102 protein-coding genes, 1 tRNA gene and 2 pseudogenes (1 of these 105 cut by a window edge) are annotated in these 113,173 nt (G+C 64.4%); 63 read left to right on the plus strand and 42 right to left on the minus strand.

Annotation, left to right across the window (positions count from 1 at the left end; all coding sequences use genetic code 11):
• A protein-coding gene (locus tag C2I35_RS17460; protein ID WP_103764340.1) for a quaternary amine ABC transporter ATP-binding protein crosses the window boundary here: on the minus strand, positions 1-892 show its 5' portion. Its footprint begins 191 nt before the window's first position; the window shows 892 of its 1,083 coding nt (coding positions 1-892); the start codon lies at positions 890-892; the stop codon falls past the left edge of the window.
• 75 nt (positions 893-967) lie between these two features.
• Positions 968-1,900: an ABC transporter substrate-binding protein gene (locus C2I35_RS17465; protein WP_103764434.1), complete on the minus strand. Its 933-nt coding sequence runs from the start codon at positions 1,898-1,900 to the stop codon at positions 968-970.
• A gap of 171 nt (positions 1,901-2,071) precedes the next feature.
• Between C2I35_RS17465 and C2I35_RS17470 the strand changes: the two genes are divergently transcribed.
• Together C2I35_RS17470 and C2I35_RS17475 are read left to right on the plus strand one after the other, a co-directional pair.
• Positions 2,072-2,857 carry an MBL fold metallo-hydrolase gene (locus tag C2I35_RS17470; protein WP_245890533.1) on the plus strand — a complete coding sequence of 262 codons (786 nt, stop codon included), beginning with the start codon at positions 2,072-2,074 and terminating at the stop codon, positions 2,855-2,857.
• Positions 2,857-3,621: an SDR family NAD(P)-dependent oxidoreductase gene (locus tag C2I35_RS17475; protein WP_103764342.1), complete on the plus strand. Its 765-nt coding sequence runs from the start codon at positions 2,857-2,859 to the stop codon at positions 3,619-3,621. Before C2I35_RS17470 ends, C2I35_RS17475 begins: the two co-directional genes overlap by 1 nt.
• A gap of 7 nt (positions 3,622-3,628) precedes the next feature.
• On the opposite strand, the gene C2I35_RS17480 is transcribed toward C2I35_RS17475, so the two are convergent.
• From C2I35_RS17480 to C2I35_RS17490, 3 genes are all read right to left on the minus strand, one after another.
• Positions 3,629-4,525 (minus strand): DMT family transporter, encoded by an 897-nt coding sequence (locus C2I35_RS17480; RefSeq protein WP_103764343.1) that lies wholly within the window; start codon positions 4,523-4,525, stop codon positions 3,629-3,631.
• A 115-nt stretch (positions 4,526-4,640) separates the two neighbouring features.
• The gene (locus C2I35_RS17485) at positions 4,641-5,831 is read right to left on the minus strand and encodes an aminomethyl transferase family protein (RefSeq protein WP_103764344.1); all 1,191 of its coding nucleotides are present in this window, start codon (positions 5,829-5,831) and stop codon (positions 4,641-4,643) included.
• The gene (locus tag C2I35_RS17490; RefSeq protein ID WP_103764345.1) at positions 5,828-6,982 is read right to left on the minus strand and encodes an aromatic ring-hydroxylating oxygenase subunit alpha; all 1,155 of its coding nucleotides are present in this window, start codon (positions 6,980-6,982) and stop codon (positions 5,828-5,830) included. Before C2I35_RS17490 ends, C2I35_RS17485 begins: the two co-directional genes overlap by 4 nt.
• A gap of 91 nt (positions 6,983-7,073) precedes the next feature.
• Here C2I35_RS17490 and C2I35_RS17495 point away from each other — a divergent pair, with 91 nt between their 5' ends.
• The 6 genes from C2I35_RS17495 (at position 7,074) to C2I35_RS17520 (ending at position 13,958) form a co-directional block, all read left to right on the plus strand.
• Positions 7,074-7,955, plus strand: a complete 882-nt coding sequence (locus C2I35_RS17495; RefSeq protein WP_103764346.1) for a LysR substrate-binding domain-containing protein — start codon at positions 7,074-7,076, stop codon at positions 7,953-7,955.
• Between the two features lie 154 nt (positions 7,956-8,109).
• Entirely contained in the window at positions 8,110-8,967 is an 858-nt protein-coding gene (locus C2I35_RS17500) for an FAD binding domain-containing protein (RefSeq protein ID WP_103764347.1), read from the plus strand.
• A gap of 6 nt (positions 8,968-8,973) precedes the next feature.
• Positions 8,974-9,453 (plus strand): (2Fe-2S)-binding protein, encoded by a 480-nt coding sequence (locus tag C2I35_RS17505; RefSeq protein ID WP_103764348.1) that lies wholly within the window; start codon positions 8,974-8,976, stop codon positions 9,451-9,453.
• Positions 9,453-11,705, plus strand: a complete 2,253-nt coding sequence (locus C2I35_RS17510; protein WP_103764349.1) for a xanthine dehydrogenase family protein molybdopterin-binding subunit — start codon at positions 9,453-9,455, stop codon at positions 11,703-11,705. The genes C2I35_RS17505 and C2I35_RS17510 overlap by 1 nt, the downstream gene beginning before the upstream one ends.
• 197 nt (positions 11,706-11,902) lie before the next feature.
• Positions 11,903-13,642, plus strand: a complete 1,740-nt coding sequence (locus C2I35_RS22670) for a calcium-binding protein (protein WP_170067249.1) — start codon at positions 11,903-11,905, stop codon at positions 13,640-13,642.
• 70 nt (positions 13,643-13,712) lie between these two features.
• On the plus strand, positions 13,713-13,958 hold the full coding sequence (locus C2I35_RS17520; protein WP_103764351.1) for a MoaD/ThiS family protein: 246 nt from the start codon (positions 13,713-13,715) through the stop codon (positions 13,956-13,958).
• A gap of 45 nt (positions 13,959-14,003) precedes the next feature.
• On the opposite strand, the gene C2I35_RS17525 is transcribed toward C2I35_RS17520, so the two are convergent.
• Positions 14,004-15,017: an HWE histidine kinase domain-containing protein gene (locus tag C2I35_RS17525; RefSeq protein WP_103764352.1), complete on the minus strand. Its 1,014-nt coding sequence runs from the start codon at positions 15,015-15,017 to the stop codon at positions 14,004-14,006.
• Between the two features lie 269 nt (positions 15,018-15,286).
• Positions 15,287-16,048 carry a DeoR/GlpR family DNA-binding transcription regulator gene (locus C2I35_RS17530; protein ID WP_103764353.1) on the minus strand — a complete coding sequence of 254 codons (762 nt, stop codon included), beginning with the start codon at positions 16,046-16,048 and terminating at the stop codon, positions 15,287-15,289.
• Positions 16,049-16,295: 247 nt separating this feature from the next.
• Here C2I35_RS17530 and glpD point away from each other — a divergent pair, with 247 nt between their 5' ends.
• From glpD to C2I35_RS17580, 10 genes are all read left to right on the plus strand, one after another.
• Positions 16,296-17,897 (plus strand): glycerol-3-phosphate dehydrogenase, encoded by a 1,602-nt coding sequence (gene glpD / locus C2I35_RS17535; protein ID WP_103764354.1) that lies wholly within the window; start codon positions 16,296-16,298, stop codon positions 17,895-17,897.
• 11 nt (positions 17,898-17,908) lie between these two features.
• The gene (locus C2I35_RS17540; RefSeq protein ID WP_103764355.1) at positions 17,909-18,997 is read left to right on the plus strand and encodes an ABC transporter ATP-binding protein; all 1,089 of its coding nucleotides are present in this window, start codon (positions 17,909-17,911) and stop codon (positions 18,995-18,997) included.
• Positions 18,998-19,010: 13 nt separating this feature from the next.
• Positions 19,011-20,093, plus strand: coding sequence for an ABC transporter ATP-binding protein (locus C2I35_RS17545; protein ID WP_103764356.1), 1,083 nt, complete (start codon positions 19,011-19,013; stop codon positions 20,091-20,093).
• A gap of 121 nt (positions 20,094-20,214) precedes the next feature.
• Complete coding sequence (locus C2I35_RS17550) at positions 20,215-21,084, plus strand: carbohydrate ABC transporter permease (protein ID WP_103764357.1); 870 nt, start codon at positions 20,215-20,217, stop codon at positions 21,082-21,084.
• 4 nt (positions 21,085-21,088) lie between these two features.
• Positions 21,089-21,961: a carbohydrate ABC transporter permease gene (locus C2I35_RS17555; protein ID WP_211286172.1), complete on the plus strand. Its 873-nt coding sequence runs from the start codon at positions 21,089-21,091 to the stop codon at positions 21,959-21,961.
• Positions 21,961-22,293, plus strand: a complete 333-nt coding sequence (locus C2I35_RS17560) for an SH3 domain-containing protein (RefSeq protein WP_103764358.1) — start codon at positions 21,961-21,963, stop codon at positions 22,291-22,293. The genes C2I35_RS17555 and C2I35_RS17560 overlap by 1 nt, the downstream gene beginning before the upstream one ends.
• A gap of 285 nt (positions 22,294-22,578) precedes the next feature.
• The gene (locus C2I35_RS17565) at positions 22,579-22,842 is read left to right on the plus strand and encodes a DUF2160 domain-containing protein (protein WP_211286177.1); all 264 of its coding nucleotides are present in this window, start codon (positions 22,579-22,581) and stop codon (positions 22,840-22,842) included.
• Positions 22,843-22,921: 79 nt separating this feature from the next.
• On the plus strand, positions 22,922-24,640 hold the full coding sequence (locus C2I35_RS17570) for an ABC transporter substrate-binding protein (RefSeq protein WP_103764359.1): 1,719 nt from the start codon (positions 22,922-22,924) through the stop codon (positions 24,638-24,640).
• 155 nt (positions 24,641-24,795) lie between these two features.
• Complete coding sequence (glpK, locus tag C2I35_RS17575; RefSeq protein WP_103764360.1) at positions 24,796-26,283, plus strand: glycerol kinase GlpK; 1,488 nt, start codon at positions 24,796-24,798, stop codon at positions 26,281-26,283.
• Entirely contained in the window at positions 26,283-27,401 is a 1,119-nt protein-coding gene (locus C2I35_RS17580) for an iron-containing alcohol dehydrogenase (RefSeq protein WP_211286178.1), read from the plus strand. The genes glpK and C2I35_RS17580 overlap by 1 nt, the downstream gene beginning before the upstream one ends.
• 65 nt (positions 27,402-27,466) lie before the next feature.
• Here the strand turns inward: C2I35_RS17580 and C2I35_RS17585 are convergent, their stop codons facing one another.
• Positions 27,467-29,128, minus strand: coding sequence for an amidohydrolase (locus C2I35_RS17585; protein ID WP_103764437.1), 1,662 nt, complete (start codon positions 29,126-29,128; stop codon positions 27,467-27,469).
• Positions 29,129-29,279: 151 nt separating this feature from the next.
• On the opposite strand from C2I35_RS17585, the gene C2I35_RS17590 reads away from it, so the two are divergent.
• From C2I35_RS17590 to C2I35_RS17615, 6 genes are all read left to right on the plus strand, one after another.
• Positions 29,280-30,158 (plus strand): LysR family transcriptional regulator, encoded by an 879-nt coding sequence (locus C2I35_RS17590; protein WP_103764362.1) that lies wholly within the window; start codon positions 29,280-29,282, stop codon positions 30,156-30,158.
• A gap of 99 nt (positions 30,159-30,257) precedes the next feature.
• Complete coding sequence (locus C2I35_RS17595) at positions 30,258-31,709, plus strand: aldehyde dehydrogenase family protein (RefSeq protein ID WP_103764363.1); 1,452 nt, start codon at positions 30,258-30,260, stop codon at positions 31,707-31,709.
• A gap of 202 nt (positions 31,710-31,911) precedes the next feature.
• Positions 31,912-32,907, plus strand: a complete 996-nt coding sequence (locus C2I35_RS17600) for a membrane dipeptidase (RefSeq protein ID WP_103764364.1) — start codon at positions 31,912-31,914, stop codon at positions 32,905-32,907.
• A gap of 45 nt (positions 32,908-32,952) precedes the next feature.
• Positions 32,953-34,506 (plus strand): BCCT family transporter, encoded by a 1,554-nt coding sequence (locus C2I35_RS17605; protein ID WP_103764365.1) that lies wholly within the window; start codon positions 32,953-32,955, stop codon positions 34,504-34,506.
• Between the two features lie 69 nt (positions 34,507-34,575).
• On the plus strand, positions 34,576-36,267 hold the full coding sequence (locus tag C2I35_RS17610) for a hypothetical protein (RefSeq protein WP_103764366.1): 1,692 nt from the start codon (positions 34,576-34,578) through the stop codon (positions 36,265-36,267).
• Entirely contained in the window at positions 36,264-36,914 is a 651-nt protein-coding gene (locus C2I35_RS17615; protein ID WP_103764367.1) for a DUF3726 domain-containing protein, read from the plus strand. The genes C2I35_RS17610 and C2I35_RS17615 overlap by 4 nt, the downstream gene beginning before the upstream one ends.
• A gap of 247 nt (positions 36,915-37,161) precedes the next feature.
• Here the strand turns inward: C2I35_RS17615 and C2I35_RS17620 are convergent, their stop codons facing one another.
• Positions 37,162-37,749, minus strand: coding sequence for a riboflavin synthase (locus C2I35_RS17620; RefSeq protein ID WP_103764438.1), 588 nt, complete (start codon positions 37,747-37,749; stop codon positions 37,162-37,164).
• A gap of 153 nt (positions 37,750-37,902) precedes the next feature.
• Here C2I35_RS17620 and C2I35_RS17625 point away from each other — a divergent pair, with 153 nt between their 5' ends.
• From C2I35_RS17625 to C2I35_RS17640, 4 genes are all read left to right on the plus strand, one after another.
• A complete protein-coding gene (locus C2I35_RS17625) occupies positions 37,903-39,195 on the plus strand; it encodes a capsule polysaccharide biogenesis protein (RefSeq protein WP_103764368.1) in 1,293 nt (430 codons plus the stop codon).
• A 95-nt stretch (positions 39,196-39,290) separates the two neighbouring features.
• Positions 39,291-40,439 carry a polysaccharide biosynthesis/export family protein gene (locus C2I35_RS17630; protein WP_245890534.1) on the plus strand — a complete coding sequence of 383 codons (1,149 nt, stop codon included), beginning with the start codon at positions 39,291-39,293 and terminating at the stop codon, positions 40,437-40,439.
• Positions 40,439-42,478 (plus strand): capsule polysaccharide biogenesis protein, encoded by a 2,040-nt coding sequence (locus C2I35_RS17635; protein ID WP_103764370.1) that lies wholly within the window; start codon positions 40,439-40,441, stop codon positions 42,476-42,478. Before C2I35_RS17630 ends, C2I35_RS17635 begins: the two co-directional genes overlap by 1 nt.
• A 52-nt stretch (positions 42,479-42,530) precedes the next feature.
• Positions 42,531-43,205: a cupin domain-containing protein gene (locus C2I35_RS17640; protein ID WP_103764439.1), complete on the plus strand. Its 675-nt coding sequence runs from the start codon at positions 42,531-42,533 to the stop codon at positions 43,203-43,205.
• Positions 43,206-43,250: 45 nt separating this feature from the next.
• On the opposite strand, the gene C2I35_RS17645 is transcribed toward C2I35_RS17640, so the two are convergent.
• Both C2I35_RS17645 and deoC read right to left on the minus strand, forming a co-directional pair.
• A complete protein-coding gene (locus tag C2I35_RS17645; RefSeq protein ID WP_103764371.1) occupies positions 43,251-45,596 on the minus strand; it encodes an aldehyde dehydrogenase family protein in 2,346 nt (781 codons plus the stop codon).
• Between the two features lie 36 nt (positions 45,597-45,632).
• Positions 45,633-46,622 carry a deoxyribose-phosphate aldolase gene (gene deoC / locus C2I35_RS17650; protein WP_103764372.1) on the minus strand — a complete coding sequence of 330 codons (990 nt, stop codon included), beginning with the start codon at positions 46,620-46,622 and terminating at the stop codon, positions 45,633-45,635.
• A gap of 181 nt (positions 46,623-46,803) precedes the next feature.
• Between deoC and C2I35_RS21950 the strand changes: the two genes are divergently transcribed.
• From C2I35_RS21950 to C2I35_RS17660, 3 genes are read left to right on the plus strand one after another with little or no spacing between them, the layout of a single operon-like run.
• A complete protein-coding gene (locus tag C2I35_RS21950; protein WP_146050062.1) occupies positions 46,804-47,016 on the plus strand; it encodes a hypothetical protein in 213 nt (70 codons plus the stop codon).
• Positions 47,013-47,705: a response regulator transcription factor gene (locus C2I35_RS17655; protein ID WP_103764373.1), complete on the plus strand. Its 693-nt coding sequence runs from the start codon at positions 47,013-47,015 to the stop codon at positions 47,703-47,705. The genes C2I35_RS21950 and C2I35_RS17655 overlap by 4 nt, the downstream gene beginning before the upstream one ends.
• Positions 47,690-48,652, plus strand: a complete 963-nt coding sequence (locus tag C2I35_RS17660; RefSeq protein WP_103764374.1) for a sensor histidine kinase — start codon at positions 47,690-47,692, stop codon at positions 48,650-48,652. The genes C2I35_RS17655 and C2I35_RS17660 overlap by 16 nt, the downstream gene beginning before the upstream one ends.
• 10 nt (positions 48,653-48,662) lie before the next feature.
• Here the strand turns inward: C2I35_RS17660 and C2I35_RS17665 are convergent, their stop codons facing one another.
• Genes C2I35_RS17665 through nrdR form a run of 3 tightly spaced genes read right to left on the minus strand, consistent with a single transcriptional unit; the run spans position 48,663 to position 51,316 of the window.
• Positions 48,663-49,697 (minus strand): hypothetical protein, encoded by a 1,035-nt coding sequence (locus C2I35_RS17665; protein WP_103764375.1) that lies wholly within the window; start codon positions 49,695-49,697, stop codon positions 48,663-48,665.
• Positions 49,698-49,730: 33 nt separating this feature from the next.
• Positions 49,731-50,843 (minus strand): bifunctional diaminohydroxyphosphoribosylaminopyrimidine deaminase/5-amino-6-(5-phosphoribosylamino)uracil reductase RibD, encoded by a 1,113-nt coding sequence (gene ribD / locus C2I35_RS17670; RefSeq protein ID WP_103764376.1) that lies wholly within the window; start codon positions 50,841-50,843, stop codon positions 49,731-49,733.
• Positions 50,840-51,316, minus strand: a complete 477-nt coding sequence (gene nrdR, locus C2I35_RS17675; RefSeq protein WP_103764377.1) for a transcriptional regulator NrdR — start codon at positions 51,314-51,316, stop codon at positions 50,840-50,842. Before nrdR ends, ribD begins: the two co-directional genes overlap by 4 nt.
• Before the next feature lie 228 nt (positions 51,317-51,544).
• On the opposite strand from nrdR, the gene C2I35_RS17680 reads away from it, so the two are divergent.
• Complete coding sequence (locus tag C2I35_RS17680) at positions 51,545-52,222, plus strand: SDR family oxidoreductase (RefSeq protein WP_103764378.1); 678 nt, start codon at positions 51,545-51,547, stop codon at positions 52,220-52,222.
• A 14-nt stretch (positions 52,223-52,236) separates the two neighbouring features.
• Here C2I35_RS17680 and C2I35_RS17685 read toward each other — a convergent pair whose 3' ends face one another.
• A complete protein-coding gene (locus C2I35_RS17685; RefSeq protein ID WP_103764379.1) occupies positions 52,237-52,653 on the minus strand; it encodes a secondary thiamine-phosphate synthase enzyme YjbQ in 417 nt (138 codons plus the stop codon).
• 105 nt (positions 52,654-52,758) lie between these two features.
• Here C2I35_RS17685 and C2I35_RS17690 point away from each other — a divergent pair, with 105 nt between their 5' ends.
• Entirely contained in the window at positions 52,759-52,962 is a 204-nt protein-coding gene (locus tag C2I35_RS17690) for a dodecin family protein (protein WP_103764380.1), read from the plus strand.
• 168 nt (positions 52,963-53,130) lie between these two features.
• On the opposite strand, the gene rpoD is transcribed toward C2I35_RS17690, so the two are convergent.
• The 9 genes from rpoD to C2I35_RS17735 form a co-directional block, all read right to left on the minus strand.
• Complete coding sequence (gene rpoD, locus C2I35_RS17695; RefSeq protein WP_103764381.1) at positions 53,131-55,122, minus strand: RNA polymerase sigma factor RpoD; 1,992 nt, start codon at positions 55,120-55,122, stop codon at positions 53,131-53,133.
• Positions 55,123-55,235: 113 nt separating this feature from the next.
• Positions 55,236-57,188 (minus strand): DNA primase, encoded by a 1,953-nt coding sequence (gene dnaG / locus C2I35_RS17700; RefSeq protein ID WP_103764382.1) that lies wholly within the window; start codon positions 57,186-57,188, stop codon positions 55,236-55,238.
• 50 nt (positions 57,189-57,238) lie between these two features.
• Positions 57,239-57,568: a hypothetical protein gene (locus C2I35_RS17705; protein ID WP_146050063.1), complete on the minus strand. Its 330-nt coding sequence runs from the start codon at positions 57,566-57,568 to the stop codon at positions 57,239-57,241.
• A 41-nt stretch (positions 57,569-57,609) separates the two neighbouring features.
• The gene (locus tag C2I35_RS17710; RefSeq protein WP_103764384.1) at positions 57,610-58,161 is read right to left on the minus strand and encodes a sarcosine oxidase subunit gamma; all 552 of its coding nucleotides are present in this window, start codon (positions 58,159-58,161) and stop codon (positions 57,610-57,612) included.
• Positions 58,154-61,075 carry a sarcosine oxidase subunit alpha family protein gene (locus C2I35_RS17715; protein WP_103764385.1) on the minus strand — a complete coding sequence of 974 codons (2,922 nt, stop codon included), beginning with the start codon at positions 61,073-61,075 and terminating at the stop codon, positions 58,154-58,156. Before C2I35_RS17715 ends, C2I35_RS17710 begins: the two co-directional genes overlap by 8 nt.
• Positions 61,072-61,335, minus strand: a complete 264-nt coding sequence (locus C2I35_RS17720; protein ID WP_103764386.1) for a sarcosine oxidase subunit delta — start codon at positions 61,333-61,335, stop codon at positions 61,072-61,074. The genes C2I35_RS17715 and C2I35_RS17720 overlap by 4 nt, the downstream gene beginning before the upstream one ends.
• A 62-nt stretch (positions 61,336-61,397) precedes the next feature.
• Positions 61,398-62,651: a sarcosine oxidase subunit beta family protein gene (locus C2I35_RS17725; protein ID WP_103764387.1), complete on the minus strand. Its 1,254-nt coding sequence runs from the start codon at positions 62,649-62,651 to the stop codon at positions 61,398-61,400.
• 93 nt (positions 62,652-62,744) lie between these two features.
• The gene (locus C2I35_RS17730; RefSeq protein ID WP_146050064.1) at positions 62,745-63,344 is read right to left on the minus strand and encodes a DUF6151 family protein; all 600 of its coding nucleotides are present in this window, start codon (positions 63,342-63,344) and stop codon (positions 62,745-62,747) included.
• A 22-nt stretch (positions 63,345-63,366) separates the two neighbouring features.
• Positions 63,367-64,800, minus strand: coding sequence for a Glu/Leu/Phe/Val family dehydrogenase (locus tag C2I35_RS17735; RefSeq protein ID WP_103764389.1), 1,434 nt, complete (start codon positions 64,798-64,800; stop codon positions 63,367-63,369).
• A gap of 325 nt (positions 64,801-65,125) precedes the next feature.
• Between C2I35_RS17735 and C2I35_RS17740 the strand changes: the two genes are divergently transcribed.
• The 3 genes from C2I35_RS17740 to C2I35_RS17750 are packed head-to-tail and all read left to right on the plus strand — an operon-like array spanning position 65,126 to position 68,033.
• Positions 65,126-66,919: a pilus assembly protein TadG-related protein gene (locus tag C2I35_RS17740; RefSeq protein ID WP_245890535.1), complete on the plus strand. Its 1,794-nt coding sequence runs from the start codon at positions 65,126-65,128 to the stop codon at positions 66,917-66,919.
• Entirely contained in the window at positions 66,916-67,452 is a 537-nt protein-coding gene (locus tag C2I35_RS17745) for a TadE/TadG family type IV pilus assembly protein (RefSeq protein WP_103764391.1), read from the plus strand. Before C2I35_RS17740 ends, C2I35_RS17745 begins: the two co-directional genes overlap by 4 nt.
• Positions 67,452-68,033 carry a TadE/TadG family type IV pilus assembly protein gene (locus C2I35_RS17750; protein WP_103764392.1) on the plus strand — a complete coding sequence of 194 codons (582 nt, stop codon included), beginning with the start codon at positions 67,452-67,454 and terminating at the stop codon, positions 68,031-68,033. Before C2I35_RS17745 ends, C2I35_RS17750 begins: the two co-directional genes overlap by 1 nt.
• An 8-nt stretch (positions 68,034-68,041) precedes the next feature.
• Here the strand turns inward: C2I35_RS17750 and C2I35_RS17755 are convergent, their stop codons facing one another.
• A complete protein-coding gene (locus C2I35_RS17755; RefSeq protein ID WP_245890536.1) occupies positions 68,042-68,518 on the minus strand; it encodes a hypothetical protein in 477 nt (158 codons plus the stop codon).
• 85 nt (positions 68,519-68,603) lie between these two features.
• Positions 68,604-69,194 (minus strand): TetR/AcrR family transcriptional regulator, encoded by a 591-nt coding sequence (locus tag C2I35_RS17760; RefSeq protein WP_103764394.1) that lies wholly within the window; start codon positions 69,192-69,194, stop codon positions 68,604-68,606.
• Positions 69,195-69,275: 81 nt separating this feature from the next.
• Here C2I35_RS17760 and C2I35_RS17765 point away from each other — a divergent pair, with 81 nt between their 5' ends.
• The 8 genes from C2I35_RS17765 to C2I35_RS17800 all read left to right on the plus strand — a co-directional run bounded on the left by C2I35_RS17765 (position 69,276) and on the right by C2I35_RS17800 (position 76,787).
• Positions 69,276-69,590 (plus strand): hypothetical protein, encoded by a 315-nt coding sequence (locus C2I35_RS17765; protein WP_103764395.1) that lies wholly within the window; start codon positions 69,276-69,278, stop codon positions 69,588-69,590.
• 157 nt (positions 69,591-69,747) lie between these two features.
• Positions 69,748-71,034 carry a homoserine dehydrogenase gene (locus tag C2I35_RS17770; RefSeq protein ID WP_103764396.1) on the plus strand — a complete coding sequence of 429 codons (1,287 nt, stop codon included), beginning with the start codon at positions 69,748-69,750 and terminating at the stop codon, positions 71,032-71,034.
• A 76-nt stretch (positions 71,035-71,110) separates the two neighbouring features.
• Positions 71,111-72,067, plus strand: coding sequence for a class II fructose-bisphosphatase (gene glpX / locus C2I35_RS17775; RefSeq protein ID WP_103764440.1), 957 nt, complete (start codon positions 71,111-71,113; stop codon positions 72,065-72,067).
• Between the two features lie 5 nt (positions 72,068-72,072).
• Positions 72,073-72,636 carry an isochorismatase family protein gene (locus C2I35_RS17780; RefSeq protein ID WP_103764397.1) on the plus strand — a complete coding sequence of 188 codons (564 nt, stop codon included), beginning with the start codon at positions 72,073-72,075 and terminating at the stop codon, positions 72,634-72,636.
• Positions 72,633-74,375: a single-stranded-DNA-specific exonuclease RecJ gene (recJ, locus tag C2I35_RS17785; RefSeq protein WP_103764398.1), complete on the plus strand. Its 1,743-nt coding sequence runs from the start codon at positions 72,633-72,635 to the stop codon at positions 74,373-74,375. Before C2I35_RS17780 ends, recJ begins: the two co-directional genes overlap by 4 nt.
• A gap of 102 nt (positions 74,376-74,477) precedes the next feature.
• Positions 74,478-74,552, plus strand: a tRNA-Glu gene (locus C2I35_RS17790).
• A 289-nt stretch (positions 74,553-74,841) separates the two neighbouring features.
• Positions 74,842-76,056, plus strand: coding sequence for a CaiB/BaiF CoA transferase family protein (locus C2I35_RS17795; protein WP_103764441.1), 1,215 nt, complete (start codon positions 74,842-74,844; stop codon positions 76,054-76,056).
• Positions 76,053-76,787, plus strand: coding sequence for a glutathione binding-like protein (locus C2I35_RS17800; protein ID WP_103764399.1), 735 nt, complete (start codon positions 76,053-76,055; stop codon positions 76,785-76,787). The genes C2I35_RS17795 and C2I35_RS17800 overlap by 4 nt, the downstream gene beginning before the upstream one ends.
• An 87-nt stretch (positions 76,788-76,874) precedes the next feature.
• On the opposite strand, the gene C2I35_RS17805 is transcribed toward C2I35_RS17800, so the two are convergent.
• A complete protein-coding gene (locus C2I35_RS17805) occupies positions 76,875-78,164 on the minus strand; it encodes an amidase (RefSeq protein WP_146050065.1) in 1,290 nt (429 codons plus the stop codon).
• A 430-nt stretch (positions 78,165-78,594) separates the two neighbouring features.
• Between C2I35_RS17805 and C2I35_RS17810 the strand changes: the two genes are divergently transcribed.
• From C2I35_RS17810 to C2I35_RS17820, 3 genes are all read left to right on the plus strand, one after another.
• Entirely contained in the window at positions 78,595-79,677 is a 1,083-nt protein-coding gene (locus C2I35_RS17810) for a TRAP transporter substrate-binding protein (RefSeq protein ID WP_103764401.1), read from the plus strand.
• A gap of 114 nt (positions 79,678-79,791) precedes the next feature.
• A complete protein-coding gene (locus tag C2I35_RS17815; RefSeq protein WP_103764402.1) occupies positions 79,792-80,763 on the plus strand; it encodes a TRAP transporter small permease subunit in 972 nt (323 codons plus the stop codon).
• Between the two features lie 24 nt (positions 80,764-80,787).
• Positions 80,788-83,433 (plus strand): TRAP transporter large permease subunit, encoded by a 2,646-nt coding sequence (locus C2I35_RS17820; protein ID WP_103764403.1) that lies wholly within the window; start codon positions 80,788-80,790, stop codon positions 83,431-83,433.
• A 299-nt stretch (positions 83,434-83,732) separates the two neighbouring features.
• Here the strand turns inward: C2I35_RS17820 and C2I35_RS17825 are convergent, their stop codons facing one another.
• From C2I35_RS17825 to C2I35_RS17835, 3 genes are read right to left on the minus strand one after another with little or no spacing between them, the layout of a single operon-like run.
• The gene (locus C2I35_RS17825; RefSeq protein ID WP_103764404.1) at positions 83,733-84,170 is read right to left on the minus strand and encodes a response regulator; all 438 of its coding nucleotides are present in this window, start codon (positions 84,168-84,170) and stop codon (positions 83,733-83,735) included.
• Positions 84,163-85,341, minus strand: a complete 1,179-nt coding sequence (locus C2I35_RS17830; protein ID WP_146050066.1) for a sensor histidine kinase — start codon at positions 85,339-85,341, stop codon at positions 84,163-84,165. Before C2I35_RS17830 ends, C2I35_RS17825 begins: the two co-directional genes overlap by 8 nt.
• Positions 85,325-85,834 carry a methanogen output domain 1-containing protein gene (locus C2I35_RS17835; protein WP_211286173.1) on the minus strand — a complete coding sequence of 170 codons (510 nt, stop codon included), beginning with the start codon at positions 85,832-85,834 and terminating at the stop codon, positions 85,325-85,327. Before C2I35_RS17835 ends, C2I35_RS17830 begins: the two co-directional genes overlap by 17 nt.
• 447 nt (positions 85,835-86,281) lie before the next feature.
• On the opposite strand from C2I35_RS17835, the gene C2I35_RS17840 reads away from it, so the two are divergent.
• Positions 86,282-87,658 (plus strand): hypothetical protein, encoded by a 1,377-nt coding sequence (locus C2I35_RS17840; protein ID WP_103764406.1) that lies wholly within the window; start codon positions 86,282-86,284, stop codon positions 87,656-87,658.
• Positions 87,659-87,667: 9 nt separating this feature from the next.
• Positions 87,668-88,660 carry an NAD(P)H-quinone oxidoreductase gene (locus C2I35_RS17845; protein WP_211286174.1) on the plus strand — a complete coding sequence of 331 codons (993 nt, stop codon included), beginning with the start codon at positions 87,668-87,670 and terminating at the stop codon, positions 88,658-88,660.
• 24 nt (positions 88,661-88,684) lie between these two features.
• On the opposite strand, the gene C2I35_RS17850 is transcribed toward C2I35_RS17845, so the two are convergent.
• From C2I35_RS17850 to C2I35_RS17870, 5 genes are read right to left on the minus strand one after another with little or no spacing between them, the layout of a single operon-like run.
• Positions 88,685-90,163: an aldehyde dehydrogenase gene (locus C2I35_RS17850; protein WP_103764407.1), complete on the minus strand. Its 1,479-nt coding sequence runs from the start codon at positions 90,161-90,163 to the stop codon at positions 88,685-88,687.
• Positions 90,164-90,171: 8 nt separating this feature from the next.
• Positions 90,172-91,206, minus strand: coding sequence for an LLM class flavin-dependent oxidoreductase (locus C2I35_RS17855; protein ID WP_103764408.1), 1,035 nt, complete (start codon positions 91,204-91,206; stop codon positions 90,172-90,174).
• Between the two features lie 3 nt (positions 91,207-91,209).
• Positions 91,210-92,121 carry a flavin reductase family protein gene (locus C2I35_RS17860; protein WP_103764444.1) on the minus strand — a complete coding sequence of 304 codons (912 nt, stop codon included), beginning with the start codon at positions 92,119-92,121 and terminating at the stop codon, positions 91,210-91,212.
• Complete coding sequence (locus C2I35_RS17865) at positions 92,118-92,906, minus strand: alpha/beta fold hydrolase (RefSeq protein ID WP_103764409.1); 789 nt, start codon at positions 92,904-92,906, stop codon at positions 92,118-92,120. Before C2I35_RS17865 ends, C2I35_RS17860 begins: the two co-directional genes overlap by 4 nt.
• Positions 92,878-93,477 carry an amino acid synthesis family protein gene (locus C2I35_RS17870; RefSeq protein WP_103764410.1) on the minus strand — a complete coding sequence of 200 codons (600 nt, stop codon included), beginning with the start codon at positions 93,475-93,477 and terminating at the stop codon, positions 92,878-92,880. The genes C2I35_RS17865 and C2I35_RS17870 overlap by 29 nt, the downstream gene beginning before the upstream one ends.
• A gap of 105 nt (positions 93,478-93,582) precedes the next feature.
• Between C2I35_RS17870 and C2I35_RS17875 the strand changes: the two genes are divergently transcribed.
• Positions 93,583-94,437, plus strand: a complete 855-nt coding sequence (locus tag C2I35_RS17875) for a LysR family transcriptional regulator (protein WP_103764411.1) — start codon at positions 93,583-93,585, stop codon at positions 94,435-94,437.
• A 264-nt stretch (positions 94,438-94,701) separates the two neighbouring features.
• Here C2I35_RS17875 and C2I35_RS17880 read toward each other — a convergent pair whose 3' ends face one another.
• Genes C2I35_RS17880 through C2I35_RS17895 form a run of 4 tightly spaced genes read right to left on the minus strand, consistent with a single transcriptional unit; the run spans position 94,702 to position 98,039 of the window.
• Positions 94,702-95,388 (minus strand): ABC transporter ATP-binding protein, encoded by a 687-nt coding sequence (locus C2I35_RS17880; protein WP_103764412.1) that lies wholly within the window; start codon positions 95,386-95,388, stop codon positions 94,702-94,704.
• The gene (locus tag C2I35_RS17885) at positions 95,385-96,134 is read right to left on the minus strand and encodes an ABC transporter ATP-binding protein (RefSeq protein WP_103764413.1); all 750 of its coding nucleotides are present in this window, start codon (positions 96,132-96,134) and stop codon (positions 95,385-95,387) included. Before C2I35_RS17885 ends, C2I35_RS17880 begins: the two co-directional genes overlap by 4 nt.
• Positions 96,127-97,110 carry a branched-chain amino acid ABC transporter permease gene (locus C2I35_RS17890; RefSeq protein WP_103764445.1) on the minus strand — a complete coding sequence of 328 codons (984 nt, stop codon included), beginning with the start codon at positions 97,108-97,110 and terminating at the stop codon, positions 96,127-96,129. The genes C2I35_RS17885 and C2I35_RS17890 overlap by 8 nt, the downstream gene beginning before the upstream one ends.
• A gap of 8 nt (positions 97,111-97,118) precedes the next feature.
• A complete protein-coding gene (locus tag C2I35_RS17895) occupies positions 97,119-98,039 on the minus strand; it encodes a branched-chain amino acid ABC transporter permease (RefSeq protein ID WP_103764414.1) in 921 nt (306 codons plus the stop codon).
• A gap of 258 nt (positions 98,040-98,297) precedes the next feature.
• Here C2I35_RS17895 and C2I35_RS17900 point away from each other — a divergent pair, with 258 nt between their 5' ends.
• From C2I35_RS17900 to C2I35_RS17950, 11 genes are read left to right on the plus strand one after another with little or no spacing between them, the layout of a single operon-like run.
• On the plus strand, positions 98,298-98,600 hold the full coding sequence (locus C2I35_RS17900; protein WP_170067250.1) for an STAS domain-containing protein: 303 nt from the start codon (positions 98,298-98,300) through the stop codon (positions 98,598-98,600).
• The gene (locus C2I35_RS17905; RefSeq protein ID WP_103764416.1) at positions 98,597-98,959 is read left to right on the plus strand and encodes a response regulator; all 363 of its coding nucleotides are present in this window, start codon (positions 98,597-98,599) and stop codon (positions 98,957-98,959) included. The genes C2I35_RS17900 and C2I35_RS17905 overlap by 4 nt, the downstream gene beginning before the upstream one ends.
• Before the next feature lie 15 nt (positions 98,960-98,974).
• Complete coding sequence (locus C2I35_RS17910; RefSeq protein ID WP_103764417.1) at positions 98,975-101,167, plus strand: chemotaxis protein CheA; 2,193 nt, start codon at positions 98,975-98,977, stop codon at positions 101,165-101,167.
• On the plus strand, positions 101,160-101,630 hold the full coding sequence (locus C2I35_RS17915) for a chemotaxis protein CheW (RefSeq protein ID WP_103764418.1): 471 nt from the start codon (positions 101,160-101,162) through the stop codon (positions 101,628-101,630). Before C2I35_RS17910 ends, C2I35_RS17915 begins: the two co-directional genes overlap by 8 nt.
• Positions 101,627-102,607 (plus strand): CheR family methyltransferase, encoded by a 981-nt coding sequence (locus C2I35_RS17920; RefSeq protein ID WP_103764419.1) that lies wholly within the window; start codon positions 101,627-101,629, stop codon positions 102,605-102,607. The genes C2I35_RS17915 and C2I35_RS17920 overlap by 4 nt, the downstream gene beginning before the upstream one ends.
• A complete protein-coding gene (locus tag C2I35_RS17925) occupies positions 102,604-102,990 on the plus strand; it encodes a response regulator (protein WP_103764420.1) in 387 nt (128 codons plus the stop codon). Before C2I35_RS17920 ends, C2I35_RS17925 begins: the two co-directional genes overlap by 4 nt.
• Positions 102,991-103,023: 33 nt before the next feature.
• Positions 103,024-103,374, plus strand: coding sequence for a DUF8776 family protein (locus C2I35_RS17930; RefSeq protein WP_103764421.1), 351 nt, complete (start codon positions 103,024-103,026; stop codon positions 103,372-103,374).
• A gap of 47 nt (positions 103,375-103,421) precedes the next feature.
• Positions 103,422-104,639 carry a PAS domain-containing protein gene (locus C2I35_RS17935; RefSeq protein WP_103764422.1) on the plus strand — a complete coding sequence of 406 codons (1,218 nt, stop codon included), beginning with the start codon at positions 103,422-103,424 and terminating at the stop codon, positions 104,637-104,639.
• A gap of 40 nt (positions 104,640-104,679) precedes the next feature.
• On the plus strand, positions 104,680-105,291 hold the full coding sequence (locus C2I35_RS17940; protein ID WP_146050067.1) for a PDC sensor domain-containing protein: 612 nt from the start codon (positions 104,680-104,682) through the stop codon (positions 105,289-105,291).
• Positions 105,292-105,316: 25 nt separating this feature from the next.
• Positions 105,317-107,239 carry a methyl-accepting chemotaxis protein gene (locus tag C2I35_RS17945; RefSeq protein ID WP_103764424.1) on the plus strand — a complete coding sequence of 641 codons (1,923 nt, stop codon included), beginning with the start codon at positions 105,317-105,319 and terminating at the stop codon, positions 107,237-107,239.
• 36 nt (positions 107,240-107,275) lie between these two features.
• Positions 107,276-107,881 carry a chemotaxis protein CheD gene (locus C2I35_RS17950; protein WP_103764425.1) on the plus strand — a complete coding sequence of 202 codons (606 nt, stop codon included), beginning with the start codon at positions 107,276-107,278 and terminating at the stop codon, positions 107,879-107,881.
• Positions 107,882-108,457: 576 nt separating this feature from the next.
• Here the strand turns inward: C2I35_RS17950 and C2I35_RS22210 are convergent.
• A complete protein-coding gene (locus tag C2I35_RS22210; RefSeq protein ID WP_170067251.1) occupies positions 108,458-108,598 on the minus strand; it encodes a PAS domain S-box protein in 141 nt (46 codons plus the stop codon).
• A gap of 377 nt (positions 108,599-108,975) precedes the next feature.
• Here C2I35_RS22210 and C2I35_RS17960 point away from each other — a divergent pair, with 377 nt between their 5' ends.
• Entirely contained in the window at positions 108,976-109,893 is a 918-nt protein-coding gene (locus tag C2I35_RS17960; protein WP_170067252.1) for a diacylglycerol/lipid kinase family protein, read from the plus strand.
• Positions 109,890-110,699: a metallophosphoesterase family protein gene (locus C2I35_RS17965; protein ID WP_103764428.1), complete on the plus strand. Its 810-nt coding sequence runs from the start codon at positions 109,890-109,892 to the stop codon at positions 110,697-110,699. The genes C2I35_RS17960 and C2I35_RS17965 overlap by 4 nt, the downstream gene beginning before the upstream one ends.
• Positions 110,700-111,403: 704 nt before the next feature.
• On the opposite strand, the pseudogene C2I35_RS17970 reads toward C2I35_RS17965, so the two are convergent.
• A pseudogene (locus C2I35_RS17970) lies at positions 111,404-112,797 on the minus strand (IS3 family transposase).
• A gap of 81 nt (positions 112,798-112,878) precedes the next feature.
• Positions 112,879-113,173: pseudogene (locus C2I35_RS17975) on the minus strand (transposase); the annotation flags it as partial.

Raw genomic sequence — 113,173 nt, forward strand, 5'->3', positions numbered from 1 at the left:
CGGGGTCCGTCACCTCATGGGCCCGCAGCACGCGGACCATGGGCACGTCATTGGTGAACTCGGCCACGTAATCATCCGCCGGATTGGTGATCAACTGCGCCGGCGTGCCGGTCTGCACCACGCGCCCACCGCGCATGATCATCATCCGGTCCGCCACGCGCAGCGCCTCCAGGAAATCATGCGTGATGAACACGATGGACTTGTGCAGATCGTTCTGAATCCGCAGGAACTCGTCCTGCATCTGCCGCCGGATCAACGGGTCCAGCGCCGAAAACGGCTCGTCCAGCAGCCACAGATCCGGGTCCACGGCCAGCGACCGGGCGATGCCCACCCGCTGCTGCTGCCCGCCCGACAACTGGTGCGGATAGCTTTTCTCGCGCCCTTCCAGCCCCACCAGCTCGATCACCTTACTCACCCGTTCGCGGGTGTGGTCCTGCGCCGCGCCTTGCAGGCTCAGCGGAAAGGCGATGTTCTCCCAGACGCTCAGATGCGGCATCAGGCCGAAATTCTGGAACACCATGCCGATCTGGTGGCGGCGCACCTCGATCATCTCCTTGTCGGATTTCGCGCGCAGGTCCTCGCCATCCAGCAGGATTTCGCCATGCGTCGGCTCCACCAGTCGCGACAGGCAGCGCACCACCGTGGACTTGCCCGAGCCCGACAGGCCCATGATCACGAAAATCTCGCCCACGGCGACGTCAAAGCTCACATCGGCAGCCGCCGGAATGGCGCCATCCTCCCGGATGCGCTCGGCCAGCGCCGGCGTCTCGTCGGCAGGCTGGCCGCTCGAAAAATACCGCTCCGGTTTCTTGCCGTAGACCTTCCAGATGTGGCGACAGGACAGCCTCGGCTGGTCCGCTCCGGCGCCATCGCTTGCATGCGTGTCGCTCATGCTGCCCCTGTCCCCGCTGATACGAAAAAGCCGGGCGTCAGAACCCCCGGCCTTTCCGATGCGTCCATTCGCACCTTACTGCGCAGCCTTTCCGGCCTCGACCCAGGGACCCCAGGTCTCTTCATTGGCGTCGATCCATTCGGCCACGACCTCTTCCAGGTCCCGGCCTTTCTGGTCGATCTCCAGCATCAGCGCGTTCTGCACCTCGTTGTCGATGGAAATCTCGTTGAAAACCGCCGCCACGCCCGGGTTCGCTTCGGCGAACTCGGCATTGATGATCTTGTCGATCGACGCCTGCTGAAAGCCGCAGGCCGCCCCACGCTCTTGGCCTTCTTCCTCGACGCACTCACCGTCGGCAGCGTCCCACTGGACCCATTCCATCTCCATGTCGGCAAACAGCCAATGCGGCTGCCAGAACATCATCAGGATGGGGTCCTGCGTCGCCGTGGCCGATTTCAGCTCGGCGATCATCGCGCCTTCCGATCCGCCCGCGACCGGCTCGAACGGGATGTCGATCATCGCCACCACGTCCTTGGACCGGGTGCCCCAGTCGGCGGGATAGGTGATCAGCCGGCCCTTGGGAAACGTATCGGCGGCGGCAAACGCCTGCGCACAGTCATAGAGCGCCTCGTAATCCGGCAGGCCGGGGCACTGTTCCTTCATGTAGGGCGGATAGATCCAGCCTTCCTGCGGCTGCAGGCCCAGCTGGCCCACCACGGTGATGTCGCCCGACTCCACCGCTTTGGGATAGATGTCGCCGACGTTGTTGGTCCAGACCTCGGGCTGCAAATGCAGGTCACCATTGGCGATGGCGGCGAATTGCGGCACCGCCCCGGCGGTCACGTATTCCACGTCATGCCCGGCCTTTTCCAGCAGCGTGCCGGTGATATGCGCCGAGATATGCTGACCCGTCCATTCGTTGATCGGGATCCGGACCGTCTCGGCCTGCGCCATCCCGGCCCCGGCCAGTGACAGGCTCGCGGCCCACAAGACAGAATTCATCCTCATCTTTCTCTCCCTGTTTTTATTGATGCAGATCATGGCCGTCATCATGCGACGTCCGCAACGTGGACCCAAGCACAAATGTTTGTTGACCAATGAGTTAATAAAAACAAACCTCATATCGGGCGTCCGCGGCGCGGCTGCCGGTTCAATGAGCATAGCGAAGGGGAGGATGCCGTGCCGTTGCATGTTGCCAAAAAATGGTTTCAGACCCGACACATGGGCGATGGCGTCACGCTGATTTGGGAGCCGCATGTCGCGCCATGGTTGCGCTGCAATATCTGGCACATCCGAGGACGCGACCGCGACCTCGTGATCGACACCGGCATGGGCCTGCGCCCGATGACGCGCGAGCTGGCGCAGCTGACCGAACGCCCGCTCAGCGCCATCGTCACCCATACGCATTTCGATCATTCGGGCGGCCTGCACGAATTCGACCACCGCTGCGGCCACAGTGCCGAGTCTGACATCATCGCCAACCCCACGCCCGCCAACACCTATGCCGACGCGGGCTTTGTGCGCGCGGAAACCTTCACCGCCCTGCCCTTTGAGGGCTTCTCGTACGAGCACTACACGGTAAAGCCCGCGCCCCTCTCCGCCCTCCTTGACGAAGGCGACGTGATCGACCTCGGCGACCGCGTCTTCACCGTCTTCCACCTGCCCGGCCACAGCCCAGGCTCCATCGCGCTGCACGAGTCCTCCACGGGCCTCCTGTTCAGCGGCGACGTGGTGTATGACGGCGACCTCATCGACGACATGGACCATTCCGACCCCGAAAAGCTGGCCGAGTCTCACGCCCGCCTGCGCGAGCTCGACGTCACCACCGTTCATGCGGGGCATTTCAAGTCCTTCGGCCGGGACAAGCTGATTGAAATCCTCGACGAATACCGCGACGGTGGCCGCCGTCTGGGCGACGCCGACGCATGGCTCGCCGACATGATCGCAAGGAGCAAAGCGCAGTGATGCAACGCACGGCCATCATCACCGGCGGGCTGGCGGGCATCGGCCTCGCCACCGCCCGCCTGCTGCACCAGGCCGGACATACCGTCGCCATCGGCGCACGCCGCGGCGACGACACATCGCTTCAGGACATGGCGCGCGACACCGTCGGTGCGGATGTCTTCGTCGCCCCGCTCGACGTGCGCCAGCGCGGCTCGGTCACGGCCTTCTGCACCTCCGTCAAAAATCAGTTCGGCACGCCGCAGATCCTCGTGAACGCCGCCGGCGTCACCCGGCACCAGACGGTCTCCGACCACGACCTCGACGCCTGGGACGACGTGATCGAGACCAACCTCACCGGCACCTTCCTGATGATCCACGCGCTTCTGCCCGACATGATGGCGTCGGGCTGGGGCCGGATCGTCAACATCGCCTCCACCGCCGCCACGTCGGCGGTCGCCGACCACCCCGCCTATTGCGCGTCCAAGTCCGGCGTGCTCGGGCTTTCCCGCGCCGTGGCGCTCGAGGGCGCGCCCCACGGCGTCACCTGCACCACCGTCAGCCCGACCTGGGTCGAAACCGAGATGCTGCGCGAGTCGGCCTCCACCATTGCCAGCCAGAACGGCACCACGCGGGCCGATGAAATCGCGGCACTCGCCAAGGCCAACCCGCAAAACCGCCTGGTCCAACCGGACGAGGTCGCCGCCATCGTCGCGTTCCTGTGCTCCGACGCCGCCCCCGGACTCACCATGGAAGACATCCAGATCAACGCCGGCGCGCACTGGTAAGCGCCGCTCAGATCACCCGCCGCGCCCGCCATGCCATAACGGCAGGCTCGATCAGCCCCGCCGACAGGATCAGCGGCAGGCCCACAACTTCCTGTACCCCGAACCGCTCGCCCGCCCACAGGGCCGCGGTCACCGTCGCCACCACGATCTCGGTCATGAACAGCAACCCCACCAGCCCCGGATTCAACCGCGAAGGCGCATAGATCGTGGCAAAGGATCCCGGAAGGATCAGGAACAGCGCCACCGGCAGGAACCACACCATGGGCGACAGCACGGCAGCGCGGTCCGGCACCGCCGCGATCCCCTGCGCCGTGGCAAGCCCCGCCACCAGCACCGCCACGATGGCCCCCACCACCAGGAAATTTACCGCGTGGGTCAGGATATGCACCCGCCGTTCGGTCAGGATCAGCGTACAGCCCACCGCCCAGAACATCCCCGACACCAGCCCGCACCAGTCGCCCGCATTACGCGGCAGCGGCAGGCCCGTGTCATCGGCAAAAATCACCACCAGCCCCACGAGCCCCACGCCGATCGACAGCCACCGGTACCACGTCATCCGGTCGCCCAGGAATATCCAGCCCAGCAGGAACCCCCAGATCGGCGTCATGTAGAACAGCAGCACCGCCCGCACCACCTCGGTGTAAAGCAGCCCCGCAGCATACAGCGCGAACGCCACCCCCGCCAGAACGCCGCCCAGCAAGGGCCGCAGTCCCTGGCCGTAATCCGCGCGCAGCACCCACATCACCGGCAGGCTCATCAGCGCGGGCAGCACCATGAACACCACCATCGCCCAGGGCGCATCCAGCCCCGCCTGCTCCAGCATCCGCAGCGGCAGCCAGAATATGCCCCAGCACAAGCCGGCGAAAAGTCCCGACAGGACCGCCCTGCTGTTGCCCTCGGCCACCGCGTATCTCCTTCGTTGCGTGTCTCATATGCCACTCAGGCATCATCAAAGCGCAAAGGCAAGGCACCCCGGCCCTGCCTTCGCATTCGTACTTCGCGCTGCCGCGAATGTCGCGTCAGGCCGCCCGGTCTGGTATGTCCACGATCTTGCCGCGCGGAATCTCACAGGCCTTGTCGTAAAGCGGCGTCTCGGCCAGCGTCGCGGCATACATCTTGCCGTCCCGACCCTCGACCATCAGGTCGGTTCCCGGCCCGGCCTCGGCACTGTCCATCAGCGCATAGCCGATCCCATGCCCGAGGTAGGGCGAGGCCGCCCCGGCGGTCACACGCCCCGCAACCTTGCCATTCCATTCGACCCGGCCATTCACTCGCGGCTCACCATCCGGGCAGACGATCCCATGCAGACGCCGGCCCTTGTCGGCTTTCTCCAGCGCCGCCTTGCCGATGAAGTCGTCCTTTTCCATGGCAACGAACCCGCCCAGCCCGACATCGTAAGGCGTGGTCGTCTCGTCGAAATCCGAGTTGGCGTTCAGGATACCGGCCTCGATCCGGCGGATATTCATCGAATCCAGCCCGAACATCCTCAGACCATAGGGCGCTCCCGCCTTCTCCAGATGCGCCCACAGCGCGGCGGCATCGTGATGCGGCTCGGTGTAGAATTCCCAGCCCAGTTCGTTGGTATAGCCGGTGCGCGAAATCAGCACCTTCTGACCGCCGAAATCCACCCACGCGCTGCCGAAATAGCCGAACGGCTCGGGAATCCCATCCTTCGCGGCGTCTTTCAGTATCTCCATCGCCAAAGGCCCCTGGATCTGGCTCACGTTCACCTCCGGGTCGGTGATCTCCACATCCATCCCCTTCGCATGCGCCCGTGCCCAGTTCACGAAATCCCCGTCCGCCTGCGCGTACCAGAACCGGTCCTCGGCCAGCCGCACGAACACCCCGTCCACGATCAGGCCACCATGGTCGAAACAGGCGATGCCATAACCGCACCGACCAACTTTAACCTTGGAAATGTCATTGACGAACAAGAGGTTCATCAGCTTCTCGGCATCCGGACCCTTGATCTCCAGCGGCCACTCTCCGGTATGCAGGCACGCCGCCTTCGTCCGCAGCAGCCAATACCCCTCGTCGGTCGGCAGGTCATCCATGTAGACGCACATGAACCGTCGGTTATAGACGCAGTAATGCGGGCCATGCTTCGCCTCGATCGCGTGATACGCATGGCGCCGCAGGTTGAAATCCCACCCCGCCCCGGGCCGCGTGGTGATCAGGTCCCGCGTCTTTCCGTCACTCGAATTCATCATTGGTCTGCCTCCGGGTCAAGCCGTGCGCCCAGCGCACCCGCCACGAGTTTCTGAAAATGGTGCACCGCGTGCTCGCTCAACTCGGTCAGCCCCTCGTCCACGACGAAACGCCCCTGGTTGTACCCGCTGGATTTCAGCCCCTTCTGCACGCTCTCGCACAACCCGATATCCTCGGGCTGCAACACGTCCTTCTGATAGTTGATCGCATCGCGCAGCTGCTGCGTGACCTCGCCGTCCTTCACGAACCAGTCCTGGTATTCGACGCATTTCTCCGGCGCAGTCGGGTTCATCTGTAAGACCGACAGGTTCGCCTCGCCCGGATAGGCCCAGATGGTGAAGTTCGGCCAGACGAACCAGCCCGCGTATCCGAAATCCACGTCGCCCGCCTCGAACTTGTAGGCCCGCGCGTTCATCGTTCTCGGCTGCCCGGCGCACTGGCTGGAATACAGCCCGCAGGTGATCGTGCGATAGCTGTCCATGTCCACCAGGTCGACAAAATCGTGGTGCGCCGGCGCGCAGTGATAGCACTCTAGGAAGTTGTCCATCAAAACTTTCCAGTTCGCCTCGACCTCGTAGGTGTCGCGCTGCGCGAACTGCAAATCGTCGACCGAAGGGACAAAATGTCGGATCTCGGACTCCAATTCGCCCATCTGTTCGGCGAATGGCGTTGCGCTTTCATCCAGATTGACGAGAACGAGGCCACAGAACACCTCCACCTTCACCGGCTTCAGCGAAAACTCCTCCTTCCGGAAGCCCTCGACATTCTCGGTATTCCGCGCCGACCGCAGGTTGCCGTCAAAGTCGAACGCCCAGGCGTGGTAGGGACAGGTGATGATGTTCTTCTTGCCCGTCCCGCTGACCAACTCATGCCCACGGTGCGGACACACGTTGAAGAACGCGTTCAACTCGCCGGTACGGCTGCGCGCCACGAACACGTTCTGTTCGTGGATCTTCACGGTCAGAAACTGTCCGGGCTCGGCCACCTGGCTCACATGCCCGGCATAATACCAGGTCTTGTAGAAAATCGCGTCCTTCTCGGCCGCCCAGATCTCCGCATCGTGGTAGAACCGCGCGGGCAAGGTATAGGAATTCTTCGGATCGGCCCGGAACGGCATGTCGCCGGGCATAAGGTTCAACGTCTGCAGGGTCATGGCGTACTCCGATCTGGCTGTTGACAGTGTCAGCCATTACCTAGGATCATGACAAACGCTCTTTTCTCATGGATTTGACCAAGCCAAGCTTATGCCAAAACCACATCTGCCACCGCTCGACCTGATGGAACCGTTCGAGGCCGCCGCCCGCCTCGGCAGCTTCACCCGCGCCGCCGACGAGCTGTCCGTCACCCAGTCCGCCATTTCCCAACGTGTGCGCAAGCTCGAGGCCCTGCTTGACACCGCGCTCTTCGTCCGGGGGCATCGCACCATCACCCTCACCCCCGAGGGCCGCGAGTTGCTGATCGGCGTCCGCGCCGCGCTTCAGCACATGACGGCAGCCACCCGCGCGCTCAGACAGCGCGACGACCGCCCCCGCGTGCGCCTCGGCGCGGATACCTCCATGGCGCAACTCTGGCTCACCCCCCGCCTGGCCCCGGCCCTGGCAGACAGCCCGCCGCTCATGCTCGACCTGCTGGCCTCCGACACGGAATCCGAGCTTCTGACGGCGGAAATCGCCCTTCTGCATGGCGCGGGCGACTGGCCCGGCTTCACCGCCACGCGGCTCTTCGCCGACGCGGTCTTCCCGGTCTGCACCCAAGAATTCCTCTCGCACACGCCGCTCGGTACACCCGAAGACCTGCTCACCGCTCCCCTGATCGACCTCGATTACACCCACTGGAACTGGATGAACTGGGGCATCTGGCTGACCGAGGCGGGCCTCGACCCCACCCGCGCCACGACGCTGATGCGCACCAACAGCTACATGGCCCAGCTCGACGCCGCCCGCGCCGGCCTCGGCGTGGCGCTCGCCTGGGAGGGCCAGCTGACCGAGGATCTCACGACAGGCCGCCTCGTCCGCCCCATCGACCACGCCGTCACCACGCCCTTCGGCTACTACCTCATCCTGCGCGACACCGCCGAACCTGCCGCGCGCCACCTGGCCCAGAACCTCCTCCGGGCCGAAACCTGACCCGCTCCGACCTCTTTCACACCGCGACCTTTGCATTTCTCGCCGCTTACATGCTCAAATCCGACGCGCGCGCCAGCACCGCCTTGGCAAGCCTCGCGCCGCCTGTTTAACTATGCCCCGACATCAGACTCACCCCAAGCCAAGAGGTTTTCCCATGCGCTACCTCGCGCCAACCACGCTGGATGACGCCATCCAGTTGCTCAGCGGCGATCCCGGCGATTGCCGCGTGCTCGCCGGGGGCACCGACCTGCTCGTCCGCCTGCGCTCCGGCGATGCCGAGCCCGACAGCATCCTCGACATCAAGCGCATCAACGACCTGCGCCAGATCACGCCCGAGGACGGCGGCTGGCGTATCGGCGCCGCGGTCTCTTCCGCCGAAATGAACGAGCACAAGGACCTGAAAGCCGACTACGCCGGCGTCTGCGAGGCCGCCGACCTGATCGGCTCCACCCAGATCCAGGGCCGCTGCACGCTCGCCGGCAACCTCTGCAACGCCTCGCCCGCCGCCGACTCCGTGCCCGCGATGGTCGCCGTCCGCGCCGTGGCCCGCGTCGCCGGGCCAAACGGCACCCGCGACGTGGCCGTAGAGGATATCCCCACCGGCCCCGGCAAGACCTCGCTGAAAAAGGGCGAATTCGTCGCCTCGATCTTCCTGCCCGCCAAGGCGGACCGCTCGGGCGATGCCTACCTGCGCTTCATCCCGCGCACCGAGATGGACATCGCCGTAGTCGGCTGCGGCATCTCCCTCACTCTCGATGGCGACGGCACTTGCACGTCTGCCCGCGTCTCGCTCGGTGCCGTGGGCCCCAAGGTCATGGTGGTCGACACCGCAGCCGAGGCACTCATCGGAACCAAGCTCGACGACGCCGCGATGGACGCACTGGCCCAGGCCTGCTCCGCCGCCGCCTCCCCCATCGCCGACAAGCGCGGCACGGTCGAATTCCGCACGCACGTGGCCGGCGTGCTGGCCCGCCGCGCCGCCGCCATCGCCAAGACCCGCGCAGAAGGATAAGCCCCCATGAGCAACATCCACGTCACCACCAAGATCAACGGCGACCCGACGGAATATCTCTGTGCGCCCGATGAAACCCTGCTCGACGTCCTGCGCGACCGTCTCGGCATGACCGGCTCCAAGGAAGGCTGCGGCACGGGCGATTGCGGCGCCTGCTCGGTCACCGTCAACGGCCGCCTTGTCTGTTCCTGCCTCATGCTGGGGGCCGAGGCCGAAGGCGCCGAGATCGAGACCATCGAAGGCATGGCCGACGGTGATCAGCTTCACCCCCTGCAACAGAAGTTCATCGAACACGCCGCCCTTCAGTGTGGCATCTGCACCCCGGGCATCCTCGTGGCGGCCAAATCGCTGCTGGAAAAGAACCCCGACCCGACCGAGGAAGAGGCCCGCTACTGGCTCGCCGGCAACCTCTGCCGCTGCACGGGCTATGACAAGATCATCCGCGCCGTGCTCGACACGGCCGCCGACCTCAGAAAGGCATCGTGATGGCACTCGACAGCAAACAGGTCCTCGACACCCAACAGTTCAAGATCGTCGGCACGCGCCCCCTGCGCCCCGATGGCATCGACAAGGTCACCGGCAAGGCCCGCTTCGGCGCCGATATCACCGCGCCGGGGATGCTGATCGGCAAGGTGCTGCGCAGCCCTCACGCCCACGCCCGGATCAAGTCCATCGACACGTCGGCGGCCGAGGCGATCGAGGGCGTCCACGCCGTCGTCACCCGCGCCGACTTCGCGCAGATCACCGATGACGATGCCACCGCCGACATCCTCGACAACTGCATGGCGGGCGAAAAGGCGCTCTACGACGGCCACGCCGTCGCCGCCGTCGCCGCCAGCTCGGGCCACATCGCCAAGAAGGCGCTGAAGGCGATCAAGATCGACTACGAGGTGCTCGACCACGTCACGGACGTCGACAAGGCCATCGCCGACGGCGCCCCTGTCCTCCACGAAGGCCGCGCCGACGAATCCGTGCCCGAAGGGTCCTCGCCCAACATCATGGCCCGCTACGAGTTCGGCCATGGCGACATCGACGCCGGCCTGGCTCAGGCCGATCAGGTCATCGAACGCAGCTACCGCACCGAGGCCACGCACCAGGGTTATATCGAACCCCACGCCTGCCTCGCGCAGATGAGCCAGGACGGCCAGGCCGACCTGTGGTGCTGTACGCAAGGCCATTACATGGTCCGCAACACCTGTGCCGCGATCCTCGGCTTGGATCAGGGCCAGCTGCGCGTCACCGCGTCCGAGATCGGCGGCGGCTTCGGCGGCAAGACGGCCGTCTTCCTCGAACCCGTGGCGCTGATGCTGGCGAAGAAATCCAGCCGCCCGGTCAAGATGGTCATGACCCGCTCAGAGGTGCTGCGCGCCACCGGCCCCACGGCCTCGTCCTCGGTCGATATCCGCATCGGCATGACCAAGGACGGCCGCATCACCGCCGGCTTCGCCGAACTGCGCTACCAGGGCGGCGCCTATCCCGGCTCGCCGGTCGAAATGGGCTCCATGTCCGCCTTCGCGCCGTATGACCTGGAAAACGTGAAAACCGTCGGCTGGGACATCGTCAGCAACCGCCCCAAACAGGCCGCCTATCGCGCCCCCGGCGCGCCCATGGCCGCCTTCGCGGTGGAATCAGCCATCGACGAACTGGCCAAGGGCCTCGGCCTCGACCCGCTGGAGGTGCGCCTGAAAAACGCCGCGCGCGAAGGCACCAAGGCCTCCTACGGCCCCACCTACCCCGCCATCGGGCTCGAGGCGACTTTGCGCACCGCCAAGGATCACCCGCATTGGACAGCGCCCCTCGGCCCCAACCAGGGGCGCGGCGTCGCCTGCGGCTTCTGGTTCAACTTCGGCGGCGACACCTGCGTCACGCTCAACATCACGCCCGACGGCACCGTCACGGTCTCCGAGGGCAATCCCGACATCGGCGGCTCCCGCGCCTCCATGTCGATGATGGCGGCCGAGGAACTGGGCATCCCCTACAACAAGGTCCGCACCATCGTGGCCGACACCGGCAGCCTCGGTCAGAACGAGGTCACCGACGGCTCGCGCGTGACCTTCGCCGTGGGCCTCGCCACGATCGAGGCCGCCCGCGCCGCCAAGCGCGAGATGTGCCGCCGCGTGGCCAAGCTCTGGGACATCGACGAGGACGCGGTGGAATGGCGCGACGGCGCGGTGCACCCCACCGGCCACAACGCCGGCAGCCACGACCCGATGACCCTGGCCGAGATCGCCGCCATCGCCTCGAACACCGGCGGCCCCATCGCGGGCCACCACGAGGCCAACCCCGAAGGCGCCGGCGTCAGCTTCGCCACCCACATGGTCGACACCGAGGTGGACCCCGAAACCGGCGCGGTGAAGATCCTGCGCTACACGGTGTTTCAGGACGCGGGCAAGGCCGTTCACCCGGATTACGTCGAGGGTCAGTTCCAAGGCGGCGCCACGCAAGGCATCGGCTGGGCACTCAACGAGGAATATATCTACGGCGATGACGGCACGCTGCAGAACGCGGGCTTCCTCGACTACCGCATTCCTGTGGCCTCCGACCTGCCGATGATCGACGCGGTGATCCTGGAAATCCCCAACCCCGGCCACCCCTACGGCGTGCGCGGGGTGGGCGAAACCTCCATCGTGCCGCCCCTCGCGGCCATCGCGAATGCTGTCTCCGAGGCGGCAGGCGTGCGCATGACCGATCTGCCCATGTCGCCCCCGAAAGTGCTCAAGGCGATGCACGACAAGTAACCCCGGGACAGGCCCCGGACCAGTTCCGGGGCCTTTCTCATCAACCCGTAGGGTGGGTGAAAACCCACGCGCCTCGACCCGTTCAAAGCGGCAGGCACCGCCCGGTTGCCGCCGTCGATCGCCAACGATTTTGAACGCGACCCCACGCATCACCGACCCACTCCCGACACGTGTTACAAGAAATGGGAGATGGCCCGATGCCAATGCACTACCTTACCGGATTCAACGATCTGCTCGGCTTCGGCAAGGGCGACGACACCGTCTATGCCTTCGGCGGCGACGACTACCTCTTCGGAAATGACGGAAACGACTACCTGCTCGGAATGGACGGCGAGGACACCATTCTCGGCGGCTATGGTTCCGATATCGTCGATGGCGGGGATGGTGACGACGTGATCTACGGCGGCCTGCCGGGCGGCGCCGATGTCGGATCGAACGTGCTCTTCGGCGGCGCGGGCGAAGACCTGATCTATGCGGGCGACGACGGTGATTTCATCGACGGCGGCACTGGCCGGGACAAGATCATCGGCGCTTCGGGGGCCGATACCATTCTCGGTGGCGCGGGCAGCGACCGCATCGAAGCCGGCGGCGGCCATGACAGCATCGACGGCGGCACCGGTTTCGACTTCATCCTCGGCGGCGCCGGCAATGACACGGTCAACGGCGGCGACAGCCGCGACACCATCAAGGGCGGCTCCGGGAACGATCATCTTTCCGGCGACGACGGCAGCGACGAGCTTCACGGCAACCGGGGCGACGACAACCTCTTCGGCGGCGATGGCAACGACAGGCTCTTTGGCGGCAAAGACGACGATTTTCTGCATGGCGGATATGGCAACGATACGCTCGACGGCGGCGCCGGCAACGACTGGATCATCGGCGGCGAAGGCCCCAATCCCGGCGACGGGCTCTATGGCTATGACGACGTGGCCTATGGCGGTGCGGGCAACGACTATATCTATACCGGCTCGGGCAACGACACCGCCGATGGCGGCACCGGCAACGACACGATCTATTCCGGCTCTGGTCAGGACGTGATCTATGGCGGCCTTGGCGACGACCTGATCCATGCCACGAACCCACCGGACGGCCCGTTCGAGGGTGTCGGCAACTATTCTCTTGGCATCGACGACAGGATCTTTGCCGGGGACGGCGACAACACCATCCACTCAGGTGTCGGCAACGATTTGATCACCTCCGGCGATGGCAAGGATTACATTCGTTCCGTCAACGGCAGTGATACGGTCCACTCAGGCGACGGGGACGATTTCGTCTGGCTCAGCACAACGTACTTTTCCCCGGATCCGGACATGCCCCCTGCCCCGACCGAAACCGATCTCGGTGGCGGCGACGACACATACTATTCCACCGGTTTCAACGATGACATCGTTCAGGGCGGCGACGGCGACGACTTCATCTATATCGAAGGCGGCAACAATATCGTCTTCGGCGGCGAAGGTGCCGACACGATCCAGGGCGGCGACCGCGACAGCGGCAGCGCGAAAGGTGCCGAGGCCACGCTCGACATCCTCTACGGCGGCGACGGTGACGACAAGATCTATGTCTGGGGCGGTGACAACCTCGTCGAGGGCGGCTCCGGCAACGACACGATCGATGCCCGCCTGGGCGAGGATATCGCCCTTGGCGGTACGACCTGCATGAACGGCGGCACCGGAGACGATTGGCTGATCGGACGCTGGAATGAAACCGACGAGTTCGTGTTCACCCACGGGGGCGATTTCGGCACGGACGTGATCCGCAGCTTTCAAGCGGGGCATGACCACATCCTGATCGACACGTTCCAGGACGATCCGGTCGCATTCACTTCAACCGTCGTCGGGACCAGTGTTCATATCGAATTCCAGGGCGATGACGGCCTGTTGGTGATCGAAAGCGGGGCATTGACCTGGAACGACAGCTACATCGAGTTCATCTGACTGAAACAAGCGGCGCATTTGCGCCCGTCCCGGGCTTGACCCGGGACCTCCCGACCCCAAGATACGCATCATGGTTCAAGTCACGATATGGGGCTCCCTGGCCCAGTTCACCGACGACCGCCGCGAGGTCGAGGTCGACGCCGAAAACCTGCGCCAACTGCTCGACGGGCTGGCACAGAAATATCCCGGGCTCAAACCCCAGCTGGACCGGGGCGTTTCCGTCTCCATCGACGGGCGCGTCTACAACGACAGCTGGTTCCAGCCCATCAAACCCGACAGCGAGGTCGTCCTGCTTGCGCGCCTCAAAGGCGGCTAAAGCGTTTCGCCTTTGGCTGATGGCACAGGTCAAAGGCGAAACGCTCTAGTCCGACGACAACGCCTTCAAGGGCGCCCAAAGCTTGAACGCAAAGCCATCCGTATCGAACGCCACATCGGTCTTGGCGCCAAGCGACGCCTCGGTCAGCTTGGTCAGAACCTGGGTGCCAAAGCCCGGCTTGGCCGTCGCATTCACCTCCGGCCCGCCCCGCTCGACCCAGGACAGCGTGAAGTCCGGGCGCTCGTCTCCCTCGACCGACCACGACATCTCGACCTTCCCCTTGTCGTCCGACAAGGCGCCGTATTTCGCCGCGTTCGTGGCCAGTTCATGTGTCACCATGCCCAGGATCTGCGCCGCGTTGCTGGAAATCATCAGGTCCGGCCCGTTCAGCACCACCCGCTCCCGCGCCGCCCCGGCGAAGGGCTTCACCTGCTCGGTGAAGATCTGGCGCAGCCCGAACCGACTGCCGGCATCGTGCATCATCGCTTCCTGGTTGCGGCTCAGCGCCGTCAGCCGCGCCAGCAGGCGGTCGGCAATCTCTTCGGGCGGCGAGTGCCGCGCCAGCTGCCGAACAATCCCCGATACAACCGTGATCAGGTTCTTCGCCCTGTGCCCCAACTCGCCGATCAGGAACTGTGCGCGCTGCTCGGCCATTTCCCGCGCGGTGATATCGACAACGGCGAACACCCCTTCCAGCGGCATTCCCTCGGCATCATAGGTCACCTGCTTGCGCGCATTGACCCAGCGCAACGGGCCATCCGGCGTCAGAATACGGTGCGTCATGTCCAGCACCTGCAACGGATGATCCGGCGACAACAGGCAGGTCAGGCCTTCTTGCACCTGAGGCCAATCATCGGGATGGATCCGCGCATGCAATTCCGACCGCGACACTTCAACGCCTGCATCCAGCCCGAAATACGCTGCCGCCAGCGCATCGCAGCGCAGCACGTCGGCGCGGTAATCGACCTTTCCCAATCCGACCTGAGCGACCTTCAGGCCAAGTTCCATGTCGTCGGATGTCAGGGGAATGTTCAGCGGGGTCTTCAAGTCTTTCGTCATGGCATGTGTTTCGGGCCGGTGAATCGCACCGTCAATGTCACAGTTTAAACGGGCTCCGGAAATTAACTCTCAGGCAGGTTTTCGCCGCCTGCCGGGTCCAAGGCAAGCTTTTCACACTGCGGCGCACGCGGCAATTCGTGCATTTTCCGGCGCAAAATGGATGCGGCGCTCAGTTTCGCCTGATGCAACAGACCCTGCCGTATTGCGTAGGGTGGGTGACAACCCACGCGTCCCCGCAACCCATGAAACGAACCCGAACCGAAAACGCCTCAGCCGCAGACCCGACAGACCGTATCCCAGTCCTTCAGCCGCTCTGCCACCGGCGCGGGCACCGGCCGGTCGGTAAAGAACATGTCGACCTCGCCCAACGACGCGATCCGCGCCGGGGCCATGCGGTGAAACTTGGAATGGTCCGCCACAAGGTAGGTCCGCCGCGCCCGCGCGATGATTGACTGGCTGACATGCACCTCCTGCACGTCAAAATCCAGAAGGTCGCCCTCGTCATCCAGCGCCGAGCAGCCAATCACGGCGTAGTCGAACTTGAACTGCTCGATCGCCCGTGTCGTGAGGTTGCCGATCAGCCCCCCGTCCGAGCGGCGCAAAACGCCCCCGGCCACCACGATCTCGCACTCCGCGTTGGCCACCAAGATATTGGCAACATTCATATTATTCGTGATCACCATCAGGTCACGGTGGCTCAGCAGCGCACGCGCCACCGCCTCGGTCGACGTCCCGATGTTCAGGAAGACCGACGCCCCGTCCGGGATTTCCTGCGCGCAGACCTGCGCTATCGCCTGCTTGGCCGCCTCGTTCAGGTCGCGCCGCTCCTCGTAGCCGATATTGGAAACGCCGGACGGCATCACCGCGCCGCCATGCACGCGCTCCAGCCGCCCGGCCTCGGCCAGGTCCGTCAGGTCGCGCCGGATCGTCTGCACCGTCACGCCAAAGCGCACGGCCAGATCCTCGACCGTGACCTTGCCTTCGTTGCGGGCGATCTCGAGGATCTCGGGATGGCGAAAAGTTTGTGACATGCACCTTGGCGTCGGTTTCGGTTTTTTCGTTTTCGCGGAAAATCCGCGTATGTCAAAGGAAAATCCGGGGTCAGACCGCCTTTCGCAGCCGCAGAAAGACCAGCCACCACAGTATGGAGGTCCTGCATGTCGTTGTTTTTAAAAGACTCTCATCAAAGCGAACAAAAACGAAAGAAGCATTTGACTCCATCAACCTGAACGTGCTCATTTACCGGGCACAGTTTCCGGCGGCATCTGGGGAGGATGGATGCACCCAAGTCACGAAAATATAAGCGATATTTTCGTCATTGGCGGCGGAATCAACGGCTGCGGCATCGCCCGCGACGCCGCCGGTCGCGGCCTGTCCGTCACCTTGGCCGAGATGAACGATCTCGCCTCGGCCACCTCCTCGGCCTCGACCAAGCTTTTCCACGGCGGCCTCCGCTACCTCGAGTATTTCGAGTTCCGCCTCGTCCGCGAGGCCCTGATCGAACGCGAGGTTCTGCTGCGCAACATGCCGCATATCAGCTGGCCGATGCGCTTCGTGCTGCCCTATCATCGCGACATGCGCTTCGAGGGCGGCACCCCCACCTCGCGCCTGCTGGAAAAGATCATGCCGTGGATGCGCGGCCGCCGCCCGGCATGGCTCATACGCCTCGGCCTTTTTCTGTACGACAGCCTCGGGGGCCGCAAGATCCTGCCCCGCGCCCGATCAATCTCGCTCGACGGCACGCCCGAAGGCGCCCCGCTGAAATCTCATTTCAAACAGGCGTTCGAATATTCCGACTGCTGGGTCGAAGACGCCCGCCTCGTGTCACTCAACGCCCGCGACGCCGCGGGTCGCGGCGCCGAAATCCTCACCCGCACCCGTGTCACCGCGGCCCGCCGCGCGGGTGACGTCTGGGAGATCGACCTCGAAGACACCGCCACCGGCAACCTGCTGACCCGCCGCGCCCGCGCGCTCGTCAACGCAGGCGGCCCATGGGTCGGCGACATCCTGCAGGACGTCACTCATATCGACAGCCGCGAAGGCGTGCGCCTCGTACGCGGCAGCCATATCGTCACGCGCAAACTCTTCGATCACCCCAAGTGCTACTTTTTTCAGGGGACCGATGGCCGCATCATCTTCGCCATCCCCTACGAGCAGGATTTCACCCTGATCGGCACCACCGACGCCGACCATCCCGACCCCGGCACGAAACCCGTCTGCACTCCCGCCGAGCAAGAGTATCTCTGCAGTTTCGCCTCGGAATATTTCGAAACGCCCGTCACCCGCGACGATATCGTCTGGACCTATTCCGGCGTCCGCCCGCTCTATGACGACGGCGCCAAATCTGCGACCGCTGCAACTCGCGACTACGTGCTGAAGCTCGACACCAACGGCCCGCCGCTCCTCAATATCTTCGGCGGCAAGATCACCACCTACCGCCGCCTCGCGCAGGCCGCCGTGGGCAAGCTTGCCGCCCGTTTTCCGAACGCCAAAGGAGACTGGACCGCCGACGCCGCCCTGCCCGGCGGCGACTTCGCGGTGGAAAACCGCGACCGGATGGCGGCCGACCTGCAATCCGACTACCCCTTTCTGACCGAGCCCTGGGCCTACCGCCTGCTCCGCGCCTACGGCACCGAGGCCCGCACACTTCTGGGCGACGCGCAGGCCGCCGCCGACCTCGGTCGCAACTTCGGCGCAACCCTGACCGAACGCGAGGTCCGGTGGCTGACAACCCACGAATTCGCCCGCTCAGCCGAAGATATCGTCTGGCGCCGCAGCAAGCTGGGCCTGCGCATGACTGAACGTGAAATCAACGACTTGCAACATTGGATGCAGGCCAACCCCGACGGCGACACCGTGATCGCCGCCGCGGCAGAATAGGGACGTAACGCATGACGCTTGTTCTGGACAACGTGTCGAAAAAAGTGGGGGCGGACACGCACATCCACTCCACCGACCTGACGCTGGAAAAAGGCACGATGAACGTCCTTCTGGGCCCCACGCTCGCGGGCAAGACCACGCTGATGCGCCTGATGGCAGGGCTTGATGCCCCCACCACCGGCCGCATCCTCTGGAACGGCACCGACGTCACCGGCATGCGCGTGCAGGACCGCGGCGTCGCCATGGTTTACCAGCAGTTCATCAACTACCCGTCCATGAGCGTCTACGACAATATCGCCAGCCCCATGCGCCTGTCGGGCAAGCCCAGGGAAGAGATCGACCGCGCCGTGCGCGACACCGCCGAGATGCTGCAACTGACCCCCATGCTCGACCGCAAGCCGCTCGAGCTTTCCGGCGGCCAGCAACAGCGCTGTGCGCTGGCACGCGCGCTAGTCAAGAACGCCGGTCTCGTCCTGCTGGACGAGCCTCTCGCCAACCTCGACTACAAGCTGCGCGAGGAGCTGCGCATCGAGATCCCCCGCATCTTCGAGGAATCCGGCGCGATCTTCGTCTACGCCACCACCGAACCCGAAGAAGCCCTCTTGCTCGGCGGCAACACCGCCACGCTCTGGGAAGGCAGCGTCACGCAATTCGGCCCCACGCCAAAGGTCTATCGCCAGCCCGCCGATGCCACCACCGCGCGCGTCTTCTCGGACCCGCCGATGAACTTCCTGCAGATCTCGAAGACCGGCGGCAAGCTGATGTTCGGCGAGGGCCAATCCCTGCCCGCCACCGGCAAGATGGCCGACCTGCCCGAGGGCCGCTACACCGCCGGCTTCCGCCCGAACCACCTGGAGATCGCACAGCACACCGACGCCGCCATGCGCTTCGTGACAAAGCTCAGCGTGACCGAGTTGACCGGCTCGGAAACCTTCATCCACCTCGACCACCACGATAGCCGCTGGGTCGGCGTCATCCACGGTGTCCACGACCTTCAGCCGGGCCGCGACCTGCCGGTCTATCTCGACCCGGCCCATATCTACATCTTCAGCGAAGACGGCGATCTTGTATCCCCCGCCGCCTACGCGCTGGCCGCCTGAGGGGCTGACAAGAATGGCAAAGATCACGCTCGACAACCTGGCACACAGCTACCTCGCCAACCCGACCTCCGAGGATGACTTCGCCCTCAAGGAGCTCAACCACGACTGGACCGACGGCGAGGCCTACGCCCTTTTGGGTGCGTCCGGCTGCGGCAAGACCACGCTTCTCAACATCATCTCCGGGCTGTTGCAGCCCAGCCGGGGCCGCATCCTGTTCAACGATGTCGACGTCACGCACGCCCCCACGACCGAGCGCAACATCGCGCAGGTCTTCCAGTTCCCGGTCGTCTACGACACCATGACCGTGCGCGAAAACCTTGCCTTCCCGCTCAAGAACCGCGGAGCCAACAAGGCCTATGTCGCCCAGCGCGTGCAGGACATCGCCACCATGATCGGGCTCGAGGACACGCTGAACCGCAAGGCGCGCGGGCTCACGGCAGACGCCAAGCAGAAGATCAGCCTTGGCCGCGGCATGGTGCGCGAGGACGTCAACGCGCTCCTCTTCGACGAGCCCCTGACCGTCATCGACCCCCACATGAAGTGGGAACTGCGCACGCAACTCAAGCAACTGCATCAGCAGTTCGGCCACACCATGATCTATGTCACCCACGACCAGACCGAGGCGTTGACCTTCGCCGACAAGGTCGTGGTCATGCATGACGGCCGCGTGGTCCAGATCGGCACGCCCGAGGACCTGTTCAACACCCCCGAACACACCTTCGTCGGCTACTTCATCGGCTCGCCCGGCATGAACGTGATCCCCGCGAAAGTCGAAGGAAACCAAGCCTATATCAACGGTGCCGAGCTGTCGCTGGCCAATTCCTACGCGCCCCTTGATGGCCGTGTCGAAATCGGCGTCCGCCCCGAATTCGCCCGGCTCTCGGACAGCGAAGGGCTGCCGGTCAAGGTCCGCCGCATCGAGGATGTGGGCCGCCACAAGATCATCCGCGCCGACTGTTTCGGCACGCCGATCAACATCATCGCGGACGAGGCCGAGGAAGTGCGCGCCGACGCCACCCGCGTCGCGTTCGACCCCGCCCATGTCAACGTCTACGCCAACGACTGGCGCGTGACGCCCCAAGGGAGGGCCGCCTGATGAACCTGCGCAATCCCGTCCCGGACTTGATCCGGGACCTCCCAGCCATCCCGCACAACGCCGTCCCGGGCCTGACCCGGGACCTCCCCGCCACCCGCCACGCAACGAACGAGGCCGCCTGATGGACAAGACCCCCAATCAAAAGGCCTGGTTCCTCGTCCTGCCCGTGCTGATCCTCGTGGCCTTCTCCGCCGTCATCCCGCTGATGACCGTGGTGAACTATTCGGTGCAGGACACCTTCGGGAACAACGAATTCTTCTGGGCCGGGCTCGAATGGTTCCGCGAACTGCTCGAAGACGACCGCATGTGGGACGCCTTGGGGCGGCAGCTCATGTTCTCCGGCATCATCCTCGCCATCGAGGTGCCCCTGGGCATCCTCGTCGCCCTCAACATGCCCAAGAAAGGCGTCTGGGTCTCGATCTGCCTCGTGCTGATGTCCCTGCCGCTGCTGATCCCGTGGAACGTGGTCGGCACCATCTGGCAGATCTTCGGCCGCGTCGATATCGGCCTGCTGGGTCACACGCTGGCCGCCCTGGGGATCGACTACAACTACACGCAGGATCCCTTTGCCGCGTGGGTCACGGTTATCGTGATGGACGTCTGGCACTGGACATCGCTGGTGGCCCTGCTGGCCTATGCCGGCCTGCAGTCCATCCCCGACGCCTATTACCAGGCCGCCAAGATCGATCAGGCCTCGCGCTGGAAGGTGTTCCGCTACATCGAGCTGCCCAAGATGGCGGGTGTCCTGATGATCGCCGTGCTCCTGCGCTTCATGGACAGTTTCATGATCTATACCGAGCCCTTCGTCGTCACTGGCGGCGGCCCCGGCAGCACCACGACCTTCCTCAGCATCGACCTCGTCAAGATGGCCCTGGGCCAGTTCGACCTCGGCCCGGCAGCCGCCTTCTCGCTGATGTATTTCCTCGTGATCCTGCTGATCTCCTGGGTGTTCTATACCGTGATGGTCAATCTCGATAAGCGGGGGACATGAGCCGATGACCGACGCCACCACCGACCAACTCCCCGGCAAGCTCGCGCCCAGCGGCAAGAACCGTCGCGCCCGCACCGGCGTAAACACCCGCGCCATCGTGATGGGCCTCTACCTGATCTTCCTGCTCCTGCCGATCTACTGGCTGCTGAACATGAGCCTGAAGACCAATTTCGAGATCCTCAACAGCTTCACGCTCTGGCCCCTCAACCTGACGCTGGAAAACTACGCCACCATCCTGACCGACCCGGCCTGGTACTCGGGCTATATCAACTCGCTGATCTACGTGGTGATGAACACCGTCATCTCGCTCGCCGTTGCCCTGCCCGCCGCCTACGCGTTTTCGCGCTACACGTTCCTCGGCGACAAGCACCTGTTCTTCTGGCTCCTGACCAACCGCATGGCCCCCCCGGCGGTCTTCGCCCTGCCCTTCTTCCAGCTCTACAGCTCCGTGGGTCTCTTCGACACCCACATCGCCGTGGCGCTGGCGCATTGCCTCTTCAACGTGCCGCTGGCGGTGTGGATCTTGGAGGGCTTCATGCGCGGCGTGCCCAAGGAAATCGACGAAACCGCCTATATCGACGGCTATTCCTTCCCGCGCTTCTTCGTGAAGATCTTCATGCCACTGATCGCGTCGGGCATCGGCGTCGCCGCCTTCTTCTGCTTCATGTTCTCCTGGGTCGAACTGCTGCTCTCCCGCACGCTGACAACGGTCGACGCCAAGCCCATCGCCGCCATCATGACCCGCACCCAAGGGGCCGCGGGCATCGACTGGGGCGTGCTCGCCGCCGCCGGAGTGCTGACAATCGTCCCCGGCGCGCTCGTGATTTACTTCGTGCGCAACTACATCGCCAAGGGCTTCGCCCTGGGGAGGGTGTGATGAACCTGTTCAGCCGATATCTCATACTGTTCGGCGGCCTCGCCGCCGCCGCTCTCACACCCGCCCACGCACAGGCCCAGGCCGCCGAACCGTGGGAGGCCGCCTGCATCATGCGCCACCTCGACCCCAATGGCGACGGCTTCCTGTCGATCCGCTCCGGCCCCGGCTCCAACCACCCCGAGATCCTGCGCGTGCGCAACGGCGACTCGATGCCCATCGACACCCGCAAATGCCAGGGCAAGTGGTGCTTTGCCGAAAGCATCAACAAGAACGGCCAGCGCCTGAACCAGACCGGCTGGTTTCACACCGGCTGGTGCGAGATGATCCCATGAGCCGCGCCGCCCAATCCGGATATCCCAGCGTGGCAGCCCCTGTCGCGGCCGCGTCACGCATTTTTGCCATGACGGAGGAAAACTGATGGATTGGACGGATTGGACATGGCCCACCTTCGCCAAGGGCTTCGCCTCAAGGAGGGTTTCATGAGAACGATCACCACCAATCGCATGCTTGGCTGGGCTATCTACGGCATTGTCGCACTCGGGTCGGTGATACTCGTCTATTATCTGTTGGGGCTTATTATGGTCTTGCTTTGGGGTGGACCACCTGACCTTTCATGGATGGCATGGACATGGCCTACCGCCGCCTTCTTCGGCGTAATCGCCCTGCTCCTCATAACCTTCACGATCCTCGCGCTGAAGTTCCCGGAAACGCCCCGCACCGGTATCCTGCGGATCGAGACCACGCGCGGTGACCGGCTGTTCATCACGCTCCTGGGCAGTGCCTTCATCAATCTCGCGTGGCTGGGCCTTGTCGGCACCAACCAGCCCTACGCGCTGATCGTCTGTGCGATCTATGCCGCCGCGGTGTTCCGCTGGGTCTGATCGCGCCCTAACCCCGGCGTTCCGCCCCAGCGGGCCGCCATAAACACATAAGTTCAGAAAGACCAATGGGAGGAACCAAATGACTCTGAACCTGAAATCAACGACCGCGCTGGCGGCGGCCATTGCCCTGACGGGCAGTACCGCATGGGCCGGCATGGAAGAGGCGATAGAGTTTCTTGAGACCGAAATCGCTGAAATGACCGCGCTTTCCCCCGAAGAGCAGGAAGCCGAGATGCAATGGTTCATCGACGCCGCCGAGCCTTTCCAGGGCATGGAGATCAAGGTCGTTTCGGAAACCATCACCACCCACGAATACGAAAGCCAGGTGCTCGCCCCGGCCTTCACCGCCATCACCGGCATCCAGGTCACCCATGACCTCATCGGCGAAGGCGACGTGGTCGAGAAACTTCAGACCCAGATGCAGTCGGGCGAGAATATCTACGACGCCTATGTCAACGACAGCGACCTCATCGGCACCCACTGGCGCTATCAGCAGGTGCGCAACCTGACCGACTGGATGGACGGCGAAGGCGCCGACGTCACCAGCCCCAATCTCGACCTCGACGACTTCATCGGAACGCAATTCACAACCGCACCCGACGGCAAGCTCTACCAGTTGCCCGACCAGCAGTTCGCGAACCTCTACTGGTTCCGCTACGACTGGTTCAACGACGACAAGAACAAGACCGATTTCCAGGAGGAATACGGCTACGAACTGGGCGTTCCGGTCAACTGGGCGGCCTACGAGGATATCGCCGAGTTCTTTACCGGCCGCGACCTCAGCCACATGGGCGTCGAGGGCGAGATCTTCGGCAACATGGACTACGGCAAGAAGGACCCCAGCCTTGGCTGGCGCTATACCGATGCGTGGATGTCCATGGCCGGAATGGGAGACGTGGGCGAACCCAACGGCCTGCCGGTCGACGAATGGGGCGTCCGGGTGAACGAGAACTCGCAGCCCGTCGGCTCCTGCGTCGCACGCGGCGGGGCCACCAATGCGCCCGCGGCCGTCTATGCCGTGACCAAGGCGATCGAATGGCTGCAGAAATACTCGCCCCCTGCCGCCGCCGGCATGACCTTCTCCGAGGCCGGGCCGATCCCGGCGCAGGGCCAGATCGCCCAGCAGATGTTCATGTACACCACCTTCGTGCCGCCGCTGGTGGCCTCCGATCAGGTGATGAATGAGGACGGCACGCCCAAATGGCGGCTCGCGCCCTCGCCGCATGGCGTCTACTGGAAAGGAGGCCAGAAGGTCGGCTATCAGGACGTGGGGTCCTGGACGCTGATGAAATCCACCCCGACGGACCGCGCCCAGGCCGCCTGGCTCTATGCGCAGTTCGTCACCTCGAAGCTCGTGGATGTGAAGAAAAGCCATGTCGGCCTGACCTTCATCCGCGAATCCACCATCCAGCACGAAAGCTTCACCGAGCGTGCCGACAAGCTGGGTGGCCTGGTGGACTTCTACCGCTCGCCCGCGCGCACCGCGTGGTCGCCCACCGGCACCAACATCCCGGACTATCCGAAACTGGCCCAGCTCTGGTGGCAGAACATCGGTGACGCGATGTCCGGCTCCAAGACCCCGCAAGAGGCCCTCGACGGCCTCTGCGCGGACCAGGAGCGCGTGCTGGAACGGCTCGAACGCGCCGGCGTGCAGGGCGATCTCGGCCCGGTGATGAACGAGGAACAGGACCCGCAATACTGGTACGACCAGGAAGGCGCGCCCTATGCCAAGCTCGAAAACGAGGACGAAGAGCCCAAGACCGTCTCCTATGACGAGCTGATCGCCAGCTGGCAGTAATCGCCTGTCCTGGGCCGGGACACCCCGGCCCATGAATCCGAAAAACCGTAGGGCGGGGATACTCCCCGCCCTCTTTTCCATCCCCGTCCCGGGCTTGACCCGGGACCGCTCCCCTTGGACACTCAACCGACCGAAGTTCAGGCAAGGCCCCCGACATGACCCACATCCTCGCCATCGACCAGGGCACCACGTCCTCCCGCGCTATCCTCTTTGACAAGTCCCTAACCCCCGTCGCCACCGCACAAGAGGAATTTACCCAGCATTTTCCGCAATCGGGCTGGGTCGAACATGACGTGGACGATATCTGGGCCACGACGGCCGGCACCTGCCGCGCCGCCATCGAGCGCGCGGGGCTGACCCCTTCGGACATCGCCGCCATCGGCATCACCAACCAGCGCGAGACGACCATCGTCTGGGACCGTACCACCGGCAAGCCCGTGCACCGTGCCATCGTCTGGCAGGACCGCCGCACCGCGCAAACCTGCCGCGCCCTGCGCGAAGCGGGTCACGAGGACATGATCACCGACCGCACCGGCCTCCTGCTCGACCCCTATTTCTCCGGCACGAAACTCGCCTGGATCCTCGACAACGTCGATGGCGCCCGGGCCAAAGCAGAAAACGGCGACCTCCTCTTCGGCACCGTCGACTGCTACCTCATCTGGAAGCTGACCGGCGGCAAGACCCACGCCACCGACGCGACCAACGCCGCCCGCACGCTGCTTTACGACATCCGCAAGGGCCGCTGGAGCCAGACCATCTGCGACTTGCTGAACGTGCCGATGTCCATGCTCCCCGAGGTGCGCGACTGCGCCGCCGACTATGGCACAACCCGCACCGACCTTTTCGGACGCGAGATTCCGATCCTCGGCGTCGCGGGCGACCAGCAGGCCGCCACCGTCGGCCAGGCCTGCTTTGCGCCCGGCATGATGAAATCCACCTACGGCACCGGCTGCTTCGCCCTACTCAACACCGGGGACGAGCCCGTGCGCTCGCAAAACCGTCTCCTGACCACCATCGCCTACCAGCTCGACGGCAAACCCACCTACGCGCTCGAAGGCTCGATCTTCATCGCGGGCGCGGTGGTGCAATGGCTCCGCGACGGGCTCAAGATCATCCGCGAGGCAGGTGAAACCCAAACGCTGTCCGACCGTGCCGACCCTCATCAGAACGTCATCCTCGTCCCCGCCTTTACCGGCCTCGGCGCCCCCTACTGGCAACCCGACTGCCGCGGCGCGATCTACGGCCTCACCCGCAATTCCGGCCCCGCCGAGTTCGCCCGTGCCGCGCTGGAAAGCGTCGGCTTCCAGACCCGCGACCTGCTAGAGGCGATGACCGCCGACTGGTCCTCGGACGAGGCGAAACAGGTCCTGCGCGTTGATGGCGGCATGTCCGCCTCCGCCTGGGCCATGCAATTCCTGGCCGACATCATCGGCGCTCCGGTGGACCGGCCCAAGGTGCTGGAAACCACCGCGCTCGGGGCCGCGTGGCTCGCCGGAATGCAAGCCGGGATCTACCCCGACCAGGCCGGCTTCGCTGACGGCTGGGCGCTCGACCAACGGTTCGAACCGGCGATGGACCCCACCACCCGAGACGAGAAATACGCAGCCTGGAAACGCGCCGTCGAGGCGACGATGTCGGTATGATCGCCCCCTTCGGCCTGACGGCCCCCGCCCGCATCCTTTTCGGCCGTGGCGAGTTCGCCAAGGCCGCGGACCTCGCCGCCAGCCTCGGCGCTCACGCGTTCGTCGTGCACGGCGCTACGCCCCGCCACGCGCAGTCACTGCTCGACGCCCCCGATCTCGAAACCACCGCCTTCGCCTGCCCCAAGGAACCCGACCTCGCCCTGCTGGAAACCGCGCTCGACACCGCCCGTCGCGCGGGCGCGACCCACGTCGTGGCTATCGGCGGCGGCGCGGCCATCGACCTCGGCAAGGCCGTCGCTGGCCTCCTGAACGCGACCTCCCAACCTCTCGACCACCTCGAGGTGATAGGCAAAGGCCAGCCTCTCGCCACGGCCCCCGCGCCGTTCATGGCCATCCCCACCACCGCCGGCACCGGGGCCGAAGCCACCAGGAACGCCGTCATCGGCGTGCCCGACCATGCCCGCAAGGTCTCGCTCCGCGATCCCGCCATGCTGGCCGACATCGCCCTCGTCGATCCCGCCCTGACCGACAACACCCCCAAGCCCGTCACCCTCGCCTCCGGCCTGGACGCCATCACCCAGGTGATCGAGCCCTACATCTCCTCGCGCGCCAACCCGCTCACCGACGCGCTCTGCCGCGCCGCCATCCCCCGCGGCCTGCGCGCGATCCGCAAACTGATGGAAGGCGAAAATCCCGACGCCCGTGACGACATGGCCTTCGTCAGCCTCACCGGCGGGATCGCTTTGGCAAACGCGGGCCTCGGCGCCGTCCACGGCCTCGCCGGCGTCATCGGCGGCCGCGTCCCCACGGCACCCCACGGTGCCGTCTGTGGCGCGCTCCTGCCCGCTACCCTGGCCGCCAACCTCGCCGCCCTGCCCAAGGAAAACCCGAAAGCCCGCCGCATCGCCGAGATCCGCGTCAGCGCGTCCGAGGCGCTCGGCACCGCCGACATCGCCGCCTGGTCCCGCCACCACGGCCTGCCGACCCTCGCGCAGATGGGCATCGCCCCCGCCGACCACGCCGCCATCGCCACAGATGCGCAAGCCTCGAGTTCCATGGCCGCCAACCCGGTCAAACTCCCAACGGAGCTGCTGCAACGCATCCTCGCCGCCAGCTAGGGCTCACCGCCCAGCTTTTTCTTGCCAAAAATACTCACGGCGCGACGCAAGCCAAACGCACCGCCTTACGCCTCCCAGGTGACCCGGCCGCCACACAGCGTTAGCACCGCCCGCGCGCTCCCAAGCTCCGAAGGCTCCATCGCCTCCAGGTCATGCGACATCACCGCGATATCGGCGAAATACCCTTCTGTCAGCCGCCCCTTGCGATCTTCGGAAAACTCCACCCAGGCATTGCCCACCGTGTAACTCTCCAGCGTCTCGAGCAGCTCCTGCGACTGGTCCGGCCAGCCCGCGCCCAGATCCATCGGATCCACCGCCGCGCGCACGTTGGGCATCACGTCCACGGGCATCACCGGCCAGTCGGTCGAGAACACCAACCGCGCCGCGTGCGCGCGCTGCGCTTTCCATGCAAACGCATAGGGCCACTGATCCGGCCGCAGCACGTCCTTGATCCCATGCGGCGGAAACACATGCCCGAACGCCGCGTGCCCGGGCTGAACCGACGCCACAACGTCCAAGGCCCCCAGCCGCGGCAGGTCGTCGGGATGAATGACCTCGATATGCTCCACCCGGTGCCGCGCATCACGCACGCCGTTGGCTTCCCGCGCCGCCGCGTAGCCGTCCAGCGTCCGCCGTACCGCCAGATCCCCGATCGCATGTGTGGCCAGTTGAAACCCCTTTGCATCCGCCGCCACGCAAGCCGCGTTGAACTGCTCTGCCGTGAACACCGCGTCGCCATCACCGTCCGTGCCAGGATAATTCTCCAGCATCAGCGCCGTCCGGCTTTCCAGAACCCCGTCCATGAACATCTTCACGCGGTTGCACCACAGGTAGTCGCTCGCATACCGCGCCCGCATCTCCTCGGCCTCCTCCAGCCGGCTCAACGGGTCGTGGCTTTTCAGGTGAAACGGTATCTCCACGCGGGCGATCAGCGCGCCCTCTTCCTCCAACTCGGCCAGCAATTCCATCTGGTAGAAATTGCCGTCCATGTTGTGCAGCCCGGTGATCCCGTGGCACGCGCAATGTTTCAGCCCGGCGATCAACGCGGCCTTGTCCTTGGCGCGCGCGTCCGCACTCGGCGCCGGCACGGGATCGGTCCCCGTAATCAACCCCGCCATGTCGCGCCCGCCGTTCCGCGTGTGCTTCAGAACGTGAACATAGGCCGACGGCTCCAGCAGCGCCCCGGTTGCCGTACCATCCTCGGCCATCACGATCTCCGCGCCCGCCTCCACCGGCCCGCCATGCAGGATGCCGGCCAGTTCCAGCGCCGCGGTATTGGCCCAGATCGTGTGATGATCCGGCGCATAGACCGCCAACGGCCGGTCCGGCAGCACCCGGTCCAGATCCTGCCGCGTGGTCTCGCGCCCCGGCCCCATCAGGTCGTAGCCCGCCTGCACCGCGAACACGACCCGGTCGTCGGGGCAGTCGTCGGCATAGGCGCGCACCGCCGCCGTCACCGCCTCCTCGTCCTGCATCCCGTAAAGATCGAGATACCCCATCTCGACCGATCCGCCGAAAAGATGCACGTGGCTGTCGATGAACCCCGGCAGCACCGTCGCGCCCTCCGCATCCACCTGTTTCGTGTCCGGCCCCGCCATGGCCCCGATCTCGGCACTCGTGCCCAGCGCCACGATCCGCCCCGCGGCGACGGCGACGGCCTCCGCGCGCGGGCGGCCCGGGTCCATGGTAAGGACCTTCCCGTTCAGGATCACGATCTCCGGTGCCATGCCTGCCTCCTCATCATCATGTGTCGCGCCATCGAAACCGCGCCCGCCTGCGCCGTCAAGCCGGGGTATCACGCTGGACACCGCACCCAGCCTGCGCTTTCTTAAGCAAACCCGGCAAAACATCCCGCCAAATCAAGGAAAGCTGAAGTCAATGGCCATCAAGATCGACATGCTCCGCTGCTTTCTCACCGTGGCCGAGCGCGGCAATCTCGCCGACGCCGCCGAGGCTCTGGGCCGCACCCCCTCCGCCGTCTCCATGATGCTGCGCCAGTTCGAGGATCACATCGGCGCGCCCCTGTTCGAGGCCGGGCGCAAATCCCGCCTCACCCGCCTCGGCGAACTCATCCGCGTCGAAGCCGGGCGCGAGCTCGCCCATTTCGACAGCACCATCGCCGCCATCGAGGGGCTGTCACGGGCCGAGGCCGGCCATGTCCGCCTGTCGGTCACGCCCTCGGTGGCACAGATGCTGATGCCCACCATCCTGCACCGCTTTGCCCAGGACCACCCGCTGGTGCGCATCAACATGCGCGACACCGACAGCGCCGCCATCGCCCATGACCTCGCCGCGGGCCGTGCCGATATCGCCCTCGCTTCACTCGGCCCGCAGGCCGGGTTCGACCGCACGCTTCTCTTTGCCGACCGCTTCGGCGTGGTCTGTCCCGCCGATCACCCGCTCGCCGTCGACTGGGACGCGCTCGCCTGGGCCGACCTCACCGATATTCCCTTCATCGCCAACGGCCTCTGCCACTACGTGACCGACCCCGATTTCCGCCCCATCCTCGACCGCGCCACGCTCAACGTGTCCGGCACCGCCGCGCTCCTCAGCCTCGTGCGCGCGGGCATGGGCGTCACGCTTCTGCCCGAACTCACCATGCGCGACGCCATGGCGGACCTGACTTTCCTGCCACTGGCCGATGCAACGATCCGGCGCGAGATCTGGATGCTGACGCCGCCGGAAACCGAGATGACGCCGGCCGCCGCCGCCCTCGTCCGCACCATCCGGGCCCAGAAGATCACCTTGACCCACTAGATAGAATTTCAGTTTACCTGAAATTTCTTACAGAACTTTGCGTTTGCCCTGAATCGCTGCATTGGCAACACTCCGCCAATCAAATTCCAAGGATGCGCAATGACCGACCTCAAGCTGAACTACATCGCGGGCCAGTGGGCCGAAGGGCCCTCGTCCATCGAAAACCGCAATCCCTCGGACCTCTCCGATCTGGTCGGTCATTTCACCCAGGCCAGCGCCGCGCAGCTGGACGAGGCCATTGCCGCGGCCCGCACCGCGCAAGCCGAGTGGGCCGCCTACGGCCTCGAACGCCGCCAGTCCGTGCTCATGGCCATCGGCACCGAACTCATGGCCCGCGCCGAGGAACTGGGCACGCTGCTGTCGCGCGAAGAGGGCAAACCCTTCGCCGAGGGCAAGGGCGAGGTCTACCGCGCCGGGCAGTTCTTCACCTATTCCGCCCACGAAGTCCTGCGCCAGATCGGTGAGAACGCCGACTCCGTGCGCCCCGGAGTGGAGGTCGACGTGCGCCGCGAACCCGTCGGCACCGTCGCCGTCATATCCCCGTGGAACTTCCCCACCGCCACCGCCTCGTGGAAGATCGCCCCGGCGCTCGCCTACGGCAACGCCGTCATCTGGAAACCGGCCAACCTCACGCCCGCCTCCGCCGTCGCCCTGACCGAGATCATCGCGAAACAGGACATCCCGGCAGGCCTCTTCCAGCTTGTCATGGGTCCCGGCGGCGAGGTTGGCCAGCGCCTGGTCGAAAGCCGCGATATCGACGCCATCTCCTTCACCGGCTCGGTCCCGGTGGGCCGCCACATCGCCGCCTCCGCGGTGCAGAACTTCACTCGCCTGCAAATGGAAATGGGCTCCAAGAACGCGCTCGCCGTGATGGACGACGCCGATCTCGACCTCGCCGTCACGTTGGCGCTCGGCGGTGCCTTCGGCGGCACCGGGCAGAAATGCACCGCCTCCTCGCGCCTCGTCGTCCACGCGGGCATCCACGACGCCTTCGTCGAAAAACTCGTCGCCGGTGCCAAGGCCATGAAGGTCGGCCACGCGCTGGCCGAAGGCACGCAAATGGGCCCGGTCGTGTCCGAAACCCAACTCAACGAGAACCTCGCCTATGTCGAAAAAGGCCAGGCCGAGGGCGCAGAGCTCGCCTGCGGCGGCACCCGCCTGACGCGCGACCATGACGGCTATTACATGTCACCGGGCGTGTTCCTGAACACCACCAACGACATGACCATCAACCGCGAGGAAATGTTCGCCCCGCTCACCTCGGTCATCAAGGTCGGCAGCTATGACGAGGCGCTCCACGTGGTCAACGACACCAATTTCGGCCTCACCTCCGGCATCGTCACGCGCAGCCTCGCCCGCGCCAGCCATTTCCGCCGCAACGCCCGCACCGGCGTCGTGACCGTCAACCTGCCCACCGCCGGCACCGATTACCACGTCCCCTTCGGTGGCCGCGGCGACAGCTCTTACGGCCCGCGCGAACAGGGCATCCACGCGCGCGACTTCTACACGATCGTGAAAACCGCCTACATCGCCGCCGGGTCGCCGGAATGACGCACACCGCTGCCCCGTCGGATCACCGTCGCTCGGCCCCGCCGAGCCGCGCCCGCCCCTCCCCACGGGCGGGCGCCCGGCAAACGTCCCGCACAACACGGATCGCGCGCGCAATCCGGCCCTCTTGCAAAGCTCCGATGTTGCAGCGCCCCCCCAGGGGCGGCCACGTCTCAGCGTGTGCTCAATCGTCGAGGATGTTAGCATGACCTACCGCATCGATTGCCTGCAATACGCCAACTGGTCCGAGAAAATCTTCCGCCAGATGCGGCAGGGCGGCCTCGACGCCGTGCACGTCACCATCGCCTACCACGAGACCTTCCGCGAAACCGTCCTTAACGTCGAACGCTGGAACCGCTGGTTCGAACAATATCCGGACCTCATCATGAAGGGGCGGTGGGCGGGCGATGTGCGCACCGCGCACGAGACCGGCCGCACCGCCATCTTCTTCGGCTTCCAGAATCCCTCGCCCATCGAGGACGATATCGGCCTTGTCGAGGTCTGGCACGACCTCGGCGCGCGCTTCATGCAACTGACGTACAACAACCAGTCCCTGCTCGCCACGGGCTGTTACGAGGCCGAGGATGCGGGCCTTACCCGCATGGGCCGCGAGGTCATTCGTGAAATGAACCGCGTGGGCCTCGTCGTCGACATGTCCCACTCCGCCGACCGCTCCACGATTGAAGCGGCGGACCATTCCCAGCGCCCCATCGCCATCACCCACGCCAACCTGCACAGCTGGCAGCCCGCCCTGCGCAACAAGCGTGACGACGTGGTGCGCGCGGTGACCGAGAATGGCGGCATGATGGGCTTTTCGATGTACCCCCATCACCTCAAGGACAAGTCAGACTGCACGCTGCAAAGCTTCTGCGAGATGATCGCAATGGCGGCCGAGTGTTTCGGCGCAGAGCATTTCGGCATCGGCTCCGACCTCTGCCAGGACCAGCCAGACAGCATCGTCGAATGGATGCGCACCGGCCGCTGGACCAAACAGATCGACTACGGCGAAGGCTCGGCCGCCAATCCCGGATTCCCGCCGCAGCCCTCATGGTTCAAGGACAACACCGACTTTCCGAACCTCGCCGACGGCCTGCAAAAGGTCGGCTTCAACGACAGCGAGATCGCCGGCCTCATGGGCGACAACTGGCTGCGCTTTTTCGACGAAAACTTCACCCCGGAACACCAAAAACCGGACACCTGAGGGCTGCGGAACGCCACTCCAGGGACAGTCCACAGGGAGACATCCATGACCGACACCACCCAGACGCAGGCCACCGAAAAGCACCTGCACCACATCAACAAGCCACTCTTCGCCATCACCGGCGGCTTCATCGCGCTTTTCTGCCTCGTGGCCCTCTACGACCTCGACCTGCTGTCCAGCATGGTCGACACCAGCTTCGCGGTCTCGGCCAAGTATTTCGGCCTCTACTGGCAGCTCCTGCTGCTGGCGACGTTCCTCATCGGCCTCGTCCTGATCGTGCTGCCCGGCAGCAAGGCCCTGATGGGCAACCTCAGCACGCCCGAATTCCCCGTCTTCCAATGGGGCGCCATGATCATGTGCACGCTCCTCGCCGGCGGCGGCGTCTTCTGGGCCGCGGGCGAGCCCATGGCCCACTTCCTGTCGACACCCCCCTATTTCGGCGCCGAAAGCGCCACGGCAGAGGTCGTCGCGCCCGCCCTGGCGCAAAGCTTCATGCACTGGGGCTTTCTCGCCTGGGCCATCCTCGGCGCGCTGACCACGGTGATGCTGATGCATTACCACTACGAAAAGGGCCTGCCCATGGCACCGCGCACCCTGCTCTACCCGCTCTTCGGAGACGCCGCCATCAAGGGGCCCATCGGCCTCATCGCGGATGCCTCCTGCATCATCGCCGTGGTCGCGGGCACCGTCGGCCCCATCGGCTTTCTCGGCCTGCAAGTCAGTTACGGCCTCAACGCGCTTTTCGGCATCCCCGACACCTTCGGCACGCAAGCCGCCGTCATCCTCGGCCTTGTAGTGATCTACACCCTCTCGGCGGCCACCGGCCTGTCCAAAGGCATCCAGATCCTCAGCCGCTTCAACGTGATCCTCGCCGCGCTTCTCTTGCTCTTCATCCTGGTGGCCGGTCCCACCGGCTTCATCTTCTCGGGCTTCTTCAGCGGCATGACCACCTACATCACCGATTTCTTCGGCATGGCGCTCTATCGCGGTGACGCCGCCATCTTCGGCGAGCCGGGCTGGCTCGGCTGGTGGACCGTGTTCTTCTGGGGCTGGTTCCTCGGGTACGGCCCGCTCATGGCGATGTTCATCGCCCGCATCAGCCGGGGCCGCTCGATCCGCTCGATCGTCATCATGCTGTCGATCGTCGCCCCCATCGTGACCTGCTTCTGGTTCACCATCGTCGGCGGCACCGGCATCAGCGCCGAACTCTCCAACCAGGGCTCCATTTCCTCGGCGTTCGAGGGCTTCAACCTGCCCGCCGCCCTGCTGGCGATCACCCAGTCGCTGCCCGCGGGCTTCCTCGTCTCGGTCCTTTTCCTGATCCTGACGACGGTTTTCGTGGCCACCACGGGCGACTCGATGACCTACGTGATCTCCGTAGCCATGTCGAACGAGGATATCCCCTCGCTTCCCGTCCGCATCTTCTGGGGCATCGCCATGGGCGTGATGGCCCTGATCCTGATCTACACCGGCTCGGGCGGCATCTCGAAACTCCAAAGCTTCATCGTCGTCACCGCCGTGCCGGTGTCGCTGGTGCTGCTGCCCTCGCTCTGGGACGCGCTGCGCATCACGCTCGCCAAGGGACGCGAGGCGAACTGACACCACCATCGGGGCGGTCCTTGGACGGATCGCCCCAATGCCCCTATCATCGGCAGACAAGGAGCCGGCATGGAACAAGTGGCACAGCAAACGATCCAGCCCCGTGACCCAAACACGGTCATGACGCTGGCCCGTCTCGGCGCTGCGCACCAAACCCGGCTTTCCTTCATGCGCCAGCTTTTGCGCCGTCTTGTGCGCGACGACTGGACAATCACCCAAACGGTGTTCGACATTGACGCGCATGGCGTCGGCCACGCCGTCTACACCGCGCAAGGCCCCGAGCACGCCTATTCCCTCGTCGCCTTCGCCCATGACCTGCCGGCAGACCAACGCTCCGACCGCGTCATCGCCACCGCCTGGGACGCCACCTTCACGCTTTTCGACGGCATCCCGACCGAGGCCGACATTGCCCGCCTGCGCGACAACGTGCCCCTGCAAGAATCCGGCCGCATCTCCGACCGCGAGCTGTCCCTCTCCCGCGCCAACCGCTCGGTGCGGCTCTGGGGTCACGTTGTCGACGCGCTCAGCGCAGGCCACCAGCCCGACGAGGACCAAGTCCGCGCCGTCGGCTACCTGATGCGCACCACGGCGGTCTACGGCTCGGGCAAGTTCGGCGCGGCGGACCGCGAACAGACCCGCCACCGCCCCGAATGCGCCGGGCCGTTCCAGGTCGAGATGCTGTCGGTCTACCTCACCCGCTGCTTCGTCATGGACCTTGTCGAGCACATGGCCCGCGCCCGCGCGCCAGAGACCGCCGTGCCGCTCGACCCGGCCCTGCGCCGCCGCTTCGGCATCGGCAATTCCACCGGCCTCGGCATGGCGCCCTTCCTCGTGAACCACCCGGCCCTCCTCAACGCCTGGGTCGCCTCACGGGAAGAGGCTCTGGCCCGCGTCCGCTCCCAACCCACCGCATCCGAAGCGACCGCGCAGGCCTTCCAGCAGTTCGCCGCCCGTGCCCAGATCCACGCCGAGGGGTGGCACTCCGCCCACCCCATGCAGATCCAGAAATGCACCGACCTACGCTCGGACATGAAAGCGCTCATGGCGCACCTCGACACGGCAGACCTGACCACCGACCACCCCTGGAACCGCCTCTGGCTCTGGGGCGAGGCGCACCTGTCGCTCGAAGGCCAGGAACAGCTCGCCTCGCTGCTGATGGAACCCTATGGTAATCTGGTCGATGACCTCACGCAATGCATGGCGGCCGACGAACAGGCCAGCTTCCCTGTCGACGGGACCATGCCGCTTGTCCGCCTCAACGACATCATCGAAGACATCTACGGCTGGGCGCTGGCCACCGACTGGACCGCACCCAAGGCGCAGGCCCGCGTCTGGTACACGTCCCAGGCCAAACTGGAACCGCGCCTGGGCGAACGCGCGCTGGAACCGATCGAGCCCTATGAACAGCCCCTCGGCCCCGGCCGCGACGCCGTTCTGGCCCACCGCGCCCTCAAGGACGCGCCCCAGACCAGCGTGGCGGAATTCCTGCTGGCCCACCCCCGGCATCGTCACATTGCCCGCCGCGCCCAGATCGCCGCCCGCCTGCCCTATGCCGAGATCCGCGATAACACGCTCGCCGCCGACATGCTGCCCGTCGACATGCTACGGCTCAAGCTCAGCTTCTTCGGCGCCTGCCACTTCGATCCCCGCTCGGACCGTTGGCTGCGCATCAACATGTTCCAGCACGCCCCCTTTCCGCACGAGTTGGCAGAGACGGGCGACGACTGGACCTTGCCGCCCCTGACAAGAGGCGCGGAATGACGTGGTCCCTGAATGAAATCGAGGCGCTGTCTCGCAAGGCCACCCGCGGCGCCGGATACGCCTGGGGCCTGGCCGAGGAAGCGGGCCGCGCCGCCCGCTGGACCTGCGCGGCGGGCTGGCCCGGCGCACTCGCCCTGTCCGATGTTCTGACCCGCAACGATGGCGCGCCCGCCGCCACGCTGGGCCCGCAGGCCCTCGGCGAGACGTGGACCGCCGCGGGCGGCCTCCTCTGCCCCATCGTGACGGGCGCCACGCTCTGTGACCTTGCCGCCGACTGGGCCGCGGGCCGTACCGTGACCACTGGGCCGGTCGCCTGGCCCTTGCTCTTGGTCCCCTACATGGTCTGGGCCGCAGACCGCACCGGCGCGCCTCTGTCTCTGCATTGGCAAAGCTGCTCGATCACTCGGGCGGAGGGCAAAACCCTTCTCGATGACCCCGGCGCCGCCCTCGACTGTGCCGAAACCGAAACCGTGCACCTCTCCGCGACAGCGGCCCGCCACGGCTCCGTCCTCACCCGGCTCTACCGCGCCACACCAATGCCGCAGGCAGTCAAGATCCTCGACACTTTCGCCCAGCGCACCTATGCCCCTGAAACAGAGGCCAGCCGCCTGACAGGCGCCGGCGCCGGCCTCAGCGACAACGATTGATCGCCAGAAAATTCGCAGAATTTTCTCGGGCCGCTGGCCCGGGTCCCCGCCGCATTCAAGGAAGGGCGGCGCGACCCTGTTACGCATGAATCGCGTGTCGAGAGAATGGTTTCAAAACGGCAAAGTCTGCGCACGAGCCGTGAACCGGGCCAAACCGCGAAAACGCCACCGACGCGATGCCACCGGGATACCGACGCGATACCGACGTCCGAAAAAGTTAATATCAGCGGCGTTAACGGCCTTTGCGTCAGACCGATTCTGCCAGCCGTGCGACGTAGCGCGCCAGCGTGTCGATCTCCAGGTTCACCATGTCACCCACGGCGACGCGGCCCCATGTCGTGACCTGCTTGGTATGCGGGATGAAGTTGATCCCGAACACCGCGCCCTCGACCTCGTTCACCGTCAGCGACGTCCCGTTCAGCGCCACCGATCCCTTGGGCGCGATGAACTTCGCCAGCGCGTCCGGGGCGCGCAATCTGACCCGCGTGCTGTCGCCCTCGTCCTCGACGCCGACCACCTCGGCCAGGCCATCGACATGGCCCGACACGATATGCCCGCCTAGTTCATCCCCGACGCGCAAGGACCTCTCAAGATTGACTTTTCTGCCTTCGGCCCAGGTGTCCAGGTTGCTCTTCGACAAGGTCTCTGCCGACACGTCCACGTCGAACCAGTCCGGCCCCTTGTCCACCACCGTCAGGCACACGCCGTCACACGCGATCGAGGCGCCCATGTCGACGCCCGACATGTCATAGCCGGTGCCGATGCGCGCCCGCAGATCGCCGCGCGTTTCAAGCGCGCGTATCTCGCCCATATCCGTGATGATCCCGGTGAACATGACTGTCTCCCTGTGGTCCTGCTCCGACCTACCGGGCCAGCCCGCCCAAGGCAAGAACCGGCCCATCGTCCCGGGCCTTAATTTCGTCTAAATACTGGTTTATTAAGGTCGAAAAGATTAATCACACGTCATGCGTGAAAGAGGCAGAAGGGTATGAGGTCAGCGACCGGCGACAACCGGGTCTTTTTGTTTTTGCAAGGTCCGCACGGCCCGTTTTTTTCCAAGCTCGGCCGCATGTTGCGCCATGCCGGAGCGAATGTCTGGCGCGTGGGCTTCAACGCCGGTGACGCGGCCTTCTGGCGTGATCGGGCGAGCTATATTCCCTTCACCGGCACCGCCGAAGATTGGCGTCCCACCTTCCGCGCACTGGTGCAGGACAAGCGAGTCACAGACCTCGTGCTTTACGGCGACACCCGCGCCATCCACGCCCAGGCCATCGAACAGGCCCGCGAGATGGGCCTGACGATCCACGTCTTCGAAGAAGGTTACCTGCGCCCCTACTGGGTGACGTACGAGCGTGGCGGCTCCAACGGGCATTCGCGGCTCATGGAGATGGGCGTCGATGACATGCGCAAGGCCCTGGAAAACTCCGACATGGACACCGCCCTGCCGCCCGCCTCGTGGGGCGACATGCGCCAGCATATCTTCTACGGCGCGGCCTATCACGGCTGCGTCCTGCTGTTTAACCGCAAGTACCGCAACTTCCGTCCCCACCGCGCCCTGACTGTCCGGCAGGAATTCACCCTTTATCTCAAACGGTTGGTCCTCATGCCGTTTCAGGCTATCGACCGGCGCATCGCCACTTGGCGCATCCGGCACGGCGGCTTCCCCTATCACCTGGCGCTGCTCCAACTGGAGCACGACGCCTCGTTCCAAAAGCACTCGCCGTTCGACACGATGACGGACTTTCTCGAAACCGTGACCGAGAGTTTCGCCAACGGCGCGCCGAAACATCATCACCTCGTGGTCAAGGCCCACCCGCTCGAAGATGGTCGCACACCCATCCGCGCGGAACTGCGTCGCCTTGCCCGCAAGCACGATGTCTTCGACCGCGTGCATTACGTCCGCGGCGGCAAGCTGGCGCGCCTTCTGAACGAGGCCCGCAGCGCCGTCACGGTAAACTCCACCGCAGCACAACAGGTGCTCTGGCGCGGGATTCCGCTCAAGACCTTCGGCGAGGCGGTCTATGCCAAGCCCGAATTCGTCTCGACAAAGCCCCTGCGTGATTTCTTCGCCGGGGCAGAACGGCCAGACCGCAAGGCTTATGGCGACTACCGCCGCTATTTGCTTGAAACCAGCCAGGTTGCCGGCGGCTTCTATTCCTCCAGTGGCCGCCGCCAGTTGCTGCGCCAGACGGTGGACATGATGCTCAGCCCCGATGACCCCTATGACGCCCTGGTCACAGGCACCGCGGCCCCAAGGCAACAGTTGCAGGCCGTCACATGAACATCCGGCGCTAAGACACTGGATTTTCGCACCGCTTCGCGTTAGCGTGGGGAAAAAAAACCGAGGCAGACAAAACAGGTCGAGGAGACCGGGCAGTGAAACTCCAATCCAAACGATGGGCGAAGTCCGTCGCATTGGTGCTTGTCGTGAGCATGGTTGCGTCGTGCAGCTTCCTCCCCCGCTCAGGCCCCAGCAAACGTCAGATCTATTCCGGTTCCGTGCAACGATCCGGCGACGCCTTCGTGGTGTCCGTCAATGACCGCGTGACCCGCGCCACGGCCGTCCAACCCGCGCTCGGCTTCACCGAAGCGTTCAAGAACGCGGGCCTCGTCGGCTCCGACACGATCCGCCCCGGCGATACGCTGGGCCTGACCATCTGGGAAAACGTCGATGACGGCCTGTTGGCCGGCGAAGGCGCCAACCAGACCCTTCTGGAAGAAGTGCAGGTCGACGGGGCCGGCTTCATCTTCGTGCCCTACGCGGGGCGCATCCGCGCCGCCGGCAACACGCCCGAGGCGATCCGGCGCATCATCACCTCCAAGCTCGATGAACAAACCCCGGACCCACAGGTCGAGGTGCGCCGCCTTGCAGGCGACGGCGCGACCGTGTCTCTGGTGGGCGCGGTGGGCGGCCAGGGTGTCTACCCGATCGAACGTCCGACCCGAACGCTTTCGAACATGCTGGCCGCCGCAGGCGGTGTGACCATCGAGCCCGAAATCGCGCAGGTTACCGTAATCCGGGGCGGAATGCGCTCCAAGGTCTGGTTCCAGGATCTCTTTCGTAATCCCGGGTTCGATATCGCCCTACGCGGCGGTGACCGTATCCTGGTCGAGGAAGACACCCGCGCCTTCACCGCGCTCGGCGCCACCGGCGGCCAGGCCCGCGTGCCCTTCCCCTCGCCCACGATCTCCGCGATCGAGGCCATTGCCCAGGTCGGTGGCCTCCAGGCCAACGCGGCCGACCCCACCGGCGTCTTCGTGCTGCGCAACGAACCGGCAGAAATCGCCAACCAGGTGCTCGGCCGCAACGACCTCGTGGGCGCGCAGCGTCTGGTCTACGTGCTGGATCTGACGCAGCCCAACGGCATGTTCATGGCCCGTGATTTTGCCATCCGCGACGACGACACGCTCTACGTGACCGAGGCGCCCTTCGCCCAGTGGAGCAAAGTCATCGGCGCTCTGACCGGCACGCTCGGTGCCGTTGGCTCCGTCTCGACCGCAGGCGATACGCTCAGCGGGAACTGATGGCGCAATACATCCACTCGGAACCCGCCGGAGCAGATGCCTCCCGGCGGGTTTTCTATTTCAACGCGGGCTTCCTGCGTCAGCGCCGTATCCGCCGCATCCTGGATCTCGCCGGCCTGCCCCTGCAATTGGGCAAGCCCGGCGCAGAGGACCTGATTGCGGTCTGGGGCCGTTCGCCCTATGCCGCGCGGGGCGAGGCGATGGCGCAAAAGACCGGTGCCGGGATCGTGCGCGTCGAAGACGCCTTCCTGCGCTCGCTGCGTCCCGGTCGCGCGGGCGAACCGCCGCTGGGACTGCTTATCGACCATACCGGCGTGCATTTCGACAGCAGCGCACCCTCGGACCTGGAAACACTTCTGGCCACCCATCCGCTGGACGACACCGCCCTGATGGACCGGGCCCGCGGCTGCATCTCCCGCATGGCCGAGGCGCACCTGACCAAGTACACCGCCTTCGATCCCGCCGCTTCCTGCCCCGCGCCGGGCTACGTCTTGGTGCTCGACCAGACCCGCGGCGACGCCTCCGTCATACATGGCGGGGCCGACGCCAACACCTTCCGCGAGATGCTCCTTTACGCGCAGGAGGAGAACCCCGGCTGCCCGGTCCTGATCAAGACCCACCCCGAAACCGTGCAGGGCCACCGCCAAGGCTATTTCGGTCCGGAAGACACCTCGGACCGCGTCAGCCTGTTCTCCGATCCCGTCAGCCCCTGGAAGCTCATGGAAGGCGCCGTCGCGGTCTACGCCGTCACCTCCCAGCTCGGATTCGAGGCGATCTTCGCCGGGCACAAACCCCATGTCTTCGGCCAGCCCTTCTATTCCGGCTGGGACCTGACCGAGGATCGTCACCCTAATCCCATATCCCGCCGCGGCCGCACCCTCTCAAGGGCCCAGCTCTTTGCCGCCGCGATGATCCTCTATCCCAAGTGGTACGACCCCCACCGCGACCGGCTGTGCGAGCTGGAAGACGCGATCTCCTTCCTCGAGGCCCGCACGAACGCATGGCGCGCCGATCACCGGGGCTGGGTCGCCTCGGGCATGCGTCTGTGGAAACGCCGCCCCCTGCAAAAGGTCTTCGGTGCCGAGAAGCGCGTGACCTTCAAGGACAATCCCGCCCACGCCGCGCGCGTCGCCGACGCCACCGGGCGTGCCCATATGTGCTGGGCCGGCAAGACGCCCGCCGACATGGCTGTCATCCGGGTCGAGGACGGATTTCTGCGCTCGCGCGGTCTGGGCGCAGAACTGGTTCCGCCCCTGTCACTCGTGTGCGACGATCTCGGCATCTACTATGACCCGACCCGCGAAAGCAGGCTGGAGCGCTGGATCATCCGGCGCGAAACCCTGCGCCCCGACCAGGACCTGCGCGCCGAACGCCTGATCCGCCGCCTCGTGTCCTTGGGCCTCAGCAAATACAACCTCGGCCTCTCGGTTCCGGACCTGCCCGACGGCCTCCGCGTGCTGGTCCCCGGCCAGGTCGAGGATGACGCTTCTATCCGCACCGGCGCGGGTCGGACTTCGACCAACCTCGCCCTGTTGGAATCGGCCCGCGCCGCGCATCCCGATGCCGTCCTGCTCTACAAACCCCACCCCGATGTCGAGGCGGGCCTGCGCGAAGGCACCATTCGTCAGGCCGACCTGGACAGGCTCGATGCCATCGCCCTGCCCCGCACCGACCCCGCCGCACTGTTGTCCCAAGTCCAGCGCGTCTTCACCATGACTTCGCTCACTGGGTTCGAGGCGCTGCTCCGCGGCGTTCCCGTCACCACCACCGGCGCGCCGTTCTATGCAGGATGGGGCCTGACCACCGATACCGGCGACGTCCCCGCCCGCCGCGCCGCGCGACCAACGTTGCACGGCCTGGTTCATGCCGCTCTCATCGACTACCCGCGCTATTTCGACCCTGTCACCGGACAGCCCTGCCCGGTCGAGGTCGTGCTGGACCGCCTCGCCACCGGCGACATCCCCCACCCCGGTCCCGCCAACCGCCTTCTGGCAAAGCTTCAGGGCCTTTTTGCCTCGCGCGCCAGCCTCTGGCGGTGACAATCCGGCCAGCTGCCTTATCTTGGAGGCAACGAACGGCAAGGAGGATCATATGGACCGCAACAGCGACTTCACCCAACGCGCCGTGGTGCACGCCGCCGACGAGGACTGGGTCGCCTCGCCCATGCCCGGCGTTGACCGGCGCATCCTCGACCGCATCGGCGACGAAGTGGCCCGCGCCACCTCGATCGTGCGCTACGCCCCGAACAGCGCGTTCTCGTCCCACGTCCACACGGGCGGCGAGGAATTCCTCGTGCTCGAAGGCGTCTTTTCGGACGAGCATGGCGATTTCCCCGAAGGCAGCTATATTCGCAATCCGCCGGAATCGTCCCACACGCCGGGGTCAGAGCCCGGCTGCACCATCCTCGTGAAGCTCTGGCAGTTTGACTTGTCCGACCGCACCCATGTGCGCATCGACACGAACAAGATGCGCTTTCTGCACGACCGCGACGATGTCGAAATCATGCCGCTCTTTTCCGATGGCCGCGAGGATGTCGCGCTGGAACGCTGGGCGCCGGAGGCGCGCGTCTCGCTCGACGCACCCGACGGGCTGGAATTGCTGGTGCTGGACGGCGGCTTCACCGAAGGCGGCGAGACCTTCAAACGCCTCAGTTGGCTGCGCCTGCCGAAAGGCGCGTCATCAACCGCCCAGGTGGGAACCAACGGCGCCCGTGTCTGGATCAAGCGCGACCACCTGCGCGAAACCCCGACCGGCCCCAAGACGTAACCCGTCCCGGACCTGATCCGGGACCTCTTCAGGCCCGGTCAAAGGTCACTCCCCGTAAGGCACCCATGCCGTCTTGACCTCCGTCGCCGCCTCCAAAAAGGCACGGCACCCGCCGGCATCATACCAGTCCAGCGCGCGTCCGTTGTTCACCCATGTCCGCTTGAGGTTTCCGGCACTCTCCCGCTCGATCACCTCCGACAAGTCGGCCGAGGCAAAGCTCCAGACCGCCTCGACATCCGCATGCCCGGCCAGGTGCGGTGCAAGCTCCGCGACCGGCCCGACCAGCAGGTTCGCCACGCCCGCCGGCACGTCCGATGTTTCCAGAACCTGCACCAGTTCCATCGCCGCCAGCGGAAACGGTTCGCTGGCTATCAGCACCGCGCGATTGCCCATCGCCATCACCGCCCCCAGCACCGACACGAGACCCAGCAGGGGCGCCTCATCCGCGCAGAACGCGCCGATCACGCCCACCGGCTCGCGCAGGGCCAGCGCCATGCCGCGGATCGGCACCGCGGCAGCCTCGCCCGCGAACTTGTCCGCCCAGGCCGCCCATGTAAACAACCGGTCGACACTGGCCTCCACCTCGCTTGCGCCACTGCGCCCGCCGCTCATCGCGTTCAGCACCCGGGCAAAATCATCCGCCCGCGACGAAAGGTTCTCGGCCATGTAATAAATGATCTGCGCCCGCGCATGGCCGCTGGTCCGACCCCAGGCCGCTGCTCCGCGCGCGGCCTCCACCGCGTTACGGATATCCTTGCGGTTGGCCACCGGAACCTGCCCCAGCGCCTTGCCCGACTTGCCGTAGATCACGCGCGAATACCCACCGTCGGGCCGCGTCTGCTTACCCCCTATGTAGAGCTTCGGTGTCCGGTCCATTCCTTCGACCACACCGTTTGCGCCTCCCGTGAACCCCGCGACAGGGCGCAGCGCCTTTTGTGCCCGAGTCGGCTTCAGATAGGCATCCAGCCCCGCCCAGCCGCCTTCGCGCCCGAACCCACTCTCGCGCACACCGCCAAAGGGTGCCGCCGCGTCGAACATGTTGGTCCCGTTCACCCAGACCACGCCCGCCGCCAGCTTCGGCGCCACGTCCAGTGCCAGGTTGAGGCTTTCCGACCAGACCGACGCCGCCAGCCCGTAGCGCGTGTTGTTGGCCAGCGCGACGGCTTCCGCAGGTGTCCGGAACGTGGTCGAGACAAGCACGGGGCCGAAAACCTCTTGCTGCATCAGCGTATCCGACGGTGCCAGCCCGGTGATCAGCGTCGGCGGATAGAAGGCACCCGTCTCCGGCATCTCGACTGCCGCGGCAAACCTCTCGCCTGCGGCACTGCCCTCGACCAGCCGCCGCACCCGCTCCACCTGCACAGGGTCGGCCATGGCACCCACGTCAATGCACTTGTCCAGCGGGTTGCCGATGCGCAGCTTGCCCATTCTCTCTTGCAGCCGTGCCTGAAAATCGTCGGCAATCCCCTCCTGCACCAGCAGGCGCGAGCCCGCGCAACAGACCTGGCCGCCATTCAGCCAGATCGCGTCGACCAGCCCCTCGATGGCGCTGTCGATATCGGCATCCTCGAATACGATGTAGGCGCTCTTTCCGCCCAGCTCCAGCGTCAGCGCCTTGCCCTGCCCCGCCGTCTGCTTCCGTATGCGCCGCCCCACGTCGGTCGAGCCGGTAAAGGCCACCTTGTCCACGCCCTCATGCGTGACGATCCGCTCGCCAACTTCCCCGTCGCCGGTCACGATGTTGACCACCCCCTTCGGCAGCCCGGCCTGCCTGCAGATATCCGCGAAAAGAAGGGCTGTCAGCGACGTCCATTCCGCCGGTTTCAGAACCACGGTGTTGCCCGCCGCCAGCGCCGGTGCCACTTTCCATGCCAGCATCAAAAGGGGGAAGTTCCACGGGATCACCTGCCCGCAAACCCCGTGCGCGCGCCGGTCAGGTCGCTCGACCTCCAGCAATTGCGCCAGCCCGGCATGGTGATAGAAATGCCGGTGCACCAAGGGCACGTCGATGTCGCGGCTTTCGCGCAAGGGCTTGCCGTTATCCAGCGTCTCCAGCACCGCGAAGAGCCGCGCGTTCTTTTGCACCAGCCGCGCCAGCCCATAAAGGTACCGCGCCCGCCCGGGCCCACCCAAGCGCTCCCATTTCGGCTGGGCCTTCCGCGCCGCCGCCACGGCGGCATCCACGTCCTCCGCGCTGGCCTGGCTCAGCAGCGCCAGAACTTCGCCCGTGGCCGGGTTCTTCGCTTCGAACCCCTCACCCGGCGCGGTGAACGCCCCATCGATGAAATGCCCGAACCGGTCACCCTGGTCCACCAGCCAGGCATAGGCATCGGCGGCGCTTTCCGGCGCGGGCCCATACTCCATGCTTTCGAAGATTTCCTTGACGGTCATGGCTTCATCGTTCCCGAAACACTCAAATCCATCCGCTTACCCCAAGCCATGTCGCCACCCCGCCGAATACCGCCCGGTGACATGATGTTCCAACTGCCGTTCGATATCGCCCAGCAGGCTCGACGCGCCAAAACGGAACAGATCAGGCCGCAGCCACCGACCTCCCAGCTCTTCCTTGATCATCGACAGGTACACCAGCGCCTCCTTCGCCTTCGAGATGCCCCCCGCGGGCTTGTAACCCACCCGGTAACCGGTCGCCGCGTGATAGGCCCGGATCGCCCGCAGCATTACAAGCGTCACCGGCAGCGTCGCGTTCACGCTCTCCTTGCCGGTCGAGGTTTTGATGAAATCCGCCCCCGCCATCATGCAGACCAGCGACGCCCGCGCCACATTGCGCAGGCTACCTAGTTCCCCGGTGGCCAGGATCGCCTTGACATGTGCGTTGCCACAAGCGGAGCGAAAGGCCTGCATCTCGTCGTAAAGCGCCTGCCAATCGCCTGTCAGCACATGCCGGCGCGAGATCACGATGTCGATCTCGTCGGCACCTTCCGCCACGCTCGCCTCGATCTCGGCCAACCGCAGGTGAAACGGCGACAGGCCCGCCGGAAACCCGGTCGAGACGGCGGCCACCGGAATTCCGCTGCCCTCCAGCGCCCTGCGGGCCGGCGCGACCATATCGTGATAGACACAGACCGCGCCCACGGTCAGCCCTTCCATCCCCAGGGCGTCCAGCAGGTCAGTGCGCACCGGCTGGCGCGCCTTGGCGCAGAGCCGCGCGACGCGCCCCGCGGTGTCGTCGCCTGCTAGCGTCGTCAGATCGATGCAGCTGATGGCCCGGCACAACCACGCCGCCTGGTACTCCTTCTTGACCGTCCGACGCCCCGGCAGCGTGCCCGCCCGCCGCTCGACCGCCGAGGTGTTCACCGCAACCGCCGCCACCTGGTCGAGGTCCAGCGGCGCGCCCGCGTTGCGCGGCTCCAGCGTCTGCGGCAGGTGCGTCTGCGCGGTCTCTGTCCGGATCGTCATGGCCACCGTTCAAGCATGGAAAATCACCCGCGAAGCGTCGCATGCACGCCGCTCCTTGGCAAGCCGCAGCCGGGCGCGGGCGCGCCTGCACGATACCTGCACAACCGCGCCGCCAACCGGTGCACATCTCTGCCCTAAACTACCTTCACCAACCTCATATTCGCACCCAGAGGAAATCCCAATGCGACACGCCTTCCTATTCGAACCTCGCGTTCACCGCGCCCGATCCCGGCACCGCCGCGCCCTGCTTCTCGCGCTTGGCCTCGCCATCCTGTCGGGCCTCGCGGTGTCGGGCACAACCTACGCGACTTCACCGGAACGACAGGGCTTTTCCAAACCCGGCCAATCGCCTAGCTTCATGCCCGAAACAGTACGCCTGCGGATCGAAGAATGAGCCATATCCTGATCGTCGACGACGACCCCCAGATCCGCGATGTGCTGCGCATCGCCCTGAAAAAGGCCGGACACGACGTGGCCGAGGCCGGCGACGGGGCCGAGGGGCTGGCCAAGGCCCGCAGCGGCAAGGCCAACCTCATCGTGCTGGATATCGGCCTGCCCGAGATGGACGGGCTCGAAATGTGCCGCCGCTTGCGCGCCGACCACGACACGCCCGTGCTTTTCCTGACCGCCCGCGACGAAGAAATCGACCGGGTCCTCGGTTTTGAGCTGGGCGGCGACGACTACGTGACCAAACCCTTCTCGCCGCGCGAACTGGTGGCCCGCATCCGCGCCATCCTCAAACGCACAGAACAAGGCCCGGTCACCGGCATGACCCAGCCGCTCAGCCACGGCGCCCTTCGCCTCGACCCCGAGCGGCACCTGTGCAGCTTCGGCACCCAAACCGTCGCGCTGACCGCCCGCGAGATGTCGCTGCTGGAACACCTCATGACCCGCCCCGATCACGTGGCCACCAAGGCCCAACTGACCGATGCGGTCTACGGGCCGACCATCCACGTATCGGACCGCACCCTCGACAGCCACCTGCGCAACCTGCGCGCCAAGCTGGCCGAGGCGGGATGCGTCGACGCCATCGAAACAGTGCACGGGGTCGGGATCCGGATGGGCGCATGCCAGGCGGCGTAAAGCAGCGCATCCGCCAGAAATGGCGGCCGCCCTTGGCCCTTGTGATCGGGGGCACACTCTCGGCGGTGCTGGTGCTTCCGGTCATCGCCATCGGCTATTTCAAGGTTGCGGGCTTTATCCTCGGATGGGGCGAGACCACCCTGCTGATCGGCACGCTGGCCGTGGTCACGACCCTACTGCTGGCGTTCCTTCTGTGGCGGCTTGTGCTGCGACCGGTCTACGCGCTGACCGCCCATGCAAAGGCGGTGAAAGACGGGCGCGACGACGCTCCTCTTCCCCGGCATTTCGGCACCCCGGAACTGACCGCTCTAGGCCAGGCTGTGCTCGACATGGGCAGCACCCTTCAGGACCGGGAGGCCGGCCTGCGCGCCTATACCAACCACGTCACCCACGAGCTCAAGTCGCCGCTCACCAGCCTGATCGGTGCCACGGAACTGCTCGAAGACGACACCTCGCCCGAGGACCGCGCCAAGCTGACCGAGACGATCCGCACCTCGGCCCTGAAGATGCAGGTTCTTCTGGATGCGTTGCGCCGGCTTGCCAAAGCGCGCGATCCGCTGGGGCATGGCCCGACGCAGCTCTCCGTAGCGCTGAACAAGGTGGAAGCGGGCGTGGCGCTCGACCTGCACCACGACCGCGCCGTACCGCTGGACCCAGACGCTCTGCACGCCATCCTGACCCACCTTTCCCAAAACGCCGCGGCGCATGGGGCCCGGCAGCTAAAGGTTACCGGCACCGAGAACGGCTTTACCGTGCAGGATGACGGGCCCGGCATCGCCGAAGGCAACCGCGCCCGCATTTTCGAGCCGTTCTTCACGACCCGCCGCGCCACGGGAGGCACCGGAATGGGGCTGGCCATCGTGCGCACCATGCTCGGCGCCGCCGGGGGTGACATCGCGCTGCTGCCATCCAAGCGAGGCGCACTCTTCGACATCACTTTCGATTGACGGCGCGCGCTCAGCGGATCCGCTTGTAAGCGGCCCGCTCGCGCAGGACCAGCACCGCGGCACAGCTTGACAGGCGCGACATGCCGGGCCGGTCCGAAAGGTATTTCTGGTTTGGCTCGTCTCGGGCCAGCGCAGCGCGGCGCAGGGTCATGATCCGCGCCCGCGCACTGTTCAGAAACTGCTCCTGCGGGATCACCTTTTCATACGGGCTGTCGAGCCGCGACACCTCGTAGAACCCGCCTGTCAGCGCCAAAAGCGCCACCCCGCAGGCGCCAACCTGGTTCGGGCATTCCGCGCGGCACAGATCGGAGATCGGGCGCGCCGACAGGTCGCGCAGCACCCAGTCCTCGATCGGCTTCCGCCACCTGTTTCCAGCGCTCATGTCCCCGAAACCAAAACCCAATGCCAGAAACTGCGCCATGCCCAGCGTCTCCGGGTCGTCCGCGCTGATCACTTCGGGTCCCAGCGACAGCATGTGGCGCAACGCCGCCATGCCATCGGCCTGCGGCTCGGGCGTGTCGGCGAGAAAGGCAAGGTACGGGCGCATCTCGGGCAGGATCGTCTCGCTGGCCACCAGTTTCTCGCGCATGGCACGCGACCCATAGAGCGCCGCGATCCGCGTAGGATAATCCGTGGCCTGCCGCTCGCCTGCCTGCCACAGCGCGAAATGCGTCTGCAATTGCAGGAACGGCTTACGCGAACGCAGGAACATCTCGGCAAGCCGGTTGCCTTCGCTTGCCTCTACCGCCAGCCAGCTGCGCCCAAACCGGGTCTTGCCCGACATATCGCGAAAAAGCGTCCGGCGCGCATCCGGCTCCAACCCCATGCGATAGGGCGACGGACCGCGATCCATCGTCTCGATCCGGGCCAGCAGGATACGCGCATCGCTGTGCCCTTCGCGGGCCAGCTGCGCCAGAAGCGGCAGGCTCTGGGAATCGTCGCCCGAAAGCCAAAGCGCCACCGCTTCGTCGAATGCGGCCTGCGCGAAAGCGGCCCCGACCCAAAGCCAGAGCATCACAATTGCTGCGCATGTTCCCCTGATCATTCCCGGCCCCTCCTTCGCCGGACCGCCTTCATTCTATAGGCCCAGGGCCATCTGTCCTGCAACCCAGACGTGCAAAACATCTTCACCCAACGCCTTTTGTTCGACAAGGTCGAAGCGCCTCGCCCCGTCCAGCCGATCAAGCCCCAGCGCTCCAATCCCCGGAAGGCCCTCGGCCCCCATCGCAAATCCTGCCGTGATCCCGGCCATCCGATCTACCAGCCCTTCCGCCAAGAGCGATGCCGACAGCGCCCCGCCGCCTTCGCAGAAAACCCGGGTCAGCCCACGCCGCCCCAGCTGGTTCAGGACAGAGCCCATATCCAGCTGCCGTCCCGATAATCCGCAGGGCACCATCTCGGCGCCAAGCCCCCGCCAAGCCTCGACCAGCGCGGCATCCGCATCGGGGCCGTGGCACATCCAGACCGGCACCTCCGATGCTGTCCGCGCCAGCACCGACATCAACGGCACATCCAGCCTGCGCGACACCACCACGCGCACTGGCTGATGGTCGACCCCCATGTCGCGCACCGTCAGCGATGGATCGTCCGCGCGCGCCGTACCCGCGCCGACCATGACGGCGTCGTGACGCGCCCGCGCAGCATGCACCCAGCGCCGCGCCTGCGGTCCGGTGATCCACTGGCTGTGCCCGCTGGCGGTGGCGATCCGCCCGTCAAACGACGTTGCCAGCTTCAGCGTCACTTCAGGGCGCCCCCGCGTCATCCGGCTCAGAAACCCGCCAAGGTCATACTGTGCCTCCGCCGCGCAATTTCCGATCTCGACCGTGATCCCGGCCTCACGCAGCGCCGCAAAGCCCCGGCCCGAGACCCTCGGATCGGGGTCGCCAATGGCCACCACCACACGTGCGATCCGGGCCGCTATGATGGCGTCGGTGCAGGGTGGTGTCCGTCCGTGATGGGCGCAAGGCTCTAGGCTGACATAGGCCGTGGCCCCCTCGGCCGCCGCGCCGGCCTGTTCAAGCGCGATACGCTCGGCATGCGGCCGCCCGCCAAGGCCCGTCGTGCCGCGCCCCACAATGCGCCCATCCTTGACGATCACGCAGCCCACGGCAGGGTTGGGCCAGGTCCGGCCCAGCCCGCGACGCCCAAGGCCCAATGCCAGCCTTAGAAAGCGGATGTCGTCCGAGCTCACGTCTCTCCGGGCTCTTCCACAGCACCCGGCCGCAACTCGCTGACGAACTTGTCGAAATCGTCTGCCGCCTGGAAGTTCTTGTAAACGCTGGCAAAGCGGACATAGGCCACGGTGTCGATCCGCGCCAGGCTTTCCATCACGATCTCGCCTACCGTCTTTGACGGAATATCCGTCTCGCCAAGGCTTTCCAGCCGTCGCACTATGCCGGAAATCATCTGCTCCACCCGCTCCGGCTCGACCGGGCGTTTCTGCAAGGCGATCCGGATCGACCGTTCCAGCTTGTCGCGGTCGAAATCCTCGCGCCGGCCGTTCGTTTTCACGACCACCAGGTCGCGCAATTGCACGCGTTCATAGGTGGTGAACCGACCACCACAGGCCGGGCAAAACCGCCGCCGCCGGATCGAAACGTGATCCTCTGCGGGGCGTGAGTCCTTCACTTGAGTGTCGATATTTCCGCAAAACGGGCAGCGCATCGGCCGGTCCCCTTTTCTTCTCTGCCTCTGATGGTCATGGGTCTATTGCCCAGTTATCCACAGCCACTATAGGGCAGCCGCAAAGTTTTGGGTAGAGGGCAAATTCAGTCGCAACATCGAGCGTAGTTCTAGGCCTTTGTTGCTGCGACGAAGCGCCCGGGGAACGCTTGCCGGATTGTTTCGTTGCCGCTCCAGCGAAAGATAGAAACCCAACTCAAAAGGATCATCATGACCCGCAAAACACTCTTTATCACCGGCGCCTCAACCGGCATCGGCGCTGAAACGGCCCGCAAGGCCGTCGAATCCGGCTGGAACGTCGCGCTCTTCGCCCGCAGCAAGGACAAGCTCGAAGCACTGGCATCGGAGCTTGGCGACGACCACACTCTTGCCTTGGCCGGCGACGTCACGGACATGAAAGAACTGAAAAACGCCATCGACAGCGCCACCGATCATTTCGGTGGCCTCGACGCCGTGTTCGCCAATGCCGGGCGCGGGCTCGACACGCCGGGCGTTGAAAACGGCGATCCCGACGAGTGGCGCAAGATGCTCGATCTCAACATCAACGGGCTGCTCTACACCATCAAAGCCGCTTTCCCGCATCTGCAAAAATCCAAGGGACACGCCGTGCTCACCGGCTCGGTGGCGGGCAAGATCAATCTGCCCGGCTCGATCTACGGTGCCTCCAAGTGGTTCGTCCAGGGCTTCGCCGGCAACCTCAGCCAGGAAATGCGCGAATGGGGCGGCCGTTGCACCGTGATCTGCCCCGGCATGGTGGACACGCCATTCTTCGACGAAGCCAAACCCGACAAGTTGAAGCCCGAAGATATCGCCAGCGCCGTGGTCTTTGCCCTCGACCAGCCCCAACGCGCCGATGTGCGAGAAATGGTCGTTATGCCCACGGGCTGAGGCTCGGGCCTGACTTAGGCCAGGTGCGCCGCCACTTTGCGGGTGTGCGGCGCATCTCGATGCTCGAAGACGTAAATACCCTGCCACGTGCCTAGTACGAGCCGCCCGTCGCTCACGGGAATCGCCAGGCTCACCGGCATCATGGCGGCCTTTATATGCGCGGGCATGTCATCCGGTCCTTCATAGGTGTGCGTCAGATATGACATGGACGGATCGCTCGTCGGCGGCACCAGCCGCGCAAAATAATTCCGCAAATCGGTCTGCACCTCGGGATCCGCATTTTCCTGGATCAACAGGCTGGCCGAGGTGTGGCGGACAAACAGCGTCAAAAGCCCGTGTTGCACGTTCTGCTTGGCGATCCAGCCGGTGACATCTCGGGTGAAGTCATAAAGACCCTGCCCGCGCGTCTTGATTTCAAATTCCGTCTGCATGTTCGAGATTTACCGTCACGGTGCTGATGACACCAGCCCCGGAAACGCAGGAACCTGAGCGGAACCCCAGACGTTTTAAGAATGGACGGGGAAAGGAGGACTGCAATGTCTATCGCAAGAGTGACCGAAATTTCCGCAACCTCGACCGACAGCTTTGATGATGCCGTTAAGCAAGGCATTCAGCGCGCGTCCAAAACGCTGCGCAACATCGAAGGTGCATGGGTAAAGGATTCGAACGTCAAGGTTGCAAACGGAAACGTCTCGGAATTCCGCGTAAATCTCGCCGTGACGTTTCTGCTTGACGATTGACCCGTCGTGAAAGCTGGCTCTAGTTGGAAAGAGCCGTTCAGATGTGGGAAGAAATGCGCAGACCCCTTGGTTGAGGCCAAGGGGTCTTTTGTTGGGCGATGACAGAAAACAAATGAAAACGACGCCTTCCGGCGCCGTTCAATGTCATTGGGTGAATAGCCTCACGGCCTACTGATCGAGGAACGACCGCAGCTTTCGCGACCGGCTTGGATGCTTCAGCTTGCGAAGCGCCTTGGCCTCGATCTGGCGAATACGTTCGCGCGTGACCGAGAATTGCTGGCCCACTTCCTCAAGCGTGTGATCCGTATTCATCCCGATGCCGAACCGCATCCGCAGCACGCGTTCCTCGCGCGGCGTCAGGCTCGACAGGACCCGCGTCGTGGTCTCCTTCAGATTGTCCTGAATGGCCGAGTCCAACGGCAGGATCACGTTCTTGTCCTCGATGAAATCGCCCAGCTGCGAGTCCTCTTCGTCGCCGATCGGCGTCTCGAGGCTGATCGGCTCCTTGGCGATCTTCATCACCTTGCGGACCTTCTCAAGCGGCATTTGCAACTTCTCGGCCAGCTCTTCCGGCGTCGGCTCGCGGCCGATCTCGTGCAGCATCTGGCGGCCCGTGCGCACCAGCTTGTTGATCGTCTCTATCATGTGCACCGGGATACGGATCGTGCGCGCCTGGTCGGCGATCGACCGGGTAATGGCCTGGCGGATCCACCACGTCGCATAGGTCGAGAACTTGTAGCCACGACGATACTCGAACTTGTCCACGGCCTTCATCAGGCCGATATTGCCTTCCTGGATCAGGTCCAGGAATTGCAGGCCCCGGTTGGTATACTTTTTGGCGATCGAGATCACGAGCCGCAGGTTGGCCTCGACCATTTCCTTCTTGGCTTGGCGTGCTTCCTTCTCGCCCTTCTGCACCTGATTCACAATGCGGCGGAACTCGCTGATGTCGAGGCCCACGTACTGGCCCACCTGGGCCATGTCGGCGCGCAGTTCTTCCACCTTCTCGGGGCTGCGCTCCATGAACATCTTCCAGCCGCGCCCCTCTTTCTGGGCCATGTCTTCAAGCCAGTTGGGGTCAAGCTCGCGGCCGCGATACGCGTCGACGAATTCCTTGCGGTTGATGCGCGCCTGGTCGGCCAGCTTCACCATGGCCGAGTCGATCTGCATGATCCGGCGGTTGATGCCATAAAGCTGGTCGATCAGCGCCTCGATCCGGTTGTTGTGAAGGTGCAGCGAATTCACCAGTTCCACGATCTCGGACCGCAGCTTCTGGTAGGTCTTTTCCTGTTTGTCACTGAACGACCCGTCCTCGTTCAGCGTGGCCGAGATGCGGCTGTCCTGCATCTCGCTCAGTTTCTCGTAATCCGAGGCAATCCTGTCGAGCGTTTCCAATACGCGCGGCTTCAGCGTGGCTTCCATAGCCGCGAGGCTCATGTTGGCCTGTTCTTCGTCGTCCTCATCGTCGTCGCTGGCGATAGGGTTGCCGTCCGCGTCAAGCTCGGGCTCGCTCTTGTCTTCGGACTTTTCGTTCGGGGCACTGGCAATGTTGGCGGCCTCGACCACGGGCTCGTCGGTCTCGCCGTCGCCCATCTGGTCGCCGAACGTCGTCTCAAGGTCGATCACGTCGCGCAGCAGGATGTCCTCACCCAAAAGCTCGTCGCGCCAGATCGTGATCGCCTGGAAGGTAAGTGGGCTTTCGCACAGGCCCAAAATCATGGTGTTGCGCCCGGCCTCGATCCGCTTGGCGATCGCGATCTCGCCTTCGCGGCTCAGCAGTTCCACGGACCCCATCTCGCGCAGGTACATGCGCACCGGGTCGTCGGTACGGTCGAGCTTTTCGTCCTTGCCCGAGCCAAGCGCAACCTCGCCCTTCTTGCCGATCTCGGCAACGGCGGTGGTCTTCTGCTCTTCTTCCTCGGCTTCTTCTTCCTCGATGATGTTGATGCCCATCTCGGACAACATCGACATGACGTCCTCGATCTGCTCGCTCGACACCTGTTCGGGCGGTAGGACCTTGTTCAACTGGTCATAGGTAATGAAGCCGCGTTCCCGCGCCTCGCCGATCATCTTCTTGACGGCCGCCTGACTCATATCGAGCGAGATTTCGGCGTCCTGTTCTTCGGTCTTTTGATCGTCGTCGGTGTCCTTGGCGGCCATTCAGCTCTCCTGATCCCATCTGGGTGAAGGTGATTCGCTAAACCGAATCAACATGGCGACGGGGTGATTCGCAAACCCTTAACCCCTGATTGCTTAAGATAACATTCAAAGCGTTACCCGTCAGACCCTTTGTTGAACCCGATCTGATCCAGCAACGCATCGAATCGCTCTCTCTCTGCGCGGCTGACCGGGGCACCGTTTTGGCCCCGCTCATATTCCGTCTTGTCTTCCTGCTGGCTGGTCCATGCCCGGTTACGGGCCTGTGCTGCCTCGTTCAGCCGCCATGTCACGGCTTCATCGGCAACACCAGCAATGTCCTGCTCGGCTTCGCGGATTTCGGCCGCCAAACCGCGGTCTGCCTCCAGCTTCGCCAGTGTTTCGCCAACGGTCATGCGGGCAAGCTCCGCATCCCCCGGGCGCCGCACAGCAGGAACTAACGCGACATGGGGCAGCGACAACAGTTTTTCAACCACGTTGAGGCCGAGTCTTTCCGACAATTCGGATTCCAGCGTGCCGGTGCCGCCGGGCTGATGAAAAAGAAGCGCATCGCGGATCTGTCCGTGATGCGGCGGCTCGCATTGCAGGCGATCCAGGTCGACCTCGAACTCCGGCAGGATCTCGGGATTTCGGATCAGCGTGGCCAGAACCACCGCCTCTCGCAGATGGGTCTGCGCCGCATCGCCGGAGGCCACCAGCAGCGAGGATTTCGTCGTCGCCCGCACCGGCTCGATCTTCTGCCACTTGCCATCCCGCGCCGCAAATCCGCCGCCGCTCTTGGGCTTCGGCCGGAACAACTGCCAGCGCAGGTCCTTGATCGCCTGTCCGTAGTGGCTGCGCAGGCTTGGGTCGCGGATTGTCATGATCTTCTCGCGCAGCGCCTTGTCCAGCGCCGCCTTGCGCTCGGGACTGTCGAAATCACGCCCCTCCGTCTCGCGCTGCCACAGCAGGTCGACCATCGGCATGGCCTTGTCCAGCAGCGCCTGAACGGCACTCGCCCCCTCGGCCCGCAAGAGGTCATCGGGGTCCTGCCCCTCTGGCATCAGCACGAAGCGCAGCGACTTGCCCGCCTCCAGCAACGGCAGCGCCAGGTCGATCACCCGGTAGGCCGCGCGCAGCCCCGCCGTGTCGCCATCCAGCGCCACGATCGGCTCTTCCGCGATGCGCCACAGCATGGCTAGTTGGTGTTCCGTCACCGCCGTGCCCAAGGGCGCCACCGATGCGCCGAACCCCGCCTCGGCCAGCGCGATCACGTCCATGTAGCCCTCTGCCACGATCAGCGGCTGCCCCTTGCCCGCCGCCTCGCGCGCAGGTCCGTGATGATAAAGAGTTCGCGACTTGTCGAAAAGCTCGGTTTCCGGGCTGTTGAGGTATTTCGCGTTGTCATCCGGATCCATCGCCCGCCCGCCGAAGGCGATGCAACGCCCCCGCGGGTCGCGGATCGGGAACATGATCCTGTTGCGGAACGTGTCATAGGGCTTGCCGCCCTTGTTGCTCGGCTTGGCCAGCCCGCAGCGCAGGATCAGGTCGTCCTCGACGCCCTTGCCTGTCAGGTGGTCCCACAGATCCTTCCACGCGTCGGCAGCAAACCCGATATCATAACGGTCCTGCGCCGCCTCATCCAGGCCGCGCCCCGCCAAGTAGTCGCGCGCCGCGCCCCCCGCCCCGGCCTTCAGCATCAGGCGGAAATGGCGCACCGCCATCTCCATCACCTCTACCAGCTGCGTGCGCCGGTCGGCCTTGGCCTGGGCTTGAGGGTCGCGCTCGGGCACGGTCATTCCGGCCTCTTGCGCCAGGATCTTTACCGCCTCCATGAACTCCACGTTCTCGGTCTCGCGCACAAAGGAAATGGCGTCGCCCTTCGCGTGACAGCCGAAGCAATAGTAATAGCCCTTGCGATCATCGACGTGAAAGCTGGCCGTCTTTTCGTGGTGGAAAGGGCAAGGTGCCCACATGTCGCCCTTGCCCTGGTTGGACTTGCGGTTGTCCCACATGACCTTGCGCCCCACCACCTGCACGAGGGAGGTGCGGGTGCGCAGCTCGTCAAGGAATCCGGGTGGCAGGCTCATCCCTGTAATATGGTCCAACCGAATGCCCGCGCCAAGGCGGTTTGCACGATTTAGGGCTGGAACCCCAGACAGCCTTCGCGATAGCGCTCTGTCACGACGCGGGCCGCATCCGGCTTGCCCATTTCCTGTGCGTCGATCGTGAACACCCAGTCCACCAGCGGCGGCACCATGGGCGTCAGCCGGGCCTCCACCTTGGCGGCACCGCTGGTCAGCTCTCGCTTGATGCGCTCAGCGTCCTTGCCGGCCTTTCGCTCGGCCGCGGCAATCCCGACGACCTTCGCGGTCTCGGTGCATATGACCGTCTTGTCCACCGCCGCCACGACCGACATCGGCACCGCGAGGCATAGCGCCCCGGCCATCCACAATATCCTGCCAAACATCGCCCGTCCTTTCGGCCACCCCCGGTACAGGCCCAACTCTGTCAACGCGCCGCCCGCACGGCAACCCCTTCCAGCGCCGTGCCAAGCTCATGCACCAGCGTCCGCGAAAAGGCCCGAAAGACCATAAGAAGAAACGTCGCCTCACCCGTGCGCGTCAGCGAGGCCGCCATATGCGCCACTTCCGTCCGCGCCGTGTGCCCCACTCCGAACACCCCGGTCCGCAGGTCTACCGGCGTCAGCCGCGCCAGCGCCTCGGCGGCCCTGTCGCCCTCGATCTCGACAGCCGCCCACGCATCGCTTTGATCCACCAGCGCCGCATGAACCGACAGTCCCTCACCCGGCTCCACACCGATCAGCAGGGCCTGCGTGCGCCCGAACCACATCACACCGCGCTCCGTCGTTCCTGTCATTCGCCCCGCGTCGGGCCAGCGCAGCCCATGCCCGGCCTCCAGCGCGCCCGAAAGCGCGTCATCCGCGCCGCGATAGGGCATGACAAGTGTCAGCGCGCCAAGGTCGACCTCGCGCAGCGCGACACCGCCGATCCTTGTCGGCATCATTCCGTCCATCGGGCTCTGCGCCGTCAGCTCACCCACGCATCCGCCCTCCCTCGGGATCGAAACCGCCCGGCGCAACGACCTCGCACAGCGTCGCCGAGCCTTTCAGATGCTCCACCATCCGCACATGCTCACCGATCCGCGCCCGGCCCCGTGCCAGAAACCCGAGCCCGATCACATGCCCCAGCATCGGTGAAAACGCCACCGAAGTGATGTAGCCCTCGTCGGTCTCGCTCACCGCCTCCGCGCCAGGAGCGAAAAGATGCGCCCCCGCGATCAGTTCCTTCACCGCGCCCACCGGCTTCAGCCCCACAAGCTGCGCCCGGTCCTCGTCCATCAATCCCGGCCGCGCCGCCATCGCCTTGCCGATGAAATCCTTCCTGTCGCTCATCATGCCCTGCATCCCGATGTCGAACGCCGTGGTGCGCCCGTGGATCTCGGCATGGGTGATGAACCCTTTCTCGATCCGCATGACATTGAGCGCCTCCATACCATAAGGACCGCCCTCCCGCGCCTCGGCCTTCTCGACCAGCAGATCAAAGAGCGCCGCGCCATATCGCGACGGCACCGCGATCTCATAGGCCAGCTCGCCCGAGAACGAGATCCGGAAAAGCCGCGCCCCGATGCCACCCGTTCGCACGTCCCCGCACGCCATGAAGGGCCAGTCCTCGTTGCCAAGCGCCTGCCCGACCACCTCCTCCAGCAGCGTCCGTGATTTCGGCCCGGCTACCGCGAACTGAGCCCATTGCTCGGTAACCGAGGCAAAGCGCACATCCAGATCGGGCCGCAGCACCTGGTGAGCGAACTCCATGTGCCGCATCACCTGTCCCGCTGCCGCCGTGGTGGTGGAGACAAGAAAATGCCGGTCGCCCAGGCGCGCGCAAGTGCCGTCATCCATGACATGCCCGTCCACGCGCAGCATCAGGCCATAGCGCACACGCCCCACCTTCAGCGTCGACATCATGCCGGTGTACAGGAAATCGAGGAACGCCGCCGCATCCGGCCCTTGCACGTCGATTTTTCCCAGTGTCGAGACATCGCAGATGCCGACGTGGTCGCGCACCATCCGCACCTCGCGGTCGCAGGATTGCCGCCACTGCGTTTCACCCGCCTTTGGGAAATAGCTGGGCCGGTACCACAGCCCCGCTTCGATCATCGGCGCGTTGCGCGCGACACTGGCCGCGTGCGAGGTGGTGAACCGCTCCGGCGCGAAACCCTTGCCTTTCGCCCCCGCGCCCATTGCGGCAATCGGCACCGGCACATAAGGCGGGCGAAAGGTGGTCGTCCCGGTCTCTGCGATCCCGCGCCCGGTGGCGTCGGCCAAGACCGCCAGCGCCGCGACGTTGGAATTCTTGCCCTGGTCCGGGGCCATGCCCTGGGTGGTGTAGCGCTTCATGTGCTCGACCGAGGTAAAATTCTCCTGCGCAGCCAGCGTCACGTCCTTCACCGTGACGTCATTCTGGAAATCCAGCCATGACCGGCCCTTGCCCGGAACATGCCAAAACGGCGTGATCTCATAGGTGCCGTCTTCCGCCCCCGGCACAGGCGCCTCAACCGCTTGCAGCCCAAGGTCCTCCACCACCGCCCTGCCCGCCGCAGCACCGCTTTCCAGACATCCGCGGGTCGAGAACGCCCCCATCGCCGCTCCCGCATAGCGCATCCCCGGCACCGCCCCCTCGCGCGGCAGGAACGCCGCCAGCCCTTCGTCCCACACGGGCCGCCCGCCCATGTGACAGCTCAGGTGCACGCTCGGGTTCCACCCGCCCGACATGGCCAGCACGTCGGCCTGCACCGCCTCGATCCGGTCGCCCTGCCGAAAGCGCACGGCCTCCACCCCCTTGCGCCCAACGGTGCCACAGACCTGCCCACCCGCGTAAAACGGCACGTCGAGGTCACAGACCGCATCCGCTCGCGCGTCGATCAGCGCCGATACATGAACGCCCGCCGCCTTCAAGTCCCGCGCCGTTCGATGTCCCGCATCGCTGTTGGCGAAAACCGCTACGCGGCGTCCGGGGCATACCCGCCAACGGTTCACATAGGCCCTCAGGGCGCCCGCCATCATAACACCGGGCCGGTCGTTGTTGGCGAATGCCACGGGCCGTTCGATCGCCCCCGCCGCCAGAACCGACCGCTTGGCGACGATCCGCCAGAAGCATCCCTTCAACGCGCGATCCGCCTCAGTCGCCAAACGCTCCAGCGCAGCATATGTGCCCTGATCATAGCCCCCCACCACCGCGGTGCGCGTCATCACCCGCACATTCCCCATAGCCGCCAGCCGCACCCGCATCGCTTCGGCCCAGGCATGACCTGCCTGCCCATCCACCTCCTCGACCTCGGCATTCAGCCGTCCGCCCGCCCGCGTGTCCTCCTCGGCCAGGATCACGTCCGCCCCGGCCTCGGCCGCCGTCATCGCGGCCATCAGCCCGGAAGGTCCCGCGCCGATGACCAGAACGTCGCAATGCGCAAAGGCGCGCTCCCACCGTTCCGGACCCGTCTTTCGCGACAGGGTGCCCAGCCCGGCTGCCCGGCGAATGACCGGCTCGTAGACCTTCTCCCAGAACGCCCTCGGCCACATGAAGGTCTTGTAGTAGAACCCCGCGCCAAGGAACGGCGCACCGAGGTCGTTCACCGCCATCAGGTCGAACTCAACCGACGGCCACGCGTTCTGCCCGAACGCCTGCAACCCTTCGTACAGCTCCACCATCGTGGCCCGCGCATTGGGCTCCTGCCCCGCACCGTGCCCCAGGGTGACTAACGCATTGGGCTCCTCGCTGCCCGCAGTGAAAACGCCCCGCGGCCGGTGATACTTGAACGACCGCGCCACCACCTTGACCCCCGCGCCCATCAGCGCCGAGGCCAACGTGTCGCCCTCAAACCCAAGGTGTTGCCGCCCATCGAAGGTAAAAGCCAGTGGCCGTGACCGGTCGATCAGCCCGTCACCGTCCAGCCTCATCGCGCCGCCTCTTCCGCCAGCACCGCGCTCAGAACCGCATGGCTGGCCGTGTCCCGCGTCACCACGAGCCACGCGCCGCAGCCGCTTTCGTGAAACCACAGGTCGCGCGTCTCGCCACAGGGGTTCTCGCGGTTGTGCACGTAATCGTCCCATGCCTTCGCGCCCGCGCCTTCACCGGGGCGTTCCAGCGCCACCGCGTGACCGGCATAGTAAAACTCCCGGCGGTCCCGCTCGCCGCAGATCGGACAGGGCAGCCTCATGCCACCACCCCCGGCTTTTTCTTGCCAGAAATACTCATGGACGGACGCCCGCCAATAGCACCTCAATGCAGGTTGTGCTGTGCACCGGTCCCCTCCTCATCCATCAGCCCACGCCCGGTGCGGAACCGGTCCAGCCGCAGCCGTTCCGCCGCCTTGTGCGGGCGGTCCGTCGCCACCAGATGCGCCATGCAATGTCCAGAGCCGGGCACCGCTTTGAATCCGCCATAGCACCAGCCACAATTCAGGTAGAGTCCCTCGACCGGCGCGCGGTCGATAATCGGGCTGCCATCCGGGCTCATGTCCATGATTCCGCCCCAGCTGCGCAGCACCTTCGCCTGTCCGATCATCGGCATCAGGGTCATGCCTGCCTCCATCACGTGCTCGACCAGCGGCAGGTTCCCCCGCGCGGCATAGCTGGCATACATGTCCAGGTCCCCGCCAAAAACCAGCCCGCCCTTGTCCGACTGGCTGATATAGAAATGCCCCATGCCAAAACTGACCACGTGGTCGATGCAGGGTTTCAACCCTTCTGTTACGAAGGCCTGCAACACATGGCTCTCGATCGGCAGGCGCATTCCGGCCATCGCGGCCACCTGGCTTGACCGGCCCGCGACGATCACCGCGACCTTCTTGGCCCGGATCGCCCCGCGTGAGGTCTGCACGCCTTTGACCACGCCGCCCTCGATGTCGATGCCCGTCACCTCGCAGTTCTGGATCAGGTCCACACCCCGGTCGCTCGCCCCGCGGGCATAGCCCCAAGCCACCGCATCATGCCGCGCCGTTCCTGCGCGCCGCTGCAATAGGCCGCCATAGATGGGGAACCGCGCCTGCGCGTAATCAAGGTACGGCAACACCTTCTTCAACTGCGCAACGCTCAGCAGCTCCGCGTCATCGCCCTGGTTGCGCATCGCGTTGCCACGGCGGATCGCCGCGTCGCGCTGCCCGTCGGAGTGGAACACCACGATCTGCCCGCGCTGCGAATGCATCACGTTGTAGTTCAGCTCCTGCTCCAACCCTTCCCACAGCTTCAGCGAGTGGCTGTAAAATTCCGAGTTGCCGGGCAGGAAATAATTCGCCCGCACGATGGTGGTATTGCGCCCCACATTTCCGCCGCCCAGGTACCCTTTTTCCAGTACCGCCACGTTCGTGATCCCGTGCTCGCGCGCCAGGTAATAGGCGGTCGACAGCCCATGCCCGCCGCCCCCGATGATCACCACGTCATAGGCATCCTTCGGGCTTGCATCGCGCCAATGCGCCTGCCAGCCACGATTGCCGGTCAGACCTTCCCTGAGGACGCGCAGCCCCGAAAACCGCATCTTGTCATCTCCATCGCCACGGGCGCGAGTGAAGCAAGTTCGAAGAGGAATGGCAACTGGCCCCTGCGCCCACGAGCGGCGAAACCGGACCGTTCAGCGCAGGTGGTCTGGCGTGGCCCGCTGGCGCTGCTCCAAAGGAATGACAGAGACCGGCGCGATCGGCACACCTTCCGCAGTTAGAAGAGGGTTCGACTTTGCCCGCCCGCTGGTCCACGCACTAGTCATACAGCCCAGAACACGAAGGCCTGCGCCGATAAATCCACGATCGGACTGGGGCGCGCCTGGTTCGGGCCTTGCATGTTTCGTAAACGCCCGGCATCGCGACGGTCCCAGCCCGGACGCCATGCCGTCCAACTCTGCCTGCAGAAGAACCACGCCGACAAAGGGCAAGCCCACCCGCGACATGGTGTTGAAGATCGGCGTATCGCAGCATCTCGCGTGCCAGCGGAACAAGCCTTTGGGCGACAGGCGAAGTATTACGAGATGCTCCGCCCCGGCGTCGATCGTGACCCGATCCGGCGTCGTCTGCCAAATCTCGCTGCCGCCGCCGGGCGACAAGAGCTCGTCCGCGTGACCAAACAGGCCCGCCGCGGTCTGACAGTCCTTGCAGTAGCAGGTCACACGGGTGCCCGCCCCGCTGGCGGGCACCGCGAGTGTCACTTCGACCGCGCCGCAGCGGCAGGTCTTTTTCACCGTCGCGGCCAAATGTCCGCGCCTAGAGGCCCGCGGCGCGATAGCTGGTCGCGACCTTGTCGATCGATACAAGGTAGGCCGCCGTCCGCAGGTCGGTCACGTCCTCGCGGGCGTGCCACGTCTCGCGCATGGTCTGGTAGGCCGCGCGCATCGTGTCGTCCAGGCCAGACCGCACCAGTTCAAGCTCGCCTGCACCGCGCAGGTACTTCTGCTTGAAATCCGGCGTCATCGACCACGCGCCTTCAAGATGATCGTCCAGCCGGCTTAACTCGCGTACGATCAGTTCGTGGCGCGCCTCTTCCTGCCTGCGGCCCATCCGCCCGAACCGGATATGGCTCAGGTTCTTGACCCACTCGAAATAGGACACCGTCACACCGCCCGCGTTGGCATACATGTCCGGAATGATCACCGTGCCCTTGCCACGCAGAATCTCGTCTGCACCCGCCGTAACTGGACCATTCGCGGCCTCGATGATCAGCGGCGCCTTAATACGGTCAGCATTGCCAAGGTTGATCACACCCTCCATCGCGGCCGGGATCAGGATGTCGCACTCCTCTTCCAGGTATCTGGCGCCATCCTTGATGTAGTTCCCCGACGGAAACCCGTCGACGCCGCCATGCTTGGCGATCCAGGTCCGCAGCTCATCGATGTTCAGCCCGGTCTCGTCGTAGAGGCCACCGTCGCGCTCGATCACCGCGATCACCTTGCAGCCATCTTCCTCGGACAGGAACTTGGCCGCATGATAGCCCACATTGCCGAGGCCCTGCACGATCACTCGCTTGCCGTCCAGTGACCCGCTCATGCCGGTTGCTTTCACGTCCTCGGGATGACGGAAGAACTCCTGCAACGCGTATTGCACGCCGCGGCCGGTGGCCTCGGTCCGGCCCTGGATACCGCCGGCATGGACCGGCTTGCCCGTAACGCAGGCGCGGCTGTTGATGTCGGTGGTGTTCATCCGGCGGTACTGGTCGGCGATCCATGCCATCTCGCGCTCGCCCGTGCCCATGTCGGGCGCAGGCACGTTCTGCGCGGGATGGATCAGGTCGCGCTTGGCCAGCTCGTAGGCGAACCGTCGCGTGATCAACTCCAGCTCATGCTCATCCCATTCGAGCGGGTCCACGCACAATCCGCCCTTCGATCCACCGAAAGGCGCCTCGACCAATGCACACTTGTAGGTCATCAGCGCCGCCAGCGCCTCGACCTCGTCCTGGTTCACCGCCATGGAATAGCGGATGCCGCCCTTCACGGGCTCCATGTGCTCGGAATGCACGCTGCGATAGCCGGTGAAGGTGTGGATGTGCCCGCGCAGGCGGACCCCGAACCGCACCGTGTAGGTCGCGTTGCAGACCCGGATCTTCTCTTCCAGGCCCGGCGGCAGATCCATCAGCGATACCGCGCGGTTGAACATCAGGTCCACGCTTTCGCGAAACGTCGGCTCCTTGATAGGTGCATTCATGGTTGGGTCTCCCTCTTCTGGCGCATGTGGCACGACTCCCCATAGCCCGCATGCATGTCACAATGGTTAAGCGAAGTGTCCCAATTGTCCACCATAGATGCCCGCCGCCTCCCGGGTGCCTGTGCGCCGCGCGGCCGAGCCGCGATTCCCGGCTTTGTCGACCGTTCCGTAACAGTCTGGAAGATTTGAAAGATTTATCTCTTGCTGGTCGTCAATACTGCCAATTTCTTCCCGTTTTCGCCTTAATTTGACCATAGACCTTCCTGATAACAACAGGGATTTAATCCGTTCCTGGGGCGGGAACCATCCGAAGAGGTGTCAAAAAATGATCGTGTCGAAATTTATAATCCGGTCGCAACAAAGTACATCCCTGCCGACATACGCAATGGCGCGTAGCCGCGTTTCGAATTTCCGCAAAGACGAGGATGGCTCGATGGTCATCCTCACGCTTTTCATCTTCATCTTCATGCTCGTGATGGCCGGCCTCGGCATCGACACGATGCGCCACGAGATGCACCGCGCGCACCTGCAGGCGACGCTCGACTCCGCCGTTCTGGCCGGGGCCGGCGCCTCGTCAGAAGATGAAGCCAAGCATGTCGTCGAAGATTACTTCGCCAAATCTGGGATGGCACAATACCTCAAAATGATCAACGAAGACGACATCACAATGACACTCAACACGTCTAAAGTGACGGCGTCCGCCGATTTCGACATGGACACATACCTGATGAAGCTTTCAGGAGTGGAGCAGCTCTCGGCCACGGTCCAGTCTACGGCCGAGATGCGGATACCCAAGCTCGAAGTAGTTCTCGTCCTGGACGTATCCGGATCGATGGATGACAACGGGAAGATCGGCAATCTCAAGACTGCAGCCAAGTCATTTGTGACTAAAATCCTTGGCAACTCCGTGGAAGGCAGCACCGTTATCTCTATTGTGCCGTTCAGCACTTCAGTCACGCCCACGGACGGGATCTTCAAGGTTTTGGCCGTCGGCCAAGACCATTCGTACTCCAACTGTCTCTATCTCGAAGAAAACGACTACTCACACGCTTCTCTAGCGACGGGCTCCTCTTCCAACAGTTCGGGACAGAACCTCAAGCAGGCCGTGTACACCTCGATGTATGGCGGGTTTGACAATTTGGATTCGGAATGGCGGTCCTGCTATACGGACGAGTACTTCCAGATAATGCCCTATTCTTTCAGCGTCTCGGATCTGCACGCCAAGATCGACGGGCTTGAAGCTGCAGGCAACACGTCGACCGATCAGGGGATCAAATACGGCTCCGCACTGTTGCACCCTGATTGGCGCGAAGTATCTGCGTCGCTCATTGCTGACGGGGAAATCGATGCATCTCTAACGAACGTCCCCGCCGACTACGACCAGCCTGAAACGCTTAAGGTTATGATCGTCATGGGCGACGGACAGAACACCACGACATATTTCTTTGACAAGTCGAACCCCGAATTCCGAGGCGCCCATTCTGATCTCCACAAGGTCAAGTACGAGAACATGGAATTCCAGTACGCCTACCAGAACCGCAACAAGGACCGTCACTATTATCACCCTTTGTACGAACAAATGTGTTCCAGAGGCGGATGGGAATGCATCTATAAAGGTGACGGCGTGGAAAGATCGGCATATTTTCTTGAAGATCCCGATCCGACCAACCGACACGGGGATTACGAGAGAGAGGCTTTCTATAACGTTGAGTTAGGTAGCTGGCACACGGCCGCGGAATTCAATGATTTCAAAAATAGCATCCCCGGTTTCATTTCCAGCGAAGATCTTTCTTGGGAAGAGGCGTGGGGTCTGATGTCGCCTTACTACTATGGGCAGATAACGGGCAACTGGGAGCCTTGGAATGACTATCGCTATTCCGAAAGCATCACCGGCGAAACCAAAAACCGGCGGATGAACGAAGTCTGCGGTGCCGCGAAAAGGGCAGGCTCTATCATCTACACGATTGGCTTTGAAATCTCGGAGGGTGGCGTTGCCGAAACTGCTCTGAAAGGCTGCGCTTCGTCCAACGCGCATTACTACCGTGTCGAGGGCCTCGACATCACCGATGCGTTCGGTTCCATCGCCGGCAACATGCAAGCCCTGAGGTTGACGCAATGATCCGCAGACTTAAAACAGCGCTTTTGCGTCTGGGCTATGAAGAAAGCGGCTCGGCATCGGTCGAATTCGTCATCATTTTTCCGATCTATCTGTCGTTCATCCTGATGTCGATCGAGCTGGGTTTCGTGACGATGCGCCACACGCTGCTGGAACGCGGCATGGATATCGCGGTGCGCGAGGTACGCCTCGGGACAGGTACCGCCCCCCAGCATGACGCCATCAAGGATATTGTCTGCGACAACGCAGTCATGGTTCTGAACTGCAAGGACAAGCTGCGGCTGGAAATGCGCCCGGCCGACATCTTCGCTCTGCAATCGCTGGATACGACGGCTGACTGCACGGACAAGGCCGAACCGGCCAAGCCCGTGCGCACCTTCACCCCCGGTGTCGCAAACCAGCTGATGCTGATGCGCGCCTGTTACAAGTACGAGCCCTTCTTCCCCAAGGAATTCCTGGGCTCGGCACTTGAGAAGGATGGCAGCGGCGAGGCTTCGATCATTTCCATGACCGCCTTCGTACAGGAGCCGAACTGATGCTGATGGCCCGTCTCAAAGTTTCCCTGCGCAGTTTTCTCGAAGGAACGCGCGGCTCGCTCACGGTCGAATCCGTGCTGTCACTGCCCCTGCTCTTCTGGGGTATGGCCGCCACTTTCGACTTCTTCGAGATCCACCGCTACAAGAGCGTCCGTGAAAAGGGCACGTTCACCATCGCGGACATGATCTCTCGCGAAACGCGGGCGGCCGGCCTGACTTCGATTTATATTGACAACGCCAAGATCCTGTTCGACGAGATCACCAACGACAACGGCGTCAACCAGATCCGCGTCTCGGTCGTGTCCTACGACAAAGACGACGACGAATACGGTATCGCCTGGTCGCAGGTGCGCGGCACAGGCCCCATGGCCCAGTTGACCACCGCGCAGGTCAAGGACTCGCATGCTACCCTGCCCGACGTCGCGGACGGCGAAGAGATCATCCTGGTCGAGTCCACCTCGTCCTATGAACCGCTCTTCAACGTTGGCCTCAACGACGTGACCATCAGCACCCGGGTGTTCAGCGCGATCCGCTTCGCGCCCCAGATCTGCTACGAAGGGATCTGCGGGCTTCAGAATTAATCCGCGCCTCAGGCGCGATCTGCCATCAGGGCGGCGATCATCTCGGCCATCATTTTCGACTGGTGTCCGGGCGTGACCCCGCCCAGCCCGATCCGGCGACCGATCCGCCACCACAGCCCCGGGCGCCACCGCGCCGGGGCTTTCGTTTTCGCCTTCACAAGAAAGCCGTTCGACGGTTTGAAGGCGAACAGGCCCCGGTCCATCGTCTCGATATCAGAAATCGCCACGATCACCTCGCCGTCGCTGCTGCGCACCGCGTACCGTGTCAGTTCGACCCTCTGCGCCGTGGCCCGGCGCATCGCGTCTCCCATCCAGACCGCCGCGGCGCCCAGCAGAACCAGGAACAGCTGCCAGGCAACCGCATCGAAACTGCGCGTCAGCCCGATCCAGATCAGCACCGCTCCCAGCACCGCAAGGCAACCGACGCCCAGCACGCGCCGCCCTGTCGATGCCTGCATGACCGCCAATACCTCGTCGTCGTCCATCCCCGCCGTCTCCATGTTCGGTTGGCGGCCTGATAGCCGGATTGCGGACTCGGCGCGAGTGCGAAAAGAAACGCTCCGCCCGGCGCTATCCCTCGACCAGCCGGCGCACCATGTCCCAATACAGCGTCTCGACCTCGTCCAGGTTCAGCCGTCCCGCCTCGCGATACCAGGTATTGACCCCGGTCAGCAGAGCGATGACCGCCATCGCCGTGATCCGCGGCTCGGCCAAGGTAAAGACCCCCGCGTCCTTCCCGGCGCACAGGATCTCCTCCAGCCGGGTCTCGTAGACCCGACGCATTTCGGTGACAGCTTCAAAATTCTCGGCCGTCAGGTTACGCAACTCCATGTAGGACACGAACACGGCGTCGGCCCGCCGCGTATTGAACCGGATGTGGAACCGCGTGAACGCCTCGAGCCGGGCGCGGGGATCGTCGCCGCCTGGGTCCTCGGCCTGCCATGCGGCCAACAACGCGTCCATGTGCTCGCGCATCAGGTCAAACAGCAGCGATTGCTTGTCGGGCGTATAATTGTAGAGCGCCCCCGCCTGCACCCCAACCTCGTTCGCGATCTGCCGCATCGAAACGGCGGCAAACCCGTGCCGCGCGAAAAGCCGCATCGCGGCCTCGCGCACCCGCGGGCCTGTGGTCTTGGAATGCGAACCTTGCGTGCGTGCCATGCAATATAGGTAACTGAACGACCGTTCAGATAAAAGCCCCGCTTGCCTGTCGACCGTGATCGGTGGCATGAGAGACGCACCATGACGTCGACGCGCTACTTCATAGGCCTCACAGCCCTCACGCTGACCCTCGCGCTGTCGGCCTGCACCCAGTTTCCCGAACTGGACGACGCTACGTCTCGCGAAACGCGGCGCGCGCCCTATCCCGACTTTCTGCCGGTCGAGGACCTGCGCGCCCGCGTCGCCGCGCCGCGCACCAGCGAGCAGACCACCCGCACGCTCGAGGCCCGCGTCGCCGCCCTGCGCGCCCGCGCCGCCCGTCTGCGCGGCTCCGTAATCAACGATACCTCGCGGGCGCGGCTCGACCGCAAGATCACGATCGACGTGCCGCAATAACACCCGCCACCCAGCGCGCCCGAAATCGTTCAAAGATTTCGCTCCGTTTTCTTTTCAAGAAAACGGCCTCGCGCGGCAAGAAACCCGCGTTGCAAGGCCTGTCGCAACCGGCTAAACCCCAGTCAACCCGCCTCGACAAAATCTCAAGGAAACGCCCATGACTACCCCCCTTCGCCTCGGGATCGCCGGGCTCGGCACCGTCGGCACCGGCGTCGTCAAGATAGTTCGCCAGAAGGCCAGCCTTCTCGCTGCCCGCGCCGGCCGCCCGATTGCGATTTCCGCCGTCTCCGCCCGCACCCGTGACAAGGATCGCGGCGTCTCTCTATCGAGCTATGAGTGGGAAGACGATCCGGTGGCGCTGGCCACCCGCGACGATGTCGATGTCTTCATCGAACTGATGGGCGGTTCCGACGGTCCCGCCAAGGCCGCGACCGAGGCCGCGCTTGCCGCCGGCAAGGACGTGGTCACAGCCAACAAGGCGATGCTCGCCATCCACGGTCAAGCCCTCGCCGAACAGGCCGAATCCGCAGGCCGCACCCTGCGCTTCGAGGCCGCCGTCGCGGGCGGCATCCCCGTGATCAAGGCCCTGACCGAGGGGCTCGCCGGCAACGAGATCACCCGCGTCATGGGCGTGATGAATGGCACCTGCAACTACATCCTGACCCGGATGCAGTCCTCCGGCCTGCCTTATGAGGACGTCTTCGAGGAAGCAAACCAACTGGGCTATCTCGAGGCCGATCCGAACCTCGACGTCGGCGGCATCGACGCAGGCCACAAGCTGGCCATCCTCGCCTCCATCGCCTTCGGTACGCAGGTCGATTTCGACGCCATCAGCCTTGAAGGCATCCAGAAAATCACCATCGCCGACATCAAACAGGCCGCCGATATGGGCTACCGCATAAAGCTTCTGGGCGTCGCCCGGATGACCGGGCGCGGGCTGGAACAGCGCATGTCGCCCTGCCTCGTGCCGAAAAACTCTCCGCTGGGCCAGCTTGAAGGCGGCACCAACATGGTCGTCCTCGAAGGCGACGCCGTGGAACAGATCGTCTTGCGCGGCCCCGGCGCCGGCGAAGGACCCACCGCCAGCGCGGTTATGGGCGACGTGATGGACATCGCACGCGGCGTGCGACTGCCCACCTTCGGCATTCCTGCCACCGACCTCGGCAAACCGGCCACGGCGTCCGAAGCAGCGGCCGTGCCCTACTACCTGCGCATGGCGCTGCACGACAAGCCCGGTGCGCTGGCCAAAGTCGCCACCATCCTTGGCAACGCCGGCGTGTCGATCGACCGGATGCGCCAGTACCGTCACGAAGAGGCGACCGCCCCGGTGCTGATCGTCACCCACAAGACCGCGCCATCGGCACTGGCCTCGGCGCTCGAGGCGTTGTCGCAGGTCGATGTCGTCGCTTCCTCTCCCGTCGCCCTGCGCATCGAAAGCGTCTAAGGCACGCGCCCGACCTTGTGCCACGCCGGGCCAGCCGTTAATGCTGGACCGGCCTCAAGACCCGAAGGACTTTTTCATGACCGCCCCTTTCAACGACGCCCTCCTCTCACTCGCCTTGGCCCGCGTGTCTGAACAAGCCGCGCTTGCCTGCCGCCCGCTGATCGGCCGCGGCGACGAGAAAGCCGCCGATCAGGCCGCCGTGAACGCCATGCGCCAGGAACTGGGCGCGATGGACATCGCCGGCACCGTGGTTATCGGCGAGGGCGAACGGGACGAGGCACCGATGCTCTATATCGGTGAAGAGGTCGGCTCGGGGAACGGCCCTGAGGTCGACATCGCGCTCGACCCGCTCGAAGGCACCACCATCACCGCCAAGGCCATGCCGAACGCGCTCACAGTGATTTCAATGGCGCCGCGTGGCACGATGCTGCACGCGCCGGACGTCTACATGGACAAGCTCGCCGTCGGACCCGGCTATCCCGAGGGCGTGGTCTCGCTCGACATGTCCCCCGCCGAACGGGTCCGGGCCCTTGCCAAGGAGAAGGGCGTCGACCCCTCGGACATCACCGTCTGCGTCTTGGAACGCCCCCGTCACGAGGCCACGATCGCCGAACTGCGCGCCACCGGCGCCTCGATCTATCTCATCGGCGACGGCGACGTGGCCGGCGTCATGCACTGCGCCGATCCCGAGGCGACCGGAATCGACATGTACATGGGCTCTGGCGGCGCACCCGAAGGTGTGCTGGCGGCCGGCGCCCTGAAATGCCTGGGCGGCCAGATCTGGGGTCGGCTGCTCTTTCGCAACGATGACGAGCGGGGCCGCGCCGAAAAGGCCGGCATCACAGATTTCGACCGCGTCTACACAAGGGACGAAATGGTGTCGTCCGACGTGATCTTCGCCGCCACCGGCGTGACGCAAGGCTCGCTGGTCGCCGGGCTCAAGCCGCGAGGCGACAGTATCGAAACCCAAACGCTCCTGCTGCGTTCTTCTACCGGAGAACGCCGCATCATGACCTGTCGCCACCCGATGTGAGACCAATGTTACCTGCCCTCGTCCTTATCGACTTCCAAACCGGCTTTGACGCCGATTTCTGGGGCGCCCGCAACAACCCCGACGCCGAGGATCGCGCGTCCCAGCTCCTGTCGGCGTGGCGCGAACGCGACGCCCCCATTTGCCACGTCCTGCACCTCAGCAAGGTCGTAGGCAGTCCGATCCATCCCGACTCGGGCGGTTGCGAGTTCAAGCCGCAGATGATGCCGCTGACCGGCGAGCCGGTGTTCGAAAAATCCACCAACTCCGCCTTCGTCGACCCCGCGCTTCATTCGCACCTGACATATCTTGGCGCAACCGAACTGGTGATATGCGGACTGACCACGCCGCACTGTGTGTCCACCAACGTTCGCTGGGCCGACAATATCGGCTATGACGTGACGCTCGCACACGATGCCTGCGCCGCCTTTTCGTTCTCCGCCGACACCGGCTGGAACCCCGACCTGTCACCGATGGATCCCGAACCGATCCACACCACCGCCGTATCGCACCTGCACGGCGAGTTCTGCCGGGCCCGCTCCGTCGCCGCGATCCTGCGCGACCTTTCATGAGCTACCTCGGAGTCGCGCGCTCCCTGACCGGGCGCCGCTGGATAGGCCCCACCCCCGATACTGACCGCCTCGCCGAGGCGATGGCACAGGACACCACCCTGCCCCGTCCCCTCTGCCAGACGCTGGCGCGCCTCGGCGTGACCTCCTCCGACGCTGCGGCATATCTCGACCCCAAGCTGCGCGACCTCATGCCCGATCCGCGCAGCCTGAAGGACATGGAAACCGCCGCCGCACGATTCCTTCAGGCGGTCGAACGGCGCGAGAAAATTGCCGTCTTCGCCGACTACGATGTCGACGGAGGCGCGTCGGCGGCCCTCCTGATCGACTGGCTGCGCCAGATGGGATTGAACGCCACGCTCTACGTTCCCGACCGCATCGACGAAGGCTACGGCCCGAACGCCCCCGCCATGGCCGAACTCGCCGCCGCGCACGATCTGATCCTCTGCGTCGATTGCGGCACACTCAGCCACGAGGCGCTGGCCGCCGCCACCGCCGCCGATGTCGTCGTGCTCGATCACCATCTCGGTGGCGAAACCCTGCCGCCCGCACTGGCCGTGGTGAACCCCAACCGTCAGGATGAAAGCGGCGACCTTTCGCATCTCTGCGCCGCTGCCGTGGTGTTCCTCATGCTGGTCGAGGCCGGCCGCCAACTGCGCGACGCCGGCAAACAAGGCCCCGATCTCATGGCGATGCTCGACCTCGTGGCCTTGGCCACCGTCGCTGACGTGGCCCCTCTGCGCGACGTCAACCGCGCCTTCGTACGCACGGGCCTCGCCGTCATGGGCCAGCGCCGCCGCCCCGGCCTCGTGGCGCTGGGTGACGTGTCGCGGCTCGATACCGCGCCCACCGCCTATCACCTCGGCTTCGTCCTCGGCCCGCGCGTCAATGCCGGCGGCCGGGTGGGCCGCGCCGATCTGGGCGCGCGCCTTCTGGCCTGCAACGACCCGGCCGAGGCTGTGTCGTTGGCCGAGAAACTGGACGAACTCAACACCGAGCGCCGCGACGTCGAAACCGCCGTCCGCGCCGCCGCCCTCGATCAGGCCGAGGAGCGCGGTCTCGACGCTCCCCTTGTCTGGGCCGCGGGCGAAGGCTGGCATCCGGGCGTCGTCGGAATCGTCGCCTCGCGCCTCAAGGAAGCCACCAACCGCCCCGCCATCGTCATCGGCTTTGACGGAGACGAAGGCAAGGGCTCGGGCCGTTCGGTCTCCGGCGTCGATCTCGGCCACGCCATCCAGCGCCTTGCCGCCGAGGGGCTTTTGCTCAAGGGCGGCGGGCACAGGATGGCCGCCGGCCTGACCGTGGCACGGGGCAAGCTCGACGCCGCGATGACCCGCCTCTCCGACCTCCTCGCCCGCCAGGGTGCAGGCAGCTCCGGCCCCGCTGACCTGGCGCTTGATGGCCTGCTTATGCCCGGCGCCGCCACGCCGGAACTCGTTGACCAGATCGAACAGGCCGGCCCCTTCGGCGCCGGCGCACCCGGCCCCCGCTATGCCTTTTCCGACATGGGCATCACCTTCGCCAAGCGTGTCGGCGAAAGCCACCTGAAGATCCGCTTCGGTGATGGCACCGGGCCAAGTCTCGACGCAATTGCCTTTGGCGCTTACGACACGGCGCTGGGCCAGGCTTTGGAACAGCATGGCGGCGCACGGTTCCACCTGGCCGGACGCCTTGACATCAACACCTGGGGCGGCCGCCAGACCGTGCAACTCCGCCTCGAAGACGCCGCTCCCGCCGCCTGAGCGCCACGTCCCGCCCAGGCTCCGCGATACCCGCAAAATTATGCAAGAATCCCCTTGCGCCGGTCGCGGCTTTTTCATAGTTACACGCTCACGCCAAGGCATGGCCCGTTCGTCTATCGGTTAGGACGCCAGGTTTTCAACCTGGAAAGAGGGGTTCGATTCCCCTACGGGCTGCCACTTCTCCCTTGCATGCCAGCTCCCTGCGCAACTGCGCCTTCATTCCGTTTGGGGTCGAGGACTCACGGTCGCCCCCAAGGTGCAGACCTCGAATTTGCACGTCAAAGCACCCGCAGCACGGCCAAGAGCGGTCACAAGATTGCGATGCAGTGGCCGCAAGCCGCTGTGCCGCGCCAGGTAGCAAGCGGACCGCGCCGGCATTCCTTGGTTTGTATCTCGGCGCAGGACGGTTCAGAGTTGCGGCGGGGTCTGCTCCCCCGGCACAAGGATCATAGTGGAGACGCACCAGATGCCAGGACCGCTGCACGGGTATCGTATAATTGACCTGACGACGATGATCTCTGGCCCGCTGGCCACGATGACGCTTGCCGATCAGGGCGCCGAGGTGATCAAGATCGAACACCCGGAAGGCGGCGATCACAGCCGTCAGGTGACCGGACGGCGCGGCGGCTTCTCGGCCTCGTTCCTCAACAACAATCGCGGCAAGAAATCCGTCACGCTGAACCTCAAGGATCCGCGCGGCGTTGCGGCCGCGCTGCGCCTCTGCCAGTCGGCGGACGTCTTCGTGCAGAACTTCCGCCCCGGCGTGGCCGAGCGGATCGGGCTGGGCGAGGCGGCGGTGCGCGCGGTACGACCCGACATCATCTACACCTCCATCGCCGGTTTCGGGTTTCACGGCGACTGGGCCGGCAAGCCCGTCTACGACCCGCTTATTCAGGCACTGTCCGGGCTGGCCAGCGTGCAGGGCGGCGCGGATGCCGCGCGTCCCCGGTTGGTGCGCACCATCCTGCCCGACAAGCTGACCGCGATCCAGACCGCTCAAAGCATCACTGCCGCCTTGCTGGCCCGCGGACGCACCGGTGAAGGCAGCCACGTGCGGATATCCATGCTGGACACGGTGCTGGCCTTTCTCTGGAGCTCGGACATGGCCGGCTACACCTTCATCGGTGACGAGGTCGAACCGGAGAAAAGCGCCGATGCGCAGACCTTCGTGGAACTCATTTACCAGACCAGGGATGGCTGGATGGCAGTCTCGGCCCACACCGACAACACCTGGGCCGGGCTCGCCGCCGCGGTGAACCGGCCCGACTGGCTGAACGACCCGCGTTTTGCCACGGTCGCGGCGCGCGAAGAGAACAAGCCCGCGCGGCTGGAACTGACGCAGGAGGCGCTGCTGCAGGACACGACCGCCAACTGGATGGACCGCCTTGGCGCCCATGACGTGCCCTGCGCCCCGGTCCTGACCCGGGCCGAGGTTTACGCCCACCCGCAGGTCGCCGCCAATCGGATCATCCTCGAACAGGATCACCCCCAGGCCGGCCCGCTGCGCCAGACGCAGACGCCGGCCCGGTTTTCCGCCACGCCGCCAGACGTCCCCCGCCCTGCCCGACGGCTTGGCGAAGACACCCGCACCGTGTTGGCAGAGGCGGGCTACGCCGCGGCCGAAATCGACGCGATGATAGCGGACGGCATCGCCACCGACACGCAGGACAGCACCGAATGATAGACTTCTACTATGCCCCCACGCCCAACGGCTGGAAGGCCGCCATAATGCTCGAGGAGACGGGGTTGGACTATCGCCCGATCCTTATGCGCCTCAGCGAGGGGGACCAGTTTGCCCCCGGCTTTCTTCAGATCAGCCCCAATGCAAAGATGCCAGCCATCGTCGATCACGCGCCCGATGCGACGTGGGGCGACACCCCCGTGCCGGTGTTCGAGTCCGGTGCGATTCTGCTTTACCTTGCTGACAAGACCGGCCAGTTCGCCCCGCCCGAAAGCGACCTGCGTGCCCGGAAAGAACTGATGGAGTGGCTGTTCTGGCAGGTCGGGAACCAGGGGCCGATGGGCGGACAGCTCAGCCATTTCCGCAATTACGCCCCGGAGGACGAGCGCGACTACGGCTTCAAGCGCTACCTGGGCGAATACGACCGCAACCTCGGCGTCCTCGAGGCACGCCTGGAGACGCGCGACTATATCCTGGGCGACTACTCCATCGCGGACATGCTGGCCTTTCCGTGGGCCTTCATCGCAAAGCCGCTCGGCGCCTCGCTGGATGATTTTCCCCGCGTGGCCGACTGGCGGGCCAGGATCAAGGCACGCCCGGCTGTGCAACGCGCGATCGACTTGCACAAATCCGAACAGAATGGCGGACGCCACCGGGTGGACAACAACAGCATCCTGTTCAACCAATCCGCCGCCTCGTTCAAGTCCAAGCCCGACGACGGCACGGCGTAGTCACGACCATCCACCCTACCGCTCGAACGTGGCAGCCTTTCTCTTGATGTCCGACCCACCGGTATCACGCGGCACGATGCGGCGACTTCAATCAGGAAGAAAGCGCGACATAAGCCAGTCTGCGACCGTCAGAACCCCTCGGTCGTTTCCCATCGCTCCCACAACCTGAACGCCCATGGGCAGGCCCGCATCCGTCTGCAACAGAGGCACCGAGCAACACGGAAGGCCCAGCAGGCTCCAGATCCGGTTGAAACTGGGCGACCCAGTCCCGCTTTCAAAAAGCGGTGCGGGTCCCGTGGACGAGGGCGTCAACCAGACTGCATCGCGCGGCACAAGCCCGTCGACCAGATGGCGCAAGCTGCGCATGGCCTGCCTGTCCGCAATCTTTTGATCGCCTGCAAAGGCGCTGCCTTTTTCCAGCTCGGCTCTCAGCGCGTCCGACAGCAGGTCTGGCCATTCGGCATGTTCATGGGCCAGCGCCTCCGCCGCTTCCATCGCCATGATTCGCGCATGCAGCCCCGGCGCATCCTCAAACGCGGCCACGATCTCGGGCGCGAACTCACACTCCGAGACCTTGTCACCCAGCCCCGTCTCAAACGCCGCCCATGCCTGCACCAGCTCCGGCTCGGCCTCGTTCCACACGGGCGAGCGGTAGACTGGCAGTTTCGGCGGCGCGGCACTTGCATCCGGTTGCAGGTCCAGCCCTGTCAGCGCCTCGACGAAAAGCGCCGCATCCGGCACGGACCGCGCGAACACCCCAACTGTATCCAGGCCGCGCGAAAGCGGTGCGACACCGCCGGTTTCGACCAGATCGAAGGACGGTTTGAACCCCACCACACCGCAGAACGACGCCGGGCGAATGATCGAACCGGAGGTCTGCGTCCCGAAGGCAAGCGGCACCATGCCACACGCGACCGCGGCGGCCGAACCCGAGGACGATCCTCCGGGCGTGCGGCTCGGATCATGCGGGTTGCGCGTGCGTGTCGGCTGATAAAACGCGAACTCGGTCGTTTCCGTCTTTCCAAGCGCGATACCACCCGCGCCGCGCGCCAGCGCGACCGCCCCCGCATCGAACCCTGCAACCCGATCCTTCCAGATCGCGGAACCGCAACGCCACGGCATGTCTCTGACCGCAAAGATATCTTTCACCGCGATGGGGACACCGCGAAGTTTGCCGGAAACAGGCGCAGCATCGATCCTCTCTGCTGCGTCCAGTGCTCCGCTTTCATCCACGTAAACCCACGCCTTCAGCTCCGGCTCCAGTTGCTCGATGATCTCCAGCCGCTGCCGCACCGCCTGCGTGGCGGTCATCTCACCCGACTCGATCATGCGTGCGGTCTCGATCGCGCCCGGTGCGTTCTTCGTCAATGCCGACAATATTCTTGCTCCCTGATCCAATACCGGTTCGTCCGCAGATCGACCCGCGCATTACCCAACGTCACCTTACGAGAATCCCGCGAGCCTGCGCGCGGCAAACTAGCTCTCGTTCGCAATCTTGCGAGCGGATGGACGGCATGTTCTGCCGCACCGATCGACTTGCAATCAGCTCCGCCCCTCAATCGCTACAATATTAATCACTTGAGCGGAGCCGTGCCGCAATTTCGTGCATAAAACAATGATTGTCACGAAATGCATAACAGCTATGTTTCCTGCAATGGGTTGGGCACCATTTGCATCGCTCAGCGAGCGCATTGGGGGTTGCTGCTTATGGTTTGAAAACGGACGCGACTGACGTACTCAGTCTCACAGCTAGGTGCTCGCACGAAAACACCCCGAACAAAAATACCATCAACAGGAGGAATGAAGAATGGAGAGACGTAAGTTTCTGAAATACGCCACGACCGGCGCAGCCGCTTCGGCACTGGCCGCACCCGCGGTCGCACAAGACCGGATCGAAATGACGATCGTATCGACCTGGGGCCGTGACTTCCCGGGTCTCGGCACCAGTGCCCAACGCCTGGCAGCGCGAATCGAGGAAGTGACCGAAGGACGGATCGCCGTGCAATACTTCGCTGCCGGCGAGCGCGTGGGCGCGTTCGACAGCTTTGACGAGGTCGCCTCTGGCAACGCAAGCGCCTATATCGGCACCGATTACTATTGGAAGGGCAAGCACCCCGGCTGGGCGCCATTCACGGCCGTCCCCTTCGGCCTGACCTACTCCGAGATTGACGCCTGGATGAAGTTCGGCGGCGGTCAGGATCTGCTGGACAAGATCGGCGCCGAGTTCGGCATCAAGGGCATTCCGTGTGGCAACACCGGCCTGCAGATGGGCGGCTGGTTCAACAAGGAAATCAACTCGCCCGAAGATCTCAAGGGCCTCAAGATGCGTATCCCCGGCCTCGGCGGCGACGTCATGGCCAAGGTCGGCGCCTCGCCGGTTTCGCTTCCGGGTGGTCAGATCTACGAAAACCTCGTTTCGGGCGCCATCGACGCGACCGAATGGGTGGGTCCGTGGAACGACTTCTTCCTCAAGCTCTACGAGGCGGCGCAATACTATTACTGGCCGGGTATGCACGAGCCGGCCTCGCAGGTCAGCCTGGGCATGAACAAGGACTGGTGGGACGCCCTGAGCGAAAGCGACAAGCGCATCATCACCGTCTGCTGTGCCGAAGAGAACGCCCGCCAGCCCGCCGAGACCAACTATCAAAACGGTATCTACCTGAACCGTCTGGTCAACGAGTACGGCGTGGAGCTGCGCGAGTTCAACGATGACGTCTACGAGGCATTCGGCGAGGCCGCGACCGAGGTGATCGAGGAAACCCGCGATCACAGCGCCCTGGCTGCCGAGATCATCGACAGCTTCCTCGAGGCCCGCAACAACGTCGGTGTCTGGAGCAACTACTCCGATGCGCCCTACGTGGCGAAGCGCAACCGCTTCCTGCGTATCTGACGGCCTCTTGGTCATTCACGCTGGCACAAACAACGGCCAGCCCTGTCGAGGCGGAAGACATTCCGCCTCGGCCAACGTATAACGGGACGCTGAATTTTCTGGGAGGGGCCTGCGATGGTCAGTGCTGATATGGGGGCGCCAGCAGTCGTGCCTCGCGCGTTCGGTTGGCTTGTTCTAAGTGCCACCGCCGCATTTCTGATCAACGCCATCCTCAGGTTCTGGTTCGACCTGCCCGGTGCAGGCGCAGTCCTGTCAGGCGGCGGCGCGCTGGCCGCATTGCAGCTTGGCATCTACGCGCTTTTCGCCGTGGTCGCCCTTTATGGCGTTCTGCGATCCCGCGACATCTCCCTTCGCACCGATGCGGCTCGGGTCGCGGCGCTCAACACCTTCCTCGTCCGCGCGGCGTTCTGGGTCGTCCTTCTGGTCGGCGTAGGTGACGCGGTTGTCTCGTTCCTGCGCGTGAACGGCCAACTCGAGGCCGTCGTCGGCTCCGACCTGGCCGGCAGCCTGGGCCGGGCCGAGTATCGTGGACTCTACTTTCACACCCCGCTGGTGATCCTCGGCATACTGATCGCCGCCGTGACCCGGTCACTTGGCTTTATATGGCTGGCCCTGCTGGTCGTGGTGGCGGAGCTTCTGATCGTCTTCAGCCGCTTCGTATTCTCTTACGAACAGGCCTTCATGGCCGATCTCGTCCGGTTCTGGTACGGTGCTCTGTTCCTGTTCGCCTCGGCCTACACCCTGTACGAGGACGGCCACGTTCGCGTCGACCTCTTCTATGCAAGCATGCGTCGCGAAGCCAAGGGCAAGGTCAACGCCTGGGGCGCCGTCCTTTTGGGCCTGTCGCTGTGCTGGACGATCCTGATCGTGGGCTTCGGTTCTTCGTCCAGTATCATCGTCGGCCCGATCCTCGTGTTCGAAGTCACACAGTCGGGCTTCGGCATGTATGTGAAATACTTCATGGCCGGATTCCTCGGGGTGTTCGCCGTGACGATGATGCTGCAATTCGTGGCGCAGTTCTTCGAAGCAATCGCCGACAAACGTGGCGAACCGGGTGCGCGGCAGACGCACGCGGACATGATGTAACCGAACTCGACGGGAACCGCGCGTATGGAAATCGTCTTCCTCCTCTTGCTTGTCTTCATCATGGCCGCAGCCCTGGGGTCCGGCTATCCGGTCGCCTTTTCGCTGCCCGGTGCCGCGATCATCACGGTCCTTCTGGCCGCCGGCGCGGGTTATCTCTTCGGGGGCGGAACGGACGCCTTTTTCGTGTCCGGCGGTCCCTCGCAATGGCTCAGCGCCGGGGTGACCAATCTCCGAGGGGTCTATTGGGAACCCGAACGCGACACGCTGATCGCAATTCCTCTCTTCATCTTCATGGGCATCATGCTGCAACGCTCAAAGATCGCAGAGGATCTTCTCGTGACCATGGCCCAGCTCTTCGGCCCGGTCCCCGGGGGCCTAGGCATTTCGGTCGTGGTCGTGGGCGCCTTGCTGGCGGCAACCACCGGTATCGTCGGTGCAACCGTGGTCGCCATGGGCCTGATCTCGCTGCCCGCGATGATGCGCAACGGCTACGCCAACCCGCTGTCCACGGGCATCATCTCGGCCTCCGGCACACTGGGCCAGATCATCCCGCCTTCCATCGTGCTGATCATCCTCGCCGACCAGCTGGCCTCCGCAGTGGACCAGGCCGGACAGGCGCGCCAGGACCTCTACAAGGAAGTCACCGGCGAACTGACCATGCCGTCCGAATTCGCCGTGGGATCGACCAGTGCGGGCGACATGTTCCTCGGCGCGCTGGTGCCGGGCCTGGTGCTTGTCGGGCTCTACATCCTCTTTATCCTCGCCGTTGCCCTGATCCGCCCACGCTATGCGCCCGCCGTGCCATACGAAGGCCGCTACGACCTGAAATTCGCAGGCAGGGTGTTGCTCGCGATGGTGCCGCCGCTGGCCCTGATCGTCATGGTCCTGGGCTCGATCATCGGCGGCATCGCCACCGTGAACCAAGCCGGCGCAATCGGTGCCATCGGCGCCATGATCATGGCCGGCTACCGCCTTTACGAAGGCGGCGGACGCCTGCGCTACGTGCCCGCGATCATCTCCCTCATCGGGCTTGGCGTCATCGGATACGTGCTGTCGAACTATGACACCAACATCCAGAACATCACCAATGCCGACGACCAGTTCGGCGTCAATCTGGCGGTGTTCGGCGTCATCCTGACCGTGATCGGCATCGCCTGGAGCGGCTATCGCGCCTATGTCACCGAAAACGCCCTGACCGGCGTGATGCTCGAAACGGCCAAGACCACGTCACTGGTCTTCATCATCCTGCTCGGCGCCGCGATGCTGACCGCCGCCTTCCGTGCCTTTGGCGGCGAGGAACTGGTCAAGCACTTCCTCGAAGGTCTCCCGGGCGGCTTCTGGACCAAGTTCGCCATCGTGATGCTGGTGATCTTCGTCCTTGGCTTCTTCCTCGATTTCATCGAGATCGCCGTCGTGGTGGTGCCGATCGTCGCGCCGATCCTTCTGGCGGACCCCGAGGCGAACGTGACCGCCGTCTGGCTCGGCGTCATGATCGGGTTGAACATCCAGACGTCCTTCCTCACGCCTCCCTTCGGATTTGCGCTCTTCTACCTGCGCGGCGTGGCGTCCAAGGCCGTGAAGACCATCCAGATCTATATCGGCGTGCTGCCGTTCATCGGGCTGCAGCTGCTCTCGCTCGTCATCGTCGCCTACTATCCACCGTTGGTAAACTACCTGCCGATGCGCAGCTCGCTGACGGCAGAAACCGCGCCGCCGCCGATCAATCCCGCGCTGCAATACTGTGTCGAGGAATACGTGGCCCAGGAATTCGCCCAGAACGGGGACGAGATCGAAACCGCCATCGACCGCGCGGCGGGGCTTGACCTGTCCTATCTGCCCGACGACGTGCGTGAAGATTTCGAGCGCGGCGTCTCCAAGGCGCGCGAGGCCCTGCCGATGATGCAGGAGATCGAGGATATCAAGGCAGAGCTCGCCGCACAGGCCGTCGACTATCGCCCGCAACACAGTTTCGTGCGCGGCCTGCAAAGCGAAGCGCGGATCATCAATGCCGAGCTTGAAGACCTGCGCGTGCAGGTCAGTCGCGGCTTCGGCGATACAGAGGCCTTGCAGGCGCGGGCCGAGGAAATGGAAGCCGAGCGCGAAGCGATCCTCGCCCAGATTCCTGAAAGCTGGGACGAGGCGGAACAGGCCTATAGCCAGATCACCGCAAATGATCGTCGCGCGCGCAACCTCTACCGTCGGACGGTCGACCAGGCCTACGAGCCAGTCCAGGAGCTGAGGCAGATCATCATGTCAGCCGACGCGCTGGCCGAGATCGAGGGCGAACTGCAGCCCCTTGCCCGTGACGCGGCCGACATGGACCGCGAGACCGCGGACGCGCGCTTCAAGGAGGTCGAACGCATGTTCGGCGACGTGGCAGGCGGCAACGAGATCCGCGGCCTGCTCTCCGACGCCCGCCGCGAGATCGACGCCCGCACGCCCAATCCCGAACGCGCGCTGGAGTTCATCGAAGAGGCACAGGCCCTTTACGAGCAAGAGCTGGCATGGCGCTCCCGCGCGGCCGAAGAGTTGCTGCCCGAGCTTGACCGCTACGACATGGCCATTCGCGATACGATCGGCTTGCGCAAGCAACCGAAACTGCCAAGGGAACAGGCGCTCTTCATCGCATCGTGCAACGCCGAGCATCGTGACATCTCGCTGAACTTCTGATGGCATAAGGTCCCGCGGAAACTAGAAGGCCGAGGCCCCCGGCGTACCGATGGCGCTCCGGTCTGCGACCGGTCCGGGCGTCGCGCGTCGGGCCGCTCAGCTTGCGCCAGGCATTCGCGACGGCGGGGGCAATCGGCGGCGTGCCGGGGTGTCGCTTCCGATCAGTTCGCAGATACGAAATACCCCGGATGGCCAGCATGGCCAAATGTCGCGCCACGCCCGCCCGATCCGTCGTCCATTCCGAAATTGCCGGACCCCACTCCGGCCCTATCGGAGGCAGGTCTTCACCATGTTTTGGGTCAAACCACGGGTCGGCCCGCCGCCTTCAATTTTGCGGCGATCGCTTCGATCTGCGCCTGCACCAACGGCTTGTTGGCAAACTCGTCGATGGCACAAAACGCCTTCGCCCGCTCGATATCCTGCGGATTGACCGAAGAGGTCAGCATCACGATGATCATCCGGCAGAAATCTTTTCCGAACCGCGCCAATGCTTCCTCCAGAAATTCGAACCCGTTCATCCTAGGCATGTTTATGTCCAGAAACAGCACGTCGATCACCGGCCTGTCGGGCCGTTCGAGGAACGCCAGCGCCTCTTCGGCCATGGCAAACTTGATAAGGTTGTTCACCAGCCCCGTGCGTCGCATCAGCCGCTCGCAGGCCGCGTGAAAAAACGTGTCGTCATCGATCAACATCACGGTCTCGATGGCCGCGCTTGCGCCGTCCGTCAGGTCAGTCATCGCGTGCAACGTTCAGCTTGAGGATAAAGATCGACCCGCCGTCCGGGTTCTCGTCGACATCGAGCGTCCCGTTCAGATTCTGAACAATCCGGCGGCACATCGTCAGGCCCAGGCCGCTGCCGGGTATCTCGTCATGCCGATGCAGCCGGCTGAACAGGTCGAAGATCCTGGCGCGGTACTCCGGCGCGATGCCGACGCCGTTATCCGCGACCCTGATCGTCACCATTTCGTCCGAGTCGGCCTCTTCCGCACCGATATCGATCTTGGCAGGCCGGTCGGGGTGGCGGAACTTGATCGCGTTCGACAGCAGGTTCTGGAACAACACGCGCAGCATCACTGGCTCGCCCGAAACAACCGGTAGCGGGCCGGTGCGCACCGTGGCCGACGCGCCCGTGATCTCGGCCCTGAGGTCGGCGATCACATCCGCGAGAACCTCCTCCAGCGGGCAAGGCTCGCAGGGCATGACCGACCCGATAAGCTCCGTGTAGTGCAAAAGGTCCTCTATCAGCACCGACATGCGCGACAGCGTCTCTCGGCTCATCCCGACCAGTTCCGCCTTCTCTCGGTCCAGCGCGCGACTGCCGCACGCGTCCAGTTCAGACAACAGCATCGAAACCGTCTGAAGCGGCGATTTCAGGTCGTGCGATACCGCATAGGCAAAGGACTTCAATTCCGCATTGGCGGCGTTCAGGTCATTGTTCGCCTTCTCAAGACACAGACGGTGCTGGCGTTCCCGGCGCGCCCTCTCATTGGCGCCCTCCAGTTCGGCATTCAACTCCCGAAAAGGTTTGCCCAACGCGTCGCCGCTTTCCGACACCAGCACGAAACGGTTCGGCGCGCGTGTCCCGTTACGGATCGCGCCAACCCGGAACCGGATGCGGCGTGGCAGCCCGGGCCTCTTTGCGCGCAGTGGCAGCAGCATCGCATCGCCGGAGGCTGCGATTAACATTTCCCGCACCGCGTCTTCCAGCGATATCTCGAACACGTCCGGCAAGGCCCAGCGCTCTGGTACGGCTTCGTCTTGGAACAGGTGACGCACCAGCTTTTCAGCTCCTGCATTCGCCACATGCACGCGCGCCGCGCGGTCGACAAGCATCGCGTGTTTCGGCAATGCTTGAAAGGCACTTACCTCGTTGTCGCGGTGCCGCGCCGCGTCAGCCAAAGAACTCACGGCCCGCCTCGCCTTCGGTAAGGTGCACGATCACCCGACAACCCAGGTCGCCGCGTGCGATGGTTTGAGGCTTTTCCACCCGCGCATAGCCCAAGTTGCTGGCTGCAATCCGGCCAAACACGCTCGTTGTCATCATGCACAGCGATTCCCGGCCCTCGACCTGATCCGCGAACGGACAGCTGCTGTTGACCAGAACAATCTTCTCGGGCGAGATCGACTCAACCTTGAACGCGCCCTCGATCCGCTCTTTCAGGTCCACCAGCGCCTGCGCCACCTGCGTCACATCAAGCGCATCAGTCTCAAAGATCGCCCGGTATTCCTCATTCATCGTTTCGCCGATCCGCGATCCGACCCGCCCAATGAACCCTTCCGCCGCTTCCAGGCCAACACGGGATTCCAGCACGTTCGCAAGTTCGCTCAGTAGCTCTCTCAGGAATTCGTCGCGATTGCGGCTGATCACCTTGTCAGCACCCGCGATTGGCGCCATTTCCATCCAATCTTCTCCGGCTGTTGGTTTCGTATCCCGATGCTAGGGCAAAGAGATTAACGAAACACCAAGAGCGCGCGGCTCCCCAAGGTCCACCTGCTCGAAATTTCACCACGCAAAAACAACACCTTGTCTTAAATTTCACCTGCTGGACCTGGAAACATCGGCCAATCACGCGTTCCAATCTGGACTTCGCCTCGCCCCTCGCGGAAGTTGCCCCTGCAGGATACACAGCCATGACCCACACCGCACCAGACGCCCCCGGACACGCACCTATGCTCGTGCGGGAACAACGCACCGCCCCGGCGGTTTCCTTCTCAGCACGGCCGACACAGCCCGACTCATCCAAGAAAGTCGCCATGAGTGATCTCTCCAGACCCGCCCGGGATACGTATCACGGTCCACCCGGCAAATCCGGCGCGGCCCTGCACACTGCCTTCGGTACGCGCGTTCATGGCTGACTTTCTTCTGACATCAGGGCGCTGGCGTGACATTCTCAATTCGCTGCTGGCGCTCTACCTTCTGGGCACCGGGGTCGCGGCCATCGTGTTGCCGGTGCCGGAACTCCCGGCGGTCTTTGCCCTCTTGGCGTTGGCGCTGCTCAACCGTCACGGCCTTAATCGCCCGGCCTGGATCATCGGAAGCATCGTTCTGATGCTCTTGCTATGGGGCAGCATCGGCGGCTGGCTAACGGCGACGGGCGGCCTTGGCAGGTTCACTTTCCTGTCGGCCTTCCTCATCGCGCTCGGGCTGCTCAGTCGCGCGGCCTCGCGCGCGCCCGACATCCGCCGGGCCGCCGCCGTGATGGCAAGCCGCCCGCGCGGGGCGCGCTACCTCTTCGTGTCTCTCGGCACCCACATCTTCGGGATCTTCCTCAATTTCGGCGCCGCCAGCCTGATGGCCACCTTGCTGGCCCAGATTCGCGACAAGCTGGAACAGCAGAACGCGGTCGGGAACCTGACCCTCGCGATGCTGCGCGGCTTCGGCGCCATGCCAATGTGGTCGCCCCTGGCGTTGTCGACCATCGTCACCCTCTCGATCCTGCCCGAGGTCGATTATTTCCAGATCCTGCCCTATGGTCTGGTCGCCGCCGGCCTGTATCTCTTCGCGGGCTATATCGCGTCGCGAAGCACCCTCGCCGACCCTGACCAGAAGACCCTGACACGCGCCATGCCAACCCTTCCCGAACAGCTCATCCTCCTGCGCGTCGTCGCCCGTGTTGCAGCGCTGGTTGCGGTCGCCTTCACGCTCCACCGTTTTGCAGGCCTCTCCATGCCCGCCGCTGTGCTGGTGGCGGTGGTGGTCTTCTCGCTGGCCTGGTGGGCGATCCAGATCGTCTCCGGCAATGCCCCCGGACTGCAGCGCGAACTGGCCGTCACCGCGCAATCGGGCGTCAACGAGCTTGTCGTGGTTTCCTGCGCGGGCTTTCTTGGCGCCGTCATCGCCTGGTTCGTGAGCAGCGTCGACGGCGCCCTGCCAACGCCGCCCACCGCGCTACTGCCCCTGCTTGTCGCTTTGGTGCCGTTGGCGATGGTGACGGGCGGCCTCCTGGCGCTCAATCCGATCGTTTCGGCCAGCATATTGCTGGGCGTACTGCACCCGCTGGTGCCGACCCCGGCCCTCCTTTGGCTGGCGCTGGCCGCGATCCTCGGCTGGGGTGTCACCGCCAGCTCGACCCCCTTCACCGCCAACGTGCTGATCACCACCCGGATCATGCAGGTCGAACCGGCCCCGCTCCTGCGCCGCGGCAACCTGAAGCTGACCGTTTTGTCGCTCGCCGCGCTGGGTCTCTTCCTGGCCATCGGCACGTTTCTCGCACTCCAAGCCTAGGAGCCCTCGATGACCTCGACCATGCAAGCCATCTTCGCCAGCAAGCCCGGCGGCCCCGACGTTCTGCGCCCCCGTGAGGTCCCGGTTCCGCAGCCCGGCCCGGACGAGGTGCTGATCCGCGTCGCCGCCGCCGGTGTGAACCGCCCCGACCTGCTTCAGCGCGAGGGCGCCTATCCCCCGCCTCCCGGCGTGACCGAAGTGCTCGGCCTCGAAGTCGCCGGCGAAATCGTGGCCTGCGGCGACGAGGTGCTGTCGTTCTCGCCGGGCGACAAGGTCTGTGCGCTGGTGGCGGGCGGCGGCTACGCCGAATACTGCGTCGCGCCGGCGCCACAGGTGCTACCCTGGCCCACCGGCCTGTCGGCAGTCGAGGCCGCAGCCCTGCCCGAAACCTACTTCACCGTCTGGACCAACCTCTTTCGCATCGCGCGCCTTGCCCAGGGCGAAAGCGTTCTGATCCACGGCGGCGCAAGCGGCATCGGCACCACCGCGATCCAGCTCGCGCGCGCCATGGGCGCCACCGTCTACGCCACCGCCGGCACCGACGACAAATGCCAGGCCTGCCGAGATCTCGGCGCCACGGAGGCGATCAATTACAAGACCGCACGCTTCGAGGACGAAATCACCCGCCTCACGGACGGCCGGGGCGTCGATGTCATCCTCGACATGATCTGCGCCGAGTATCTCGACCGCAACCTCGCCTCGCTCGCGGTCTCGGGGCGGCTGGTCGTCATCGCCTTTCTCGGAGGCGGCGAGGCACAGGTTGATATCAAGGCGTTGGTCAGCAAGCGCCAGACCCTGTGCGGCAGCACCTTGCGCCCGCAATCGCCTCAGGAAAAAGGCCTTATCGCGGCCGACCTGTCGGCACAGGTCTGGCCGCTGCTGGAACAGGGCACGGTCCGCCCTCTGATCAACTCCGTCCACCCGCTCGCCCGCGCCTGCGATGCCCATGCCGAGCTTGAGGCAGGCAATCACGTGGGTAAGATCGTCCTGACGGTCGACTGACCACGCGCAGGCGCGCCGAACGCGTCAACGCATCACGAAGGGATTTGCCATCGGGGAGGGGGACGTGTTGATCCACGTCGTCTTGGTGCGCGTGTAGTCATGGATTGCGTCCAGACCCGCCTCGCGCCCATACCCCGAGCGGTCGACCCCTCCGAAGGGCGCGATCGGAGATACGGCGCGATAGGTATTCACCCAACAAATCCCCGCCTTGAGCCGCGATGACACCCGGTGCGCACGCGCCAGGTTCTCGGTGAAAACCCCGGACCCAAGGCCGAAGGGCGTGCCGTTGGCAAGCGCGATGGCCTCTTCCTCGGTGTCGAAGGGCAAGAGCGACATCACAGGGCCGAACATTTCGACCTTCAGCGTCTCAGTCTCCGCATCGGCGCATTCCACAAGCGTCGGCGCCATATAATTTCCGGGCCGGTCCAACGGCGCACCCCCAAAGCGAATAGTCGCGCCCCCGGCCACAGCCGCAGCAAGGGTCTTTTCGATCTTGTGAACCTGGTCCGTCGTGCAGAGCGGTCCAATCTGCGTTCCGGCGTCGAGCGGGTCGCCGATGACCACCCCCTTCATCTTTTCTTCGATCTTTCCCGCCACCGCATCCAGAACCGAGCGGTGCACCAACCCGCGCGATCCGGCCACGCAGCTTTGGCCGGACGCGCCGAAATTGCCCGCGATCAGTCCGTTCGCGGCACCGTCCAGATCCGCATCCTCGAAAACCAGGATGGGAGATTTTCCGCCAAGTTCCAGCGTCGTGACCGCGAAGTTCTCGGCTGAATTGCGCACCACGTGGCGTGCCGTGTCGGGTCCGCCGGTAAAGGCGATGCGGTCGACATCCGGATGCCGGGTCAGCGGGATAGCACAGTTCTCCGCGTCGCCCGTGATGACCGAGACGACACCCGCAGGAAAGCCGGCGCGCTCAATCAGACGTGCGAATTCGAGCATGGGCGCAGGCGCGGTTTCGGCCGCCTTCAAGACCACGGCACAGCCCGCCGCAAGCGCAGGTCCAAGCTTTGTCGCGGTCAGGAACATCTGCGCGTTCCACGGCACGATGGCGGCCACGACACCAATCGGCTCGCGCCGCGTAAAGACATGCATGTCGGGTTTGTCGATCGGCAGCACGGCACCTTCGATCTTGTCGGCCAGCCCCGCGTAATAGCGATAGTAGTCGCCCACATAGGCAGTCTGGCTCGACGTCTCGGCCAGCAACTTGCCACTATCGGTGGTCTCGATCCGTCCGATCTCGGCGGCATTTTCCTCGATCAGGTCGGCCAGCCGGTACAGCAGCTTGCCCCGCTGCGTCTGGGTCATGTCGCGCCACACGGGATCGTTCAGCGCGCGGCGGGCCGCAAGGATCGCGCGGTCGACGTCCGATTTCGAGGCGCAGGCGAACGTCGCCCAGTCCTCGCCGGTTGCCGGGTTCTGCGAGGTCATGATCTGGCCGTCGGACCCTTCGGTCCAGGACCCGTCGATGAAAAGCTGGTAGTGCGGTCGGGCGTTCATATCGGTCCTCACGTAAAGGCGGGCATGACATCGTCGATAAAGCGGGCGAGCGACGCGCGTTTACGCTCGAAGCTCATGCCGCTGTCGATCCAGAAGGAATACTCGTCATAGCCAAGGTCTTCGTATTTCCTGATCTTGGCAATGACATCTTCGGCGGTACCGATGGTCAGGTCCCGGGCCATGTTCTCCGGCGCCATCATGGCGTTGCCCGCGATCTCCTCGTCCGAAAGCGGCGCAAGCAGGCCCTGTTCGACGGGGCGCTTGTTCTGGAACCAGGCTCCGAAATAGCAATAGAACCGCGAGAACTCCCGCGCCGCCCGGTCAACGTCATCGGCATCCGCGCCGACATAGGTATGATGCAAGAGCATGATCTTGGGGCGCGGGCCATCGTGGCTCTCGCAGGCCGCGTTGAAGCGGGCCATCAGTGTTTCGATCTCGTCCATCCCCTGCCAGAGTGGCGTCACCTGTATGTTGAACCCGTTGTGCACGCCGAATTCGTGGCTGTTGGGGTCGCGCGCGGCGATCCAGATCGGCGGGCCGCCATCCTGCAGCGGCTTGGGCGCGGCGGTTGTGGCGGGAAAACTGTAGAATGCGCCTTCGTGGGCGCAGTCGCCAGCCCAGAGCTTGGGCAGCAGCGGCGTGCTCTCGCGCATTCTCTGCCCCGCTTCCCAGGCATCCATGCCCGGCATGAGCCGTTGGTATTCGTAGGAATAGGCACCGCGGGCAATGCCAAGCTCGATGCGTCCGTCTGTCATCAGGTCCGCCGCCGCGGCCTCGCCGGCCAGCTTGATCGGGTGCCAGAACGGCGCGATGATCGTCCCCGTCCCCAGCTTCACGTTTCGGGTGTGGTGGGACAGGTTGACCAGTGTCGTCAGCGGGTTCGGTGCGATGGTGAATTCCATCCCGTGATGCTCGCCGGTCCATATGGCGCGCATACCGGCCTCGTCCGCCATCTTGCAAAGCGCGATCAGCTCTTCATTCAGCTGACGGTGTGATTGTTCGGGCGTCAGGCGCTCCATGTGCACGAAAAGAGAGAAATCCATGCGTCAGGTCCTTTCAGGCAAATGGTGAACATCTCCGCGCCGGGCATCGCCAACATAGAGGCCGAAGCTGCGGGTCTCGGCCTCCTCTGCAAAGCGGTGCATCATCTGCGTGATCGCCGCCGTTGCGAAGGTCAGCCCGGGAATGTCGCGGATCGGATGACGGGTGAATGCCGAACCTGCGGCCGAGGCATTCGCCAGGAAATAGGAGCATTGGACATTGCCGTCGTCGAACACCGCGTAGGCAGGCCCCAGGCGGACGGGCTGGCCGCGCGAACCGAGGTTTCCCGCAAGTGTTCGGCGGACATGTTGCCGCTCGGTCGAGATCACCTGTGGCGGGCGATAGCCGGCATCGGTCTTTTCAAGAAGGACCTCATCGCCTTCAGTGATGATCGCCCCCAGCAGGGCCGTGTTGCCCGCAGGGTCGAGCGCGGCGCGCTCAAGGCCGAGGCTGAAGAACTGCCCGCCTGCATATCCAAGGCCGCGTCCGGCGTCGTGATGAAAGGCACGCACCTCGCCGAGCAGGATGGCGTGATCGCCCGCGTCGACCACTTGGTGCGTCGTGCAGGAGAATTGCGCGAGCGCCCCGTCAATTAGGACGTTGCCATGCGGGTCCGCCCGGTGCGGGGTGCGGGCAAAGCGGTCTCCCTTGAAGGTCGCAAAGGTATTGGCCACGTCTTCCTGCCCTTCGGCAAGGACGTTGACGGCAAAGTGCGAACAGCTTGCGAAACTGTCGTAGGACGACAGGAACCTGCCCGGGCAGACCAGCAGGAGCGGCGGATCAAGCGAAACCGAAGAGAACGAATTGGCCGTGAACCCCAGCGGCGTCCCATCCGCCGCCTTGCAGGTCACGACCGTGACGCCGGTCATGAAGCTGCCGAAAGCCCGGCGCAGCGCGCGCGGATCGAGTGCGCTCATGGCCATACCTCCCGCGCGAGGTCGAGCATCGCGGCGTTCACCTCATCGGCATGGGTCATAGGCATCATGTGCGCCGCGCCCTCGACAATCAGTGCACGGCCGCGCGGCGCCAGCACAGCCATGGCGCGCGACATATCAGGCGTGGAATTCGGCTCCAGCGCCCCGGTTGCAAAGAGCGCGGGACAGGCCAGCGACCGCAGTGCCGTCCGGCTCGGTCCCCGGGACTCCGCAAACGCCGTGTAGGCCAGTTTGTAGCCTCGCGGGTCCACATTGCGCAGCCAGGTCTCGCAGGCGGACCGCTCGGGCGAGGCCGCATCGCCGAACCAGCGGTGCAGCGTCGACGACGGATCTGGCGCGCGCGTTTCGTCAAAACTGGCGGCCCGCGCCCGAACCGCCGCATCGGCCTCCGGCGTGCGCTCGAAGACGGCGTTGAGCGCGGCGACCGCGCAGACATGCGACGGCGCGCGTACGGCCACGTCGAGAGCGATCATCGCGCCCATGGAATGTCCCACCAGCATCGCGGCTTGCGGCAAGGTTTCGACCACCGCCAGGGCGGCCTCCACGTAGGTCTCCAATGTCGGCGTTCCGTCCGGGCACTGGCTGCCGCCATGGCCCGGCATGTCCGGTGCGATGACGCGATAGTCGCCCCCCAGCGTGTCGACCTGCGGCCCCCAGGCATCGGCGTTCAGGCCAACCCCGTGCAGCAACACCACGGGGTGCCCCTCGCCGACGTCGATCGCCGACAGGCCGGCAACCTCAGACCGCGGCAGGATTGTCGACGTCATGGCCCAAATCCTTCAGGTCCTGATAGCGATCCCCGATCCGGTGATGCGGCCGGCCGGACAATGCCGCGCCCAGCACGACGATGACCTCGTCATCGCGCGGCGCATCGGGGATTGAGAACTGTATAGTCAGATAGTGCGACCGCCTCCCGGCATCGTTCTTGTCCATCAACGGCACCATGATAGGCGCGTTGGCGGGGCCGCGGGTGTTGGTGAAAGCGAGATAGGACTTGGCCTCTACCGCCTCTCGGAAATGATTGCCGAAGCGCAGCGTGTGGATCAGGCCCGACGCGTGCTCAATCTCTCCATCCAACCCCACGACGGCGGCCTTGCCATAAGCCTCGATCGCGGCGCCGCTGCCGGCAAGGCCGATCATCCTCTCTGTCAACATCTTGCCCAGGACCGGCCCATAGGCCTGTATCTCGGGCTTAAGATCCGGCACGAAACGGCCGGCCCACGGGTTTTTCAGGACAGCGGCAACCGCGAACATGCGCCAGGGCGCCTCGGCCGCACGGAACCCCTCGACAAGAACCTCCTCGTCATAGGTCACTATCTTCCTGATCTCGGGCGTCATCTCATCCTCCGTTCGCTTTGAACCAGAGTTAGAAAATGGCGGATTTTTTGACAAATGATCGTTTCATGTGCTTAGGTATTAGCAACACTTATATCTAGCTTGACCATGGCAAAATCCCTTCCTCCTCTCGGCTGGCTGCGCTCTTTCGAGGCCGCGGCGCGTCACCTGAGCTTTACGGCCGCGGCCGAGGAACTGGGCCTGACCCAATCCGCCATAAGCCAGCAGGTGAAGTCCCTGGAGACACGGCTGGGTGTCCCACTTTTCACGCGACGCGCGCGCGGACTTGCCCTGACGGATGTCGGCCGGCGTCTGCTGCCCAATGTCGAAGCGCCACTTCAAGCCTTGGCGACCGCAATGGTTGGTATGGACACGGAACCGCCGGGGGGAATACTTACGATTGCGGCCTCGGTCAGCGTGGCACAATGGATCATCGCACCGTGGCTGCCGGAGTTTCGTCTCCGCCATCCGACCACCAATATCCGGCTGCTGAGTGCGATCTGGCCGGACGATTATCATTTGTTCCGCGCCGATATCGAGATACGCTTCGGATCAGCACGCCAAGTCGGGCCCGATGCCGACGCCATTTTGCCGAACCGTCTGATTGCCGTGAAATCCCCGAAACTTGCGGGGGGCTTGCAGGACCTGCCCCTTATCGAAGCGGTCGGCACCTCCAGCGGCTGGCAAAGCTGGTCCAAGGCGATCGGGAAGACGCCGCAGCCAGCCCTGCAAACCGATACCTACGGGATGGCACTGCATCTCGCGTCGCTTGGCAACGGCGTCGCATTGGTCAACGAGTGGCTGGCGGGCCACGCGTTGCAAACCGGACTGGTCGAGCGCGCCCACCCCGCGTCGATCCCGGCTCACGAGGGGTATTACCTGTCGATCGATCAGAGCAAGCCAGCGGCTGCAGAGATGCGCGCATGGCTGATGCAAGGCGATCCCGATCACAGCGCGCGATAGGCTCAGGTTCCATTGATCGACTTGTGACGGCATTGGCGGCCTGAATCATGCTCTCCAGTTATGGGAGGGTGTGATGAGCACTCTTTTCTGCCTGACGGACCAGCAGATGGTACGGCGCGCTCTTCGAAACTCCGGGCACCTTCATGTGCGGCAAGACGTTGTCACATAGGGCCCAGCGAACCGACGACCGCCAGCGCCATGACCTTGATTGTCCCGACCGACCACGGGCCAACCTGACGACGCCCCCCCGCAGCCCCGCGCCGTTCAAACGCCCACGAACCGCACCGTGATATCCGGCGTCAGCGCGTCCATGTTACCCGCCCACACCGTTTTACCCCGCTCCAGCAGCACAGCGCGGTCCGCCACCTGCGCCAGTTCCTTTACCGACTTGTCGATCACCAGCAGCGCCATACCCGACGCGCCGCGCACCTGTCCCAAAGCCGCCCAGATTTCCGCCCGAACGAGCGGTGCAAGCCCCTCGGTGGCCTCGTCGAGGATCATCAGCCTTGGGTTGGTCATCAGCGCCCGGCCAATCGCCAGCATCTGCTGCTCGCCCCCCGACAGTGACGCCGCCACCTGCCCCGCACGCTCTTCCAGCCGCGGAAACAAGTCCGCCACCCGCGCCCGGTCCCATGGGCCGGGCCGGGCCGCTGCCAACAGGTTCTCCGCAACCGTCAGGTCCCGGAAACACCGCCGCCCCTCGGGCACAAGGCCAATCCCCAGCCGCGCGGCCCGGTGGCTCGGCAGATTGTGCAAATCCTGGCCGTCGAAGCGCAATACACCCCGGCTGGGGATCATCCGGCAGATCGCCCGCACCGTGGTGGTCTTGCCCATCCCGTTGCGCCCCATCAGCGCCACGGCCTCGCCCGCGCCCACCTTCAGGTCCACGCCGAACAGCGCCTGGCTAGCGCCATAGCTTGCCTCCAGCCCTTCGACCTGCAACAGGCTCATGCCTCTTCCCCCAGATAGGCGTCGCGCACCGCCCGGTCCGCCCGGATCTCGGCCACTGTCCCCGTCGCGATGATCCGCCCGTAGACCAGCACACTGATCCGGTCCGCCAGGGCAAAGACCGCGTCCATGTCATGCTCCACCAACAGGATCGGCGCCGTGCCGCGCAATTCGCTCAGGAATCCCGTCATCCGTTTCGAGCCTTCCGCGCCCAGCCCCGCCATCGGCTCGTCCATCACGAAGGCGCGCGGGCCAAGGCTCAGCGCCACCGCCACTTCCAACTGCCGCCGCTGCCCGTGCGACAGGTCCGCACACCGCGTCGTCGCCACGTCCTCCAGCCCCACCTGCGCCAGCGCCGCCTCTGCCCTGTCGCGCAAATCGGCCTGGCGCAACGCCGCCCCGAAGAACCGCCAGGGCCGCCCCACGGCCCCCAGCGCGCCCAGCACCACGTTCTGCAGCACCGTGTCTTCCATCGCCAATTGCGACACCTGAAACGTGCGGCCCAGCCCGGCCCGCGCCCGCGCCGCAGCCCCCGTTCGGGTCACGTCCGTCCCGCCCAGCCACACCTGTCCGGCATCCGGGCGCAAAAGCCCGCAAACCTGCTGGATCAACGTCGACTTGCCCGCGCCATTGGGCCCGATGATGGCGTGAATCTCTCCCGCCTTCAGGTCGAGCGACACGTCCTCGCTCGCCGTCAAAGCGCCGAACCGCTTCGTGATCCCCCGCGTCTCCAGCACCAGCTCAGTCATGCGCGACCGCCCTGCCCGCCAAGAGCCCCACGATGCCACCCCGCGCAAACAGCACGATCAAGAGCAGGATTACCCCCAGCCAGATCAACCAGAACTCCGTCAGCCCGCCCAGCCAATGCTCCAGCACGACGAACACCGCCGCCCCCACCACCGGACCGAACAGCCGCCCGACTCCGCCCAGGATGACAAGGATGATGATCTCGCCCGAGAACTGCCAGCTGAACATCGTCGGGCTGACAAACCGGTTGAGATCGGCAAAGAGCGCCCCAGCCAGCCCCGTGATCGCGCCCGAAATCACGAAGGCCACCAGCTTCAGACGCATCGGGTTCAGCCCCACCGTCTCCACCCGCACCGGCACCTGCCGTGCCGCGTTCAACGCCAAACCGAAAGGCGACCGCATCAGCCGCGCGTTCAGCCACAGCACCGCGCAGAGGATCGCGAAACAAACCCCGAAGAACTGGATCGGCACCAGCGTGTTCAGCCCCGGAAAGCCGTTGCGCACATAGATCGACAGGCCGTCTTCGCCACCATAGGCGCTCCACGAGATCGCGAAGTAGAAAAACATCTGGCCAAAGGCCAGCGTAATCATGATGAAATAGACCCCGCTCGTGCGCAGGCTCAAAACCCCGATCACCAGCGCCGCCAGTGCCGAGGCCACGACGGCCACCAGCCATATCACCGGCATGCTCTTGGTGCCTTCGATCAGCATCGGCCATTCGGTCACCGCGGTGTAGGTCTGCGCATGATGCGCCAGTATGCCCATCGCATATCCGCCGATGCCAAAGAACACCGCATGCCCCAGGCTGACCAGCCCGCCCAGCCCCAGCGCGATGTTCAGCCCCACCGCGGCCAGCGCCAAAATCGCCACACGGGTCGCCAGCGTGATGGTGAAGGGCTCGTCCGCCACGAGCGCCCAAAGCGGCACCGCAACCAGCCCGGCCAGAACCGCGAAATTGACCCAGAATTCCCGGCTCATGCCCCCAATCATGCCCGCGCTCCGAACAGGCCCGTGGGCCTCCACACCAGCACCGCGCTCATCAGGATGTAGATCGCCATCGACGCCAGCGATGCCCCGACCTGCGTGCCCGCCGCCGGCTCCATGAACAGCTTGAAGAACTCGGGCAGGAATATCCCTCCAAGCGTATCCGTCAGCCCCACCAGGATCGCGCCCACGAAGGCCCCCCTGATCGACCCGATCCCCCCGATCACGATCACCACGAACGCCAGGATCAGGACCGGCTCACCCATGCCCACCTGCACCGACTGGATCGCACCCACCAGCGCGCCCGCAAGCCCCGCCAGCGCCGCGCCCAGCGCAAAGACAAGCGTGTACAGCTTCGAGATGTCCACGCCCAGCGCCGCGATCATCTCCCTATCGTTCTCCCCTGCCCGGATACGGATGCCGATCCGCGTGCGTTCGATCAACAGCCACAGACCCAACGCCACGGCCAGCCCCACGCCGATCAGCGCCAGCCGGTACAGCGGATACTGGATGCGTCCCGGCAGCGTCACCGGCCCCGACAGCGCGTCGGGAATGTCCAGGTACAGCGGGAAAGAGCCAAAGAGGTACCGCGTGCCCTCAGAGAAGATCAGGATCAGCGCGAAAGTGGCCAGCACTTGGTCCAAATGATCGGTCGCGTATAATCGCCGGATCACGGCCACTTCCACGACCGCGCCGACCGCCGCCGCCACGGCCAGCGCCGCGCCCAGCGCCAGCAGGAAGCTCCCCGTCGCCGCCGCCACCGCCGCGGCGGCAAAGGCGCCCACCATGTAAAGCGACCCGTGCGCGAGGTTGATCAGCCCCATCACCCCGAAGATCAGCGTCAGGCCCGCGGCCATCAGGAACAGCATCACCCCGAACTGAAGCCCGTTCAGAACCTGTTCGATGATCAGAATGCTCGACATCCGCGCCGCTTTCCCCTGCCGCTATCCGCTGCCCGATGGCGCGGGGTTAAACCACGCCCGGCGCCCAAGGCCAAGCCCCCGCGGCACGCGCGCACTGCGCGCCCCGATGCGGTACGGCCCGACTCGCGCCGTTCTCCCTTATGCAGAACGGCCGGCCCGGGTTTTCTCCGGAAAACAATCGGTTGCCGCTTAACGCCATTTTAAGCCGGCCCTCCTAGCATCCGGCCAGTAACGCATATGCAGTGTGAAGGGCCCCGCATGACAGAACCAGACACTCCAGCCGATGACGCGCCGCTTGACCTTCCCGAGCGCATGGATTTCGCCGCCTGTGAAACCCTGGCGGCCAGCCTCGATGACCGCCGCGGCGCGCGTCTTTGTCTTCACGCCGGCAATGTCGGCTTTCTCGGCGCCCTTGCGGCCGAGATTCTGCTGCGCGCCCGGCAGGAATGGCAGGCCGACGGCACCGCGTTCGACCTGATCGACCCGTCGCCCGATTTTCTCAAGGGGCTGGCTCTTCTCGGCATCCCCAGAAACGCCCTGGTTCAAGAGGACATCGCATGACCCGCATTCTGGCAGTCGACGATTCGCGCACGATGCGCAGCATGTTGCAACAGGCCCTGGCCGGCGCCGGGTTCGAGGTCGAACTCGCCGAGGATGGTGTTGACGGGCTCGAACGTCTCGAAACTGCCGATCCCGACCTGATCATTACCGACATCAACATGCCGCGGCTCGACGGGTTCGGCTTCATCGACGGGGTGCGCAAGGGCGATCGGGTCTCGACCGTGCCGATCCTGGTGCTGACCACCGAAAGCGGCGACGCGCTCAAGCAACGGGCGCGCGACGCCGGCGCCACCGGCTGGATCGTCAAGCCGTTCGACGAGGAGAAACTCGTTCAGATCATCCAGCGTCTCGTCGTCTGAGGAAGGGATAAAGACATGAACGACCTCAACCAGATGTTCTTTCAGGAATGCGACGACCTGCTCGAACAGCTCTCCTCCGGCCTGAACGACCTCGAGGCGGGCGCAGGCGACGAGGAAACCGTCAACAGCATGTTCCGCGCCGTCCACTCGATGAAGGGCGGCGCCGGGGCCTTCGGCCTGGATCAACTCGTCTCCTTCGCCCACGCGTTCGAGAACGTGCTCGACGACATACGCAGCCAAAGGCTGGTGGTGGGCGACAATGTCGTCAACCTCCTGCTGACCGCCAGCGATCACCTCGCCGATCTCGTCGAGGCCGCCAGCCAAGGCACCGAACTGCCGCCCGAACAGGGCGCGTCAATCCTCAGCGACCTCAAACATGTCAGCAATGCCGCCAACGGCACATCCGGCGACGAGCAAGAGACCGTTGAAGAGGTCGACGAAGCCGATTTTCAACCGACGTTCCTCGCGATCGATGGCGACCTGCCCTCGCTCGACGACATGGCGGCCCCCGAGGCGGACGCGCCGGTAACGATCCGGTTCAAGGCCTCGCAACAGCTCTTTGCCAACGGTCACGATCCCGCAATCCTGTTCCGCAGCCTCGAAACGCTCGGCACGCTAGAAATCGAGGCCGATCTCTCCGCGCTCACGCCCCTTCGCGACGGCCCCTGGTCCAAGCCCGCGCTCAGCTGGACGCTGACTTTCACCGCCGACGATTCCGTCGACGAGGCCGCCATTCGCGAAGTCTTCGAATTCGTCGAAGGACTGTGCGAACTCGAGATTACCGCAGCCGCGACCGGCCCCGGCGACCTGCCGCCCCTGCCCGCGCCGTCCGATATCCAGCTGCCCCCCGACGCCATGGCCCAAGACACGGGCACGGCATCTGCAGTCGCGCAACCCACCGGCGACGCTCCGGCGCCCGACCAATCCGATGCAGCGGCGCCCGCCACCAGCGCCCCCCCGGCCGCGTCCCGCCCCGCCAGTTCCCGCACCAGCACGATCCGCGTCGACCTGGACAGGGTCGACCGGCTGATCAACCTCGTGGGCGAGCTTGTCATTGCCGAGGCGATGTTGCGCCAGTCGATGGACGAAATGCCCAGCTCCGCCAACAGCGGCGTGGACGAGGCCATGAGCCAGCTCAAGACGCTTTCGGGGGCGATCCAGGAAAGCGTCATGGCGATCCGCGCGCAGCCCGTGCGAAGTCTGTTTCAGCGCATGTCGCGCATCGTCCGCGAAACCGCGCGCGAGGCCGGAAAATCGGCGCGGCTCGTCACGGTCGGTGACGCCACCGAGGTCGACAAGACGGTCACCGAACGCCTGGTCGAACCCCTGACCCATATGATCCGCAATGCCATCGACCATGGGCTTGAAACGCCCGAGGCGCGGCGCGACGTCGGCAAGGACGAGCGCGGCACCGTCACGCTCGAGGCCAGCCACCGCTCGGGCCGCGTTGTCATCGTCATCAAGGATGACGGTGCCGGCATCAACCGCGAGAAAGTACGCCAGATCGCCATCGACAAGGGCCTCATTCGCCCCGAGGACGACCTCAGCGACGGCGATATCGACAACCTGCTCTTTCGCCCCGGTTTCTCGACTGCGGGAGAGATTTCCAACCTGTCGGGCCGCGGCGTCGGCATGGATGTGGTGCGAAACGAGATCCAATCCCTGGGCGGCCGCGTCAGCCTGCAATCGCTCCCCGGTCGCGGCACCTCGGTGACCGTGTCCCTGCCGCTGACCCTCGCCGTTCTCGAAGGCATGGTCGTCAAGGTCGCCGACCAATCCCTGATCGTGCCAACCTTGCCCCTGCGAGAGATGCTGCAACCCGGCCAGGCCAAGGTGCACACGCTTTGCGACGGCGACAACGTGCTGGCTCTGAACGGCGAGATGGTCCCGATCAAGGATCTCGGCGCCGCGCTCGGCTTTCGCTCCACCCCCATGTGCCTCGGAAGCCAATCCCTTCTGCTGATCGAGGGCGAGTCCGGTCACCGTTACGCTCTCGCCGTCGACGGAATCGCCGAACAGCGGGAGGTCGTGATCAAGGGGCTTGAACAGAACTACCAGAAAATCCCCGGAATCGCGGCGGCAACGATCCTCGGTGACGGGAAAATTGCGCTTATCGTCGACACCGACCAGATGATCGCCCCCCCGGGCCAGGGCGGATGGGTCGACCGCGCCTGGCCAGATGCCACAGGAGACGCCCATCATGCATGACACCGAAACCGAAACCAGGGCCGCCAACCGGGTCGAGATCGTGTGCTTCACTGTCGAGGACCAAGATTTCAGCATCGAGATCTCCCATGTGCTCGAGATCCGCGGCTGGACAAGCACCACCACGCTGCCCCACGCACCGGCCTTCGTCGTCGGCATGATGAACCTGCGCGGTACGGTCCTGCCGGTGGTCGACCTCTCGCTGCGACTAGGCTTCGGCAAGACCGAACCGGGCAAACGTCACGTCATCATCATCGCCCAGATCGACGACAAGATCGTCGGCTTCCTTGTTGACGCGGTCTCCGACATCATCACTGTCGACGAGGCCGAGATGCAGGCCACACCCGATGTCTCCTCTTCCCGAACCCAGGCGTTCATCCGCGGTGTCCACTCCCTTGATGACAAGCTCGTGCGCGCGATCGACGTTCGCGAAGTCCTGCCACAAGAGGCCCCGCTGAGCGCATGAACGACCAACCGCATTCGGCGGCACCGCCCCTGATCAGCTCGCATGAGTTCGCCACCGTCGCCGACCTGATCAAGCGCATGACCGGCATCCATATCAGTAGCAACAAGCGGGCCATGGTTTCAGGTCGTCTGGCCAAGCGGCTCAAGGCGCTGGGGATCAGCTCTGTCGACGCCTATTGCGACTGGCTGCAACGACCCGGCAACGCCGCCGAGCAAGACGCGTTCATTTCTGCGCTGACCACCAACATGACCCGTTTCAACCGAGAGGATCATCACTTCACACACCTCACCGACCATATCCTGCCCGGCCTTGCCGCCGCAGCACGGTCTGGACGGCGCGTGCGACTGTGGTCTGCCGCGTGCTCCACCGGAGAAGAAGCCTATGACCTTGCTTTCCGCGTGCTCGATGCCTGCCCCGAGGCCGCGCGGCTCGACATACGCATACTGGCCACCGATATCGACAAGACTGCGCTCGGAACCGCCCGCGCCGGCGTCTACCCCGCCGCCAGCCTGTCCGATCTGCCACACGGCTTCGCCGACTGCCATCTTGAGCGCGGCAAAGGTGCTGGCAACATGGTGCGCGTGGCGGACGCACCGCGCGATCTTGTGACCTTCAGATGTCTGAACCTCAACGGCGACTGGCCGTTCAATGGCGCTTTCGACGTCATCATGTGCCGCAATGTCACGATCTACTTCGACGAGGACACGCAAGCCCGCCTGTGGCGGCGTCTCGCCGACCGGATTACCCCCGGCGGTGCGCTCTATGTTGGCCACTCAGAACTGCTGCCCGAGGCGATCGCCATACGCTTTACGCAGCAGGAGCGTGGCGCTTTCTGCCTGCCGCCCGACGCTCCGCCAAAGGCGGCTTCCATCACCCGACACGACACTGCGGTCACACCCGCGCCACCGCATACCGAACTGACAAACCTGACCCCGGCTGACGCCCATCGTCCAGACAACAACGGAGGCCTCGGATGAGCCTGAGAGACAAACTGCATATTCTCGTCGTCGATGACATGTCCACCAGCCGTGGCCTGCTGACCCAGGCGCTCGACGAACTCGGCATCAAGAATTATCGCACCGAGGCCGACGGCCACACCGCCTGGAGCAGCCTTGCCTCCAAGCCCGTGCACCTTGTGATCTCCGATTTCAACATGCCGCGCATGGACGGTCTGCAACTGCTAGAGGCGATCCGCTCGCACCGCGCCATCGCCCGGACTGGCTTCATCTTGGTCACCGGCCGGGCCGACAAGGAAATCATCGAGCGCGGCACCCGGCTCGGCATGAACAATTACCTCAAGAAGCCGTTCGAGACCGCGCAACTCAAGGCGTGCATCGAGAAGGTCGTAGGCCGGCTCTGACCCGCCGCACCCGTCAACAACCAGGAGCTTTCCGTGACGCCGCGCCCCACCTCCCGCATTCTCGACATTCTCGCCGAAGAGACCGACGACCTCGCGGCGATCGCGCAACGCCTCGATGCGCTGATCCCTGAAATGGTCGCGCACCTGCCCGCAGACGGCACGGCACATCTGCGTGACCTGCAGCGGGTCGACGCGCTCTGGCAGCACCTGCGTGATATTTCGCGGGTCCTGAAAACCGTCGCGGGCCTGGTCGAAGGCGAAGCGCGCGTCGACGTCTCTCTCCTGCTCGAGCAGGTCCGCCTCGACTACTTCCGGCATCGCTTGCTGGATGACCCGGTGAAACCCCATCTCGGGCTCGGCGACGGCCAGCCGATCCTCTTCTGAAACCATGGCGGCGCTCGACGCGCACGCCCCTGAAAGGACTTCTCGCGATGCAACAAACGGCGACCGCAACCGATCTCACGCCGCCTCCGGAGACAGAGGTCGACTATCCCTCGGAACAGCTTCTTGCCTCGGCGACCGACACCCGCGGCGTTATCGCTTACGCCAACCAGGAATTCTGCAATGTCGCCCACATGTCCAGGGACTATCTCACTGGCGCACCGCACAAGGTCGTGCGCCATCCCGAAATGCCCCGCGGTATCTTTCACCTCATGTGGGAGCGGCTTCACGCCGGGCATCCGGTCTGCACCTACGTCAAGAATTCTACCGGCGACGGCCGCTTCTACTGGGTCTTCGCCACCATTACGCCGACGCGCGACGGCTTTCTTTCGGTCCGGATCAAGCCGCGCTCGGACTTCTTCGCGTTGACCCGCGAGATTTACACCGCCATGCTCGCCGAGGAGGCCCGCGGCCTGCCGCCCGACAAGAGCGCCGAGTGGTTTCTGGACCGGCTTGCCGAACAGGGTCACTCCAGTTTCAGCGCTTTCTCCGACGCCGCCCTCACCGCCGAGTACTCCCTGCGAGAGGACATCGACCGGTCGGCGGATTCCGAACTGCTAAGAATTGCCCAACTGGCCGAAATGTTGAACGAATCCGACAAGCTCGTTCAACAAATCATCAACATATTCCAACAGGTTCGCGGCGAACCTATCAACCTGCGCATTCTCTCCGGCCGGCTGGAGGGGGCGGGCGTGGCGATCGGTACGATCTCCAAGAATTACGAGACAATGTCCGCTGACATGTACCAGATGATCGAGCGCCTGCGCTGCGACGATACCGGCTTGCTGGTACGTATGCGCGGCGCCCTTGTTCACGCCCACAGCGCCGCGCAGATCGCCGACCTGATGGACCTGACAGCGCGCCAGTCGGCAGCGAAACACGATGCGGTGAGCCGAAATCAGGACGGCCGCGAAATCCTTCATGCCCAAGCCGAAAAGCTATCTGAAATCAGCCGCGCTGCCGTCGCCGAGGTAGCGGCACTGGGCAAACTCATTCCGGATGTCTGCCGCCAGCTGCGCCGCCGCATCAACGGCCTCGATCTGGTCAAGCTGCTCTGCCGGGTCGAAAGCGGCCGGATGAGCGAAGTTGACAGCGGCCTTGTCGGTATCATTCACCGTCTGGAAGAGGCCCATCACCAGACCGACCGACACCTCGCCGCGCTCTCCGCCACCGCATTCAAGATTGATGCCACTTCAAAAGCACTGTGATCCGCCGGGGTTCAGAGGATCTTAAATCTTATGCACAATCATGCCGGTCGAACCTGACCATTTCCAACCACCGGAGATATTCATGAAACACACACTCACCACTCTTGCCGCGGCGATGCTTGCCGTCACCGGCGCCCATGCTGCCGGCGAATACGACGGCGCCCTGACCGACCTCGCGAAAGGCACGATCGCCGATTGGGTCGCCGATCCCGTCGTCCTTGGCGCCGTGCGGGCCCAGAACGTCTCGACATCCACCCTGACCGAGCATGAGATCATCGCGCTTGACGCGACCTGGCGCCAGCAGGTCGTCTCGGGTGGCGACCTGATCGACACCGTATTGTCGAACGCGCTTTCGGCTCATCTCAAAGACATCCATATGCAGGGCGCCGGGCGTTACACCGAAATTTTTATTACCGATATCCGCGGTCTCAATGTCGGCCAGAGCGGGGTCACCTCCGATTACTGGCAAGGAGATGAGGCGAAGTGGCAGGTGCCGCATGACACTTCCGGCATCCATATCGGCGAGATCGAATTCGACGAATCCACTCAATCCTACCAAAGCCATGTCAGCGTTCCGATCATGGACGACGGCAGCTTCGTCGGCGTGATCACCGTCGGCGTCAACGTCGAAATGCTCGCCACCGCAAACTGACCCTTCCACCAAACGGGAGCCCGTGATGACAACGACCGCACCAACCACCGATACCGGTCCCGGCCGGATCCCCGCCGCCCTGTCGGCGCTCAGCATCCGATCGAAACTCGCGGTCGCCGTTGCCATCGGCTTCCTCCTCACCTTCGGGGTCTGCTTTGCATTGCTCAGCAAAAACCTGAACTCCATGAGCCTCGAAGAACAAGCCGCGGACCAGGCGGATTTCGCCGCGATGCTCTCCAATCAGATGCGCGGTCCGATGCAGTTCAAGGATGGCGCCCGCCTGGCGGATATCTACGCGACGGCCACAGAAAGTGACGAATCTCTCATCGCGGTCGAGATCCTGCACGGCTCGGGCGAACAGTTGGCCGTCTATAACGCGCGCAATGCCCCACCTGCGCTTCTGCCGCAGGCGCTGAAAGAGTCTTTGGAAACCAAGACCGTCACCCAGATTCTAAGCGGTGAGATCGACATCGTCGCCGTGCCGGTCTTCGCCAAGGACGGAGTGACCGTTCTGGGCGTCGCGGGCTTCGCCTGGGACAACGGCATTTTTCTCGCCGCCCAGAACACAAAGATCCTGCAAATCCTCGGCCTAAGTGCCGTTGTGGCCGTGGCTGGACTTGTGGCGATCTTCCTCGCGATCTCGCACCTGGTAACCGGCCCGATCAAGGCGCTCAGCAATGCCATGAAGGCAGTTGCCAACCACGATTACACCACCGAGATCCCCGGCGCCCGCCGCGGGGACGAGATCGGCACCATGGCACAAGGCCTCGAAGGGTTCCGCGACACTCTACTGCGTGACGAAACCGAAGCCCGGGAGCGGCAGGAACGGACAGCGATGCGGCAAAAGCTGCTGCACCACCTGGGCGAACGTATGTCGCTGCTCGCCTCCGGTCAGACCGATTGCATGATCAAGACGGCCGATTTCGATGGGCTCGATACGGATCACATCGAAATCTGCGACAATTATAACGACGTCGTCTCGAACTTGCGCAGCATGCTGTCCACCATCGTCTCCACCGCCGAAAGCGTCCGCACCAGCTCTCAGGAGATCTCCGAAGTCGCGGAGGACCAGTCGAAGCGCTCCGAGGCCCAGGCCGCGACTCTCGAGGAATCCGCCGCCGCCATTGAAGAGCTGAACAACAGTGTGCAGATGACCGCCACCCTTGCGGTCGACGCCAACGAACGGATTGCCGACAATAAGAAGCGCGCCGCGACCGGCGGCGCGGTCGTCGAACGCACGGTCAAGGCGATGCGCGACATCGAGGATTCCTCTCAGCAGATCACCGCGATCATCGGTGTGATCGACGACATCGCGTTTCAGACCAACCTTCTTGCCCTAAACGCGGGCGTCGAGGCTGCACGTGCGGGCGACTCTGGCCGTGGCTTTGCCGTCGTCGCCTCCGAGGTGCGGGCACTGGCCCAGCGCGCCTCGGATTCCGCAAACGAAATCAAGGAACTGATCACTCGCTCCAGCGAGCATGTCACCGAAGGCAGCGGGCTTGCCAATCAGGCCGGGTCGGCCTTGAGCGACATCATTGACGGCGTCAACCATGTTTCGGACCTGGTGTCGCGCATCGCCACCGGCTCCAGCGAACAGGCGACCAACCTCGCCGAGATCAAGGATAGCGTGACCGAGCTAGACAAGGTGACGCAGCAGAACGCAGCCGTGATCGAGGAGTCCTCCGCTGCCAGCCGCAGCCTGAGTCACGAGGCACGGCGCATGTCCGAGATTCTGCGCCAGTTCAACCTCGACGAGCTGCATGACTCGGGTGCCGATACCGCGCCCCCGCTTCGCGCGGCACAGGCCACGACCGGCTGGGAAGACGAAATCGCCCGAGCGGAAACGCGAGACGCCGCGCCGGCCCAAACGGGCATCGCCGCCAACGCAACCGTGCCTGCCGCCAGTTCGGTCGCGGTAAACGGCCAGGAAGACTGGCATGATTTCTGATCGCGCCCCCGCCACTACGCGGCACCAGGAGGCAGCATGACACATATCGGCAACCGCAACAGAGCTCGGCCGAACCCGGCCGGTCCGAACGGCCAGGCTCCGGGCTCGATCGAGGGTGCTGTCTTCATACCGCTGTTCCAGGGCGAGACCCGGATCTCGGACCGACACGACGAGATCATGACCACGATTCTCGGTTCGTGTATCGCCACGTGCATGTGGGACGCGGTGGCTGGCGTGGGCGGCATGAACCACTTCCTGTTGCCGGGCGCGACCAGCGATCGTGGCGACAACATGCGCTATGGCGTGAATGCCATGGAGCTCCTGGTCAACGGCCTTCTTAAAAAGGGTGCCGACCGCCGGCGCCTCGAGGTCAAGTTGTTCGGCGGTGCCAAGATGTTCGAAGGAGGCGCCGAGATCGGCGCCAAGAATGCCACCTTCGCCAAATGGTACATGGAGAACGAAGGCTTCACCGTGACCGGTGGCTGTCTGGGCGGCACCCGGGGGCGCAAGATACGGTTCTGGCCTGTCTCGGGCCGCGTCCAGCAAAGCTTCATGTCGAACATGAGCGATCCAGCCGTCCCGGTACCAGCGCGTCCGAAACGTGACGACGGTGCGTCACAGGGCGATATACAGCTTTTCTGATCTCTCGCCGGCCGCGCAGCCCCGGCCAAGTTTTTTCAACATGCGGACTTGCCCGAGATTGCATTCTGATCGTGCCGGGGCTGCCTTCACAGGCGTGATCCGGCCTGGTCCATCGTGATCCGCTCCACCGGGCACCCGAACGCCATTTCTTCGCAGGCAAACTGACCCACGCTTTCGTGACGGCAAATCAGAGCCGCTTTCCACTGCATCTATGACATATGAAAGCGCACTGCTCATCGCGAAGCGCGCCTCCACAGCCTAATTGCCGCTTATGCTTGAAAATAGACCTTCGGTTTTTGAATCGGAAACCGCGGCATAGCGGTGAAAGCGTCGCACAAACGATCGATATCGGCCACGCCCCAGGGCGCGACCTCCTGTTCCAGATTGCCGTCGCTGAGGTCGCTCAGCGCCGTTGCAATCCGCTCTATCCCGGTGCGGCGCGGTGATGTCTGTGGCGACCTTGATCACCGCCTCGACATTGCCATCGGCATCGAAAATCGGCGCATAGGTTCCACTGATCCACACTGCTTTGCCTGCGCTGCCCAGAAGCTGCGATAGGCCTCGCTGCGGGCAAAGTCAGTCCGGTGTCACGAACATCGAATGGTGCTGTCCCACCACCTGGTCCAGTGCATAGCCCATCGTGCCAAGAAAATTCTCGTTCGCGTGCAGGATATTTCCGTCACGTGTGAACCGGATCGTCGCTTGGGTCGGACCCACGGCCGACGCCAACGCAGTCGCGAGGTCTGCGTGACCTTGCGATTTCCCGCGCTTATTCCTGCTGCCGAACACCGGTCGCTCCTTTTTCAGACCAGATTATCGAGCACTATAACGACCGTGGCTTCTCAATTGCTTTCCGTGACTACTCCTTACGCGCGTACCCGTCGCGGCCCGGGTCACCGCCTGATCCGGCGCGTCGCTTGCGCATGTCTCCGTACTGCTGACACCCGCGGACCAGGAAATTCATCCGGATAGCCGCCGCGCAGACGTTCCTGCTCTGCCAGGGGAACAGATACCGTCCGTTCGCCGTTGAGCCTGCTGAAGCCGCGACGAAACGCATGGCAAGAACCAAGAACCCAAGGCTCGCGAAAGCTGACATGTCCCACATAGTGATCCTGAACACCGACTCCGGAAAGGGCGACAACAATCCGGGGGCCGATACGATCCAGTCACTGTTCGACGCTCATGGAACGCCCGTGACGATCGTGCCTGTTACAAGCGGCGATGACATCGCTGCGAAAGTCGCCAAGACCATAGAGACGCCCGGGATCGAATGCGTCGTGGCAGCAGGCGGCGACGGAACCATCTGTGCCGTCGCGGGGGCGCTTGCGGACAGCGGCATTGACCTTGGTGTTCTTCCGCTCGGCACGTTCAACTACTTCGCACGCCGCCTGGGCGTTCCCGAGGACGCCGAACAGGCGGTTGACGCAATCTGCAGCGGGCATCGCGCGCCGATCAGCCTTGGCTGTGTCAACGGGCGTGTCTTCATCAACAACGCAAGCATCGGGCTGTACCCCACCATCCTGAAACAGCGAGAGAGCATTTATCGACGTTGGGGACGGTCGCGACTGGCCGCTTACTGGTCCGTTCTCGTGGCGATGGTCACGGTCTACCGGCCCCTGACGATGCGCATCGAGGTTGACGGCACGTTGCAAAGCGCAAAGGCTCCCACGGTGTTTGTCGCGATGAGTGCATATCAGCTGGATGAATTCGGAATAGAAGGGGCTGACGCGGTCAGAAACGGCAAATTCGCAATATTGCTCGCGCCCGATGTTGGCCGCTTCATGCTGATCTGGAAGGCCTTTCTCGTTGCTCTGCGCGACTTGCAGAAAGGCCGGGATTTCACGTTGTTCACCGGTGAGCATGCAACTGTCGAGACCAGAAGATCCGCCAGGGACGTCGCCCTGGACGGAGAGCGCCAGCGCATGACGGGACCGTTCAATTTCAGCATCCTGAAAGACGCCATTCATGTGCGCTTGCCCGCCGCCCCGGCGCAGGAAGACACGGCAGAATGATCCGCCTTGTCCAGATCAGTGACCTGCATTTCGGTCGCGAGGACCCTGACCTTCTGCATCCGCTTCGGGCTGCGATACAGAACGCCGACCCGGATCTCGTCGTGATGGCCGGCGATTTCGTCCAGCGCGCCCGTGCGTCGCAGTTCCGGCCGGCGGCCGACTTCATGAATTCGCTCAGTCGGCCCTGGGTGGGGGTTCCGGGCAACCACGATATCCCGCTCTACAACCTTCTGCTGCGGGCCGTGGACCCGTTTCGCAGATACCGGCGCTGGATTTGCAAAGACCTCGATCCCACCGTCGATCTTGGAGACGTGAAGGTGGTGGGGTTGAACACCACCGATCGGTGGGCACACCAGCGGGGCCGCGTCAGCGAACGCGACGTTCACAGGGTGGGTGACGCCATTTCCTCTCATAAGGGCGGCCTGACAGTGATCGCGGCCCATCATCCGTTTCACCACACGCCCGACATCGAGAAGAACCTGATGGTCGGCGCGTCCAAGGCGTTGGAGCATTGGGCCCAATGCGGGCCCCACGTCATCATGTCGGGCCACCTTCACCAGTGGCTCGTCGAACCTTTCGTGCGCCGCAAGGGCGCGGACATGACACTGCAACTGCACTGCGGCACCGGCCTTTCGACACGACGGCGCGGGCACCCGAACGATTTCGCCGTGCTCGATTGCGGTGCTGCAGAGGTCACGGTGACACGGATGGTGGCCGAAGACAGAGAATTTCGGCGCTCCGCGCGCACCCGGTACTTGGTCGGTAACCACGGGTGGGAAAGACAGGGGACACAAATCGAGCGATGAGTGAAGCCGGCCCGACGTCGGACACCACGCCCTCAAATGCGACATCCGAGGCTTCGGTCGGCGTGGGACGCCAACGAGGCCAGCCTATGCAGGATGCTGACGTCAAACGCCACGGACCACCGTTGACCATGCGGATACCAGCGTGTGCGACACAACAGGTTCTTTTGGTCGCTAAGGGCCCGGATCTGCTGTTCGGCATGCCGCCAAAGTTTGACTGCTTTCAGTCCATCTCCTCAAGGACATTGTAGATATGCCGTCACTCGCGAGACTTTTTCCTTAATCTCCCAAATTTGGGGAAAAGGAGATCAGAACATGTCAGAGCAGCCATAGTTATGCCAAGCGTGAAATTTGAAATCGAAAAAGATCAACGAAATCAAAGGGGAAAATTTGGCGATCTCAAAATCGGCGGACTCTATTGCCAAGGGGTGCGGTCTAGTTTTGCCAAACTAAATCGGCAATAGTCTTGCCATATAGGCGTCAGGCAAAAAAAAGCCGCCCGGCTGGGCGGCTTCAATCGGCAAGATCTTGGGGAATAAAGTCTACAAATCGGCACGCCTGTAGATCGATGCGTGCAAGAGTGCCCGCCTCATAATTGGCTTTATGTCAAGCTTCCGCAACTCCCTCGCAGTTTGTCCGTCTTCAGAGTTTTTCGGACAAGTCGTTTGTTTTGGTATCAGAGGCTCTGGTTCGGTTTCTGTTTGAGTTTAGGCGGCCGCGGCTTTGTGCTGCAACCGGCGCTTTCGGATTGTCTGTTTCTTGATCTCCTCTCTCATTTTCAGGATCGTCCGACCCCGACCGTGGTAGACGTCAGCCGGCGTCAGGTTATCCAGGCTCTCGTGGTATCGCCGAGTGTTGTAGTATCCGACGAAGTCGCCGATCTGGCGTTCAAGATCCCCCGGCAGATAGCAGTTCTCCAGCAGAACCCGGTTCTTCATGGTCTGGTGCCAGCGTTCGATCTTGCCCTGGGTCTGTGGGTGGTGCGGCGCTCCGCGGACGTGATCCATACCTTTGGTATCGAGGTAGTCGGCCAGGTCGGCCGCAACGTAGGACGAGCCGTTGTCGCTGAGCAGCCGGGGCTTGTGAACGACTGTCGCATGAGCACAGCCCGAGGCCTCCAGCGCCAGATCCAGCGTGTCCGTCACATCCACGGCCTTCATTGTCGTGCAGAGCTTCCACGCGATGATGTAGCGGCTGTAATCGTCGAGGATCGTGCTGAGATAGAACCAGCCCCCAACCGATGACCTTGAGATAGGTGAAGTCGGTTTGCCAGAGTTCGTTGGGCCGAGTTGTCTTGTCCCGGAACTCATCCATTGCCCGGCAGGCGATTGCAAAGCAATCTGCCGAGAGGGGGCGGCACGGATCACCACATGGGCCGGAGCCGTGATCAGGTCCTGGGCCTTGAGAAGGCGGTATGCCGAGGACTCAGATACAAAATACCGTTTCTCATCAGTGTATTTGACGGCCAATTCCCGTGGCGTCAGATCCTCATGATCCAGCGCGAACTCGACGAAGGCGTCGCGGATCTCGTCCGGGATGCGGTTCCACACCGACCGAGGCCGCGGGGACGTGTCACGCAAAGCGTCAACGCCGCCATCGGCCCACCGCGCATACCACTGGTAATAGGTGCTGCTGGGAATGCCGAGCATGGTCAGGGTCCGCCTGACCGGCAAATGCGAGGCTTCGACTGTCCGAATGATCTCGAGCTTCTCCGAGGCTGGGTATCTCATGCGTCGTCCTCCCCATCCCCGAACGTGCTTTTTTTGAGCAGCCTGTTCTCCAGTGTCAGCTCCGCGACCACTTCTTTCAGCGCGGCTGCCTCAGAGCGCAGTTCCTTGACCTCGGGAGCTGTCGCCTGACGGGCTGTGTCACCCGCCAGCCGGTTCTTCCCAGCCTCAAGAAATTCCTTCGACCAGCTGTAATAAAGGCTCTCGGCGATCCCTTCACGACGGCACAGGGCCGCTATGCTTTCTTCGCCCCGCATCCCGGCAAGCACGATGCGGATCTTCTCCTCCGCCGAGTAGTGCTTGCGGGTCTTACGCTTGATACCCCTGACAAGCTTGTCAGCAGCATCCTTGGATGTTCCGGATCTCTTGTTCATCTTCGCTCCATTATGGCTTCGATGAACCAGAAATCCTCCGTCCCTCAAACACCTAAATCTGTCCGGTAGGTGCTGACGTTAGACACGCGCCAACCATTCGCCAAAACTGAAGTCTGGCCAACGGTGCGGCCGCATCATGATGATCTTTGCTGCCTGCACAAACAGCATTCTCAGATACCTGCTGCCGCGTTTGGATATTCGTCCAAGAACCGTTCGGCCCCCGGTGCTGTATTGCCTGGGTACGAGGCCCACCCAGGCCGCAAAATCGCGCCCGCGATCAAACGCCTCACCTTCACCGATTGCTGCTACCATCGCTGTTGAGATCATTGGACCGATACCGGGCACCGTCATGACATTCACGCAGTTCTCTTCGGTT

The sequence above is a fragment of the Roseovarius confluentis genome, from assembly GCF_002917925.1.
GTDB lineage: Bacteria > Pseudomonadota > Alphaproteobacteria > Rhodobacterales > Rhodobacteraceae > Roseovarius > Roseovarius confluentis.

Bases quoted from the DNA above. Each gene is read 5' to 3' on its own strand.
- C2I35_RS17465 (WP_103764434.1), bottom strand. From the start codon at position 1,900: ATGAGGATGAATTCTGTCTTGTGGGCCGCGAGCCTGTCACTGGCCGGG.
- C2I35_RS17475 (WP_103764342.1), top strand. From the start codon at position 2,857: ATGCAACGCACGGCCATCATCACCGGCGGGCTGGCGGGCATCGGCCTC.
- C2I35_RS17485 (WP_103764344.1), bottom strand. From the start codon at position 5,831: ATGATGAATTCGAGTGACGGAAAGACGCGGGACCTGATCACCACGCGG.
- C2I35_RS17490 (WP_103764345.1), bottom strand. From the start codon at position 6,982: ATGACCCTGCAGACGTTGAACCTTATGCCCGGCGACATGCCGTTCCGG.
- C2I35_RS17495 (WP_103764346.1), top strand. From the start codon at position 7,074: ATGCCAAAACCACATCTGCCACCGCTCGACCTGATGGAACCGTTCGAG.
- C2I35_RS17500 (WP_103764347.1), top strand. From the start codon at position 8,110: ATGCGCTACCTCGCGCCAACCACGCTGGATGACGCCATCCAGTTGCTC.
- C2I35_RS17505 (WP_103764348.1), top strand. From the start codon at position 8,974: ATGAGCAACATCCACGTCACCACCAAGATCAACGGCGACCCGACGGAA.
- C2I35_RS17510 (WP_103764349.1), top strand. From the start codon at position 9,453: ATGGCACTCGACAGCAAACAGGTCCTCGACACCCAACAGTTCAAGATC.
- C2I35_RS22670 (WP_170067249.1), top strand. From the start codon at position 11,903: ATGCCAATGCACTACCTTACCGGATTCAACGATCTGCTCGGCTTCGGC.
- C2I35_RS17520 (WP_103764351.1), top strand. From the start codon at position 13,713: ATGGTTCAAGTCACGATATGGGGCTCCCTGGCCCAGTTCACCGACGAC.
- C2I35_RS17525 (WP_103764352.1), bottom strand. From the start codon at position 15,017: ATGACGAAAGACTTGAAGACCCCGCTGAACATTCCCCTGACATCCGAC.
- C2I35_RS17530 (WP_103764353.1), bottom strand. From the start codon at position 16,048: ATGTCACAAACTTTTCGCCATCCCGAGATCCTCGAGATCGCCCGCAAC.
- glpD (WP_103764354.1), top strand. From the start codon at position 16,296: ATGCACCCAAGTCACGAAAATATAAGCGATATTTTCGTCATTGGCGGC.
- C2I35_RS17540 (WP_103764355.1), top strand. From the start codon at position 17,909: ATGACGCTTGTTCTGGACAACGTGTCGAAAAAAGTGGGGGCGGACACG.
- C2I35_RS17545 (WP_103764356.1), top strand. From the start codon at position 19,011: ATGGCAAAGATCACGCTCGACAACCTGGCACACAGCTACCTCGCCAAC.
- C2I35_RS17550 (WP_103764357.1), top strand. From the start codon at position 20,215: ATGGACAAGACCCCCAATCAAAAGGCCTGGTTCCTCGTCCTGCCCGTG.
- C2I35_RS17555 (WP_211286172.1), top strand. From the start codon at position 21,089: ATGACCGACGCCACCACCGACCAACTCCCCGGCAAGCTCGCGCCCAGC.
- C2I35_RS17560 (WP_103764358.1), top strand. From the start codon at position 21,961: ATGAACCTGTTCAGCCGATATCTCATACTGTTCGGCGGCCTCGCCGCC.
- C2I35_RS17565 (WP_211286177.1), top strand. From the start codon at position 22,579: ATGGCATGGACATGGCCTACCGCCGCCTTCTTCGGCGTAATCGCCCTG.
- C2I35_RS17570 (WP_103764359.1), top strand. From the start codon at position 22,922: ATGACTCTGAACCTGAAATCAACGACCGCGCTGGCGGCGGCCATTGCC.
- glpK (WP_103764360.1), top strand. From the start codon at position 24,796: ATGACCCACATCCTCGCCATCGACCAGGGCACCACGTCCTCCCGCGCT.
- C2I35_RS17585 (WP_103764437.1), bottom strand. From the start codon at position 29,128: ATGGCACCGGAGATCGTGATCCTGAACGGGAAGGTCCTTACCATGGAC.
- C2I35_RS17590 (WP_103764362.1), top strand. From the start codon at position 29,280: ATGGCCATCAAGATCGACATGCTCCGCTGCTTTCTCACCGTGGCCGAG.
- C2I35_RS17595 (WP_103764363.1), top strand. From the start codon at position 30,258: ATGACCGACCTCAAGCTGAACTACATCGCGGGCCAGTGGGCCGAAGGG.
- C2I35_RS17600 (WP_103764364.1), top strand. From the start codon at position 31,912: ATGACCTACCGCATCGATTGCCTGCAATACGCCAACTGGTCCGAGAAA.
- C2I35_RS17605 (WP_103764365.1), top strand. From the start codon at position 32,953: ATGACCGACACCACCCAGACGCAGGCCACCGAAAAGCACCTGCACCAC.
- C2I35_RS17610 (WP_103764366.1), top strand. From the start codon at position 34,576: ATGGAACAAGTGGCACAGCAAACGATCCAGCCCCGTGACCCAAACACG.
- C2I35_RS17615 (WP_103764367.1), top strand. From the start codon at position 36,264: ATGACGTGGTCCCTGAATGAAATCGAGGCGCTGTCTCGCAAGGCCACC.
- C2I35_RS17620 (WP_103764438.1), bottom strand. From the start codon at position 37,749: ATGTTCACCGGGATCATCACGGATATGGGCGAGATACGCGCGCTTGAA.
- C2I35_RS17625 (WP_103764368.1), top strand. From the start codon at position 37,903: ATGAGGTCAGCGACCGGCGACAACCGGGTCTTTTTGTTTTTGCAAGGT.
- C2I35_RS17635 (WP_103764370.1), top strand. From the start codon at position 40,439: ATGGCGCAATACATCCACTCGGAACCCGCCGGAGCAGATGCCTCCCGG.
- C2I35_RS17640 (WP_103764439.1), top strand. From the start codon at position 42,531: ATGGACCGCAACAGCGACTTCACCCAACGCGCCGTGGTGCACGCCGCC.
- C2I35_RS17645 (WP_103764371.1), bottom strand. From the start codon at position 45,596: ATGACCGTCAAGGAAATCTTCGAAAGCATGGAGTATGGGCCCGCGCCG.
- deoC (WP_103764372.1), bottom strand. From the start codon at position 46,622: ATGACGATCCGGACAGAGACCGCGCAGACGCACCTGCCGCAGACGCTG.
- C2I35_RS21950 (WP_146050062.1), top strand. From the start codon at position 46,804: ATGCGACACGCCTTCCTATTCGAACCTCGCGTTCACCGCGCCCGATCC.
- C2I35_RS17655 (WP_103764373.1), top strand. From the start codon at position 47,013: ATGAGCCATATCCTGATCGTCGACGACGACCCCCAGATCCGCGATGTG.
- C2I35_RS17660 (WP_103764374.1), top strand. From the start codon at position 47,690: ATGCCAGGCGGCGTAAAGCAGCGCATCCGCCAGAAATGGCGGCCGCCC.
- C2I35_RS17665 (WP_103764375.1), bottom strand. From the start codon at position 49,697: ATGATCAGGGGAACATGCGCAGCAATTGTGATGCTCTGGCTTTGGGTC.
- nrdR (WP_103764377.1), bottom strand. From the start codon at position 51,316: ATGCGCTGCCCGTTTTGCGGAAATATCGACACTCAAGTGAAGGACTCA.
- C2I35_RS17680 (WP_103764378.1), top strand. From the start codon at position 51,545: ATGACCCGCAAAACACTCTTTATCACCGGCGCCTCAACCGGCATCGGC.
- C2I35_RS17685 (WP_103764379.1), bottom strand. From the start codon at position 52,653: ATGCAGACGGAATTTGAAATCAAGACGCGCGGGCAGGGTCTTTATGAC.
- C2I35_RS17690 (WP_103764380.1), top strand. From the start codon at position 52,759: ATGTCTATCGCAAGAGTGACCGAAATTTCCGCAACCTCGACCGACAGC.
- rpoD (WP_103764381.1), bottom strand. From the start codon at position 55,122: ATGGCCGCCAAGGACACCGACGACGATCAAAAGACCGAAGAACAGGAC.
- dnaG (WP_103764382.1), bottom strand. From the start codon at position 57,188: ATGAGCCTGCCACCCGGATTCCTTGACGAGCTGCGCACCCGCACCTCC.
- C2I35_RS17705 (WP_146050063.1), bottom strand. From the start codon at position 57,568: ATGTTTGGCAGGATATTGTGGATGGCCGGGGCGCTATGCCTCGCGGTG.
- C2I35_RS17715 (WP_103764385.1), bottom strand. From the start codon at position 61,075: ATGAGGCTGGACGGTGACGGGCTGATCGACCGGTCACGGCCACTGGCT.
- C2I35_RS17720 (WP_103764386.1), bottom strand. From the start codon at position 61,335: ATGAGGCTGCCCTGTCCGATCTGCGGCGAGCGGGACCGCCGGGAGTTT.
- C2I35_RS17725 (WP_103764387.1), bottom strand. From the start codon at position 62,651: ATGCGGTTTTCGGGGCTGCGCGTCCTCAGGGAAGGTCTGACCGGCAAT.
- C2I35_RS17735 (WP_103764389.1), bottom strand. From the start codon at position 64,800: ATGAATGCACCTATCAAGGAGCCGACGTTTCGCGAAAGCGTGGACCTG.
- C2I35_RS17740 (WP_245890535.1), top strand. From the start codon at position 65,126: ATGATCGTGTCGAAATTTATAATCCGGTCGCAACAAAGTACATCCCTG.
- C2I35_RS17745 (WP_103764391.1), top strand. From the start codon at position 66,916: ATGATCCGCAGACTTAAAACAGCGCTTTTGCGTCTGGGCTATGAAGAA.
- C2I35_RS17750 (WP_103764392.1), top strand. From the start codon at position 67,452: ATGCTGATGGCCCGTCTCAAAGTTTCCCTGCGCAGTTTTCTCGAAGGA.
- C2I35_RS17755 (WP_245890536.1), bottom strand. From the start codon at position 68,518: ATGGACGACGACGAGGTATTGGCGGTCATGCAGGCATCGACAGGGCGG.
- C2I35_RS17760 (WP_103764394.1), bottom strand. From the start codon at position 69,194: ATGGCACGCACGCAAGGTTCGCATTCCAAGACCACAGGCCCGCGGGTG.
- C2I35_RS17765 (WP_103764395.1), top strand. From the start codon at position 69,276: ATGACGTCGACGCGCTACTTCATAGGCCTCACAGCCCTCACGCTGACC.
- C2I35_RS17770 (WP_103764396.1), top strand. From the start codon at position 69,748: ATGACTACCCCCCTTCGCCTCGGGATCGCCGGGCTCGGCACCGTCGGC.
- glpX (WP_103764440.1), top strand. From the start codon at position 71,111: ATGACCGCCCCTTTCAACGACGCCCTCCTCTCACTCGCCTTGGCCCGC.
- C2I35_RS17780 (WP_103764397.1), top strand. From the start codon at position 72,073: ATGTTACCTGCCCTCGTCCTTATCGACTTCCAAACCGGCTTTGACGCC.
- recJ (WP_103764398.1), top strand. From the start codon at position 72,633: ATGAGCTACCTCGGAGTCGCGCGCTCCCTGACCGGGCGCCGCTGGATA.
- C2I35_RS17795 (WP_103764441.1), top strand. From the start codon at position 74,842: ATGCCAGGACCGCTGCACGGGTATCGTATAATTGACCTGACGACGATG.
- C2I35_RS17800 (WP_103764399.1), top strand. From the start codon at position 76,053: ATGATAGACTTCTACTATGCCCCCACGCCCAACGGCTGGAAGGCCGCC.
- C2I35_RS17810 (WP_103764401.1), top strand. From the start codon at position 78,595: ATGGAGAGACGTAAGTTTCTGAAATACGCCACGACCGGCGCAGCCGCT.
- C2I35_RS17815 (WP_103764402.1), top strand. From the start codon at position 79,792: ATGGTCAGTGCTGATATGGGGGCGCCAGCAGTCGTGCCTCGCGCGTTC.
- C2I35_RS17820 (WP_103764403.1), top strand. From the start codon at position 80,788: ATGGAAATCGTCTTCCTCCTCTTGCTTGTCTTCATCATGGCCGCAGCC.
- C2I35_RS17825 (WP_103764404.1), bottom strand. From the start codon at position 84,170: ATGACTGACCTGACGGACGGCGCAAGCGCGGCCATCGAGACCGTGATG.
- C2I35_RS17835 (WP_211286173.1), bottom strand. From the start codon at position 85,834: ATGGAAATGGCGCCAATCGCGGGTGCTGACAAGGTGATCAGCCGCAAT.
- C2I35_RS17840 (WP_103764406.1), top strand. From the start codon at position 86,282: ATGGCTGACTTTCTTCTGACATCAGGGCGCTGGCGTGACATTCTCAAT.
- C2I35_RS17845 (WP_211286174.1), top strand. From the start codon at position 87,668: ATGACCTCGACCATGCAAGCCATCTTCGCCAGCAAGCCCGGCGGCCCC.
- C2I35_RS17850 (WP_103764407.1), bottom strand. From the start codon at position 90,163: ATGAACGCCCGACCGCACTACCAGCTTTTCATCGACGGGTCCTGGACC.
- C2I35_RS17855 (WP_103764408.1), bottom strand. From the start codon at position 91,206: ATGGATTTCTCTCTTTTCGTGCACATGGAGCGCCTGACGCCCGAACAA.
- C2I35_RS17860 (WP_103764444.1), bottom strand. From the start codon at position 92,121: ATGAGCGCACTCGATCCGCGCGCGCTGCGCCGGGCTTTCGGCAGCTTC.
- C2I35_RS17865 (WP_103764409.1), bottom strand. From the start codon at position 92,906: ATGACGTCGACAATCCTGCCGCGGTCTGAGGTTGCCGGCCTGTCGGCG.
- C2I35_RS17870 (WP_103764410.1), bottom strand. From the start codon at position 93,477: ATGACGCCCGAGATCAGGAAGATAGTGACCTATGACGAGGAGGTTCTT.
- C2I35_RS17875 (WP_103764411.1), top strand. From the start codon at position 93,583: ATGGCAAAATCCCTTCCTCCTCTCGGCTGGCTGCGCTCTTTCGAGGCC.
- C2I35_RS17880 (WP_103764412.1), bottom strand. From the start codon at position 95,388: ATGAGCCTGTTGCAGGTCGAAGGGCTGGAGGCAAGCTATGGCGCTAGC.
- C2I35_RS17885 (WP_103764413.1), bottom strand. From the start codon at position 96,134: ATGACTGAGCTGGTGCTGGAGACGCGGGGGATCACGAAGCGGTTCGGC.
- C2I35_RS17890 (WP_103764445.1), bottom strand. From the start codon at position 97,110: ATGAGCCGGGAATTCTGGGTCAATTTCGCGGTTCTGGCCGGGCTGGTT.
- C2I35_RS17895 (WP_103764414.1), bottom strand. From the start codon at position 98,039: ATGTCGAGCATTCTGATCATCGAACAGGTTCTGAACGGGCTTCAGTTC.
- C2I35_RS17900 (WP_170067250.1), top strand. From the start codon at position 98,298: ATGACAGAACCAGACACTCCAGCCGATGACGCGCCGCTTGACCTTCCC.
- C2I35_RS17905 (WP_103764416.1), top strand. From the start codon at position 98,597: ATGACCCGCATTCTGGCAGTCGACGATTCGCGCACGATGCGCAGCATG.
- C2I35_RS17910 (WP_103764417.1), top strand. From the start codon at position 98,975: ATGAACGACCTCAACCAGATGTTCTTTCAGGAATGCGACGACCTGCTC.
- C2I35_RS17915 (WP_103764418.1), top strand. From the start codon at position 101,160: ATGCATGACACCGAAACCGAAACCAGGGCCGCCAACCGGGTCGAGATC.
- C2I35_RS17920 (WP_103764419.1), top strand. From the start codon at position 101,627: ATGAACGACCAACCGCATTCGGCGGCACCGCCCCTGATCAGCTCGCAT.
- C2I35_RS17925 (WP_103764420.1), top strand. From the start codon at position 102,604: ATGAGCCTGAGAGACAAACTGCATATTCTCGTCGTCGATGACATGTCC.
- C2I35_RS17935 (WP_103764422.1), top strand. From the start codon at position 103,422: ATGCAACAAACGGCGACCGCAACCGATCTCACGCCGCCTCCGGAGACA.
- C2I35_RS17940 (WP_146050067.1), top strand. From the start codon at position 104,680: ATGCCGGTCGAACCTGACCATTTCCAACCACCGGAGATATTCATGAAA.
- C2I35_RS17945 (WP_103764424.1), top strand. From the start codon at position 105,317: ATGACAACGACCGCACCAACCACCGATACCGGTCCCGGCCGGATCCCC.
- C2I35_RS17950 (WP_103764425.1), top strand. From the start codon at position 107,276: ATGACACATATCGGCAACCGCAACAGAGCTCGGCCGAACCCGGCCGGT.
- C2I35_RS17960 (WP_170067252.1), top strand. From the start codon at position 108,976: ATGTCCCACATAGTGATCCTGAACACCGACTCCGGAAAGGGCGACAAC.
- C2I35_RS17965 (WP_103764428.1), top strand. From the start codon at position 109,890: ATGATCCGCCTTGTCCAGATCAGTGACCTGCATTTCGGTCGCGAGGAC.